Annotated in this window: 108 protein-coding genes, 17 pseudogenes and 4 riboswitches (2 of these 129 running past the window's edge); of the genes and pseudogenes, 99 read left to right on the forward strand and 26 right to left on the reverse strand. The window is 30.8% G+C overall.

Annotated features, from left to right (window positions below; all coding sequences use genetic code 11):
• From AGR56_RS04930 to AGR56_RS04955, 6 genes and pseudogenes are all read left to right on the forward strand, one after another.
• A protein-coding gene (locus AGR56_RS04930; protein ID WP_053241348.1) for a 2-isopropylmalate synthase crosses the window boundary here: on the forward strand, positions 1–452 show its final stretch. The gene continues 898 nt to the left of window position 1, outside the view; only the last 452 of its 1350 coding nucleotides appear in the window; the start codon falls outside the window, past its left edge; its stop codon occupies positions 450–452.
• A 25-nt stretch (positions 453–477) separates the two neighbouring features.
• On the forward strand, positions 478–2403 hold the full coding sequence (locus AGR56_RS04935; RefSeq protein WP_053241349.1) for an aconitate hydratase: 1926 nt from the start codon (positions 478–480) through the stop codon (positions 2401–2403).
• A gap of 30 nt (positions 2404–2433) precedes the next feature.
• Positions 2434–3438, forward strand: a complete 1005-nt coding sequence (locus tag AGR56_RS04940; RefSeq protein ID WP_053241350.1) for an isocitrate dehydrogenase (NAD(+)) — start codon at positions 2434–2436, stop codon at positions 3436–3438.
• Positions 3439–3669: 231 nt separating this feature from the next.
• Positions 3670–4871 (forward strand): annotated as a pseudogene (locus tag AGR56_RS04945) (argininosuccinate synthase).
• Positions 4871–6188, forward strand: a pseudogene (gene argH / locus AGR56_RS04950) (argininosuccinate lyase). The pseudogenes AGR56_RS04945 and argH overlap by 1 nt, the downstream one beginning before the upstream one ends.
• A gap of 145 nt (positions 6189–6333) precedes the next feature.
• Entirely contained in the window at positions 6334–8070 is a 1737-nt protein-coding gene (locus AGR56_RS04955; protein WP_053241351.1) for a phosphoenolpyruvate carboxykinase, read from the forward strand.
• Between the two features lie 81 nt (positions 8071–8151).
• On the opposite strand, the gene AGR56_RS04960 is transcribed toward AGR56_RS04955, so the two are convergent.
• Together AGR56_RS04960 and AGR56_RS04965 are read right to left on the reverse strand one after the other, a co-directional pair.
• Entirely contained in the window at positions 8152–8361 is a 210-nt protein-coding gene (locus AGR56_RS04960; protein WP_053241352.1) for a DUF378 domain-containing protein, read from the reverse strand.
• Positions 8362–8439: 78 nt separating this feature from the next.
• Positions 8440–8904: an Lrp/AsnC ligand binding domain-containing protein gene (locus AGR56_RS04965; protein ID WP_053241353.1), complete on the reverse strand. Its 465-nt coding sequence runs from the start codon at positions 8902–8904 to the stop codon at positions 8440–8442.
• 261 nt (positions 8905–9165) lie between these two features.
• Between AGR56_RS04965 and AGR56_RS04970 the strand changes: the two are divergent.
• The 6 genes and pseudogenes from AGR56_RS04970 to AGR56_RS04995 all read left to right on the forward strand — a co-directional run bounded on the left by AGR56_RS04970 (position 9166) and on the right by AGR56_RS04995 (position 15128).
• Positions 9166–9899, forward strand: a pseudogene (locus AGR56_RS04970) (ribonuclease H-like domain-containing protein).
• Between the two features lie 71 nt (positions 9900–9970).
• Positions 9971–10051, forward strand: a riboswitch (ZMP/ZTP riboswitch).
• A gap of 256 nt (positions 10052–10307) precedes the next feature.
• A pseudogene (gene pflB, locus AGR56_RS04975) lies at positions 10308–12540 on the forward strand (formate C-acetyltransferase).
• A gap of 12 nt (positions 12541–12552) precedes the next feature.
• Positions 12553–13275 (forward strand): pyruvate formate-lyase-activating protein, encoded by a 723-nt coding sequence (pflA, locus tag AGR56_RS04980; RefSeq protein ID WP_053241354.1) that lies wholly within the window; start codon positions 12553–12555, stop codon positions 13273–13275.
• A 161-nt stretch (positions 13276–13436) separates the two neighbouring features.
• The gene (locus AGR56_RS04985; RefSeq protein WP_053241355.1) at positions 13437–13832 is read left to right on the forward strand and encodes a PilZ domain-containing protein; all 396 of its coding nucleotides are present in this window, start codon (positions 13437–13439) and stop codon (positions 13830–13832) included.
• Between the two features lie 174 nt (positions 13833–14006).
• On the forward strand, positions 14007–14645 hold the full coding sequence (locus tag AGR56_RS04990; RefSeq protein ID WP_231016117.1) for a ribonuclease H-like domain-containing protein: 639 nt from the start codon (positions 14007–14009) through the stop codon (positions 14643–14645).
• A gap of 102 nt (positions 14646–14747) precedes the next feature.
• Entirely contained in the window at positions 14748–15128 is a 381-nt protein-coding gene (locus tag AGR56_RS04995; RefSeq protein WP_053241357.1) for a type II secretion system protein, read from the forward strand.
• Positions 15129–15144: 16 nt separating this feature from the next.
• On the opposite strand, the gene AGR56_RS05000 is transcribed toward AGR56_RS04995, so the two are convergent.
• Positions 15145–16170: a hypothetical protein gene (locus AGR56_RS05000; protein WP_157055664.1), complete on the reverse strand. Its 1026-nt coding sequence runs from the start codon at positions 16168–16170 to the stop codon at positions 15145–15147.
• An 86-nt stretch (positions 16171–16256) separates the two neighbouring features.
• Entirely contained in the window at positions 16257–16667 is a 411-nt protein-coding gene (locus AGR56_RS05005) for a hypothetical protein (RefSeq protein WP_053241359.1), read from the reverse strand.
• A 223-nt stretch (positions 16668–16890) separates the two neighbouring features.
• Between AGR56_RS05005 and AGR56_RS05010 the strand changes: the two are divergent.
• The 18 genes and pseudogenes from AGR56_RS05010 to AGR56_RS05095 all read left to right on the forward strand — a co-directional run bounded on the left by AGR56_RS05010 (position 16891) and on the right by AGR56_RS05095 (position 32944).
• Positions 16891–18587 (forward strand): annotated as a pseudogene (locus tag AGR56_RS05010) (ATPase, T2SS/T4P/T4SS family).
• Positions 18588–18601: 14 nt separating this feature from the next.
• On the forward strand, positions 18602–19861 hold the full coding sequence (locus AGR56_RS05015) for a type II secretion system F family protein (protein ID WP_053241360.1): 1260 nt from the start codon (positions 18602–18604) through the stop codon (positions 19859–19861).
• Positions 19862–19940: 79 nt separating this feature from the next.
• Positions 19941–20324: a type II secretion system protein gene (locus AGR56_RS05020; protein WP_053241361.1), complete on the forward strand. Its 384-nt coding sequence runs from the start codon at positions 19941–19943 to the stop codon at positions 20322–20324.
• A gap of 83 nt (positions 20325–20407) precedes the next feature.
• A complete protein-coding gene (locus tag AGR56_RS05025) occupies positions 20408–21199 on the forward strand; it encodes an A24 family peptidase (RefSeq protein WP_053241362.1) in 792 nt (263 codons plus the stop codon).
• A 335-nt stretch (positions 21200–21534) separates the two neighbouring features.
• Entirely contained in the window at positions 21535–22284 is a 750-nt protein-coding gene (gene pilM, locus AGR56_RS05030; protein WP_053241363.1) for a pilus assembly protein PilM, read from the forward strand.
• Positions 22211–22570, forward strand: coding sequence for a pilus assembly protein PilM (gene pilM, locus AGR56_RS22585; protein ID WP_053241364.1), 360 nt, complete (start codon positions 22211–22213; stop codon positions 22568–22570). The genes pilM (AGR56_RS05030) and pilM (AGR56_RS22585) overlap by 74 nt, the downstream gene beginning before the upstream one ends.
• Before the next feature lie 182 nt (positions 22571–22752).
• A complete protein-coding gene (locus tag AGR56_RS05040; RefSeq protein ID WP_053241365.1) occupies positions 22753–23136 on the forward strand; it encodes a PilN domain-containing protein in 384 nt (127 codons plus the stop codon).
• On the forward strand, positions 23111–23311 hold the full coding sequence (locus tag AGR56_RS05045; RefSeq protein ID WP_053241366.1) for a type II secretion system protein GspM: 201 nt from the start codon (positions 23111–23113) through the stop codon (positions 23309–23311). The genes AGR56_RS05040 and AGR56_RS05045 overlap by 26 nt, the downstream gene beginning before the upstream one ends.
• A complete protein-coding gene (gene pilO / locus AGR56_RS05050; protein ID WP_053241367.1) occupies positions 23308–23760 on the forward strand; it encodes a type 4a pilus biogenesis protein PilO in 453 nt (150 codons plus the stop codon). Before AGR56_RS05045 ends, pilO begins: the two co-directional genes overlap by 4 nt.
• 27 nt (positions 23761–23787) lie before the next feature.
• On the forward strand, positions 23788–24381 hold the full coding sequence (locus AGR56_RS05055) for a prepilin-type N-terminal cleavage/methylation domain-containing protein (RefSeq protein ID WP_053241368.1): 594 nt from the start codon (positions 23788–23790) through the stop codon (positions 24379–24381).
• A gap of 4 nt (positions 24382–24385) precedes the next feature.
• Entirely contained in the window at positions 24386–25216 is an 831-nt protein-coding gene (locus AGR56_RS05060; RefSeq protein WP_084756875.1) for a prepilin-type N-terminal cleavage/methylation domain-containing protein, read from the forward strand.
• Between the two features lie 2 nt (positions 25217–25218).
• The gene (locus AGR56_RS05065; RefSeq protein WP_053241370.1) at positions 25219–26727 is read left to right on the forward strand and encodes a pilus assembly PilX N-terminal domain-containing protein; all 1509 of its coding nucleotides are present in this window, start codon (positions 25219–25221) and stop codon (positions 26725–26727) included.
• A 19-nt stretch (positions 26728–26746) separates the two neighbouring features.
• Entirely contained in the window at positions 26747–27754 is a 1008-nt protein-coding gene (locus AGR56_RS05070) for a hypothetical protein (protein WP_157055667.1), read from the forward strand.
• Positions 27721–28482: pseudogene (locus tag AGR56_RS05075) on the forward strand (DUF5057 domain-containing protein); the annotation flags it as partial. The gene AGR56_RS05070 and the pseudogene AGR56_RS05075, both read left to right, overlap by 34 nt.
• Complete coding sequence (locus AGR56_RS05080; protein WP_053241373.1) at positions 28479–28949, forward strand: hypothetical protein; 471 nt, start codon at positions 28479–28481, stop codon at positions 28947–28949. The pseudogene AGR56_RS05075 and the gene AGR56_RS05080, both read left to right, overlap by 4 nt.
• Positions 28906–30744: a hypothetical protein gene (locus tag AGR56_RS05085; protein WP_053241374.1), complete on the forward strand. Its 1839-nt coding sequence runs from the start codon at positions 28906–28908 to the stop codon at positions 30742–30744. The genes AGR56_RS05080 and AGR56_RS05085 overlap by 44 nt, the downstream gene beginning before the upstream one ends.
• 53 nt (positions 30745–30797) lie before the next feature.
• A riboswitch (purine riboswitch) is annotated at positions 30798–30899 on the forward strand.
• Between the two features lie 79 nt (positions 30900–30978).
• A pseudogene (locus AGR56_RS05090) lies at positions 30979–32290 on the forward strand (nucleobase:cation symporter-2 family protein).
• Between the two features lie 84 nt (positions 32291–32374).
• The gene (locus tag AGR56_RS05095; RefSeq protein WP_053241375.1) at positions 32375–32944 is read left to right on the forward strand and encodes a xanthine phosphoribosyltransferase; all 570 of its coding nucleotides are present in this window, start codon (positions 32375–32377) and stop codon (positions 32942–32944) included.
• A gap of 555 nt (positions 32945–33499) precedes the next feature.
• Here the strand turns inward: AGR56_RS05095 and gltX are convergent.
• Positions 33500–34963, reverse strand: coding sequence for a glutamate--tRNA ligase (gene gltX, locus AGR56_RS05100; protein WP_053241376.1), 1464 nt, complete (start codon positions 34961–34963; stop codon positions 33500–33502).
• A gap of 266 nt (positions 34964–35229) precedes the next feature.
• Between gltX and AGR56_RS05105 the strand changes: the two genes are divergently transcribed.
• On the forward strand, positions 35230–35853 hold the full coding sequence (locus tag AGR56_RS05105; RefSeq protein WP_053241377.1) for a DUF488 domain-containing protein: 624 nt from the start codon (positions 35230–35232) through the stop codon (positions 35851–35853).
• A gap of 97 nt (positions 35854–35950) precedes the next feature.
• Positions 35951–36973, forward strand: coding sequence for an acetylxylan esterase (locus tag AGR56_RS05110; RefSeq protein WP_053241378.1), 1023 nt, complete (start codon positions 35951–35953; stop codon positions 36971–36973).
• Between the two features lie 110 nt (positions 36974–37083).
• Here AGR56_RS05110 and AGR56_RS05115 read toward each other — a convergent pair whose 3' ends face one another.
• Positions 37084–38388 (reverse strand): D-alanyl-D-alanine carboxypeptidase family protein, encoded by a 1305-nt coding sequence (locus AGR56_RS05115; protein ID WP_231016072.1) that lies wholly within the window; start codon positions 38386–38388, stop codon positions 37084–37086.
• A 230-nt stretch (positions 38389–38618) separates the two neighbouring features.
• Positions 38619–38963 carry a hypothetical protein gene (locus AGR56_RS05120; RefSeq protein WP_053241380.1) on the reverse strand — a complete coding sequence of 115 codons (345 nt, stop codon included), beginning with the start codon at positions 38961–38963 and terminating at the stop codon, positions 38619–38621.
• A gap of 789 nt (positions 38964–39752) precedes the next feature.
• Positions 39753–40019, forward strand: a riboswitch (cobalamin riboswitch).
• 337 nt (positions 40020–40356) lie between these two features.
• Between AGR56_RS05120 and AGR56_RS05125 the strand changes: the two genes are divergently transcribed.
• The 12 genes and pseudogenes from AGR56_RS05125 (at position 40357) to thrC (ending at position 50939) form a co-directional block, all read left to right on the forward strand.
• Positions 40357–41217: an energy-coupling factor transporter transmembrane component T gene (locus tag AGR56_RS05125; protein WP_053241381.1), complete on the forward strand. Its 861-nt coding sequence runs from the start codon at positions 40357–40359 to the stop codon at positions 41215–41217.
• An 8-nt stretch (positions 41218–41225) separates the two neighbouring features.
• Entirely contained in the window at positions 41226–42851 is a 1626-nt protein-coding gene (locus AGR56_RS05130; RefSeq protein ID WP_053243281.1) for an energy-coupling factor transporter ATPase, read from the forward strand.
• 156 nt (positions 42852–43007) lie between these two features.
• Complete coding sequence (locus AGR56_RS21390; RefSeq protein ID WP_242851318.1) at positions 43008–43196, forward strand: hypothetical protein; 189 nt, start codon at positions 43008–43010, stop codon at positions 43194–43196.
• 26 nt (positions 43197–43222) lie between these two features.
• Positions 43223–43552 carry a hypothetical protein gene (locus tag AGR56_RS21395; protein WP_242851319.1) on the forward strand — a complete coding sequence of 110 codons (330 nt, stop codon included), beginning with the start codon at positions 43223–43225 and terminating at the stop codon, positions 43550–43552.
• The gene (locus AGR56_RS05140; RefSeq protein WP_053241382.1) at positions 43549–45534 is read left to right on the forward strand and encodes a DUF4430 domain-containing protein; all 1986 of its coding nucleotides are present in this window, start codon (positions 43549–43551) and stop codon (positions 45532–45534) included. The genes AGR56_RS21395 and AGR56_RS05140 overlap by 4 nt, the downstream gene beginning before the upstream one ends.
• On the forward strand, positions 45531–46211 hold the full coding sequence (locus AGR56_RS05145) for a DUF4430 domain-containing protein (protein ID WP_053241383.1): 681 nt from the start codon (positions 45531–45533) through the stop codon (positions 46209–46211). The genes AGR56_RS05140 and AGR56_RS05145 overlap by 4 nt, the downstream gene beginning before the upstream one ends.
• A gap of 144 nt (positions 46212–46355) precedes the next feature.
• Positions 46356–46574, forward strand: coding sequence for a hypothetical protein (locus tag AGR56_RS05150; RefSeq protein WP_053241384.1), 219 nt, complete (start codon positions 46356–46358; stop codon positions 46572–46574).
• Between the two features lie 114 nt (positions 46575–46688).
• Positions 46689–47129, forward strand: a complete 441-nt coding sequence (gene ndk, locus AGR56_RS05155; RefSeq protein ID WP_084757118.1) for a nucleoside-diphosphate kinase — start codon at positions 46689–46691, stop codon at positions 47127–47129.
• Between the two features lie 113 nt (positions 47130–47242).
• Positions 47243–47923 carry an MBL fold metallo-hydrolase gene (locus tag AGR56_RS05160; RefSeq protein WP_242851320.1) on the forward strand — a complete coding sequence of 227 codons (681 nt, stop codon included), beginning with the start codon at positions 47243–47245 and terminating at the stop codon, positions 47921–47923.
• The gene (locus AGR56_RS21400; RefSeq protein ID WP_242851321.1) at positions 47911–48066 is read left to right on the forward strand and encodes a hypothetical protein; all 156 of its coding nucleotides are present in this window, start codon (positions 47911–47913) and stop codon (positions 48064–48066) included. Before AGR56_RS05160 ends, AGR56_RS21400 begins: the two co-directional genes overlap by 13 nt.
• A gap of 73 nt (positions 48067–48139) precedes the next feature.
• Positions 48140–49429, forward strand: a complete 1290-nt coding sequence (locus AGR56_RS05165; RefSeq protein ID WP_053241386.1) for a homoserine dehydrogenase — start codon at positions 48140–48142, stop codon at positions 49427–49429.
• Between the two features lie 18 nt (positions 49430–49447).
• Positions 49448–50939, forward strand: a pseudogene (thrC, locus tag AGR56_RS05170) (threonine synthase).
• A 205-nt stretch (positions 50940–51144) separates the two neighbouring features.
• Here thrC and AGR56_RS05175 read toward each other — a convergent pair.
• Entirely contained in the window at positions 51145–52623 is a 1479-nt protein-coding gene (locus AGR56_RS05175) for a nicotinate phosphoribosyltransferase (RefSeq protein ID WP_053241387.1), read from the reverse strand.
• Between the two features lie 245 nt (positions 52624–52868).
• Entirely contained in the window at positions 52869–54176 is a 1308-nt protein-coding gene (larA, locus tag AGR56_RS05180; protein WP_198150081.1) for a nickel-dependent lactate racemase, read from the reverse strand.
• Positions 54177–54471: 295 nt separating this feature from the next.
• Here larA and AGR56_RS22590 point away from each other — a divergent pair, with 295 nt between their 5' ends.
• Genes AGR56_RS22590 through AGR56_RS22600 form a run of 3 tightly spaced genes read left to right on the forward strand, consistent with a single transcriptional unit; the run spans position 54472 to position 56470 of the window.
• Positions 54472–55263 (forward strand): UvrD-helicase domain-containing protein, encoded by a 792-nt coding sequence (locus AGR56_RS22590; RefSeq protein WP_278279575.1) that lies wholly within the window; start codon positions 54472–54474, stop codon positions 55261–55263.
• Positions 55264–55313: 50 nt separating this feature from the next.
• On the forward strand, positions 55314–56057 hold the full coding sequence (locus AGR56_RS22595) for a 3'-5' exonuclease (RefSeq protein ID WP_278279678.1): 744 nt from the start codon (positions 55314–55316) through the stop codon (positions 56055–56057).
• Positions 56058–56086: 29 nt separating this feature from the next.
• Positions 56087–56470: a 3'-5' exonuclease gene (locus AGR56_RS22600; protein ID WP_278279576.1), complete on the forward strand. Its 384-nt coding sequence runs from the start codon at positions 56087–56089 to the stop codon at positions 56468–56470.
• Positions 56471–56636: 166 nt separating this feature from the next.
• Here the strand turns inward: AGR56_RS22600 and AGR56_RS05190 are convergent, their stop codons facing one another.
• Positions 56637–57392 (reverse strand): DeoR/GlpR family DNA-binding transcription regulator, encoded by a 756-nt coding sequence (locus tag AGR56_RS05190; protein ID WP_053241389.1) that lies wholly within the window; start codon positions 57390–57392, stop codon positions 56637–56639.
• Positions 57393–57796: 404 nt separating this feature from the next.
• On the opposite strand from AGR56_RS05190, the gene AGR56_RS05195 reads away from it, so the two are divergent.
• The 9 genes and pseudogenes from AGR56_RS05195 to AGR56_RS05230 all read left to right on the forward strand — a co-directional run bounded on the left by AGR56_RS05195 (position 57797) and on the right by AGR56_RS05230 (position 67273).
• On the forward strand, positions 57797–58951 hold the full coding sequence (locus tag AGR56_RS05195) for an iron-containing alcohol dehydrogenase (RefSeq protein WP_053241390.1): 1155 nt from the start codon (positions 57797–57799) through the stop codon (positions 58949–58951).
• Positions 58952–58961: 10 nt separating this feature from the next.
• The gene (locus AGR56_RS05200) at positions 58962–59807 is read left to right on the forward strand and encodes a class II fructose-bisphosphate aldolase (protein WP_053241391.1); all 846 of its coding nucleotides are present in this window, start codon (positions 58962–58964) and stop codon (positions 59805–59807) included.
• Between the two features lie 10 nt (positions 59808–59817).
• Positions 59818–60834, forward strand: a complete 1017-nt coding sequence (gene iolC / locus AGR56_RS05205) for a 5-dehydro-2-deoxygluconokinase (protein ID WP_053241392.1) — start codon at positions 59818–59820, stop codon at positions 60832–60834.
• Between the two features lie 19 nt (positions 60835–60853).
• On the forward strand, positions 60854–61654 hold the full coding sequence (locus tag AGR56_RS05210; RefSeq protein ID WP_053241393.1) for a 5-deoxy-glucuronate isomerase: 801 nt from the start codon (positions 60854–60856) through the stop codon (positions 61652–61654).
• Between the two features lie 30 nt (positions 61655–61684).
• Positions 61685–63632, forward strand: a pseudogene (gene iolD, locus AGR56_RS05215) (3D-(3,5/4)-trihydroxycyclohexane-1,2-dione acylhydrolase (decyclizing)).
• Positions 63633–63703: 71 nt separating this feature from the next.
• Complete coding sequence (gene iolG / locus AGR56_RS05220) at positions 63704–64720, forward strand: inositol 2-dehydrogenase (protein ID WP_053241394.1); 1017 nt, start codon at positions 63704–63706, stop codon at positions 64718–64720.
• 25 nt (positions 64721–64745) lie between these two features.
• A complete protein-coding gene (gene iolE, locus AGR56_RS05225; RefSeq protein WP_053241395.1) occupies positions 64746–65642 on the forward strand; it encodes a myo-inosose-2 dehydratase in 897 nt (298 codons plus the stop codon).
• A 217-nt stretch (positions 65643–65859) separates the two neighbouring features.
• Positions 65860–66084 (forward strand): MFS transporter, encoded by a 225-nt coding sequence (locus AGR56_RS22605; protein WP_278279577.1) that lies wholly within the window; start codon positions 65860–65862, stop codon positions 66082–66084.
• Positions 66085–66124: 40 nt separating this feature from the next.
• Entirely contained in the window at positions 66125–67273 is a 1149-nt protein-coding gene (locus tag AGR56_RS05230; RefSeq protein WP_278279679.1) for a sugar porter family MFS transporter, read from the forward strand.
• 95 nt (positions 67274–67368) lie between these two features.
• On the opposite strand, the gene AGR56_RS05235 is transcribed toward AGR56_RS05230, so the two are convergent.
• On the reverse strand, positions 67369–67686 hold the full coding sequence (locus AGR56_RS05235) for a hypothetical protein (protein ID WP_053241396.1): 318 nt from the start codon (positions 67684–67686) through the stop codon (positions 67369–67371).
• A gap of 170 nt (positions 67687–67856) precedes the next feature.
• Between AGR56_RS05235 and AGR56_RS05240 the strand changes: the two are divergent.
• From AGR56_RS05240 to AGR56_RS05300, 13 genes and pseudogenes are all read left to right on the forward strand, one after another.
• Positions 67857–69855, forward strand: a pseudogene (locus AGR56_RS05240) (fructose-1,6-bisphosphatase).
• A 141-nt stretch (positions 69856–69996) separates the two neighbouring features.
• Positions 69997–72060, forward strand: a complete 2064-nt coding sequence (locus tag AGR56_RS05245; protein WP_053241397.1) for a cell division protein FtsA — start codon at positions 69997–69999, stop codon at positions 72058–72060.
• Positions 72061–72096: 36 nt separating this feature from the next.
• A pseudogene (locus AGR56_RS05250) lies at positions 72097–73284 on the forward strand (M20 family metallopeptidase).
• A 22-nt stretch (positions 73285–73306) separates the two neighbouring features.
• Positions 73307–73959 (forward strand): annotated as a pseudogene (locus AGR56_RS05255) (RluA family pseudouridine synthase); the annotation flags it as partial.
• Between the two features lie 701 nt (positions 73960–74660).
• Positions 74661–74873: a hypothetical protein gene (locus AGR56_RS05260; protein WP_053241398.1), complete on the forward strand. Its 213-nt coding sequence runs from the start codon at positions 74661–74663 to the stop codon at positions 74871–74873.
• 355 nt (positions 74874–75228) lie between these two features.
• A complete protein-coding gene (locus AGR56_RS05265) occupies positions 75229–75414 on the forward strand; it encodes a hypothetical protein (RefSeq protein ID WP_053241399.1) in 186 nt (61 codons plus the stop codon).
• A gap of 32 nt (positions 75415–75446) precedes the next feature.
• Positions 75447–75683, forward strand: a complete 237-nt coding sequence (locus AGR56_RS05270) for a hypothetical protein (protein ID WP_053241400.1) — start codon at positions 75447–75449, stop codon at positions 75681–75683.
• A 1-nt stretch (position 75684) separates the two neighbouring features.
• Positions 75685–76140, forward strand: a complete 456-nt coding sequence (locus tag AGR56_RS05275) for a hypothetical protein (protein WP_053241401.1) — start codon at positions 75685–75687, stop codon at positions 76138–76140.
• Between the two features lie 41 nt (positions 76141–76181).
• Positions 76182–76436 (forward strand): hypothetical protein, encoded by a 255-nt coding sequence (locus AGR56_RS05280; protein WP_053241402.1) that lies wholly within the window; start codon positions 76182–76184, stop codon positions 76434–76436.
• On the forward strand, positions 76397–76795 hold the full coding sequence (locus AGR56_RS05285; RefSeq protein ID WP_157055670.1) for a hypothetical protein: 399 nt from the start codon (positions 76397–76399) through the stop codon (positions 76793–76795). Before AGR56_RS05280 ends, AGR56_RS05285 begins: the two co-directional genes overlap by 40 nt.
• 210 nt (positions 76796–77005) lie before the next feature.
• Positions 77006–77641 (forward strand): hypothetical protein, encoded by a 636-nt coding sequence (locus AGR56_RS05290; protein ID WP_157055671.1) that lies wholly within the window; start codon positions 77006–77008, stop codon positions 77639–77641.
• 210 nt (positions 77642–77851) lie between these two features.
• Complete coding sequence (locus tag AGR56_RS05295) at positions 77852–78577, forward strand: hypothetical protein (RefSeq protein ID WP_053241405.1); 726 nt, start codon at positions 77852–77854, stop codon at positions 78575–78577.
• Positions 78578–78712: 135 nt separating this feature from the next.
• Positions 78713–79036 (forward strand): annotated as a pseudogene (locus AGR56_RS05300) (phosphoenolpyruvate synthase); the annotation flags it as partial.
• 45 nt (positions 79037–79081) lie between these two features.
• Here AGR56_RS05300 and AGR56_RS05305 read toward each other — a convergent pair.
• Positions 79082–79720 (reverse strand): annotated as a pseudogene (locus AGR56_RS05305) (LysR family transcriptional regulator); the annotation flags it as partial.
• On the opposite strand from AGR56_RS05305, the gene AGR56_RS05310 reads away from it, so the two are divergent.
• Complete coding sequence (locus AGR56_RS05310) at positions 79719–80633, forward strand: MFS transporter (RefSeq protein WP_242851538.1); 915 nt, start codon at positions 79719–79721, stop codon at positions 80631–80633. The pseudogene AGR56_RS05305 and the gene AGR56_RS05310 overlap by 2 nt on opposite strands.
• An 80-nt stretch (positions 80634–80713) precedes the next feature.
• On the opposite strand, the gene AGR56_RS21405 is transcribed toward AGR56_RS05310, so the two are convergent.
• Positions 80714–81163 carry an alpha/beta hydrolase gene (locus AGR56_RS21405; protein WP_242851322.1) on the reverse strand — a complete coding sequence of 150 codons (450 nt, stop codon included), beginning with the start codon at positions 81161–81163 and terminating at the stop codon, positions 80714–80716.
• On the reverse strand, positions 81103–81882 hold the full coding sequence (locus AGR56_RS05315) for an epoxide hydrolase family protein (RefSeq protein ID WP_242851323.1): 780 nt from the start codon (positions 81880–81882) through the stop codon (positions 81103–81105). Before AGR56_RS05315 ends, AGR56_RS21405 begins: the two co-directional genes overlap by 61 nt.
• Positions 81883–82033: 151 nt before the next feature.
• Between AGR56_RS05315 and AGR56_RS05320 the strand changes: the two genes are divergently transcribed.
• From AGR56_RS05320 to AGR56_RS05330, 3 genes are all read left to right on the forward strand, one after another.
• On the forward strand, positions 82034–82888 hold the full coding sequence (locus AGR56_RS05320; protein ID WP_053241407.1) for an AraC family transcriptional regulator: 855 nt from the start codon (positions 82034–82036) through the stop codon (positions 82886–82888).
• Positions 82889–83147: 259 nt separating this feature from the next.
• A complete protein-coding gene (locus AGR56_RS05325) occupies positions 83148–83381 on the forward strand; it encodes a hypothetical protein (RefSeq protein WP_053241408.1) in 234 nt (77 codons plus the stop codon).
• 294 nt (positions 83382–83675) lie between these two features.
• A complete protein-coding gene (locus AGR56_RS05330; RefSeq protein WP_053241409.1) occupies positions 83676–85148 on the forward strand; it encodes an amino acid permease in 1473 nt (490 codons plus the stop codon).
• 262 nt (positions 85149–85410) lie between these two features.
• Here the strand turns inward: AGR56_RS05330 and AGR56_RS05335 are convergent, their stop codons facing one another.
• Entirely contained in the window at positions 85411–85626 is a 216-nt protein-coding gene (locus AGR56_RS05335) for a DUF896 domain-containing protein (protein WP_053241410.1), read from the reverse strand.
• A 203-nt stretch (positions 85627–85829) separates the two neighbouring features.
• On the opposite strand from AGR56_RS05335, the gene AGR56_RS05340 reads away from it, so the two are divergent.
• Entirely contained in the window at positions 85830–86408 is a 579-nt protein-coding gene (locus AGR56_RS05340; RefSeq protein ID WP_053241411.1) for a DJ-1/PfpI family protein, read from the forward strand.
• A 583-nt stretch (positions 86409–86991) separates the two neighbouring features.
• Complete coding sequence (locus AGR56_RS05345) at positions 86992–88470, forward strand: Lsa family ABC-F type ribosomal protection protein (RefSeq protein WP_053241412.1); 1479 nt, start codon at positions 86992–86994, stop codon at positions 88468–88470.
• A gap of 79 nt (positions 88471–88549) precedes the next feature.
• On the opposite strand, the gene srtB is transcribed toward AGR56_RS05345, so the two are convergent.
• From srtB to AGR56_RS05370, 5 genes are all read right to left on the reverse strand, one after another.
• Positions 88550–89422, reverse strand: a complete 873-nt coding sequence (gene srtB, locus AGR56_RS05350) for a class B sortase (protein WP_053241413.1) — start codon at positions 89420–89422, stop codon at positions 88550–88552.
• 15 nt (positions 89423–89437) lie between these two features.
• Entirely contained in the window at positions 89438–90016 is a 579-nt protein-coding gene (locus AGR56_RS05355) for a YibE/F family protein (protein WP_084756879.1), read from the reverse strand.
• The gene (locus AGR56_RS05360; protein WP_053241415.1) at positions 89902–90612 is read right to left on the reverse strand and encodes a YibE/F family protein; all 711 of its coding nucleotides are present in this window, start codon (positions 90610–90612) and stop codon (positions 89902–89904) included. Before AGR56_RS05360 ends, AGR56_RS05355 begins: the two co-directional genes overlap by 115 nt.
• 128 nt (positions 90613–90740) lie before the next feature.
• Positions 90741–92354 carry a fibronectin type III domain-containing protein gene (locus AGR56_RS05365; RefSeq protein WP_053241416.1) on the reverse strand — a complete coding sequence of 538 codons (1614 nt, stop codon included), beginning with the start codon at positions 92352–92354 and terminating at the stop codon, positions 90741–90743.
• A 139-nt stretch (positions 92355–92493) separates the two neighbouring features.
• A complete protein-coding gene (locus AGR56_RS05370; RefSeq protein ID WP_053241417.1) occupies positions 92494–94410 on the reverse strand; it encodes a right-handed parallel beta-helix repeat-containing protein in 1917 nt (638 codons plus the stop codon).
• A 119-nt stretch (positions 94411–94529) separates the two neighbouring features.
• Between AGR56_RS05370 and AGR56_RS05375 the strand changes: the two genes are divergently transcribed.
• Positions 94530–95282, forward strand: coding sequence for an AraC family transcriptional regulator (locus tag AGR56_RS05375; protein ID WP_053241418.1), 753 nt, complete (start codon positions 94530–94532; stop codon positions 95280–95282).
• A 149-nt stretch (positions 95283–95431) separates the two neighbouring features.
• Here AGR56_RS05375 and AGR56_RS05380 read toward each other — a convergent pair.
• Positions 95432–96825, reverse strand: a pseudogene (locus AGR56_RS05380) (amino acid permease).
• A 670-nt stretch (positions 96826–97495) separates the two neighbouring features.
• Positions 97496–97583, reverse strand: a riboswitch (glycine riboswitch).
• Between the two features lie 430 nt (positions 97584–98013).
• On the opposite strand from AGR56_RS05380, the gene AGR56_RS05385 reads away from it, so the two are divergent.
• The 3 genes from AGR56_RS05385 (at position 98014) to AGR56_RS05395 (ending at position 99675) form a co-directional block, all read left to right on the forward strand.
• Complete coding sequence (locus AGR56_RS05385) at positions 98014–98223, forward strand: hypothetical protein (RefSeq protein ID WP_053241419.1); 210 nt, start codon at positions 98014–98016, stop codon at positions 98221–98223.
• Positions 98224–98445: 222 nt separating this feature from the next.
• A complete protein-coding gene (locus tag AGR56_RS05390) occupies positions 98446–99030 on the forward strand; it encodes a DNA-3-methyladenine glycosylase I (protein WP_053241420.1) in 585 nt (194 codons plus the stop codon).
• Between the two features lie 321 nt (positions 99031–99351).
• Complete coding sequence (locus AGR56_RS05395; protein WP_053241421.1) at positions 99352–99675, forward strand: DUF4164 family protein; 324 nt, start codon at positions 99352–99354, stop codon at positions 99673–99675.
• A 152-nt stretch (positions 99676–99827) separates the two neighbouring features.
• On the opposite strand, the gene AGR56_RS05400 is transcribed toward AGR56_RS05395, so the two are convergent.
• A complete protein-coding gene (locus AGR56_RS05400) occupies positions 99828–100463 on the reverse strand; it encodes a TetR/AcrR family transcriptional regulator (RefSeq protein ID WP_053241422.1) in 636 nt (211 codons plus the stop codon).
• Between the two features lie 174 nt (positions 100464–100637).
• Between AGR56_RS05400 and AGR56_RS05405 the strand changes: the two genes are divergently transcribed.
• From AGR56_RS05405 to AGR56_RS05415, 4 genes are all read left to right on the forward strand, one after another.
• Complete coding sequence (locus AGR56_RS05405; protein ID WP_053241423.1) at positions 100638–102308, forward strand: DHA2 family efflux MFS transporter permease subunit; 1671 nt, start codon at positions 100638–100640, stop codon at positions 102306–102308.
• A gap of 81 nt (positions 102309–102389) precedes the next feature.
• Complete coding sequence (locus AGR56_RS23245; protein WP_347460391.1) at positions 102390–102692, forward strand: class I SAM-dependent methyltransferase; 303 nt, start codon at positions 102390–102392, stop codon at positions 102690–102692.
• Entirely contained in the window at positions 102646–102996 is a 351-nt protein-coding gene (locus AGR56_RS23250; RefSeq protein WP_347460392.1) for a hypothetical protein, read from the forward strand. The genes AGR56_RS23245 and AGR56_RS23250 overlap by 47 nt, the downstream gene beginning before the upstream one ends.
• Before the next feature lie 61 nt (positions 102997–103057).
• Positions 103058–103633, forward strand: a complete 576-nt coding sequence (locus tag AGR56_RS05415; protein ID WP_053241424.1) for a hypothetical protein — start codon at positions 103058–103060, stop codon at positions 103631–103633.
• A 71-nt stretch (positions 103634–103704) separates the two neighbouring features.
• Here the strand turns inward: AGR56_RS05415 and AGR56_RS05420 are convergent, their stop codons facing one another.
• The 3 genes from AGR56_RS05420 to AGR56_RS21415 are packed head-to-tail and all read right to left on the reverse strand — an operon-like array spanning position 103705 to position 105199.
• Entirely contained in the window at positions 103705–104376 is a 672-nt protein-coding gene (locus tag AGR56_RS05420) for an isoprenylcysteine carboxylmethyltransferase family protein (RefSeq protein ID WP_053241425.1), read from the reverse strand.
• Between the two features lie 21 nt (positions 104377–104397).
• A complete protein-coding gene (locus tag AGR56_RS21410; protein ID WP_242851324.1) occupies positions 104398–104787 on the reverse strand; it encodes a hypothetical protein in 390 nt (129 codons plus the stop codon).
• The gene (locus AGR56_RS21415; RefSeq protein WP_242851325.1) at positions 104750–105199 is read right to left on the reverse strand and encodes a MerR family transcriptional regulator; all 450 of its coding nucleotides are present in this window, start codon (positions 105197–105199) and stop codon (positions 104750–104752) included. The genes AGR56_RS21410 and AGR56_RS21415 overlap by 38 nt, the downstream gene beginning before the upstream one ends.
• Before the next feature lie 474 nt (positions 105200–105673).
• Between AGR56_RS21415 and AGR56_RS23255 the strand changes: the two are divergent.
• From AGR56_RS23255 to AGR56_RS05450, 5 genes and pseudogenes are all read left to right on the forward strand, one after another.
• A pseudogene (locus AGR56_RS23255) lies at positions 105674–105763 on the forward strand (SEC-C metal-binding domain-containing protein); the annotation flags it as partial.
• Positions 105764–105817: 54 nt separating this feature from the next.
• Entirely contained in the window at positions 105818–106339 is a 522-nt protein-coding gene (locus AGR56_RS05435; RefSeq protein ID WP_053241427.1) for an AAA family ATPase, read from the forward strand.
• Between the two features lie 29 nt (positions 106340–106368).
• A complete protein-coding gene (locus AGR56_RS05440; protein ID WP_053241428.1) occupies positions 106369–106752 on the forward strand; it encodes a hypothetical protein in 384 nt (127 codons plus the stop codon).
• 151 nt (positions 106753–106903) lie between these two features.
• Positions 106904–107587 carry a helix-turn-helix domain-containing protein gene (locus AGR56_RS05445; protein ID WP_053241429.1) on the forward strand — a complete coding sequence of 228 codons (684 nt, stop codon included), beginning with the start codon at positions 106904–106906 and terminating at the stop codon, positions 107585–107587.
• A gap of 2 nt (positions 107588–107589) precedes the next feature.
• A complete protein-coding gene (locus tag AGR56_RS05450) occupies positions 107590–108486 on the forward strand; it encodes an IS3 family transposase (RefSeq protein ID WP_347460514.1) in 897 nt (298 codons plus the stop codon).
• A 173-nt stretch (positions 108487–108659) separates the two neighbouring features.
• On the opposite strand, the gene AGR56_RS05455 is transcribed toward AGR56_RS05450, so the two are convergent.
• On the reverse strand, positions 108660–109061 hold the full coding sequence (locus AGR56_RS05455; RefSeq protein WP_053241431.1) for a hypothetical protein: 402 nt from the start codon (positions 109059–109061) through the stop codon (positions 108660–108662).
• Positions 109062–109243: 182 nt separating this feature from the next.
• Between AGR56_RS05455 and mutT the strand changes: the two genes are divergently transcribed.
• From mutT to AGR56_RS05500, 11 genes and pseudogenes are all read left to right on the forward strand, one after another.
• Positions 109244–109654 (forward strand): 8-oxo-dGTP diphosphatase MutT, encoded by a 411-nt coding sequence (gene mutT / locus AGR56_RS05460; RefSeq protein ID WP_053241432.1) that lies wholly within the window; start codon positions 109244–109246, stop codon positions 109652–109654.
• A 50-nt stretch (positions 109655–109704) separates the two neighbouring features.
• A pseudogene (locus tag AGR56_RS05465) lies at positions 109705–110129 on the forward strand (transposase); the annotation flags it as partial.
• 184 nt (positions 110130–110313) lie between these two features.
• A complete protein-coding gene (locus tag AGR56_RS20065) occupies positions 110314–110472 on the forward strand; it encodes a hypothetical protein (protein ID WP_157055673.1) in 159 nt (52 codons plus the stop codon).
• Between the two features lie 171 nt (positions 110473–110643).
• A complete protein-coding gene (locus tag AGR56_RS05470; protein WP_053241434.1) occupies positions 110644–111237 on the forward strand; it encodes a hypothetical protein in 594 nt (197 codons plus the stop codon).
• A gap of 11 nt (positions 111238–111248) precedes the next feature.
• Positions 111249–111527, forward strand: coding sequence for an RQC domain-containing protein (locus AGR56_RS21420; RefSeq protein ID WP_242851326.1), 279 nt, complete (start codon positions 111249–111251; stop codon positions 111525–111527).
• A gap of 11 nt (positions 111528–111538) precedes the next feature.
• The gene (locus AGR56_RS21425; RefSeq protein WP_053241436.1) at positions 111539–111844 is read left to right on the forward strand and encodes a hypothetical protein; all 306 of its coding nucleotides are present in this window, start codon (positions 111539–111541) and stop codon (positions 111842–111844) included.
• 259 nt (positions 111845–112103) lie between these two features.
• Positions 112104–112520, forward strand: a complete 417-nt coding sequence (locus AGR56_RS20690) for a hypothetical protein (protein WP_053241437.1) — start codon at positions 112104–112106, stop codon at positions 112518–112520.
• 32 nt (positions 112521–112552) lie between these two features.
• A complete protein-coding gene (locus AGR56_RS20695; RefSeq protein ID WP_053241438.1) occupies positions 112553–113176 on the forward strand; it encodes a Wadjet anti-phage system protein JetD domain-containing protein in 624 nt (207 codons plus the stop codon).
• A 4-nt stretch (positions 113177–113180) separates the two neighbouring features.
• Complete coding sequence (locus AGR56_RS20700) at positions 113181–113855, forward strand: hypothetical protein (RefSeq protein WP_198149942.1); 675 nt, start codon at positions 113181–113183, stop codon at positions 113853–113855.
• Positions 113856–113893: 38 nt separating this feature from the next.
• Positions 113894–114685 carry a hypothetical protein gene (locus tag AGR56_RS20705; RefSeq protein ID WP_198149944.1) on the forward strand — a complete coding sequence of 264 codons (792 nt, stop codon included), beginning with the start codon at positions 113894–113896 and terminating at the stop codon, positions 114683–114685.
• A gap of 2 nt (positions 114686–114687) precedes the next feature.
• A protein-coding gene (locus tag AGR56_RS05500; protein ID WP_053241439.1) for a DUF6063 family protein crosses the window boundary here: on the forward strand, positions 114688–115343 show its 5' portion. Its footprint extends 109 nt past the window's final position; the window shows 656 of its 765 coding nt (coding positions 1–656); it begins with the start codon at positions 114688–114690; its stop codon lies off the right edge, out of view.

A 115343-nucleotide genomic window follows, 5' to 3' on the forward strand; every position in this document is an offset into this window, starting at 1 on the left:
TAAAAGGTAAGAAGAATATAAATCTCGAAGTGATTACTGAAATTGCAGAATATTTTAAGAAAGAAATGAAATATGAGATACCTGTTAGAACTCCTTTTGTTGGAGATGACTTTAATGTCACAAGAGCTGGAATTCATGCAGATGGAATATTGAAGGATGAGGAAATTTATAATATATTTGATACAGATAAAATATTAAACAGACCTGTAGTTGTAGCTGTTAATGAATATTCAGGACTTGCTGGTATAGCAGCCTGGATTAACACTTATTTTAAGCTTCCGCAAAAGGACAAAGTAAGTAAAAAAGATGAAAGAATCTTGAAAATAAAAAATTGGGTTGATGCGCAGTATGAAAAAGGCAGGACAACACCTATAGCAAATAAAGAACTTGAAATTGAAGTTAAAAGATATTTTGAGGAGTTAATTGATATAGAAAAAACTAGAGCAAGTTAATTTTATGCAAGGAGTGATATATATAATGGGTTTAACAATGACAGAAAAAATTATACAAAATCATTTAGTAGTTGGTGAAATGAAAAAAGGTAGTGAGATTGGAATAAAAATTGATCATACTCTTACACAGGATTCAACGGGCACTATGGCTTATTTACAGTTTGAAGCTTTAGGAATAGATAAAGTAAAAACTAAAAGATCTGTTGCCTACATTGATCATAATATACTTCAAACTGGTCCTGAGAATGCAGATGATCATTTGTATATTCAAACTGTAGCCAAAAAACATGGAATATACTTCTCAAAGCCTGGAAATGGAATATGCCATCAGGTTAATCTTGAGAGATTTGATGTACCTGGAGAGACACTTATAGGTTCAGACAGTCATACGCCTACAGCAGGAGGAATGGGAATGCTTGCAATAGGAGCAGGTGGACTTGACGTTGCTGTAGCAATGGGCGGAGGAGAATATTATATAATAATGCCTGAGGTAATTAAAATTAATTTATTAGGAAAGCTTAAACCCATGGTATCTGCTAAGGATATAATATTAAAGGTATTAAGTATGCTTACAGTAAAAGGCGGGGTTGGAAAAGTTTTTGAGTATGTTGGAGAAGGAGTAAAATCTTTATCTGTGCCTGAAAGAGCAACCATATGTAATATGGGAGCAGAGCTTGGAGCAACTACATCAATTTTTCCAAGTGATGAAAATACTGTTGAATTTCTTAAAGCTCAGGGAAGAGAAGAGGATTTTAAAGTTGTAAAACCAGATGATGATGCAGTATATGATGATTCTATAACTATAGATTTAAATGAATTGGAGCCTCTAGTTGCGTGTCCACATAGTCCTGATAAGGTTAAGAAGGTTTCGGAAATAACTAATTTAAAAGTAAATCAAATTGCTATAGGAAGTTGCACTAATTCATCCCTATTTGATTTAATGAAAGTTGCAGAAATATTAAAAGGAAAAACAATAGCTGAAAATGTTTCATTAGTAATAGCACCAGGTTCAAAGCAGGTTTTAACTATGCTTGCTGAAAATGGAATATTAGCAGAACTTGTAGCGTCGGGAGCTAGAATACTTGAATGTGCATGTGGCCCTTGCATAGGAATGGGTCAGTCACCATGTACTAATGGTGTATCATTAAGAACTTTTAATAGAAACTTTGAAGGAAGATCTGGAACTGTTTCTGCGCAGGTTTATCTTTTGAGTCCGGAAACAGCTGCGGTATCAGCTTTAACAGGATATTTAACAGATCCTACTACCTTTAATTGTAAGGTTGAAGTAAAACTTCCGAAACATTTTCTTGTAAATGATAATTTAATTGTTCCACCAGCTGAAAATGGGGAAGAAGTGGAGATTGTGAGAGGACCTAATATTAAGCCATTTCCTAAGGCGAAACCTATAGCAGCTAAATTAGAAGGAATTGCACTTACGAAGGTTGGGGATAATATAACAACAGATCATATTATGCCTTCAAATGCAAAACTTCTTCCATTTAGATCAAATATTCCTCATCTTGCAGATTACTGCTTAACTCCATGTGATCCTGATTTTCCTAAAAAAGCAAAGGAAAATGGCGGAGGCTTTATAATTGGAGGAGCTAATTATGGGCAAGGTTCAAGTAGAGAACACGCGGCATTAGCGCCTTTGTATCTTGGAATAAAAGCTGTACTTGCTAAATCATTTGCAAGAATACACAAGGCAAATTTAATAAACAATGGTATAGTTCCTATTGTATTTAAGAATAGTGATGACTATGATAAGATAGAAAATAATGATAAGCTTGTGATAGATAATGTTGTAAAACAAATTAATGATGGAATTGTTACTGTATACAATGAAACAAAGAATGAAAATTATGAGATGATTTTAGATATACCGGAAAGACAAAAAGATATGCTTATTTGCGGTGGAAAGTTAAATCAAATAAAAAAGCAAAATGCATAGGACATAATATATAAATTTGGAGGTAAAAGTATGGGAAATGTACATGAGATAACTTTAATTCCTGGTGACGGAATAGGACCAGAAGTTACGGGAGCAGCAAGAAAGGTAATAGAAGCAGCAGGAGTTAAGGTTAAATGGGATGTGGTTGAAGCAGGAGCAAAGGTTATGGATGAATATAAAACTCCACTCCCAGATTACGTTCTTGAAAGTATAAGAAAAAATAAAATAGCACTTAAAGGACCAGTTACTACACCAGTAGGTTCAGGATTTAGAAGTGTAAATGTTGCACTTAGACAAGCTTTTAATTTATATGCAAATGTTAGACCAATAAAGACGTATGAAGGAATTCCTACAAGATATGATAATGTTGATTTGATAATCGTACGTGAAAATACAGAAGATCTTTACGCAGGAGTAGAACATAAAATAGGAGATTATGCAGCAGAGAGTATAAAAATTATTACAAGAGAAGCAAGTACAAGAATTTCAAAATTTGCTTTTGATATGGCTAAAAAACAAAATAGAAAAAAGGTTACTGCTGTTCATAAGGCTAACATTATGAAATACTCTGATGGATTATTTTTGGAATGTGCAAGAGAGATTTCAAAACAGTATGAAGATATAAATTTTGAAGATATGATCGTAGATGCCATGAGCATGAGACTTGTTCAAAGCCCAGAAAATTACGATGTGTTAGTAATGCCTAATCTTTATGGAGATATATTGTCTGACATGGCTGCTGGACTTGTTGGAGGGCTTGGTGTGGCTCCTGGAGCTAATATAGGTGATGAAATATCAGTTTTTGAGTCTATTCATGGTTCAGCACCGGACATTGCAGGCAAAAATATTGCAAATCCAACTGCTGCAATGCTATCAGGTGTTATGATGCTTAGATTCATTGGCGAAATGGAAGCTGCTGATAAAATTGATACGGCAATAAAAAATGTTCTAAAAGAGGGCAAGACTGTTACAGTTGATCTTGGTGGAAAAGCTACCACTGATGAATTTACAGAAGAAGTAATTAAAAACCTTTAGCAAGGTTTATGGAATAGCAGATAATTTTGCATAAAAACAAAATTATCTGCTATTTTTTATGCAAAATCATGCTTAAAAATTTGCTGAGATATTAAATTAAAAGAGCTATCTCTATGTTTTTAAATGAATATTTATAAATTATGTTGAATATTTATGATAGAAGTTGTATAATAATAATCATTAACTAATGGAAATTAATTTTTTATTATATATGAAAAGGAGATTGTTATTATGAAAGAAAAAGTTGTTTTAGCATATTCAGGAGGATTGGATACTTCAGTAACAATTCCATGGCTTAAAGATAATTATGATGTAGATGTAATAGCAGTATGTGTTAATGTTGGTCAAGATGATGATATGGAAAAAGTTAAAGTTAAAGCAATAGAGAGTGGTGCTGCTAAAATATATGTTGAAGATGTAAAGGAAGAGTTTGTAACAGATTATTTATATCAGGCAATAAAATGGAATGCTGTTTATGAAGGTAAATACCTTTTAGGAACATCATTTGCAAGACCTCTTATAGCAAAAAAATTAGTTGAAATTGCACATAAAGAAGGGGCAGCTTATATATGCCACGGCTGCACAGGAAAGGGAAATGATCAGGTTCGTTTTGAAACAGCAATAGCAGCAATGGACCCTTATATAAAAATTATAGCACCATGGAGAATTTGGGATATTGATTCAAGAGAAGCAGAAATAGATTATGCAAAATCTAAGGGAGTAGAAGTTCCTGTAACAAAAGAAAAAATATATTCAGAAGATAAGAATTTATGGCATACAAGCATGAAGGTGGAGATCTTGAAGATCCTAAAAATGAGCATAAGGAAGAAATGTACTCAATGGTTATACCACCAGAAAAGGCAAAAGATGAAGTTACTTATTTAAGTATATCATTTAAAAAAGGAATTCCATACAAGGTTAATGGAAAAGAATTATCTCCAGTAGAACTTATGCAGGCATTAAATAAAATAGCTGGAGAAAATGGCATAGGAGTTGCAGATCTTGTAGAAAACAGACTTGTAGGAATGAAATCAAGAGGTGTGTATGAAACTCCAGGTGGAACAGTTCTTTATGAGGCTCATAATCAACTTGAATTTTTGACAGTTGAAAAATATTCATATCAATATAAACAAGTTCTTGCACATAAATATTCAGAACTTGTCTATGATGGATTATGGTTTACTACTTTAAGAGAAGCGCTTGATGCATTTGTAGATAAAACTCAAGAAAATGTAACAGGAACAGTAAAGCTTAAATTATATAAAGGAAATATAAAAGTGGCAGGAATAGATACAGAATATGCACTCTATGATCAAGGAATATCTTCTTTTGGTGCTAGTGAGTTATACAGCCATAAAGATGCAGAAGGATTTATAAATTTATTCAGTCTTCCAAGTAAAATAAAGGCTATGAAACATTTGGGTGATAAATAATGAAGCTTTGGGGTGGAAGATTTAGAGAAAGTGAAAGTAAGCTTATGGAGGAATTTAATGCCTCCCTAGGCTTTGACAAAAGATTGTTTTTAGAAGACGTCACTGGAAGCATTGCACATGTAAAAATGCTTGTTAAATGTGGAATAATAAATGAAAATGAGTGCATAAATATAATTAATGGCCTAGAAAGTATATTAGAAGATATTAATGCAGGAAAACTTGAAATAGATGGCGATTATGAAGATATACACAGCTTTATAGAAACCAATTTGATTGAGAGAATTGGGGAAGATGGTAAGAAACTTCATACTGCTAGAAGTAGAAATGACCAGGTAGCAGTTGATATGAAAATGTATGCTAAAAAAACATCAATGAATATAATAAAATGTATAGATAATTTGCTTGAAACACTAAAAGAAAAAGGTGAAAAAAACAAATATATAATGCCAGGTTATACCCATATGCAAAGGGCACAGGTGGTTACATTTACTCACCATATGATGGCTTATTATAGTATGCTTAAAAGAGATAAGATGAGAATTGAAAATGCAGTGGAAATTTTAAATGAAAGTCCGCTTGGATGTTGTGCACTTGCAGGAACTACATATGATACAGATAGAGAATTTACTGCAAAAGAACTTGGTTTTAAAAGGCCGGTAGATAATTTTTTGGATGGAGTTAGTGATAGAGATTATATAATTGAACTTCTTTCAGATTTTTCAATTTGTATGATGCATTTAAGCAGATTAAGTGAAGAACTTATTATTTGGAGTACTAAAGAATTTAACTTCATTGAAATGAATGATAAGTTTTCAACAGGAAGCAGTATAATGCCTCAAAAAAAGAATCCTGATGCAGCTGAGCTTATTCGTGGAAAGACAGGAAGGTTTATGGAAGTCTTATGGCAATGCTTACTGTAATGAAAGGATTGCACTTGCATATGATAAAGATATGCAGGAAGATAAGGAGCAATTTTTTGATGCAGCAGATACTTTAGAAATGTGTCTAATGGTTATGCAGGGAATGATTTCAACAATGGCAGTAAGAGAAGAAAAACTAAAGGAAGCTGTAAAACAGGGATTTTTAAATGCAACAGATGTCGCGGACTATCTTGTTAAAAAAGGAATACCTTTTAGAGATGCGCATAGAATTTCTGGTGAGATAGTGATTTATTGTGAAGAAAATCAGAAAAGTATAGAAGACATATCAATAGAAGAATTTAAAAAATTTAGTGATTTATTTGAAAAAGATGTTTATGATTCCATAGATTATAATGAAATTTTGAAAAAAGGAATAAAGAAAATAATGAAACAATAACGGAAAACATTAACAAAAAATCATAAAATGAAGTGTTTGTAATGAAAAAATTTCATAGTTGTGGTATAATATTCATTGTTGTGGTTGAAATTGAATAATTACAACTGTTCAGATTTCATTTTTCGCATTAGGGGGTTATAATAATATGCAGAAAGAATTTTCCATGAGCAATGATAAAGTAATAATTAATTTCACAGCTAAATATTGTGATACTTCAGAAAAAGTATTAAATAGTAGTGGATTTAAAAAAATCATAAGTGCCTTTATAAAAAATATAAAATTTAGAAATTCAAATGATTTCAAATATATTGAAAAGGCAATTAAGGAAAATGATGATGATGAAATTGTAGATAAGGTAGTGGAAATATTTAAACTATTGCTTGTTTTTACAAGAGAAGAGGTCATCAAAATTAATCCTAAATATGAAACTTTACTACAAAATCCAGATTCACTTACGAAAATAACGGAAGATATATATGGATTTTGGAGAAAACTTGAGAGATATACCATAATTCATAATAGTAAAATTAATGATGGTTTAGAAAATGTAAGTTTTGTAGATTCAAATACGCAGTTTTCACAGCTTATACTTAGCACATATAGAAAAGTTGAGGAGAATATTCAAGGAGAAAAGCCTAAAGTTTATAGACAGCTTCCAGCAGGAGCGAATGCAGGACTTATAGTTAATAGTATAAAGTGGAAGTATCCAGAGGGGTATGAATGTTTAAATGGAGTTCCTGTGATTGATTCTGTTTTCATAGATCCACCTTTTATATCTTACCCTAAAAAAATAAAAAGAGATGGAACTTTTTCGGAGGTATTTGAGAATCCGTTAAACTGTAGGATAAATAGAGATCATTGGTTTTGTTTTCCTATAAAGGTTGGAGAACTTCTCGCTTTTGTATATTTCCATAGAGATTTTATGGCCCATGGCATTACTCTGTGTAATTTATTTGAAATAGCTAAGGAAAAGGAATATACAAATTCTAAACCAGATATAATATTTGTTTTTGGGGCAAAAGATAATAGTGAAGCTACTAGAACTATATTTTATGATGACAAGAAAAATGATATTATGCTTGGATATATAAACTATAGCGAAGATATAGATTACTTTGGATATATGAAAAAAATGACGCTTACACTGCATAATTTGATCATGATAAAAAGAGGATATTTACCAATCCATGGAGCCATGGTAAATATAATTACTAAAGATGGAAAAACAGTGAATGCAGTAATAATGGGGGATAGTGGAGCTGGAAAATCAGAAAGCCTTGAGGCATTTAGAGAACTTGGAGAAAAATATATAAGCGATATGACAGTAATATTTGACGACATGGGTGTAATTAAACTAAATGAAAATGACAAGCCAAAGGGTTATGGTACTGAAACAGGTGCATTCGTAAGGCTTGATGATCTTGATCCTGGATATGCTTTTAGGGAGATAGACAGAAGTATATTTATGAATCCGGATAAGACAAATGCTAGACTTGTAATACCAGTTGCTACTTATAACGATATAACAAGAGGATATCCTGTAGATATATTTCTATATGCTAATAACTACGAAGATGGCGGAAGTGAATTGGAATTTTTCGATTCAGTAGATAAGGCAATAGGCGTGTTTAAGGATGGGGCGAGAATGGCTAAAGGAACAACAACAGAAAAAGGACTTGTAAAGACATTTTTTGCAAATCCATTTGGGCCAACTCAAAAGCAAAGTGAAACTGAGAAGTTAATAGATGTGTATTTTAATAAGCTTTTTGAAACAGGTGTCAAAGTTGGACAAATAAGGACACGTCTTGGAATAAAGGGAGAAGAAAAAGAGGGGCCTAAAAAGGCGGCTATTCGACTTTTAGATATAGTTAAAACATTATGATGAAAAAAGTAAGGTTGGTTCAAACAAATATTTAATTTGAACCAGCCTTTTGTTATAAAGCATATAAATTTTGAAATTATATTATTTTTCTACCCTTACTTCTCTATCTCTTCCTAAGAATGATATAGCATATAATCCAGCTATGCCAACGATCGCATATATTACTCTAGTAAGTGAGGTCATAGTGCCAAATAATGCTGCAACTAAATCAAAATTAAAGAAGCCTATTAATCCCCAATTTACAGACCCTATTATAACTAAAAGCAGTGCAATTATGTCTAAAGTCTTCATGTTTTACATCTCCTTTAAATAGTTTTTACAGCATTATTATGTGCAAATTTTAATATATTATGTTTAAATTAAATATTTTTATATTTCTATGTTTCTATCTATTGGCTGAGAAAGAGATATAAATGTATTAGTTCTTTGTATGCCCTCAATCATTTGTATTTTGTTAATTAAAAGATCTTGAAGGTCATTGATACTTTTACATATTACTTTAGCAAAAATTGAAAATTCACCAGTTATGTAATAAAGTTCAACTATTTCTTTAATTTCACTCATAGAGTCGAGTACATTTGTATAAGTTGCAGCCTTATCAAGATATATGCCTATAAAACAGCAAACATCATAACCAAGTTTTGGGTTGTTTAATATAAGCTTTGTGCCTTTTATTATGCCCATTTCCTCCATCTTTTTCATTCTTACGTGTATCGTACCACCGCTTACATGGCATTGTCTGGCTATCTCCAAGTAAGGTGTTCTTGAGTCCTTAACTAAAATATCTAATATTTGTAAATCCAAATCATCTAATCCATTAACTTGCAAATTCATTTAAATCACTCCTATACATTAAGTAGACATTAATATTATATCAAACTTACCACCCATATATCAAACTTAATGATTATATATCGAAAATTTTATTTTATAATTTAGCTAAATAAGGTATATTATTTATATTCGTCATATTTTATTATAAATTTAATTAGTGTATAATAAAAATCTGTAGATTATTAGGGGGAGTAAAATATGTATATAAATAAAAAGGAAAATGAAATAAATATCTCTCCTCAAATAGTATTGCACTATAGCATGTCCGATATAGCATATTTTGATATAGAAACAACTGGATTTGACAAAGAAAAGGATAATATAGTTTTAATTTCATTAGGATATTATGTGAAAGGCAGCATTTTTGCTGTAAAGCAGTACTTTGGGGAAAATTTAGAAGATGAAAAAATATATTAGAAAATTTTCTTAGTGATTTAAAGAATTTTAAAGTTTGGTGTTCGTATAATGGTAAAGCCTTTGATGAACCATTTATAAAACGTAGAATGGATAAGTATGGAATAAAAGTTAACTTACCAGATGAGCATATTGATTTATACAGAATTATAAAGCCATACAAGCAGCAGCTTAACCTTGAGAGATGCAATTTAAAATCAGTGGAAAAATATGCTGGCATAGTGAGAAAAGATACTATTGATGGTGGAATGAGTGTTGAACTTTATAAAAAATATCTCCAAAAAAGAGATGAAAAATTGAGAAAAAAAATCATGCTGCATAATTTTGAAGATGTTTTTAATCTTCCTAATATATTTCAAGTAGTTTGGAAAATTGAAAATGAAAGCAATTTTATAAGAGAAGATCATATTACAGACAAACAATTGAATTATTTAAAGCATTTGATGTCTAAAAGTGGTGTAAGCATAAATATGGAATTAGAAAAAATATCTAAAAAAAGTGCTTCAAAAGTTATATCAGCTTTGTTAGGTGGAGAAACAGATGAAGATGAACTTAAAGAAATTATACAAAAATACTGTTAATTGAAACTATATAATTTAGTATTGACATAAAGTTTTAAATATGATATTTTATTGTCATAAGATTTAAATAGAATCGATTATATGACCGGCGGAAGTGGAATAACCACAGGGAGTATGATTTTGATAGAGAGCCGACCGCCTGGGCAAATTTAGCCTGGGCGTTTTTTTTATTCTATACAATCTATAAAATGGTAAAAATGAAAATAAGTGTTGGCCGCACTTTGAAAATATATAGCTTCTTTATGAAAGATATAATATTTTATTCAAATATGCTAAATATAATTGTAAGAAAATTTTGACAAATATGAAAATAAGTAATATTGACTCTAAATTTAAAATATGATATTCTTATAACATAATTGAAAATGATTATCAACTATTAAAATAATAAATAGAGGATGGGATAAAATGAGAAAAGAATGGATAGATTTTAAAACAGGAGCATGGAATGAAACTATTGATGTTAGAAATTTTATACAAAAAAACTATACTCCGTATGAGGGCGATGAAAATTTTTTAGAGGATCCAACTGAAAAGACAAAAGCTGTGTGGAATAAATGTGAAAACTTAATTTTAGAAGAAATTAAAAAAGGTGGAGTGTTAAAGACTGACCCTAAGACAATCTCTGGTATAAATAGTTTTAAACCTGGATATGTAGATAAAGATAATGAAGTAATTGTTGGTCTTCAAACTGATGAACCATTAAAGAGAATGGTAAATCCATTTGGTGGAGTAAGAATGGCAAAGCAAGCATTAGAGGCTTATGGCTCTCAAATTGATGACAATGTATATGAAATATTTACAAGATACAGAAAGACTCACAATGAAGGCGTTTTTGATGCATATACTGAGGAAATGAGAACTGCAAGACACGTTGGACTTCTTACTGGACTTCCTGATGCTTATGGAAGAGGAAGAATAATAGGTGATTTCAGAAGAGTAGCATTGTATGGTATAGATTACTTAATAGAGCAAAAGAAAATTGATTTAAATGAATCAAAAGGTGATATGACAGAAGAATTAATAAGAAGAAGAGAGGAAATTTCACAGCAAATTAAAGCTCTCAAGGAAATGAAAGCTATGGCTGAAAGTTATGGTATAGACATTTCAAAGCCTGCTTCAAATGCAAGAGAAGCTGTTCAATTTACTTACATGGGATATTTAGCTGGAATAAAAGAAAATAATGGTGCAGCAATGTCTCTTGGAAGGGTATCAACCTTTCTTGATATATATATCGAAAGGGACTTAAAAAATGGAGTTATAACAGAAAAGCAAGCTCAAGAGCTTATAGACCAGTTTGTAATAAAATTAAGATTAGAAAGACATTTAAGAACTCCAGAATACAATGAATTGTTTGCAGGAGATCCTAATTGGGTTACAGAATCTATAGGTGGAATGGGAATAAACGGAGAAACCTTAGTAAGTAAAAATTCATTTAGATTTCTTCATACCTTAACAAATCTAGGACCAGCACCAGAACCTAATATGACTGTTTTGTGGTCTGAAAAACTTCCAGAAACATTTAAAAAATATTGTACTAAAATGTCAATAGAAACAGATGCACTTCAATATGAAAATGACGATGTAATGAGACCTATTTATGGAGACGATTATGGAATAGCATGTTGTGTATCTGCAATGCAAATAGGAAAACAAATGCAGTTCTTTGGTGCTAGATGTAACCTCGCAAAATCTCTTCTCTATGGAATAAATGGGGGAATAGATGAGAAAAAAGTTTGATAAAGTAGTTCCTAATATTGAAAAAATAGATGACGAAGTTTTAAATTATGATAAGGTTAAAGAAAATTATTTTAAAACTTTAGAGTATGTAGCTAAGCTTTATGTAAATACTCTAAATACTATACACTATATGCATGATAAGTATGCATATGAAGCAGGACTTATGGCCCTTCATGATACTGATGTTCATAGATTCTTAGCATGTGGTATAGCAGGACTTTCTGTTGCAGCTGATTCCTTAAGCGCTATAAAGTATGCAAAGGTTAAACCTATAAGAAATGAACGAGGTATAGCAGTTGATTTTGAAATAGAAGGAGATTTCCCTAAATACGGAAATGATGATGATAGAGTAGATGATATAGCAGTAGAAATTGTAAATAAATTCATAAAAGAGCTTAGAAAAACTAAAGCATACAGAGATGCGGAACATACATTATCAGCTTTAACTATAACTTCAAATGTAATGTATGGTAAAAAGACAGGTTCAACACCGGATGGAAGAAAATCTGGAGAGCCTTTAGCACCAGGAGCAAATCCAATGCATGGCAGAGATAAAAATGGAGCTCTTGCATCATTAAATAGTGTTGCTAAGATACCTTACAGAAGTGTATGTCAGGACGGAGTATCAAATACATTTTCTATCATTCCAGATGCGCTTGGAAAAGATAAGGATTCTAGAATAAACAATCTTAAAGCACTTTTAGATGGATATTTTGTGCAAGGTGCTCATCATTTAAATGTAAATGTAATGAATAGGGAAATGCTTCTCGATGCTATGGAGAACCCTGAAAAGTATCCTACACTTACAATAAGAGTATCTGGGTACGCAGTTCATTTTGTAAAACTTACAAGGGAGCAGCAGCTTGAAGTTGTAAACAGAACCTTCCACGAAAGAGTATAAGAGGGTGATTATATGGGTAAAATTCATTCTATAGAGACGATGGGACTTGTTGATGGACCAGGTATAAGAGTAGTTGTATTTTTTCAAGGTTGCAAACTTAGATGTGCATTTTGTCATAATCCTGATACGTGGAATTTTAGCGGTGGGAGTATGGAGATAAGTCCTATTGAACTTTTAAATAGGGTAAAGAAATTTAAACCGTATTTTAAAGCATCAGGTGGAGGAGTTACATGCTCAGGAGGGGAACCTCTTATGCAGCCAGAATTTTTGCTTGGATTTTTAAAACTGTGTAAAGAAAATGGAATCAATACTGCACTTGATACAGCAGGGTTTGGACAAGGAGATTATGAAGAAATATTAAGCTATACGGATACAGTAATTCTAGATATAAAGCATGTAAATGGGAATGGATATAAAACCCTTACTGGTGGAGACATGGGTGAATTTTATAAATTTTTGAAGGCCGTTAATAAAGCTAAATGCAAGATATGGATAAGACATGTTATGGTTCCTGGTATTACGGACAATTATGAGGCTATGGATGACCTTGTGAAAATTATAAAAAGGTTAAGGTCTATAGAAAAGTTTGAAATTTTGCCATATCACACTCTTGGAAACACAAAATACGATAAATTAGGAATTCAATATAGGCTTAAGGATATACCTCCTATGGATAAAGAAGTAGCATTGAAATTTCAAGATTATGTTAAAGATTTATTGAAAAATAATCCCTAATAATATAAAATAATGTTGTATTATACATGGAAACTAGGTTAATCATAAATTTATTTGTGCATAATAATTTTCTAATATATTATGCTGCATAAGTAAATTATGCTTAAAGTCTGGTTTCCTTGTCTTATGAATAAAAGGGTAAATTATTAGGGGGGATTTATGTGTCATTAACTTCACAATCAAGCTTTTACGATAATAGAGAATATAAGTATAAAAGTGAAAAAAGAAAAAAATACAGAATTAAATTTCCAGTTGAAATTTTATACCCAAGAGTAAATAATGAGAGTGTTCATGAAAAATATGGAACAGGCGAGTTCATATTAAAGGCAATAAATTTATCAGAGCAAGGGATTTGCTTTAAAAGTAAAATTAAATTAAATGTTGGAGATTTTATTAATTTTTCTCTTAGAATTGATGATAATCCTTCGTTTTGGTGTATGGCTCTAGTAAAATGGGTTAATATTGATGACAATTCGTATGTTGCTGGCTGTGAATTTATATTACAAACACTTGTACAAATAGATGCTATAAGAAAATATATAGAAACAAAACTTTAAGATTAAATTATATGCAGGATTTTGGTGTAAGTCCAAATCCTGCATATTTATTTTATAAACAGAAAACACATTGTGCAAACTATGCATATATTGTGTTACAATAATATTTATAGGACATAATAATTACGTAGTCTTTTAGAAAGAGTGGTAAAAGTGATAGTAGAAGAAAAATATATACATGTAAATGGTATAAATAATAAAGAATGCCTTGAGAAAAATGGTAATAATGAAATATATAAAAAAGCACTATTTTTTGATTTAGAACATTATATTTATAAGAAGCCAGTTTGTATTGGAGTTTTCGGATGTGCATATTATGATGAAGCTTTAAGAAAAATAAAAATAACTCAATATATGATAGAAAATAAATCCGATGCTTTAAGGATACTTGATTTGGCAAAAGAATACTTTTATAAAGCTAAAAATGAGCTTGATAAGGAATACATAGTAACCTTTTCGGGAAATAACGATTTTACAATTATAAATTATTTATTTGAAAAAAATAATATCAACATTAAAGTAAATGAATATTTTGAGTCAATTGATTTACAAAAAGAATATGAAAAAATTGCAGGAAAGGTTATAGGACTTAAGAATTTAGAAAAGATATTCAATATTTCAAGAGAAAGTGAGCTAATAAGTGGAGCAACTCTTGCAAAGACATTTTATAGGGTAATTAAGGATGATGATTATTTTAGTAGAATGCCAGATGAAAAGAAAACAAAAATTTTAAGATATAATGGTCAGGATGTAATTAGCTTATTTTATATGTTAATTAGCTGGTCTAGGTATGCACACAAATTAGGCGAGTAAGATTTATTTATTACGTATGATTATTTTTGCAAAATCTGGTCACAATTTATTTATAGAATGATCTTTATGATATTAATAAATTGTGACAGGAGGCAGCAATAAATGACTTTACACTTAAAAAATACAAAAAAGGGATTTACATTAATAGAATTAATTGCGGTGGTATCAATTATAATGATTCTTGCCTTGTTATTAGTGCCAAATGTAATTGGATACATAAATAAATCAAAGATAGCGGTTGTTAAAAATGATGCTAAAACAGTCCTAAATGTAATTAAAACCGCCAGAGCTTCTTCACCAGATTCTGAAAATATAGCAACTTATGATGATGCGGTGGATAATTCAAAAGGAGGAGATTCAGCTTTTAAAACTTCTAAGGATCCAGCAGCAAATTTAAAAAACGCCGACGAAAATGAATTGCAAGCTATTATCGATAATAATAGTTCTAATTGGGATATATATAAAGAATACTATGGCAACTGATTAAAAAAGATCTTATTTATTCAAAAAATTCATTTCTATTTATTGCATTTTTAAGATTGGTTTTATTTACCTTCAAAATAATGTAGTAAGGGTCCTCATATACAGAACTCACTATATTCGTTCTTTTTATTATTCGTATATTCATATAGTCTTTTTTCATAAAAATAAAATCAATATTGTAATTTTTTAAAACAGACAGCATTTGCCTATAATCATTAGTAGCGTTACCTTGGTCGATAAAGGAATTAGTTTTATTAAAACCATTGATAAATATATCGGTTCGACTATCAACAAAAGTTGGAATCCCCCTAAAAATTAAGTAAGGACTTGTATTATAGTCATTAAATATTTTGGAATTTTTAATTTTAGGATTATTGTTTATGTAGGTGCAAGCATCTATAGGATATTGAGAGTTATACAAAGTAATTGAATAATTTTGATGTTTTATAAATAATTTATTTGTATAGTCATCAAGAAAAGCTACTGAAGCAAAAAAACACAGAGTTAATACTAAAGCGTAAAAAGTACTTATAATTATCTTCTCTTTTGATTTTTTAAATTTATCCTCTAAAAATTTTATAGTAATATTAGGCTTATAGTATAATTTGCAAAATTTCCATATGCTTTCTTCAAAGAAAGGACATATGACAGCAGGAAGCAGCATAAATAATACAAGTATTTGCCTTACGGCAGTTATAGACAAAAAAATGAGCCCGCCAGAAAAAATAACATTTCTTAGCGATATATTAGAAAGCCAGTATATGAGAACACTTAGAATTATAACTAGGAGCAGCATTTTGTAATTATAAATTTGAGTATAATTCCATTCAGAAATTTTAGGAGTACCCTTAAAAGAAGAAAAAAGATTAAAATCATATAAATATAGATTGTAGGTGTATGGATTTATTAATATGCATATAAATGCTGCAATAAAGTATTTATAGTGTTTAAAAAGTGTATAGCATCCCAATATAAATAGATATAATGGATAAACTCCACCTTGGATATTTATTCCTAAGACTAAAACTATAAGGCTTGGCATAAATTTTTTATTTTCAAGTAATATGCAAAAAGTTTAGAAGCATAATTCGAGTTAACATCATTGGTCTAAAAGACATAGTATAAAAACTAAAAAGTACGTAAAAATATAAACATATAAGAGATAAGAAAAAATTTTTTGCAGCGTTTAAAAGAATATATGTATACTAAAATTGATGATGCAACATTAAATAATCCCATAAATATTGTAACGGAGGTAAAGCCATTTATAGAATAAATTAAATAAGCAATTATTCCAAAAAGCCATTCGTGATTTATCCACTTAAGGTTTTTTTCAAGACCATACCATGAAAATACAGCATTTTTAGGTACAAATCCATTTTTTAAAATGTACTCTCCAGATTTTATATGCCAAAAACCATCATTTATAACATTAAAATTAGAACCAATACAAAAGGAAGTTATAATGCCTATTATAAACAGTAAACTTAGTATTAACTTACCATTTGAAGCTTTATTATTTAAAAATTTGTAATGCAAAATTATTACCCCCTTATTTCAACAATACAACTATAATATAGTATTATACTGTAAAAAACAATACAAAATTTAATAAAAAATGTAATAAATGTATATAACGTATATTATATGGTTGTAAATAAAAATATAAAGATATATAATAAAAATATGGAATAAAATTCATTCTATGTAATAACAAAGAAATATTATTTTAAATACAATTAAATTACATATAGTACTGGGGATGAAATATGTGGCAAGTAAAAAGCTTGGTGATTTATTAGTTGATTACGGAATAATAACTAAAGAGCAGCTTGAAAGCGCACTTAAAAAGCAAAAATATAGGGGAAAAAGAATTGGAGAAATATTGGTAAGTGAAAAAATTGTTACAGAGGATGAAATAGTTGACGTTCTTCAAATGCAAACAGGAATACCAAAAGCTTATTTTGATGAATATTTTGTTGATAAAAAAGCAGTATTAACTATACCAGAAGGACTTGCACAAAAGTATAATTTAATTCCAATATCATTTAATGGGGACAAGCTAAATGTTGCCATGAGTGATCCCATGAATATGTTTGCTTTGGATGATGTAAGAATAGCCTCCGGTTATGAAGTTGTACCTATGATTGCTACATCAACACAAATTAGAAGAGCTATTGAAACTTATTATACATCACAAAAGATTGAAAAAGCAGCAGCGGAAGCAACAAAAAATTATAATATAAGCCCTAAGGAAATAGATGACAATGAAGCTGGCATTTCTAGAGAAAATGTAAACGAAGCGCCTATAGTAAAACTCGTTGATTTTATAATAAGAGAAGCGGTAAGGCTGCAAAGCAGTGATATTCATATAGAGCCTTTTGAAAAATACATAAGGGTAAGATATAGAATTGATGGCGAGCTTCACGAAAAGCAAAAAATTCAAACACAATCATTGCAGGCGATAATGACACGTATAAAAATAATATCCAATTTAAATATTGCAGAAAAAAGGCTTCCACAAGACGGAAGAATGAAGGTTTTTATAGATGGAAAAAACATTGATTTAAGAGTATCTATTTTGCCAACTATTTTGGTGAAAAGGCAGTAATAAGAATCTTAAAAAATGACAGTAAAAATATAAGTAAAGAAAAGTTAGGTATGGGCAAAGAAAGTATGCAAAAGCTAGAAAATATAATTAAAAGCCCATATGGAATTATACTTACAACAGGACCAACGGGAAGCGGAAAATCTACAACTCTTTATGCCATATTAAAAGAACTTAATGATGAACACAGAAATATAGTTACTGTTGAAGATCCAGTTGAGTACATGATGGAAGGTATAAATCAGGTTAATGTTAATGTAAAAGCTGGACTTACTTTTTCAAGTGGGTTAAGAGCAATCTTAAGGCAGGACCCAGATATAATAATGATTGGAGAAATGCGAGACAATGAAACGGCTGAAATTGCGGTAAGGGCAGCAATAACAGGACATCTGGTTTTAAGCACAATACATACTAATGGGGCGGCAGCTTCAATAATACGTCTTTTTGATATGGGAATTCAACCATATCTTGTGGCAAATTCACTAAGTGGAATAATAGCTCAAAGACTTGTTAAACGTATATGTCCTAATTGTAGGGAAGAGTATGAAGCAAAAGCTTATGAAAAAAAAATATTAGGAATTGATAACAGTAGAAAAATAATTTTATATAGGGGAAAAGGGTGCCCTAAATGTAATGGAACTGGATATTTAGGTAGAACTGGAGTTTATGAGATAATGGAGATAACAAAAGAAATGAGAGATAAAATAGTAGAAAATCCTGATATCGATTTCATTGAAAGGCAAGCAATAGAAAATGGTATGAGCACTATAAGAAGTTCTTGTGAGAAGTTGGTTTATGAGGGGAAAACTACTATAGATGAATTGATAAAAATAGCATTCTTAGGCAATTAGTAGGGGGGAAGTTGATGTCTGTATACTTGTATGAGGCTAAAACAATAAAAGGAACGATTGAAAATGGAAGAATAGAAGGAGAAGATGAAAATGAGGTTGCAACTTATTTAAGAAAAAAGAATTGTTGGCTTGTTTCAATTAGAGAAGAAAATGAATCAGGATTAAATGCAGATATAGATATGTTTTCAAAAATAAGTATAAAAGATATATCTATATTTTGCAGACAGCTTTCCTATACTTTAAATGCTGGGATAAGCTTAAATAAGGCACTTGATATAGTTGGAACGCAAACAGAAAATAGGAAACTAAGGAAGATAATTTCAAAAGTATTTGATGAAGTAGAAAGAGGAAAAAGTTTAGCGGATTCTATGAAGAAGCATAGGGAAATTCCCTCACTTCTTGTAAATATGGTGGCTGCAGGAGAAACTAGTGGAACTCTTGATGAAATTATGACTAGAATGTCTGAATATTATTACAGTGAATTTAAGCAAAGACAAAAAGTTAGACAAGCATTAACCTATCCTGTGGTAGTAGCAATTTTTGCCCTTGTAGTTGTAAATTTTTTAGCGATTAAAATTCTTCCTATGCTTATAAATAATATTGTAAGCATTTCTGGAAAAAATGATATACCGTGGCCAACCAAGGTTTCAATGGGATTTAGCAATTTTGTTTTACATAATTTTATTTTTATAATTTTGTGTATTCCAGTTATTATAATTTTGCTTAAAATAGCAAGAAAATACAGCATGAATCTTGAGCCTTTAGACAAATTTAAACTTAAAATGCCGGCTGTTGGAAAAATAAATTATAAGATTGTAACATCAAGATTTGCAAGAACTTTTGGGATGCTTGTAGCCAGCGGCATACCAATTATAAAAAGTATGGATATATGCGGAAATATCGTAGGCAATAAATTTATACAAAATTCTCTTGAAGATGTAAAAGAAAATATAAAGAAAGGTTCAAGTATTGGAAAAGTTTTTGAAGAGAAAAATCTATTTCCACCAATGCTCACTCAAATGGTAAAAATAGGGGAGGAATCTGGAGAACTGGAAGATGTATTAAAAAAGGTAGCTGAATTTTATGATGGAGAGGTTGAAACAACAGTGGCACAAATAACAACACTAATTGAACCTCTGATTATAATTTTACTAGCTTTTGTTGTTGGTTTTATAGTTTTATCAATAATTCTTCCAATTTTTCAAATGTACAATAGTGTTTCAAATGTAGCATTAATAATGCATACAGCAGATTCATATTTAAAGTTTTTATAATATTAAAACGGGGAGGGACGATTAAAATATTTTTTATTTGAATCTGTTAAATATAAATTAAAAGTAGGGGGAAATAAAAATGAAGTTATTAAAAGATAGAAAAAAGAAAAAAGGATTCACACTCATTGAACTTATTGCTGTAGTTGCAATTTTGGTAATTCTTGCAGTAATTTTGATTCCTAATGTAATGGGATATGTACACAATTCTAAAATAGCAACTGTAAGAAGTAATGCAAAAATTGTACTTAATGTAATAAGAACAGCTAAGGCAAATTCAGATACTCCTGATCAAATTGTCAATTACACAACGGCTATTACTAATAATGACACTATAAAAGGAGATCCAAATTTAGCACCATCAAATTCAATACCAGCTAACTTGCAGAGCAAAACTGAAGATGAGCTTGAATCCATAATTGACGATAATAGTGGTAATTGGAGCGATTTCTCTCAATATTATTAAAGATAATATTTATACAGGAATTTTATCTTAGCTATATCATGATAAAATTCTGTTAAATTGAATATCTATAGAGAGGAGACATTATGTTTATTATATATTTTTTCATATTTATATTTGGTACTATAATTGGAAGCTTTTTAAACGTATGCATATTTAGAATACCACTGGAGCAATCCATAGCTTTTCCGCCTTCGCACTGCATGGGTTGTGGAAAAAAATTAAAATGGTACGATATGTTTCCAATAATAAGCTGGATAATTTTAAAAGGAAAGTGTAGATACTGCAAAACCAAAATTTCATATAGATACCCGTTAGTTGAATGTATAACGGGAATTATTTTTTTAGCTATTTATTTAAAATATGGCTTCGCATTTGATACAATTAAATTTTGCATTTTTGCTTCACTGATTATAGTTATAGGATTAATAGATTTGGATACAACAGATGTATATACTTCAACTATAATTACAGGAATAATAAGTTTTATAATTTTATCTATTTTAAATTTTACATTATTTAAAGTACATTTCATTAATCAATTTTCTATTTTAGATTATATTTTGGGAGGCATTATAGGCGGAGGGCTTATTTTAATTGTAATAATTGTTACTAATATAATAATTAATGCTAATGGAATGGGAACAGGAGATGCGGAAATATGTCTTATTTGTGGATTATTTTTAGGAATTAAAGGTGTTGTATTTATGTTGTTTTTGGCTGTAGTAATAGGCGGTGTAGTAGGAATTACATTAATTTTACTTAAAAAGAAGAAAAAAAAAGATTACATACCTTTTGGTCCATTTATAGCAGTTAGCTCAATTATTGCTGTATTATTTGGAGCAGGAATTGTTAATTGGTACTTAGGAATGATATAGATAAGTTGGCTGAAATATTTAAATTTTATTTATAAAGGTTGCACAAGTAATTATATTAAGAGCAGAGCTTAGAGAGTAAAGAGTAGAGTGAATGTGGATTTTTCTACGTTTAACTACGAAAAATCTTTAATTATAAAAGCGAGGAAGCTTAACATAGCTAAGCAAATCAATTAAAAAAATTGGTGTCAGCAGTAAGTTTAAAATTTTCTGCCAAAGCAGAAAATTAACCTTCACCCTACTCTATAAATTAGCAAAGTTAAATGCTATTAAAAAATTCTAACTAATTTTAGTATTTTAAGTTAACTATATATGTCATGATTAAAGGGGGCAATATTATGGTAAAGGACATTATGTCTGTAGAAATAGAAAACAGATACATAAAAATATTGGTTGGAAATAAGGGGAAAATATCTAGAAATGCAATTATAAATACACCTGAGGGAGCAATAGAAGATGATAAGATAGTTGATGTAGAGGCTATTACTGAGGTTTTAAAAAAATTTATAAAAACTAACAAGGTTACTACAGAGAATATAGTATATACAATTCATGGAAAGGATACCATAATAAGGCATACAGAAATAGCCATAATGCAAGAAATACAGGTTGGAAAAGCAGCTATTATGGAGATAGGACAATATCTGCCAAGGCAAGGAGTAAATTATTATATTGATTATCAAATTATAGATAAAATTAATACAGATGAAAAGAAGGTATATAAAGTTCTTGTTGCTGCAGTTCCGAGAGTGAAAATTAATGGTTATGTTGAGCTTACCCAAAAACTTGGAATGAAGCTAAAAGCTATTGATATACTTCCAATAAGTATTTCGAGAACATTTAAGAATTATTTTGATAAAACAAATGGAATAAATAATATAGGTGTTATTGACATAGAAAATTTAAGTACCAGCATTGTAATACTACATCATGGTAAGATTTTTATTGAAAAGGAAGTCAATAAAGGAATTTCAAATGTAGTAGACGCAATTTCAAAAAATCTAAATATTGATTATGAGAAAGCTTATTTTTATTTTATGTCAAAATTTAATTTTTGCAAAACAAAATTATTCGGAGGACATATATAAGGACATAAAAAGCAACTTTGATGAAATTTTTAAAGCTTTTGATAGAATTGTTAAGTTTTATACTGCGGGTAAAGTGAAAAAGACATTAGATAAAGTATTTATTGTTGGAGAAGGGGCCAAAATTTATGGAATAGAAGCGTATCTTCAGAATTTTATGGGTACAGACGCAGCTGTAATTAATAATGCGGAAAGTATAAAATTGAAAATAAATTTTAATGATGAAAGTGAATTTAAGCATTATTTGAATGCGTATGGAGCTATTTTAAGAAACAGCAAAAGGAATTAAATTTAATACCTGATAATAAAAGAAAATATAAGACAAGTATTATAAATTCTAGTTCTGTTAAAGTAACTTCAGTAGTTTTAATAATCGCATTTATTGTAGCCTGCGCAATTCCAATTATTATAGCTCATAATTATTCTAATAAAGAAGAAAGTGCTAAGTATGAAGTTAAGGAACTTAATAATTTGCAGGCTCAGCATGATTTATTAACAAAAAAAATTTCTAAATATAAGTCTAGAATTGAAATTGTAGATAAACTTACTAAGAATAAGGTGATGCTTAATCAAAAGATTGAAGATATAAGTAAAGGTGTCTCATCAGATATCAAATTTGATTCTATAAGTTTTGACGATAAAGAAGGAATAACGATAGTAGGAGAAACTTCTAATAGTAAGGCACCAGCTGCTTGGGTTGCAAATCTTCAAATGGCATATAATTATGCAAATGCAAGACTTACAAATGTAACAAATTTACAAGATGATAATTCAAATTCAAGTTCAAATAATGGTTATAAGTTTACTGTAAACTTAGGAGATGGTTTAGATGCAAAAAATAACACAAAGAGATAAAAAAATATTAATGGTTTTGGCGGTAATTGCCGTATTAGCAGTGTATTTCCAATTTGTATTTTTTCCATCATTAAGATCTATAAGTCAAAGTAAAAGTGCTATAAATGATTTAAAGTTAAAGGAAGATCAGATGGAGACAGTTAGATTACAAAATATAAGCATGAAAAAAACTTGAAAAAAGTTACTGATGAATATGATGCCTCTCAAAGCAAGCTGCCAGTAAATGAGAGAAATCCTGAGATTGAATATGATATACAGAGTATAGCAACAAGTAGTAAGGTTGTTGTTTCAAGTTTAACTTTTGATGGACCCCAATTATATACAGGATTAAATAGCAGCAAGAACAAAGGAACGAATGATCAAAGATCATCCCAAAATAATGGAGATTTAATGCAAATACCTGTAAGTATAAGTGTGACTGGTGATACCAAAGAAAGCGTTATGGCATTTTTAAAAGGTATTGAATCAACAAATAGAATTTCAAAAGTAGATAATGCAAATATAGTTTCAAATGAAAATAGCAAAGAAAATCAAAATTTTACTCTTAGTATAACTGCAAATTATTTTTATATTGTCAGCAAAGATAAAAGTAATATTCAGTATGATTTTAGTTCTGAAAATTAAAAATTTGTTTTTCTGAGGTGTGTATTAATGATAAATGTAAAGCATAAAGGATTTTCATTAATAGAAGTTTTAGCAGCAATAGCCATATTTGCAGTAGCATCTTCTAGCATAGTTCTTGCAATAGATTTTTCAGCAAAAGTTTATAGAGAAGAAAATATAAAGTTTTCTACGTATTCTGCCGCAAATGATTTGGTTCAGCAGCTTAAGGCAAAGGAAGTTAGCAATGAAACAAGTGATGATTTTAAAAATAATAGGAAGCTTATTAATTTAGAAGATGTGTATGAAATTGATGGTGATAAAAGTATAGAAACCAAGAATTATATTATTTATTTTAATTATGAGGAGTTGAAAGATACTCTAAAAGATGCCAGTTCATTTATAAACGTGGCGGATAGTGTTAATTCTAATTTCTCTGATGTTATTAAATATGATGAAAAGAAGGCTTCTGGAAAAAGGTATGCAGCTTATATAACGATAACCAAGGATGTTAATCAAAAGGTTAATAAGGGTAATGTTGATGTTGGATGGTTTTATAATGTCTATAATACAGGTGTAACAGTATGGGATATGAATGCAGGGGCTGGTTCTATGGCAAAGGCAAGCACTAGTGTAAGTAGGTGATAGCATGAAAATGAAACATAGGGGATTTACTTTAATAGAGGTTATGGCGGTTGTAGCAATGATGGCTATTTTTTCACTTGGAGTATTTTATTTCGAAAGTGGAAGCTTTAAAATATACAGTTATGAAAAAGAAGAAGCTGATTTGCAGTTTGATTGTAAAACGGCAGTTACGGAAATATCTCAGGATATAAAAAAGGCAAAACAAAGTGAGTATTCAGTAATATCAAATTTTTCAAATGATGATAGATTTTCTACATTATTTAATAGACTTGAAGGTAATTATGAACCGATTGTTTATATAGAAGGAATGGATGGAACCAATTGCATTTATGCCAAAAAGACTGATGTTTCAAGCAATATAAGTATTGTAAGATTTGAAATTAATTCAAATAGTCCTTTTTCATTGCATAAAGATGAAAATGGAAAGGTGGAGAGTGGAAGAAGAATACTGGATTATAAAGAAGATTTCAAGGAAGAGGATTATCCACAGCAATTAAGCCATAATGAAATTGAGCACTTAAATATTCCTGAAAATTGGAGTTGTAAATTTGTCTATGAACAAAATGGAAAATTTAATCTTGTATACAACATCAAAGGCGACAGTGATACTTTCGAGGTACCGCTTGATGAAAAGGCAAGTTCTATAAGTTTACTACAAGGAAGCAGCGGAAAAGTTGTGGCTAAAAATGTAAATGAATTTTCTGTGGAAGCTACTGATGGATATAAAAATAATGCTTATAATATTACAATATCACTTCAGGGTAAAAAATATCCAAGCATTAAAAAAAGTTATGCTATGTGTGTTTCAAAAATAAAATATGAGGGGGATGATTAGCAGTGCATAGGAGTAAAAAAGGTGGATTTGCTCTCATATATGTAATATGTGTAATTGTAATTTTAAGTGCACTAACTCTTTCTGCTTTAGTGCTGCTATCTACTAATAGAATTTCAAGTGCACACATAGATAGGGTAAACAAAGCACAGTTAGCTGCAGAAACAGGAATAGATAAAGGAATTTCAAAACTTAAAACAGAAATAGCACAACAAAACAATTGGACGAAATATCTTGATTTTGAAAAAGATCCTAGTAAAGGACATATTTATTCTGATTCTGATATTGAAAGCATAAATAAAGAGCTGGAAAGCAATGCTCCAAATGTGACTATTGATAATGTAGATTCACATTATGATAGCGTGACGGGAACAAATAAAAAGTGTATAAAAATAACATCTACAGGGAAATATCAATCAGTAACTAAAACTATAGAGGCATATATAGATGAACAAAATATTTCTAATATATACTTTGATAGATTGTTTGATAACCCTTTGACTAGTACAGACTATGATAGTTCCGATAAATTTACATTTAATGATTCTGCAACTGGCGGAGCGCCAGCAGGAAATAATAATTTTACAGTTGTAAAGAGTGCAAAAGAAAATTCGGATGGAAAACCAGAAGAAAAGTGGGATTTAATTGCGTATAAAGAGAACAATCCTAAAACAACTGATTTGGAAAGTATTGTATCTAAAATGTATGATTATATTGAAGATAGAATTAAGAATGGAGATCCTAATTGGGGTGCAACTAAGGAAGAGATAGAAAAAAGCTGGATACCAACATCTCAAAATGATAGATATATGAAAATGTTAGAAGCTGCAAAGGGTTCGGCCGATTATAATAAGATTAAAAATTACAACTTGGATGACTATATTAAAATTGTAGATAAAGATGGTGAGAATGACTTTGAAAAAATGCTTCAATATTCAACCTTTTATAAAGTTATATTTATTAATGGAGATATAAAAGCAAGTAATATAAAGAGACCTTTGGTGAATTATGTAATATATTGTAATGGTGATATTGATTTTGGTTCTCCATCAGAAGAAAATAAAATTAGGTTTTGGAACTGCAATATTTATGCAAGCACTATAACTATAGGAGGTGTACACTATAAAATAAGCAAAAGTGAAGACACTAATTTTACTGATTCAAATAAGGATATTGCTTATTATGATAGAACACAAGGAAAAGTTGTATTTAGGAGTAATGGAGAAGATCTTAATCCTCAACCAAATGTTGAAATAATAGGTGTAACTTCAAATGAATCTAAAAAATCAATACTTAAATATATTATGAATTATGATGATGACCCTGAGCCGTATGTAAGATTAGAAGGTTATTATAATATTTCTAATCAGCATGCAGAAGCGGTTTTTCCAAGTACTGCAGTAGGTCAATTTAGTCAGCCGGATATGGTTGCTATAAACGATTTTCTTTTAAAAAATATTAATGAATATGCTTATGGTCTTAAATTTAGAATCATAGATTGGAAAGAAAAGTAAATTTATGTGGGGTGAAGCAATGAATAAGTATATAAAGAAAATGCTTAGTTTAGTGCTTATATTAGTTTTTGTACTAGCACAGATGAATTTAAATATAAATGTGAAAAATGTAAAGGCAGCAGATAACAATGATGCAGCTAAGTTAAAGATACTTGAAATAGAACCAGGGGATGAGTATGTTTTAAGCAAAAACATGTTTTCAAATAATGTTGATATTACACAAATGCCTATGTCAGAATTCATAGGCAAAATAGATAAAGTAAACGGAATGTATGATATTGTGTATGTTGGGAATAAAACCCACACAAAATATGTTACAACCTATAGTGGAAATAAAGTATCAGGTAAAAATGCATATGCAATTAAGTACAGTAAAGTTGGTACAAAAGCTCCAAAAACAGGTGTCGATTTTGGTGAAAGCAATCAGAATGACCCTGGTCATGTAGAATATTATAGCGAAAATGATATTACGGATAAAAAAGCCAAAGAACTTAAGGAATACATAGAATCAGGACAGTTGTTTTTGTTTGACAGTTCAATATTCAAGGATGAAGAACTTGATGGATCAAAGCTGTGGAATAATCTAAAAAACTATCAGAATATGCCTAATTTTAAAGCTGTGGATTCAAATTTAACTTCAAGCTTAATAACGAATTATTATAACAATTCTAACAAAAGACCTATTGTTACAATAAAAAGTTCTCCACTCCCCTATACTGGTGATTTGAAAAATTATAATCCGGACAGAAATATGAATTTTGTATTTGATATAAGTGGTGACACTTCTCATACTTTTACTACTAAGTTATATTGTGATATGAATGGGGACGGGCTTTTTAAGGATTATGAAAGTTATGCATCGGTAAATAAACAGACAGGTGGGGCTAACCTGCAATTGAGTTATATGGTGCCTGACTATTTTGTTGGCTTAATGCATGGAAGCTTGAGGTTACGGATGATGTTACGAATGTCAAAAGTTATCAGTATGGATATACACTTTATAAAAGCGATAATGTGGTCCCAATAAGAGTACTGCAGATATATCCTAAAGGTAATTCATTGGATTTGACACAAGATTTAACAAAGGTTCAATTACAACAACAAGGATACTATAATGTTCAAATAACTAAAAAGAGTTGTGATGAGTTTAATAAATACAATGATAAAGAATATCAGTCAACCTATAATGAGGCTTTAAATGATTATAATACCGCATTAAATAATTACAACAAATACGGAAGGTATGGTGGTTCATGGTGGAATCCAATAGATTATCTTGAAGTACTTAATGATGCCAAAGCTAATCTAAATGAAGTAAAAAATTCAATGCTATCTCTTAATGGAAATTATGATATGGTCATAATTGGATTTGCAGATATGTATGGAAAATCTAGTTTTACTGAAAATGCGACGGATGCTATAATTGATTTTATAAAGACTGGTCAAAGCGTTATGTTTACACATGATACTCTTTCTGCTTATTTAAGTCCTGAGAAAAAGAATATGTATGGATTCCAATTTAATAAAAAGCTTAGGGACTATTTAGGACAAAGTAGATATGTAGATGAAAATAATCCTAATGAAACTGATTATGATGGAAGTGAAATTCCTCATGATAGCTATCCAGATGCTGATGGAATACCATCATATGGTTTTACAACAGATATGATATTATCTCATAATGATTATAATAATGAAAAACCTAAATCTTGGGGGCTCATGATTATTTTGATCACAAACAGGCGGCTAAAGTGAATGACGGAGTTTTTTCTGAATATCCATATGTTTTAGGCAGAAATAACGTTAATCCTAACACTTTAAATATATCTCAAACGCATCATCAATATTTTCAGCTTAATTTAGAGGATGAAGATGTTGTGCCATGGTATGATTTAAGTGGGGTAATAAATACTGGTGGAAGTGCAGGAAATGTAAATGACCCTAGAAATTATTATTACACTTATTCTAAAGGCAATATAACTTATTCAGGTACAGGTCATAGCTCTCCTAGGGATAGTCAAGATGAGCAGGAAATGTTCTTAAATACCATTGTTAAAGCTGCTAGGACGGCAAATCATGCACCTACTGTAAATGTGTTTAATTTAAACGAGGGACAATTGGTATCAAAAAGTCAAAATTCACTTGATTTTAGTTTTATGGCACAGGATTCAGATCAAAATGATGAAAAAAAAAGATGCATTGAGAAGAAATATTTATATTAATGATAAATTGGTAGATGAGAATGGTAACGGTATAAGTGATTATAAAACAATGACTTCTGGAGATGAAGTAAAGGTATCTATACCGAAGGATAAATTAAAAGAATTAGCTGGAACAAATGCAGATGTATCAATTAAAATTGAAGTTTTGGATACTCAAAATGCAAAAGGAGAAAAAACTATTAATTTTAAATACGTAGATGAACCAACTCTTAGTGCAAGTGTATCTGGGCTTAAAAATGGATATTTAGTAGGCGATACTGCAGAGACAAGTCTTAGCATAAATGCTATAAATTCTACTAGCGCAATTACAGATACAATGTTTCTTAGTGATAATAATGCTGCAGCATTACAAAATGATGGGCTATCTTTAAATTGTATAAATACTGCAAATGGCAGTAATGCTGATGTAGTAGAAAGCTCGGATCTAAATTTAAAGGATATTAATTTTAAGTCAGGAAATATCGATAATCCAAACACACCAAAAAACTTTACCCTTAAGCTTAACAGTGAAGGAAGTTATAAAGTTGAAAATTTATTTAAATACAATTTCTTAAATCTCGATAGCAAAGTTCAGAAGAATTATGAATATGACTACAACCTTAATGTTAAAGAGGGAGACATTTACGTAAAGTGTGTTGATAGCTCTGGAAGGGTATTTACTCCATCAGTTAAAATTAACATTACAAGACCGAATAGTGAGGTCGTGAGTCAAAATACAGATAATACGGGGCAAACACAGTTTTTAAAGGAGGCTTCCGGTAGTTATAAAGTATCTGTAGACAATACCACTGGATATAGTTTAGTTGGTAGTAGCACTCAAGATATAAATTTATCTTATGATAATCCTAAACCAACTGTCATATTTGAATTTCAAACTTTGACGGCGCCAGATATACAATTAAGTCCTGCTCCTAACACGAATGGATGGAATAATACGAATGTTACTGCTACTTTAGTGAAACCTGCTAATTTCCCTGATAGTTTACAAAAGATTCAGTACAAAATAGATGATGGGGATTGGACTGATTATATAGAACCAGTTGTTATGCGAGATGATGGAAAACATGAAATTGCGGCAAAAACTGTTGATAAAATTACTTTAGGCGAGAGCGCTATAAATCAAAAGGAGGTTAAAATAGATAAGATAAAACCTCCAAAGCCTCAGATAACAAACAAGGATGGAAACATTTCTATAAAAGAGGCGAACATTTTAATAGAATTTGGAAATGACGGAGAAAATGGGTCTGGTATTGACAAGAGAGAGTATAGCTTGGATGGAGTAAATTGGACGGAAGGTGCTTCTGAAAACACAAGCATTAAAGTTACAAATAGTTGCACTGTATATGCAAGAGAAGAAGATAAAGCAGGAAATTACTCTGATACTGCTGAACTTGAAGTAAATATCATAAATATAACAAACAACGATATTGAATTAGAAGGTTTGACTTTTAATACTATACCTGAAGGGGGAAGTGTTGATTTTATAGTAAAGGTTAAAATAGGAACAGATGAAAAAGGAGAACCAATATATTCATCAAAAGATGATAATGTAAAAGTTGTAGTAAAATCAGATGATGGTAATATAATAAAAGTGGCAAATAATAGCAAAAACATTAGCGATTCAGATCAAAGTAAAAGTGATGTTATAGCTGGAGCTGATGTGTTAACTGCATTTGGAATTGATGGAGCGGGAGGCAAGAATACTAATATAACTGTTACTTTGGAGAAAGATGATAGCATAAGTATTACTAAAAATATAAAAGTAATTAAAAAAGAAAGTGGTCTTCTATATTAAATTTAAAATTGAATTAAAAATATAAACAATAGTTGATAAAATATGATATAATTTTTATTGTGATTTTTTAAACTCGTATATAATCGGTAATATGGTCCGAAAGTTTCTACCTGCTAACCTTAAATGGGCAGACTACGAGGTGTTTTTGAATTATTGTGCTATTGTTTTCAAAAATACTTCATATATTTATGAGGTATTTTTTGCATACAATAATAAAATGTAAGGGAGAAAAAGATGGAGACACAAAAAGAAAATGAAAAACAAATTGAATTAGCTTATGAAGTAGACGATAAACCAAAGTTATTATCTCAAATTTTATTGGGATTTCAGCATATTTTTGCTGCTTTTGGTGGTATCATAGTAGTACCAATAATTATAGCAGCTGCACTAAAACTTGATGTAAAAACATCTACAGCCTTGATAAGCGCTGCAATTTTAATGGCCGGAATTGCTACCTTTATACAATCTAAAGGTATAGGACCTATTGGAGCACGTGTAGCATGTATTATGGGAACAGATATAACATTTGTTGCGCCTGCTGCAGTGGTAGGTAAAAAATTTGGTTTAGCAGGTATATTTGGAGCTACCATATTAGGAGCTTTTTTAGTAATAATTTTAAGTTTTTTTATTAAGTATATAATGAAGCTATTTCCGGAAAATTGTAACAGGTATTGTAGTTTGCTTAATAGGGCTTACTCTTTTACCAGTTTCAATAGATTGGGCAGCAGGAGGCTCTGGAGCGCATGATTATGGAAGCTTAAGAAATATAAGCATAGCGCTAGTTGTTACTTTAATAACACTGCTATTAAATCATTATGGAAAAGGACTTTTTAGCAGTGCATCAATTTTAATAGGAATGGCAGTAGGATATGTGATTTGCATTTGCCTTGGCATGGTTGATTTTTCATCGGTATCTAAGGCAAACATAATATCTCTTCCACAGGTTTTTGGTCATGGTATAAAATTTAACTTAGATGTGCTTTTGCCTTTTATTCCAGCTTACTGTGTGTCTGTTATAAGCACTGTTGGAAACTTAAGGGCTATTAATGAGATTTCTGGTATTAAAGAGGACGATAGTAGAATTTCTAAAGGAATACTTTCAGATGGAGTTGGAAGTGTGCTTGCAGGTGTATTTGGAGCAATGCCGAACACCTCATTTAGTCAAAATGTAGGTCTTATACCCCTTACAAAGGTTGCAAGTAGATTTGTAACTATGACAGCTGGAATACTTCTTGTTATACTAGGCTTATTTCCTAAATTTGCAGCAATTATAAATGTAATGCCTCAGCCAGTACTTGGAGGAGTTGGAATTGTTATGTTCGGAACAGTAGCTGCTGCTGGAATTCAGACTTTAAGTAATGTAAAACTAGATAATAGAAACATACTTATAATAGCAACTTCAATTGGATTAGGGTTAGGAGTAACTTTTAGACCAGAGATTTTATCGAATCTTCCAGAAAGTTTAAAAATGATTTTTTCGTCTGGAATTTCAACTGGAACAATTGTTGCACTTATACTAAATCTTATACTAAAAGAGAAAAAGTAAGATATGTTTTAAGTAAGCATAAAAATTAACTTTTATGCTTATTTAAAACAAAACCTAAAAATAAAATATACGAGGTGTTTAAATATGGAAGAACTACGTAAAAAGATTTTAGAAGAAGGACATGCACTTAATGAGTCAGTATTAAAGGTAGATTCTTTTTTGAATCATAAAGTTGATCCTAAATTGATGTATGAAATAGGGACATATTTTAAAAAATATTTTGAAAATAAAGGAATTACGAAGGTTTTTACTATTGAAAGTTCAGGTATAGCTCCAGCAGTTATGACTGCAATGCAAATGAATATACCTATGGTTATACTAAAAAAGCAAACATCAAAAGTATTAAAGGATGATTTTTATCAAACTACTGTACATTCCTTTACTAAGGGTTCAGATTATGAACTTACTTTGTCAAAAAAGTATATATCAAAAGAAGATAATGTGCTTATAATTGATGATTTCTTAGCCAATGGAGAAGCTTCTTTAGGTGCAATACGTTTGGTAGAAGAATGTGGGGCAAAGGTTTCTGGGATAGGAATTGTTATTGAAAAGTCATTTCAACCTGGACGTAAAACATTGGAAAAAAGAGGATATGATGTTTATTCTCTTGCACGTATAAAAAAGCTTGGAAAAGATTTAATTGAATTTAAATAAAAATGCGAAATAACAATGCTTTGTCACATTAAAAAATCCTATAAATCTAAGGTAAAAAAATCATAAAATACTAAGATATTTCAATAACTCGCTATCGCTCAGACAGATTGAAATATCTAAGTGTTTTATGATTTTTTTACCAAGATTTATTAGTATTTTTTTAAATCGTTCCTTCAGCATTGTTATTTCGCTCTCACGGTAGTGCAAGGAAAAAATTCCTCCGTGCCTACGGAATTTTAGGTATGAATTCTTGTAATCACTTAAATTTTTATAATATATTCTCTGAAATAGACTAGTACAATTTCATCAAAATACGTTTACAGTGTATTTTTCGTAAAGAAACGGAGAAAAATCTACCTTGATTTTCGTCAGCACAGCGAAGTAACAACATTGAAGGAATAGTTTAAATAAAATTCTATAAATCTTAGTGGCAAATTGTTAAAAGCTTTAGAAATTTCAATTTGTTTGAGTCAAAGACGAGTTATTGAAACCTCTTAAGCTTTTAACAATTTGACGCTTAGATTTATTAATTTTATTTAATATTCCAAAATGTTGTTACTTGCCATTTTTTAATTTTTCAATACCAATTTTTATTCTTTTTATGGATTCTTCTTTGCCAATTATATCTGCAATTTCAAAAGCGCCACCTGGTGTGAATTTTTTACCTGAAAGAGCTGTTCTTAAAGGCCATAATATTAAACCATTTTTTACACCTAATTCTTTAATAAATCCCATTACCGTAGTTTGAATGGATTCCAAATTCCAGTTCTTTAATTCTTCAAGAATAGGGAGAGATTTTAAAAGTCCATCTAAAGAGTTTTCAGTGTTTGTTTTCATTTTTTTATGAGTGTACATTTCTATATCATATTCAGGAAGTTCATCAAAGAAATCTACCATGTCTGGAATTTCACTGAATACTTCAACTCTAGTGTGAAGTAGTTCACTTATTTCATTTAAATTTATGTTTTCCTTTTTTATAACTTTTTTGTAATATGGTAAAGCAAGTTCATGGAACTCCTCTAAGGAAAGCTTTCTTATATATTCTCCGTTCATCCACTTAAGTTTTACAGGGTCAAAAACAGCAGGAGATTTGTTTATATGTTTATAATCAAATACCTTTATCATATCGGAAAGAGATAGTATTTCATTTTCTCCTTCAGGATTCCAACCTAAAAGTGCTATGTAATTTAAAACAGCTTCTTTTAGATAACCTTTTGCAAGTAAATCTTCAAAAGATGCATCGCCATTTCTTTTACTTAATTTGCTGTGAGCATCCTTCATTATTGGTGGGCAGTGAACGTATATAGGAACTTCCCATCCAAAGGCTTCATATAATCTGTTGTATTTTGGAGCAGAAGATAAGTATTCATTTCCTCTAACTACATGAGTTATTCCCATTAGATGGTCATCGACAACATTTGCAAAATTATATGTAGGGAATCCATCAGATTTTATTAAAATCATGTCGTCAAGTTCAGAATTGTCAACGGAAATTCTTCCATAAATAACGTCATCAAAACTTGTAGTACCTTCTGTTGGATTGTTTTGTCTTATAACGTAAGGAACTCCTGCATCAAGCTTTTCTTGAATTTCTTCTTTAGATAAATGCATGCAGTGTTTATCATACTTAAAAGGTCTTTTTAGTGCTTCTGAATTTGTCTTTAAAATGTCAAGTCTTTCCTTACTACAGAAACAATAGTAAGCTTCACCTTTTTCAATCAATTTCTTTGCATATTCAAGGTAAAGTCCTTTTCTTTCACTTTGGATATATGGACCTACCGGACCACCTATATCAGGACCTTCATCGTGCTTTAAACCAGTTGTTTTAAGGGTGTTATAAATTACATCTACAGCACCTTCAACGTATCTTTCCTGATCTGTATCCTCAATTCTTAATATAAATTTACCATCTTCATGTTTTGCAATTAAATAAGTATATAAAGCAGTTCGTAAATTTCCAATGTGCATATAACCGGTAGGGCTAGGTGCAAATCTTGTTCTTACTTCTTTTGCAACCATTAAAAAATCACTCCTATTTTTATTAATAATAAACGCCTCCCATCCAAAGGGACGAAAGGCTTCATAAAATGCTAATCTAATAATATAATATAACGTATTTTATGTCAAGATTATGTATGAGAAATCATATAAAATTACGGCATTGACAGTCTTTTTTTATTTGACTACAATTATAATGAAATGTTAACAGAAAGCTTTTTATTAATTTTAAGTTTAAGTTTCGTAGTGGTTTATCCATAATTAAAAGATTAAGGAAAGATGATTATATGATAAATTTATGTTATACAATAGGGTATGATAAAAGAGAATTAAAAGATTTTAGTGAGATTTTAAAAGAATACGGAATTAATTGTGTGGTAGATATAAGAGCTATGAGAAATGATATAAGTGGTGTATACAATGGGGACAATATTAAAAACTTTCTCAACAAGCTTGGAATTTATTATATACCTATGGGAAAGGAATTTGATTTAAGAAATTATGAGTTTGACGGCAATGACTTTGAAAAAGTACGTTCAAATGAAAAATTTATAAATGGAATACTTAGGATAGAAAATGGAATTAGAAAAGGCTTTAAAATTGTAGTTATGGGTATAGAGAAAGAGCCTATTTGCTGCAATAGAGGCGTAATTATAGCTTATGTACTTAAGAATAGAGGAATAAGACTAGAGCATATAATTAATAAAGAAAGTTTAAAAAATCAAAGTGATGTTGAGGAAGAACTTTTGAAATTATATGGTGTTAAGCTCATAAAAAAAAAAGTTGCAGAGTTATCCATAAAAAGTATTAAAAATAATGTAGATCTAGATATGGATGAGAGAGACTTTAAAAATGAAATGGTTGAGGAAGCTTATAGAGTGAGAAATGCCGAGTTGAACAAAAATATATAAAATAAAAATAGTTTTCATTTTCCTAAATTATTGCAAAATATGAAAATTAATTTTATAATTATTATGACGATAACGTTTACGTTTGGGAGGGATAATTGTGAAGTTTAATCATGTGTCAGAGTATGAAAAATGTGAAAATTTGAAGTTAACTCCTGAAGAATTTAAGAAACTTATAGGTTATAATGAAGTGAAATTGGACAATGAAATTGAGCTGCTTTCAAAAGAAGAATTTGATAAGTACACAATAAAATTAATTAGGTATAAAGTTAATGTAAATGAAAGAGTGGAGGCATACGCGCTTATTCCTAAAAATATAAAAAATAAGGTGCCGGGGATTTTAGCTATACATGGAAATAAAAATGATGAGGATTATAAGTTTGGAAAAAGTACTGCTGCTGGAATATGCAAAAACGATGAACTAAATTATGGGCTTGAACTTTGTCTAAATGGATATGTTGTTATATGTCCTGATAGATTTCCTTATGAAAGTAGAAGCTTTGAAAAATCTAATTTATATGATGATTTTATGAAAAAAAATTCTATAGGTAGAAAAGCAAATGTAAGCGAGAACTATAGGATATTTAGATGTAATGAGCTTTTGTATAGCGGATGTACTGAAATGGCTAATGAAATGTTTGAAATGAAAAGAGCAATTGATATTCTGCAAAGTTTCGAGGAGGTGAATAGTGAAAAAATAGGTATAATTGGATCTGAAGAAGGCGGATTATTTGCAATATTGACTATGTTTTTAGACAAAAGGATAAAGGTTGGGTGCTGTAATTACAATATGTATTTTACTACCAACTTGTATAATGATAATAATGTGAAATTTATTAAAGGGTTTGATATGTGCATTTCTATTCCTGGGTTAAAAGAGTATGCTGCTGAATATGACATACTTTCAGGTATTGCACCAAGGCCTTTTATTTTTACCCAAAATAGTAAAAATGACTTTGAATTATCTTTTGAAAAAATAAATAGCAAAGTTAGAGAAAGATATTTAGATATGAGGGTACCTAATAAATACAGCAGCATAGTGTTTAACAGCGAAAGTTCGTTCCCACAGGATATTAGAGAAAAATGCTATTACTTTATAGATAAATGGATTAAGAACAAGTAAAATATATAGAATTATATGTTTATTCTATATAAAAGTTAAAAGCTGCTCCAAATATTTTAGTCAACCTAAATATTTGGAGCAGCTTTAATTTTAACGCGTTGTTTTAAAGATTAAAAGTATGATTTTTTGCTTCTTGATCTTTTAGCTATTTTGTAAATTATAGTAATTAAAATTCCAATTACTGCGATTATGCAAAGTAAGCTAAATCCATATAAAAGCTTGTTAGCAGCTAATAAATCCTTTGTAGAAATGGATGAATATAATTTATAAGTTTTGGTGATTCCTCTTTCACTAAGAGTTACTGATCCAACTGCGCTATTCGAATTTAGCTTCCAAGGATCTATGCTGGAAACGCTTTGCTTAAGTGACTTTTCGCTGTCGTTTAGCTGGTTTTTATAATAAATTATGTTTTTATTTAAAGTTAAGTTAATATTAGCTGTTTTTTCAGGTCCGAAAAATTTAAAAAGTTTGTAAGATACCTTTATTGAACTATAAGGGGTATTTTTATTATAAAGTGTTGTAGGTAAACTCTCATAGCTGTAATTTATTAAATTCTCCATGTCTTTAAATACTTGAAGATCTTGACTATCATACACGGATTTCATTACTACACCTATTATTCTTTTGCCGTTCCTATTATATAATGCTATAAGACATTTGCCAGCATTTGAAGTTGAACCTGTCTTACCGCCTATACAAGTTTTATCATAAACTGGCTGTTTAGGGTCTATTATTTTATTTGTGTTTGTTATTGGAAATTTTACTTTGTCTTCAGTAAATACAGTTGATTTTTGTTTTGAAATAGTGTCATATATCCACTTATTTTCAAAGGCTACTTTAGCAAGTCTACTCATATCATAAGCAGTGCTGTAATGATTATCATCATGAAGGCCATTTGGAGTAACAAAATGTGTATTTTTTAATCCAAGAGCTTGTACTTCTTTGTTCATAATGGATGAAAAGTTGTTTTTTGTTTCATCAGTGGAATCATTTGTTTTTCCTAATAAGTTTGACGCAATAACATATGCCATATCATTTCCAGAGTAAATTAAAAGTCCCTGCATAACGCTATCGGCAGAAATTTTTTCTCCTACATTTAAAGGATGAATATTTTTGTTGAGTGAAAATTCTGGCTGCTCTTTTGCACTATTTGAATAAGTTAATATATCAGTAGGCTTTTTATTTTTAGCGAGTAAAAGAGCAGTTAATAGTTTGGTAGTACTTGCTGGATAAATTTTATTATCTGAATTTTTAGAATAAATTACCTCGCCAGTATCTGCATCAATTGAGATAGCAGTTTTTCCAACTATGTTTGGCTCCGAAGAGGTGGGTGCAGCAGCAAATGCAGTTGAAGATATAGAAAATAATAATGTAAAACTTATTAAGGTAGATAAAAATTTGTGTTTCAATGTCATCGCTCCATTTATTTAAGTATTTAAAATTATATAAAAAGTATATCATAATGGAAGTAGTAAAAAACATTGTTTCAAAAATATAATAAAATTATAGCTTTTGAAACAATAATTCTAAAAGTGCATAAATCTCGTAATATAATATCAACATTTTTTAAATATAGCTAAGAGTGATAAAAAGCTTTGTTTTAAATAAGTGTAAAGCCAATACTTATTTAAAACAAAGCTTAGAATTATTCCGCACTTTTGTTTTTTACATTTACGAAAAGCAATGAGATCGCAATTAAAGCGACATATGCGAATACATAATAAGCTGGAAGCAAACCAGCAGTAGATAAAAACTTTAAATATATAAATAGTATTAAAGAAACAACGGTCCAAAATATGGATATGTATGATAACATATTATTTTTTTGACGCCAAGACATAGGATCCTTCATAGTACCTAAAATTTTATCTCTGGATTTATTTCCGGGAGAAGTTTTTGTAACTAACGATTTAAAATATATTGAAAATAAAATTCCAATTAAAGCTATTCCTAAGAACCAATATGATAAAGATATAGTTGTAACATTCATGAAAATCGCTCCTTATAGTAAAGTGAATAAAATATGATTTTGTTTACTTTACTATAAGTTTATCCTTAAACTAGAAAATTATACTCTATTTTTATTGGTGTGAACCTTTATATTTTTAAATTTATTGAACAATCTTATACACTTTATATATTGATACTCTATATATGGATTTTCATTTTTAGGCAAATCTTTTTCTACATCATCTTTTGGGATGGTTATGTTGATTAGCTGATTTTTATGCTTAAATTTAACTACATAAACATCTTCAGAATCATAACCTATTTCTACAAATCCAAGTGAAAGTGATTTTTCTGAAACTTTTTTCGATAGAAATAATTTCAGAGCGTATAACTGGGCTTTTACTTATTCTATATAGTATTGAATTTTTTATATATGTTAATATTTTATATATAATTAGCCCTAACAAACTTACAAATATATACATTGTAACAATATTTTTTTGGGGACTAAGTATACTATATGTTCAAAAGATGATGTACTTAAAAGAGCATAAAGAATGGCTGGTGCAATTATGATACAAATGAGTAAAGTTAAAATTATGTTTAGTATTTTATTTTTCATAATATCATCTCCATATAATACTTTATAGTAAAATTATAAAATAAAAATAAAATTTTTAAAGCATAAATTTATATTAGCTGTGAACTAAAGAGTAGTACTTGAACAATTTTGGTGTTTTAAATGTTTAAGTAAACTCACTATATACATATTTGAAAAAAAAAATATATATGGTAACATAAACTTAATATTTAATATTAGCTTTAATATAAGGGAATGTGGTATATGCCACAGCAGCCCCCGCTACTGTAATCATAGACGAATGATTTGTAGGTATATGGTGGAACCACCGTAAAACTAATCTATTTATGTTCTAAAATCCTAATTTTTAAGGAATTATGTACATATATAGATTTTACTTGAGCTGGTTTCAATGAGTATATCTTTAACGCCACTCATTTTTAAGGTGATTTCTATAGTAATTATCTTAATTTGGGGAAGGTAAATCATGAGGATGAAGTGAAAGCCAGGATATCTTATATTAAAGATAAACTACTTGAAACTTGAAAATTAATTTGTACCAAAATGCTACCTTTTTAGCATTTTGGCATAAATTGACTTTAGCGGTTGAAATTGTTTATCTATAAAGGAAAACAATGAGAAGCTTAATTTATACATCGTGAAAATATTGAATTATCAGCGATATATATAAGTTAATAGTTGAGTTGTTTTTCCCATTATGGCAATTCCACCTTCGGAGGGAAGGTTAAGGTTTTTATGAGAAATAGCTGTGAGCAGCTTTTGTTGTATTATGAACCTTAGGGTTCTTTTGTTTTTTTTGTTAATATATTTTTAATAATTAAAGGTGGTAAATTTGGAGAAAATTCATGTTATTAGTCCTGTTAATTTGTGTTTGGTACTGCTTATAATAACTTTTTTAGAAGATAATCCACTTATAATATTTTGTATATTTGTTTTTATAATAATAGGTTTTATTAGAAATCATGAAATTTTAAAATTAAAAAATGGATTTATATATTTCGTACCACTAGCGGCCATAAATATAATAATAAATATGCTTTTTGTATCTAAAGGAAGTTTTGTATTTTTAAGCATTTTTGGAAGATATTTTACTCTAGAATCAGTTATTTATGCTTTTACACTTACCTTTAAGCTTTTAGTAGTAATATACATATTTATATTCTTAGGCATTCTTATAGATTCAGATGCAGCAGTGTCATACTTTTTAAGTAAAATGCCTAAAACGACTTTAGCTATGATGATTGGTATTAAGTTTTTTCCTGCAATGAAAGAAAGATTAAAAAGCATAAAAATGATATATAAAGTTAGAGGCGTTGAATTTGAAAGTGGAAATTTAAAAGACAAAGTAAAAAGCAATATGGAAATACTATCAGTGCTTTTGGAGGACTCCTTAGAGACTTTTTTTAATATAGCTGAAACTTCATATGTAAGAGGATTTTTAAGTGGAAGAAGAACTATGTATGAAAAGCAAAAGTTTCATAAAAAGGATTATATATTAATGATTATATATTCAAGTTATTTAACATGTTTTATTGTAGTACACTTGTTAAAGCTAGATAAATTTGATATATATTCTCAAGGTATAAATAAAAGTTCATTTTTAAATTCATCTGTCTATGTATTTGCAGTTATGACCTTATTAAGCTTAATCTTAGCAGGCAAAAAATTGAAATTAAGCAGAGTGGAGAGTTGAGAAAAGATATGTCTTACATAAAAGTGGAAAATTTAAATTATTCCTATCCTGACGAAAAAAATAAAAGCATTTGTGACATAAATCTTGAAATTGATAATGGGGAAATACTTCTTCTTTGTGGAAAATCAGGGTCTGGAAAGTCAACTCTTGGGAGATGTTTCACAGGTGCAGTTCCAAATTTTTATGGAGGGACAATAGGAGGAAATATAATAATAAACGGAAAGAGATTAAACGAACTTTCTGAAAGGGAAAGGGCCTCTTATGTAACAATGGTATTTCAAGATCCTGAAAAACAAATTTTAATGGATAGAGTATTTAGAGAAATAGCTTTTGGACCTGAAAATGTTGGGGTAGAAAGCAAAGTTATAAAAAGAAGAGTAATTGAAACCATGCAGTTTTGTAATATATTACATTTAAGAGATAGGCTTATAAATACACTTTCTGGAGGAGAAAAACAAAAGGTAGCAGTAGCATCGGCTTTAGCATATATGCCTAAGATTATTGTATTTGATGAGCCAACCTCGCAGCTGGATCCAGAAGCTTCAGATGAAATTGTAAATCTCATAAAAAAAATTAACAGTGAACTTGGCATTACAGTTGTTTTAATAGAGCAAAGAATAGATAGATGTTTTGATGCTGCAGATAAAATAGCTGTTATGAAGGATGGAAGAATAGTTTTTTATGGAGATAAAGTGAAAATGTACAGTGATAATTTAAATGAGGTGAAAAGTTTTTTGCCATCATATTTAAAGGCTTCTAAAATTTTAGGAAGAAAAAAAATGCCACAAAGTTTTAAAAGCCTTAGAAAGAGTTTAAGTAAATCTGAAGTTTCCATAACTAATTTAGATGAGCAAAAAATCAATTCAGTGCGAGAAGACTGTGCTATTGAGATGAGAAAAGTGACCTGCAAATATGGAGATATTGCGGCAAATAACAATATTGACTTAAATATAAAAAGTGGAAGCTTTAATGCAATTATAGGTTCTAATGGTGCAGGAAAAAGTACGTTGGTTAAGGCGATTATGGGTTTTGTAAATTATAATGGGAACATAAAAATATTAGGACATGAAGTAAAAAAATTAAAATTTAAAGATATAGGAATTAAAATTGGTTATGTATCACAAAACCCAAATGATTATTTATCAAAGGATACGGTTTATGATGAGTTAAAATTTACATTAAACAATTATAGAATAAATGATGACAACTTAATAGACCATACTTTAAAAGAACTTGATATATATAAGCTTAAATCAAAAAATCCTAGAGATTTAAGCGGAGGAGAAAAACAAAGGGCAGCTATTGCCTCAGTGCTTGTACTTAAACCAGAAATTTTAATATTGGATGAACCTACAAGGGGACTTGATGAAGAAGGAAAGTATAAGCTGGGCAGCATCCTTAAAACTTTAAATAACAATGGATCTACTATAATTATGATTACGCATGATTTGGATTTTGCAGCTAGGTTTTGTAGTAATTTTATTTTAATGTTTGATGGAAAGGTAATCAGCAGCGGTAGTAAATATGATGTACTTAAAGATGGAATATACTATACAACAAACATAAATAAGCTGTTTAGGGATGTGGAGCCAAATGTTTTTGTCATTGAGGACATAAAAGGAGATGCATTATAATGAAAAGATTGCTTTCTTTTTTGATGATGATGTTTGTTCTTTTTCTTATGGCAATAGCATTTAAGTATGGAGGAGAAAATTATTTTCCTTTAATAATTACTTTGATAGTTTTTTGTATTGTCATTATTTCATATTTTTATTTTGAAAAAAAGTTATATGGGCACAAAGGAAATAGCGCTTATTGGAGGGATTTCTGCCTTTGCAGCTGCTTCTAGGGTTGTATTGGCAGCTATACCAAATGTTCAGCCTGTAACTTTTATTGTGGCACTTTCAGGAATTGTTTTTGGCTCTTTTGAGGGGTTCCTCATTGGAAGTACTACAGCTTCATATCTAATATATTTTTAGGCCAAGGACCATGGACACCATGGCAGATGTTTTCATGGGGGATTGTGGGATATCTATCTGGTATTATTGGTAAAAAGGATAAAAAATTATCTGTTGAACTATTTTCTGTGATATGTTTTTTATATGGATTTATGTTTGATTGGATAATGGATTTATGGCATGTCCTAGGTTTCATAAGGCCTATAAATATAAAAACTGTATTTTTGGCTTACGCATCTGGAATTACCTTTGATGTAATGCATGCAGTAGGTAATTTTGTATTTTGTATTGTGTTTTATGATAAATTTTATAAAATACTTCTTAGATTTAAGAAGAAAATGAAAGTAACATATATAAAAGAGGGGGAAAAGACATGAAATTAAAAAAAATTATGGGTAAGTGTATTTGCTGCTTACTAAGTTTTATTATTATCTTTGCATATGCGCTAAGTGCTTCACCTTTAATTGCAAAGGCTGATGTAACAACAATAAAGGTTGTTGTTGATGGTACTCAGGGTCAAATTGCAAGTGGTGTAACTGAGCAACATAATGCATTAGAAGCTATGAAAGATGTTTTAGATAGTAAAGGAATAAAATATAGCGTTCCTGATGGACAGTATGGAAAATTTATAGATAGCATAGGCGATTTAAAAACCAATGATGTTCAAAAAGGTTCAGGGTGGATGTATGCAATTAAAAAATCAGATGGAACTTACGTTAGTCCTAATAATTCTATTAATAACACAAATTTAGATAGTATGGATGAGCTTTTGGTGTACTTTTCACTTTGGGGAACTACTTATCTTGCAAATGATATAGAGTTTTCAACAAAACAAGCGAATAAACCTGTTACTATTTCAATTAACAATAAAAGTTTAGACTGGAATACAAACCAAACTGTTACTACTCCAATTGAAAATATAACTGCAAAAGTTATCAGCGAAAATGGAGATGAAGTGCCAGTTTCCTTAGATAAAAATACAATAAATATAAGTGGTGGGCTTAAGGAAGGAAATTACTATTTGGACTTAAGCGATTATAGTAATACTTCAATACCTAAAGTTGCAGCAGATAGATTTGAATTTAATATTACAAAAGAAGATACCACGAGTAACGGAAATGGGCAAGGCAACACACAAAATGGCAATGGTGATAATAACAGTAATAGCAACTTTAATATCGAAAATGAAATGAAGCTTACAGAAAATGTAGTAAAGAATTACACTGATGAGTGGGCTGCACTAGATTTTTATAAAACTGGAATGCAGGGCAGCATAAATAAGCAATTTATAACGGATGCCTTAAATAACATAAATAAAAATGGAATATCAAAATATTATAATACTCAAATTGAAAAGCTAATAATAGGATTAACAGCAGCAGGATATACACCATATAACTTTGCAGGAATAAACTTAGTATCTGAACTTTATAATAGAAATATAGATGATTTTCTCGTCAATGATGCTATTTATGGGCTAATGGCGTATAACTTTGCCAATATAAACGATGAAAATTATAAAATAAAAAAAGATACACTTAAAAATTATATACTTCAAAATGCTATAAAAGATGATAATGGAAATGTTGTAGGCTGGTCTTATGATGCTTCAACTAAAACTGCAGATGCAGATATGACAGGAGCTACTATTTCTGCTTTATCTACTTATTATAATTCTGGCGATAAGGAAGTTATTTCGGCTGTAGATTCAGCTATTAAACATTTAAATGACATTGAAAACGACAGTGGGTATATACCTGGAACTTATGGAGATTCAAGTGAAACAAATGCTTTTGCTATAATAGGCCTTTTATCGGTAAATGTTGATCCATATGGTACCACTAAAATTTCAAGTGGAGAAGTTAATTTTCAAAAGCCAAAAGGGAATTTAGTTAGTGCTCTTCTTTCATATAAAACTTCAGATGGACATTATAAGCACAATCTTCAAGATGAAGAAGGAAATGACTTTTCAACTGAGGAAGCATTTAGAGCTCTTTTTTCACTTAATGAATTTAGTAAAAGCAAAGGTGTCTATAATTATTATGAAAGTAACATAAATGCTGCTCAATTACCAGTGTATAATGTAGCAATTAGTTCAGGGGCAAGCAACACTAATACTAATGTAAATAATTCTAAAAATGTAAGTGAAAATCAAGTGTTAAAAGGAAGTACAGATTTTAGAGGAACACTTCCTAAAACAGGATATTTCTTTGATTTCAAGTTGCTATTTATAATGGGAATAGCTCTTATGGCAATAGGTTTTTGTATAATAGGTATACTGCAGAAAAGGGCATATATACTAATTCAAATTAAAAAAATTATAGGATATATTTCTAAGGGGAGAAAGGGATCATATTGAAGAAAAAGATAGTTTTAAGTATTTCAATAATAGTTTTATCTTTAGTTTTAATTTTAGGTGGCAATGCGTTAAGAAATAATTTGGAAGATAACAAGCCTAATAATATTTCTAAAAAGATTACAGCTGTAAATAAAGCCAAGGAAAAACAAGTAAAAAGTACTCCGGTTAAGGATGTTTCACAAATAGAAACAAAAACGTCAAGTGATGAAAAGGATACAAAGGAAAAACAAAGTACTGATAATAGTAAAGAAACTGCTGTAAGTAATAAGTCAAGTGCTGTAAATAAGAGCAGTAATACTAGTAATAAAAGTGTAAGTAGTAGTAATAGTAATACTGGTGTATCGTCACCAATTTCACCTAAGCCGAGTGAAGAGCCTAATCTCACTGTAGTAGATGCTTTGAATAACAAGACAATTCTTTCGACATATGTTGATGTAAATGGAAAAACTGTTGGAGAAGTTACGTTAGATGCATTGAGGTCAAAGGGAATACCAGTTGAAAGCACAGGTTCAGGATATGCTTTATATATTTCATCGATATCTGGAATAAGGGAAAGAGAGCATGGAAAAAATAGTGGGTGGATATATTTTGTAAATAGAAATTCACCACAAGTTGGCTGCGGTGGTTATAAACTTAAGCAAGGTGATAAAATTGAATGGAAATATTCATCAAATTAAAGAGGGTTTATGCCCTCTTTAATTTTTACTATTAAATAGTTTTCTAAAAATTAAGAAAATACTTTAATTTTGATTTGTATGGCTGTATAATGTAATAAATAAAATTAATTTCTATTTTTGGATTAGCAATAGGGGGTATGTGCTATGGATGATTGTCCATTTTTAACCACAACTGAGGAAAAGGTGGAATGTTTTAGGGAATGTGTTTTTTTTAAAGAAAAGGGTAATCATAATTTATGTCCCTTTAAAAGGTTAGAATCAAGTAAAAACACTTCAGCAGGTTTATACGAGTATGTTTCAATGAAAGATGATGAAAATGATATAATTGAACATTATAAAAAATACATTGGTGCCAATTTTTAATAATTAGGAATATATATTAAATATGTGGATAGAATAACTAAAAAATAGTGTGAATTTTCATTTAAATTTTATAGTTGTATGCCTGGAAAAATATTTGAAAGGGTGTTTTTTATGATTGAGAGAACATTAGTTTTAATAAAACCAGATGGAATAAAGAGAAAAATAATGGGAGAAATAATAAGTTTTTATGAACAAAAGGATCTCAATATAGTTGAGTTAAAACTTGTTCAATGCAGTAGAAAAACAGCAGAAAAGCATTATGAGGAGCATAAGGGTAAATCTTATTTTGAGGAATTGATAAACTATATTACAAGCGGAAAATTATGTGCAATGATTATAGAAGGAGAAGAAGCAATAAACATAGTTAGAAAAATTAATGGGAATAAGGACCCTAATCTAGCTGAATTGGGAAGTATAAGAGGAAAATATGCCGATGATAGAACAAAAAATCTAGTACATGCTTCGGATAATTTTAAGAATGCAGAAAGAGAAATAGCAATATGGTTTCCAGACATAGTAAGTAAAGTTGCTTTCGATGAGAAAAAATTCTATTAATATATAAATTTATTAAATACAGCTTTCAAATAAACTGCTTAAAAATTCAATGTACAATGAAGTTTGAATTTTAGGCAGTTTATCTTTATTAAAAATCAAGGGAAAGTGGTTATATGGGTAAATCTAAAGTTATTATGAAAACTAGAGATATATTTGAACTTAATAAAAGGAATCTTAAAGCTTATTTGAAAAAGCCAGTAAGGCCTAAATCTGAAAAAATAGTTACAAATTCAATTCAATGGGTTGGGCATGCAACTACCATAATAAACATGGAAGGCAAAATTATATTGACAGACCCTGTTACGAAACATTTAGGTTACATGAAAAGACTTGTAAAACCATCTGTGAATTTAAAAAATCTAAAAATAGATTACATTCTCATAACCCATGGACATATGGATCATCTTGATTATAGTGTTCTTGCAGGACTTGATAAGAATGCTACTGTTATAACTTCAAGAGGAGTTAAAAAGACACTAAAAATTATAGGATTTAAAAAAGTAAATGTGCTTAGTGAAAATGAAGCTTATAAGGATAGAAATATAGAGGTTGATGCTATAAAAGCTAATCATAATGGAAAAAGATATTATTTTTTTGGATACAAGGACAGTAATTCATACCTTATTAAAGGAAATAAAAAAAGTGTCTTATTTGCAGGAGATACTGCTTATACAACAGTATATAAGGATATAAAAGTGGATGCAGCAATTATGCCAGTAGGATGTTATAAACCAGATGAGTTTTTAAAGATGCATTGTTCACCTGAGCAGGCCTTTAAAAAATGTTTAAAATGATGAGAGCAAAGCAAATGATTCCAATACACTATAAAACATATATTTTAGCTCAAGATGATGATAATGAAACGTTAAAAAGACTTAATACTATCAATGATGGCTCAATAAAAATTGTAGATGTTGGGCAAACAATTGTATTTTGACACTAAACATGTTAATATATAATAAGTTATAAATAAACATTTATTACATGTATATTTAGGAGGCTTGGTTGACGTGAATAAAGTTAAAATAGGTATTTTGGGTTTAGGTAATGTAGGAACAGGTGTATGGAAGATATTAAATACAAATAAAGAGGAGATACGAAAAAGATCTGGATATGATATTGAAATTGAAAAAATTTTAGTAAGAGATGTTAATAAAGATAGAGGAATCGATGTTCCAAAGGAGCTTCTAACAGATAATCCAGATGATGTGTTAAAAGATAATTCTATTGAAATAGTAGTAGAACTTATGGGTGGAGTTGAGCCTGCGAAGGAATATATATTAGAAGCTATGAAAAATAAAAAACATGTGGTTACTGCAAATAAGATGCTTCTTGCAACGGAAGGTGATGAACTATTTGCAAAGGCAGAAAATGAGGGGGTAATGTTTTATTATGAAGCTAGTGTTGCAGGTGGTATACCGATAATACATGCTATAAATGAAAGTTTGACTGCCAATAAAATAGAACAGGTAATAGGAATAATAAATGGTACTACAAATTACATACTTACAAAAATGACATTTGAAAATATGACTTTTGAAGATGCCTTAAGAGAAGCGCAGGAGAAAGGTTTCGCTGAAGCTGATCCAACCTCTGATGTTGAAGGATATGATGCGATGTATAAGCTTGCTATACTAACTTCCTTGTCCTTTGGAACAAGAATTAATATAAAGGATATATATAGAGAGGGAATAACAAACATAAAACCAATAGATATAAAATATGCGAAGGATTTTGGGTATGTTATCAAACTTATAGCTATAGTAAAAGAAGTTTCTGGTAAGCTTGAAATGAGAGTTCATCCAGCAATGCTTCCAGAAAGGCATCCACTTGCAAGTGTAAATGATTCATTTAATGCTATATTTATAAGAGGAAATGCAGTTGGAGATATGATGCTCTATGGAAGGGGCGCAGGAGACCTTCCAACAGGAAGCGCAGTAGTATCTGATATAATATCAATATTAAGAGGAAATACAGATGTAGAGGCTATAAGTGCGGTTAAAAACAATTACTGGAATATAAAGCCTAGTCCGATGGCAAACACTAAAAGTGAATACTATATAAGGATTTCGGTCATGGATTTACCGGGAGTTCTTGGTGAAATTTCAACAATCTTTGGAGAAGAAGATGTAAGCATACTTTCAGTGATGCAAAAAGGTAAACGTGAAGAGTTTACATCTGTAGTGTATTTTACTCATACTACATTTGAAGGGAATATAAATAGAGCTATAGAGAAGATAAATGCTTCGGCTCATGTAAAATGTGTGGATAACATAATAAGAATAGAAAACATACAATAGATTTGGAGGAATTTTAATATGGAAGATATTTATTATAGTAGTACAAGAGGAAGTGAAACTAAAGTCTCTGCTTCAGAAGCAATTTTAAAGGGAATTTCAGAAGACGGTGGACTTTTTATACCAAATGAAATCCCTAAGCTTAAATGCACTATTGAAGAAATTTCAAAACTAGACTATAAAGAAACAGCATATACTGTAATGAGCAGCTTTTTGACAGATTTTGCTGAAGAAGAACTTAAAAACTGCATAGAAAAAGCATATGATGCTAAATTTGATACAGAAGAAATAGCACCTATAAAGAAGACTGATGATGCTTATTTTCTTGAATTGTATCATGGTCCTACGCTTGCTTTCAAGGATATGGCACTTTCAATACTTCCACATTTATTAAAAACTTCAGCGAGGAAGCACAATATTAAAGATAAAATAGTTATTTTGACAGCTACTTCTGGAGATACTGGAAAAGCAGCACTTGAAGGATTCGCAGACGTAGAGGATACTGAAATTATAGTGTTTTTTCCAGAAGATGGTGTAAGTGAAGTTCAAAGACTGCAAATGGTAACTCAAAAAGGTTCAAACACTCATGTTGTAGGTATTGAGGGGAATTTTGATGACGCTCAAAGTGGCGTTAAGAAAATTTTTACTGACAAGGAATTTGGAGACAAACTTAAGGAAAATGGTTATAGGTTTTCATCAGCTAATTCAATAAATATAGGCAGACTTGTTCCTCAAATTGTTTACTATTTTTATGCTTATGGAAGCTTATGCAAAAAGAAAGAGATAGAGTGTGGTGAAAAAGTAAATTTTGTTGTTCCAACAGGAAATTTCGGAAATATACTTGCTGCGTATTTTGCAAAGAACATGGGACTTCCTGTAAATAAGCTTATATGTGCTTCAAATGATAATAAAGTCCTCTTTGATTTCTTTAAAACAGGAGTTTATGATAGGGATAGAGAATTTGTAACTACAATATCACCATCTATGGATATACTTATATCAAGCAATCTCGAGAGACTTATATATCTTGTTAGCGGTAGAACTCCTAAGAAGGTATCTCAACTTATGAGTGAACTTTCGGTAAATGGAAAATATCAAATAACAAGTGAGATGAGTGATAAGCTTCAGGATTTTTATGGAGGATATGCTACAGAAGAAGAGACTAAAAGGGCAATATCAAAAATGTATAATGAGAATGATTATTTAATTGATACTCATACAGCAGTGGCATACAGTGTGTATGAAAAATATAAAGATGAGAAGAATGACAGTACAAAAACTGTAATAGCTTCAACAGCAAGCCCATATAAATTTACAAATGCAGTAATGGAAGCGGTAGATGATAAATATTTAAACTGCAATAGTTTTGAACTTATGAAAAAAAATGAGTGCTTTAATGAATTCAGATATACCAGCAGGAATACGTGGCATAGAAGAAAGAGAAATTCTCCACAAAAACACTTGTAAGAAAGATGAAATGAAAAATATAGTTGAAAAGTTTTTGAACTTATAAAAGTTTGGGGTTTATTTTTCTTAGTAAAACGGAGAAAAATTTTCCTTGATTATTGGGTAGGTTAAGGAATAGTATTGAAAGAACAGTTTAAATAAAATTCTATAAATCTTAGGGGTACGTTTTGAAAAGAATTAGAACTTTTAAAATGTACCCTCTAGATTTATTAATTTTATTTAATGTTCTGAAATATTATTTCTTAACCTTTTTACTCATTAAAGGTATCAGAGTAACCTTGAAGTAAATTGTGCTTTAAGTTCCAAAGCTTTGAAGATAAATCAACATAATAAGTATGAGGATTTTCAAGACGCAAAACTTCAGGCCAAAGCTTTTCTGTTTCTTTCTCTGCTATATCCCTTATTTCAAGTACATCAGGATTTTCATATTTTTGAACTCCAGCTTTAAATAATTGAACTCTTAAATCTTTTACATAATAGTTTGTAAGCTTCTTCTTTTTCCAGGTATAAACTGGATCAAATATTACAAGAGGCTTGCCTTCATCTATTACTTCATCATCTAAAGCTATTAAGTCACCTACAGCTTTATCTGTTTTTTTGTCAAAAATTCTGTATATCTTTTTAAAGCCGGGAGTTGTTATTTTAGCTTCATTTTCACTTATTTTAATTTTGGGAATTATTTTACCATTGCTTTCAACAGCAACGAGCTTATATACACCACCAAAAACTGGTTCTGATTTTGCTGTTATAAGTCTTTCACCAACACCAAAGCTGTCAATGCAGGCACCTTGTGTAAGAACGTCTTCAATTATGTGCTCATCAAGGGAATTTGAAATTACAATCTTAGCATCTTCATAACCAGCATCATCAAGTGCTTTTCTACATAACTTTGTCAAATAAGTTATATCTCCACTATCTATTCTTATTCCAGCAGGTCTTATTCCCTGTGGTTTTAATATTTCATCAAAAACCTTTATAGCATTTGGAAGTCCAGACTTAAGCACATTATAAGTGTCAATTAAAAGTAGACAATTATTTGGGTAAACTTCAGCCCAAGCTTTAAAAGCTTCGTATTCAGTATCAAATAACTGTATCCAGCTGTGTGCCATTGTTCCTACAGCATTTATACCAAACATCTGCTCAGAAATTGTACATGCGGTTGAGCTGCAGCCACCTATTACAGCAGATCTTGCACCATATATTGCAGCATCATAACCTTGTGCTCTTCTAGAACCAAATTCCATAACAGGTCGTCCTTTAGCAGCACGGCATATTCTGTTTGCTTTTGTTGCAATTAAAGTTTGATGATTAATAGTTAACAGTACCATGGTTTCAACAAGTTGTGCCTGAATTGCAGGACCTTTTACAGTTACAATAGGTTCACCTGGAAAAACAGGATAGCCTTCTGGAACTGCCCATACATCACAGGAAAATTTGAAATCTGATAAATAAGTTAAAAATTCCTCTGAAAAATCACCCTTGCTTCTTAAATATTCTATATCATCATCAGTGAATTTTAAAGCTGACAGATACTCTACTAGCTGTTGAACGCCTGCCATTATGCAGTATCCACCGTTATCTGGGATTTGTCTAAAAAACATGTCGAAATAAGTTGTTTTGTTTCCAAGTTTTTTATCTAAGTATCCATTTCCCATAGTTAGTTCGTAAAAATCAACAAGCATAGTTAGATTACGTTCATTTCTTACATCAAAGTTCTTTCTATATTCCATAAAAAAATCTCCCATCATAAACTAAATAGGCTAATCATAGTTTATTTATTTTTAAACAAGCATGCCCTACATTTAATCATGCGAGCATGTTTATTATATATTTTAATACCATATCGTTATTATTACAATACTTTTGTATATACAAAGAATATTCTAAGGATATTGTAACCAAGCATTTAGCGAGTTATTGAAATATCTTAGAATTTTACGATTTTTCCACCTTAGATTTATAGAGTTTTTTAATGTTAGAAAGCATTGTTACTTCCCGTAATCTTAGGGAGAGTGTTAGCAGCCTGTGGCATAAGGGTGATTGTGGCATCTTTGCTGTTTGTTTTATAAGCTAGCTCTAAAGCTTCCTCTATGGTTTTAACAACGGTTATGTTTGTCCTTTTAAGTAAATCCGGATTTAAAGAAGATACTAAAATGACATTGAACTTATCTGCACTTTCGCAGAAATAGTAGCCAACGTATTTTGAAATGCTGTATTTATTTCTAAGATCCTTTTCCCTTTCCTCTGAGGTATCAAAGTTCAAAAGCATAGATTGCATTTCTTCGTCGCCGCCAAGACCTTCACTACATTCAGATAAAATTATGACTGTACCATTATCTTTGGTTGCTGTTCTAGCATTTATCATGGTTTTTATAGATTGATATAAATTAATGTCTTTTGGATATCCTCCAGCGGTGGCAATGGTAATATCGGCTTTTTTAGATATGTTAACACCGTCCTTATCATCTACCATCTGACGTCCTTTAGCATGTGCAGATATGTAATTCCCGGATACTGCACCAACAATATTACCATCCTTATCTACTACTACGTTAAACATAAAATCAGGTTTTACAAAGCTTGCAGCCTCAAGCATGTCTATATGTACAGGATTATTTTCTATGTTTCCAGAACGAACAGTTGGGTAAGTTCCGCCTCCAAAATCCTTGCTTAAGGACAAAGCGTGATTTGCCATTATTGTTTCATAAGAAGCTATCCCTGGAAGTATAGTTTTCTTACCGCCACTCCAGCCAACTAGAAAGTGATATATTATTCCCCCAGTTATAACGATATGATCACAATTTAATGCTATTTTATTTATTGAAACTGGTGTGCCATAGTTGGTTTTGCCTAAATAAACTAAGCTATCTTTGTCAAGGCAGTCATGATCAATTACCTTAAATCTTTTAGAAAGCTCTTTTCCTAAAAGTTTTTCATGTTCTTCAGCTGTTTGTCTTCTATGAGTTCCTGTAGCGGATAAAAAAGTTATATCCTTGTCTTGCACTCCACCAGCATTTATTTCGTCTACAAGGTGAGAAAGATACTTATCTGTTCTTTGCCATGCTCTTGTTACATCTGGTATGACTATACAAACAGTTTCCCCAGAATGTACTAATTCTTTTAATCTAGCACTATCTGTTGGGTGTTCTATTGCATCCTGTATAATTTGATCTTCTGATTTTGTAACTTCAAATTTATTGCTTTTTATTACTTGAATTACGTTTTTTTCATGTACCGGAATATCTATTTCTAAATTTCCGTATTTCATTTTTTTGTCCATAATAGCCCTCTTTTCATAAATGTTATAATTGTATTAAAGAAAAAACGAGTATAAAATTTAACTTATATATTTGTGAAGAGACTTAGCATGGATGAGTCTTTCAGAATATATAAGTTAATAATTAAACTGCTTTTCTTATATACAAATATAAAATAATTATTTAAATTTTACTACTGACGAGTAGTATGTCAATAGAAAATATAAAAAAATAAAAAACTATTAAAAAATAGCACATATGTTATCTAAAATGAAAAAAATGCACATAATTAATGTAGAATATATATTATAAGGAGAAATTATGAAATACAAATTAGATGATTCACAAAAGAATGCAGTTATTGCAAATGAAAAGAATATACTTGTTGTTGCAGCGCCTGGTTCTGGAAAGACGCTTGTTATAATAAATAGAACTGCATATTTGATAAAAAATAGAGGGATATCACCTAAAAATATCATTGTTATAACTTTTACTAAAGCCGCAGCTAAAAATATGAAAGAAAGGTATATTAAGATTTATGGAGAAAAGTATACACCTTTTTTTGGAACCTTTCATGGCTTGTTTTATAAAATATTGAAAAGATACAAGGGAAGCATAAAAATAATTGAGGAGTATGAAAAGTACAGACTTATTCGAGGTATTTTATTAAAGTATATGGACGAAATAAGTGATGATAAAATAAAAGAAGTTGTAAATGATATATCTTTGATGAAAAGCAGGCAGGAAGCTATAAACGATTTTAAATCCCATGTCGATTTAGAGGTTTTTAAGGAATGTGTTGAAGGCTATAATAGATATAAAGAAGAAAATGAACTTATGGATTTTGATGATTTACAGATAGAATGCATAAAATTATTTAAGGAAAATAAAAAGCTTCTTCAAGGTTATGGCAAGCTTTTTAAGCATATTTTAGTAGATGAATTTCAAGATGTAGATTCGCTTCAAATAGAACTTCTTAAAATGTTTAATGATACAAGTAACATATATGCAGTTGGTGATGAGGATCAGTGCATTTATTCCTTTAGAGGTTCAAAACCTGAATGTATGGTGGAGTTTCAAAATATATTTAATGGTGGACAAAGGAGTATTTAAATACTAATTACAGAAGTGTAAATAATATTATTGAAATATCAAAGAAACTTATAGGTAATAACATTATGAGAAACTCAAAAGATATAAATCCATTTAAGAGCTCTAATGGAAACATAACTGTTATTAATAGTAAAAATGAAAATGGTGAAGCGGAAAAAATAACCTTGGAAATACATAAGATAAAGGCGGCATCGGGGGGTAATTATTCTGACATCGCTGTGCTTTATAGAACTAATGTGGAAAGTAGAAGTTTAATTGATAGTTTTATAAGAAGAAATATTCCTTTTACATTTTTAGACAGAGAGTATAATTTTTTTCAACATTTTATATGTAAGGATTTAATCGCATATTTAAAACTCAGCATAGATGGATGTAACAGAGAAAGTTTTCTTAGGATAATAAATAAACCTTTTAGATATATTAGTAAACTTGCACTTGAAAAAATTAGAAGAGGGACTTATAAGGAAAATTGTTTCGATGCATTAAAGGACATAGATGATATTCCTGTTTTTCAACTGAACGCTATAGATAAGCTTAAAAAGGACATAGTTTCATTAAATAAGATGTCGCTTTTAAGTGCGGTGCAGTATATTATTTCGGACTTGGGATATGCCGATTATGTAAAAGAGTATTCAACAAAGTATGGAATTGATGTAAATGAGCTTAATGATATAATGGAGGAATTTAAAAGTTCTTGTGAAGGTTACAGTACTATAATCACTTTTTTAGTCCATGTTGATAAAGTAGCAGAGACGATGAAGAAGGTAGATTTTGTAGGGATGAAGATAGAGTAATTTTAAGTACTATACATGGCGTAAAAGGTATGGAATTTAAAAATGTATTTATAGTAAACTGCGTAGAGGACAACATCCCTCATAAAAACAGCATTCCAGATAATATAGAAGAGGAGAGACGGCTTTTTTATGTTGGAATTACAAGGGCAATAGATAATTTATGGCTTTGCATAACAAATGAAGTTAAGGGAAGTGTGAGAAAGCCATCAAGATTTATAGCAGAATGTAAACTTCAAGAAAACGGAGTAGAACTTGCCTTTAAAAAGGGAGATATCGTGGAGCATATGGCTTTTGGTAGAGGAAAGATAGTTAATATTACTGCTGAGGTTACGGAAATTCAGTTTGAAAATGCGGTGAGGAAGTTTGATACTACGGTGCTGGTTAATTGTGATTTGGTTAAAAAAGTATACTGATCATCAGTGTATAAATACATTCCTTTTTAAAGTAGGAGATTGAGCTTTTTTAAATTTTCCTACCTAAAAGAAAGCCATCGGCTTAGTTGAGGTTGTTAAACTAAGATGGACAACTTCAATAAGTTGATGGCTATTTATTTAACTTCATTAATTTGATAAAAATAGTTTATTCAGATATGATTAGGTTTATCATATTTTTTTTAATAAAGTCTACATATTCACTAGGTGGAGTTTTATCTGTTATTAAATAGTCTATATCGCTCAAATTACAATAGGTTATTAAAGAGCAAACATCGAATTTTGAATAATCAGCTAGTACAAATACCTTATTGCTTTTTTTTACAGCCATTTTTTTTATCTCTCCCTCAAGAGGAGAAGAATTTGTAATTCCATTAGTTGTTGATATACCTGTAGTGGCCATAAATGCTTTATTTATATTATAATTTTTGAGCAAATTTAGTGAATCTATTCCTGCAAAAGAATTGGTTTCTCTAACCAAGGTACCTCCAGTAGAGATTATATTTAAATTTTCATATTTAGTGGAGTTTGTGATGAAAATTAAATTGTTAGTTATTATAGTTAGATTGTTTTTATCCTTTAGAAAATCCACCATATTTACTGTGGTTGTGCCAGAGTCTATAAATATTATGTCTCCATCATTAACAAAATTTGAAGCTGCTTTAGCTATTAAGGTTTTAGAAAAACTATTCTTTATTTGTCTTTCATTAAAAGGTACTAGCGAATTGAAGTTAACAGATACTCCTCCATATACCTTTTTTATATTTCCTCTTTTGATTAACTCTTGAATATCTCTTCTTATAGTATTTTTAGAGACTTTAAAAATATCAGTTAGTTTATCAAGGGTCACAGTATCATTTTCTAAAACATACTCTTCTATTTGGTTCATTCTCGTTGATTTCATAGGCTTTCTCCTTTTGACAAAGTCTCATAAATATATTTATTGTGTAGAATAAATGTTTTTATGATGTAATTTGAAATTTTATTACTATTGAGTAAGTTCAAGTCTTTATACTATATATTATACATTAAAATTCATAAAAGTAAACAATTAATTGGTGGATTTAGTTACAATATAGCCAAAACATACTCATAAAGTTGCTAAGAATACAATAAAAATAAAAAAATATCAAAAAAATCGTGGGAATTATTGACAACGTAATGCCACAGTGGTAATATATAACCAAACGTAATTACAATATAACCAAAACATAATTATGAAATAATCAATACATAATTATAATATAACCATAATATAATTATAATATAACGATGCAGTGATAAATATAATGAGGAGAGGGTGAATAAATGAGTAATTTATTTTTGATGCCAAGGTATGCTTTCACAGGAGAAGGAGCTTTAAATACAGCAGGTGAAAAAATAAAATCACTTGGTAGTAAAGCTTTAATTATAACAGATGATGTTATGATGAAATTAGGAAGTGTGAACAATGTTACAAGCTTATTGGAAAAAGAAAATGTAGAGTTTTTTATTTATCATGAAGTAAATGGTGAACCTACTGATATTATGGTTAACAATGGAATTAAGAAATATAAAGAGGAAGATTGCGATTTCTTAATAGCATTAGGGGGAGGTAGTCCTATTGATACAGCAAAAGCTGTGGGAGCAATGATAACTAATTCTGGCAATATAAATGATTATCTAGGAAAAGTAATACAAAAAGAAACACCTCCACTGGTTGCTATACCAACAACAGCAGGAACAGGTTCAGAGGCAACTCAATTTACTATAATAACTGATACCAATAGAAATATAAAAATGCTTTTGAAAGGACCTTATTTGATTCCAACTGTTGCAGTCATAGATCCTATTTTTACAATTACATCTCCAAAAAGTGTTACTTCTGCAACAGGACTTGATGCATTAACTCATGCAATTGAGTCATATACATCAAAACTTGCACAACCTATGTCTGAAATGTTTTCAATTTCTGCCGTAAAAAAGATATTTAATAATTTGCTTGAAGCTTATAACAATGGAACTAATGTTAAAGCAAGAACAGAAATGTCCATAGCAGCACTTCAAGCTGGAATAGCATTTAATAACGCTTCAGTTACTATAGTACATGGCATGAGTAGACCAATAGGAGCTCTTTTTCATGTGCCACATGGCCTTTCTAATGCAATGCTTCTTACAGACTGCTTAAAGTTTGCGTTACCTGGTGCTCCTGATAAGTTTTGTGATCTTGCAAAAGCCGTTCAAATATATAAAGACGGAATGAGTGATATAGAGGCTGGTCAGGCATTTATAGATAAAGTGGGAAAGCTGTGCTTTGATTTACATGTACAAAGTTTAGAAGAGTTTGGAGTAGATAAAAATAGATTTTTCAATAGCTTAGACAAAATGGCAGAAGATGCACTAGCTAGTGGAAGCCCACAAAATACAAGAAGAGAAGTAAAGAAAGAAGATATAATATGCATATATAAAGGATTGTGGAATTGAGGCGAAGCTTATGTCATTAGAAAAATTAGAAAATTTACTAACTAAAGCAGATAAAAAAGGTTATGGAGTAGGAGCTTTTAGCATTGCAAATATGGAAATGGTAATGGGAGTTATAAAGGCGGCAGAAGAATTAAATGCACCTATTATACTTCAAATTGCAGAAGTAAGATTACCTTATTCTCCGCTTCAATTAATAGGACCTGTTATGATGAAAGCAGCAATCAATGCTAAAGTTCCTGTGGCAGTGCATTTGGATCATGGTATTAGTATGGAATGCATAATGGAGGCTCTTAAGTTAGGATTTACTTCTGTTATGATGGATGGATCAAAATATCCATTAGAGAAAAACATAAATTTGACAAAACAAGTTATAAAGGAAGCAAATAAATATGAGGCTTCTGTAGAAGCTGAAATAGGAAGGGTTGGTGGAAGTGAAGACGGCTCTGAAAAAATATCGGCCATGTATACTAATCCCCGTGAAGCGAAAAAATTCTTTGAAGAAACGGGCGTAAATGCACTGGCTGTAGGAATTGGAAATGCCCATGGAGTATACAAGGGTTCACCTAATTTAAATTTTGAAGTGCTTAAAGATGTAGATGAGAATGTAAACGTACCACTAGTACTCCATGGAGGATCAGGTATAAGTGCTGATGATTTTAGAAAATGTGTATCTTTGGGAATCAGAAAGATAAATATAGCAACTGCTACATTTATGTCTGTCGCTAGAAATGTAAAGGCGCTTTGTGAAAAATGTGACAGCGTTGATTATTTTAAATTGCATGAAGCTGAGATTAATGGCGCTTACCTAAATGCAAAGAAGCATATTGAAATATTTGGAACTGAAAATAAAGCGTAGGGGGATAAAAATGAAGTATATTGAATTTGATAATAATAGAAAATTTGATGTAATACCACTTGGAAGAGCAGCAATAGACTTTAATCCAGTAGATATAAATAAAACTTTGGCTGAAAGCACAACTTTCAAAAAGTATCTAGGAGGTTCGCCTGCAAACGTAGCAGTTGGACTTGCAAGATTAGGGAAAAAAGTAGGCTTTATAGGAAAGGTATCAAATGATAGATTTGGTGATTTTATAATTGATTACTTTAAAAAAGAAGGAATAGATACATCGCAAATTTGTAGAGCAAAAAATGGTGAATCCTTAGGACTTACATTTACAGAAATATTAAGTCCTATAGAGAGCAGTATTTTAATGTATAGAAATAGCATTGCAGATTTAAGTCTTAATGTAGATGAAATTGATGAAGAATATATAAAAAATGCAAAGGCTATTTCAATATCAGGAACAGCATTAGCACAAAGTCCATCTAGAGAGGCTGCCCTAAAAGCATTAGAATATGCTAAAAAGCATAATACAGTAGTTATTTTCGATATAGATTATAGAGAATATAATTGGCATAATAAAGATGAAATTGCAATTTATTATTCTATAGTTGGAAAAAGTAGTGATTTGGTAATAGGCTCAAGAGAAGAATTTGATCTTATGGAAGGACTAATTGCAAATGACAGCAGTGATGAAGAAACTGCTAAAAGATGGATTGGATATGGAAATAAAATTGTGGTTATAAAACATGGTAAAGATGGTTCAACGGCATATACAAGCGACGGAAAGAGTTACAATATAAAACCTTTCCCTGTAAAGCTTTTAAAATCCTTTGGTGGTGGAGATGCCTATGGTTCTGCATTTATATATGCACTTTTAGAAGGATGGGACATAATGGATGCACTTGAGTTTGGTAGTGCTTCTGCTGCAATGCTTGTTGCAAGCCACAGCTGTTCAGATGCAATGCCTACAGCTGATGAGATAAAGGAATTTATAATGACGGAAAAGGCTGAATATGGAGAAATGGTAGCAAGAGCTTAGAGTTAGGAGGAATTTATATATGAGTATGAGTAAATTTGGTGAGTTAGGTTCTTTAAAATATGGAGCTAATAAGATATGTAGCATAGATGGTTCATATAAAGAAATGCTTATGGATATTTCCGTAAACAAATTAAAAAAAGGTTCAAGTGAAGTTTATGAAGAAAGTGAAAAGGAAATAGCTGTGCTTCTTTTAACAGGGAAAATAGAAATAGAATGGTCACATAACAAGAAAGTTATGGAAAGGCATTCTGTATTTGATGAGGATCCATGGTGTCTTCATGTACCACATGGCACAAAAGTAACAGTAAAAGCTGAGGAAGAAAGTGAAATAGTATATCAGGCTGCAAAAAATGAAAGAGATTTTGAAGCAAAGTTTTATTCTCCAAATGACTGCCAAAGTGATGTTTTTGGAAAGGGAGTATGGAATGATACTGCAAGAAGGGTGGTAAGAACAGTATTTGACTATCACAACGCCCCTTATTCTAATATGGTAATGGGAGAAGTTATAACTTATCCTGGTAAATGGTCAAGTTATCCTCCACATTATCATCCACAACCAGAAGTTTATTACTATAAATTTAATAAACCTCAAGGACTAGGGTTATGCCTTACAGGAGATGATGCACATAAGATATCAGATAATAGTTTTGTTGCCATACATGGAGGAGATGTGCATCCTCAAACATCAGCACCAGGATATGCTATGTATTATTGCTGGATGATAAGGCACCTTAAAGATAATCCATGGACTGATAGGATAGATGTGGATGAGCATAAATGGCTATGGGATAAAGATGTGAAAATATGGCCTGAAAAATAACTGGTAAAGAAGAATAGGAGGGGATTTGAAATGGGCACAATTAGGCTTACTACAGCTCAAGCGCTAGTTAGATTTTTAAACAATCAATATATAAGATTTGATGGAAAAGAAGATAAATTTATAGAGGGAGTATTTGCAATATTTGGACATGGAAATGTGTTAGGACTTGGTCAAGCATTACAGCAGGATTCTGGAGAACTTAAGGTTCGTCAGGGAAAAAATGAACAAGGCATGGCTCAAGCGGCTGTGGCATTTGCAAAGCAGAACAAGAGGAAAAAGATATATGCCTGTACATCATCTGTAGGACCTGGGGCAGCAAATATGGTAACAGCTGCTGGAACTGCAACTGCTAATAATATACCGGTTTTATTACTTCCAGGAGATACTTTTGCGACAAGACAGCCAGATCCTGTACTTCAGCAGGTTGAACATATAAATAATGCGTCTGTTACCACAAATGATGCCTATAAAGCCGTATGTAAATATTGGGATAGAGTAACCAGACCTGAACAATTAATGAATGCTATGATAAATGCTATGAGAGTTCTTACAAGTGTAGATAATACAGGAGCAGTATGTATTGCTCTACCTCAAGACGTTCAGGGGGAAGCTTATGATTTCCCAGATTATTTCTTTAAAAAGAGGATACATGTAATTCCTAGAAGAAAAGCAGATGATGAGGAAATAGAAGATGCCATTAAATTGATAGTTTTAAAGAAAAAGCCGCTAATTATTTGTGGTGGTGGTGTAAAGTATTCAGAAGCTGGTGAAGAACTTAAAAAAATTTGCTTTAGAATTTAATATACCTATTGGAGAAACTCAAGCTGGAAAGAGTTCAATAGAAAGTGATTTTGAATTAAATCTTGGAGGTGTTGGCGTTACAGGAAATTTAGCAGCCAATCTTATAGCTGAAAGTGCAGATCTTATAATAGGCGTTGGAACTAGATTCACCGATTTTACATCAGGCTCGAAGGAATTATTTAGAAATAAAGATGTTGACTTTGTTACAGTAAATGCTTCTGTATTCCATGCTTATAAAATGGATGGGACAAAGGTAGTAGGAGATGCTAAGGCATGTCTTGAACAATTAGGAGCAGCTCTTAAAAAATTAGGATATAAGAGCTCATATACAAATGAAATAGCAGGAGCAAAAGAAAAATGGGCAAATGAAGTAAAGAGGTTATATAGCATTGAATATCCCAAAGCAGATTTTAAACCTGAAATAGCTGGGCAAAATGAAGGATTTTTGAAAGAATTTTATAAAATATATGGATCAGCACTTCCACAAACTACTGTTGTAGGACAAATTAATAAATTTCTAGAAGAAGAGCTTAATGGTGACTATATAGTTATTGGCGCAGCTGGAAGCCTTCCTGGAGATTTACAAAGATTGTGGAGATCAAGCAAGAAATATAGCTATCATATGGAATATGGTTATTCATGCATGGGGTATGAGATATCAGGTGCTTTGGGTGTAAAACTTGCAGAACCTAATAAAGAAGTATATGCCATGGTTGGTGATGGCAGTTATTTAATGCTGCACTCAGAACTTATAACTTCAATTCAAGAAAGAAAGAAAATAAATGTTCTTTTGTTTGATAATTGTGGCTTTGGATGCATAAATAATCTGCAAATGGCAAATGGAGTGGATAGTTTTGGAACAGAATTTAGATTTAGAAATGAAGAACAGAATAGACTAAATGCTGACTATGTTCCTATAGATTTTGCAAAATGTGCAGAGGGATATGGAGCTAAGACATATACAGTAAAGACTATTGATGAATTAAAAAATGCGTTGAAAGATGCTAAAAATCAGAGTGTATCTACCTTAATTGATATAAAGATTTTACCTAAGACTATGACAGATGGTTATAATGCTTGGTGGCATGTTGGTGTTGCTGAAGTTTCGAATAAAGAGTCTATACAAAATGCTTATATAAAAAGACAAAAATTTTTAAGCAATGCAAGAAAATACTAAATGAATTTGGTTAACATTTTAAAACACTAAATAAATTTAAAATAACTATAAATTTTAAGGAGATGTATTATATGTTAAAGGTTGGAATTATTGGTGCAGGAAGAATAGGAAAGGTACATGGAGAAAGTATAACAAAGTATGTAAAGGAAGCACAAATCAAAGCAATAGCTGATCCATTTTTAAATGAAGCTCAAAAAGAGTGGGCTAAGGAAAAAGGAATACCATATGCATACACTGATTACAAAAAAATATTAGAAGATCCTGAAATTGATGCTGTTTTAATTTGTTCTTCAACAGATACTCACTCAAAAATTTCAATAGAAGCTATAAGAGCTCATAAGCATGTTTTCTGTGAAAAACCAATAGATCACGATGTGTCTAAAATAAAAGAGGTTATAGATGAACTTAAGAAGAATCCTGGAGTTAAATATCAGGTTGGATTTAACAGAAGATATGATCATAATTTTAAAGCTGTTAAACAAGCTGTTGCTGAGGGAAAAATAGGCCAGCCTCAAATACTTAAAATAACTTCAAGAGATCCAGAACCACCATCAATTAGTTATATAAAAGTATCTGGTGGAATATTTCTTGATATGACAATACACGATTTTGATATGGTTAGATACCTTATGGACAGTGAAGTTGTTGAAGTTTATGCCGCAGGAAATGTTTTGGTTGATAACGCCATAGGAGAAGCTGGAGATATAGATACAGCTATAATAACTTTAAAACTTGCAAGTGGAGCAATGGCAGTTATTGATAACTCAAGAAAGTCAGCTTATGGATATGATCAAAGGGCAGAAGTATTCGGATCAAAAGGTCAAGTTGCTATATCAAATGATTCGGATTCCTCAGCAGTCATATCAACAGAAGATGGAGTTAAAGGTGAAAAACCAATGTTTTTCTTCCTTCAAAGATATATGCAAGCTTATGCAGAAGAAATAAGAGAGTTTATTGATGCTATAGTAAATGACAAAGACACTCCAGTAAATGCAGATGATGGCTTGAAGCCTGTACTTATAGGCCTTGCAGCTAGGAAATCTCTAGAAGAGAATAGACCTGTTAAAATATCAGAGATAGAATATTAAACCTAAAGGTAGGAGGAATTATAAGATGTTTAATCAAGATAAAGTAAAAATAGGAATTTGCCCAATAGGTTGGACAAATGATGACATGCCTGATTTAGGAAAAGAAAATACTTTTGAACAGGCCGTAAGTGAAATGGCTCTTGCAGGATTTAAAGGTACAGAAATAGGAAATAAATATCCTAAAGATGTAAAGGTTTTAAAAAGAGCTCTTGACTTAAGAGGATTACAAATAGCAAGTGCTTGGTTCAGTTCATTTTTAACAACTAAAGCTTTTGAAGAAACCAAAAAAGCTTTTATTGAACATAGGGATTTCTTACATGCCATGGGGGCGAAGGTAATAGTTGTATCGGAGCAAGGACACAGTATACAAGGACAAATGGATGTTCCTATATTTGAAGGAAAATACCATATGAATGAAAAAGAATGGAAAATGCTTGCAAATGGACTTAATGAACTTGGAAAACTTGCAAAAGAAAAAAATATGAAGATAGTTTACCATCATCACATGGGAACAGTAGTTCAAACTACTGAAGAAATAGACAAACTTATGGATATGACAGATGATAACCTTGTTTATTTATTATTTGATACAGGACATTTAGTATATTCAGGAGAAGATCCTGTAGCTATAGTAAAGAAATATGCAAAAAGAATAAAACATGTACATTTAAAAGATGTAAGACCAGAAATGAAGGAAAAAGTGAAAAAGGAAAGTTTAAGTTTTCTTAGAGGGGTTAGATTGGGGGCATTTACAGTGCCTGGAGATGGATGCATAGATTTTGAACCAATATTTAAGGTTCTTGCTGATAGTGACTATGAAGGATGGATGTTAGTTGAAGCAGAGCAGGATCCAGCCATAGCAAATCCGCTTGAATATGCAATTAAAGGTAGAGGGTATATTCGTAAAACAGCTAAATTGTAAAGAAAAGATCTGTGCAATAAAGCATCCTTTTTATAACGGTTTCGCGTATAAAATAAAAAGGATGCTTAGAATGAATGAGAAAAAGTTATTTAAAACAATTCTCATACACTAAAAAGATATACTATATGGATTAAAAAATCAATAGTTAAAGTGACGAAATATTTTAGAAAATAGGGTTTTAAGTCAAAGTATGTGTAAATAAATGGGAGGAACCAAAATGGAACAGGATAGAGGTAAGAAAAAATTCTTAAGAAAGATATCAATATTAGCAACTTTTGGATCACTTTTATTTGGATATGATAGTGGAGTAATTAATGGTGCACTTAGTTTTATATCTAGAAAGGATCAACTTAATCTTACACCTTTAACTGAAGGATTTGTTACGAGTTCTTTATTGCTTGGAGCAGCTTTGGGAGCTGTAATTATGGGACGTTTTTTCTGATAAATATGGAAGAAAAAAAATTCTAAAATTACTTGCAGCGATTTTCTTTCTCTCAACTTTAGGATGTGCTTTATCTCCTACTGCAGCAGTTATTATTGTATGTAGATTTATAGTTGGATTAGGAGTAGGTGGAGTATCAGTAGTTGTACCAACATTGCTTGCAGAAATGGCACCTACTGAAATAAGAGGAAGTCTTGTCTCACAAGATCAACTTATGATTGTTACAGGACAGCTCTTAGCATATGTTTTTAATGGTGTTTTGGGTAATGTTTCTCAAAATCCTGGTATTTGGCGTTATATGATAGCGTTGTCATCAATTCCTGCAGTAGTTTTGTGGTTTGGTATGTTAGTAGTTCCTGAGACTCCAAGATGGTTAGCAGCAAATGGAAGAATTGCTGAGGCTCTAGAGGTTTTGAAGGAAGTACGCAGCGAAGCAGCAGCAGAAGCGGAAATTAAAGAAATTCAGAAAAACATTGAATCAGAAAAGCATTTGGATCGTGCTACTTTTAAGGATTTAGGAACTCCATGGATACGTCGTATTGTAGTGATTGGATGCGTAATTGCAATTATTCAGCAGTTTGCAGGAGTAAATGTAATGATGTATTATGGTACAACTCTTTTAGAAAAGTCAGGTTTTGGAACTAAAACAGCTTTGATTGCTAATATAGGTAATGGAGTTATGTCTGTTATATCATCATGGTTTTATATGCACGTAATGGCAAACAGGTGCAATAGAAGAACTGTACTAATATTTGGATATTGTGGAACCACTGTAATTTGGCTTATTATATCTATAGTTTCGCATGTGTTTGCAGGTGCAGCTGTACTACCTTATATGATAATTACTTTGACTATGATGTTCCTTGCTGTTGATCAAGCTACTATAGGACCATTAACATGGCTTTTGTTATCTGAGATTTTCCCGCTCAGAGTAAGAGGAATTGGTTTTGGTGTTGCAACTTTCTTTAACTGGATAGGTAATTTTTCGGTAGGTTTGACTTTTCCTGTATTAATAGCAGCTTTTGGACTTTCTAAGACATTTATAATATTTATAGCACTTGGACTTGTATGTATAGGATGTGTAGCTAAATTTGTACCTGAAACTAGAGGAAAGTCATTAGAAGAAATGGAACTATACTTTAGAAATTATGATAAAAAGCTTAATAACATAAATGTTGCAAAGGACTAAAAGAGTTTTAGAATTATTAAATAGAGAATGAAAGTTTAAAAGCTTTCATTCTCTATTTAATATTGGAGTTTAACGACAATTATGTTTCTTTAATATTATTCAACAATACCTTTAAACTTCTTAAATATATTGTTAAATATGTTAGTTTTGTCTGTATTTTCAGAATTATTTGAATATATTTCAGATATAATTAAGTTTATAAGTTTTTCATCTTTTGCTTTTAATTTTTTTTCTTGGCTATCTAAAAGTACTTGTAGCTTGTCAACTTTATTGTTAATTTCAATGTTAGACTTTATTAACTTTTCGTTCGTTTCTATTATTTTAGAATAAAGATCTGATGAATTTAATTTATTACCTTCTTCTAAGTGTTTTTTTACATCGCTTGAATCTTCTATATCTTCTTTATAAATCATTTTCTACCCCCTATAAATCTTCAATATAATATCCATATTTTACCATAAGATAAACTACCTGTAAAGGTAACTAAAGATAATTTAGTATTTTGTGTGGTATATATTAATCAGCTTGTATTATAATGAATATAAGTATTTAGTGACTAGTTTCATATATGGAGGATGAATGTATGCAGCTTAAAAATGATGTGCAAAATGAAGGTATTGATAAATGTATAAAATATCTAAAGCTTCTTTCAAAGCAATATCCAACAATTAACGAGGCGGCAACTGAGATAATAAATCTTAAGGCTATATTAAATTTGCCAAAAGGAACCGAACATTTTCTTTCTGATGTTCATGGAGAATATGAACAATTTGTACATGTACTTAAAAATGCTTCAGGAGTAATTAGAAGAAAAATTGATGATATTTTTGGAAATAGACTAATGCAGAAAGATAAAAAAAGTTTAGCTACTTTAATTTATTATCCAGAACAAAAGTTAGATATAGTATTAAGACAGCAAAAAAATATAGATGATTGGTATAGAATTACACTCTATAGACTTATCGAGGTTTGTAGAAATGTTTCTTCTAAATATACTCGTTCAAAGGTCAGAAAAGCTCTTCCAAAAGAATTTTCATATATAATAGAAGAACTTTTACATGAACAGCAGCAGGGAGTAGATAAGCAGGAGTATTATGATGAAATAATAAATACAATCATAGACATAGATAGGGCAAGAGACTTTATAATCGCCATATCAAAACTTATTCAGAGATTAGTAATAGATAGGCTTCATATTATAGGAGACATATTTGACAGAGGTCCAGGTGCAGATATAATTATGGACAAACTTGAAGAATATCATTCAGTGGATATTCAGTGGGGAAATCACGATATTGTATGGATGGGTGCGGCAGCAGGTTCACTTGTATGCATAGCAAATGTAATTAGAAACTCTGCAAGATATGCTAATTTATCTACAATAGAAGATGGTTATGGAATTAATCTTTTACCTCTTGCTACTTTTGCAGTTGAATTTTATGGCGATGATTCATGCGAGAATTTTTTGCCCAAAATTGAGACAGAAAAAAAATTATACCGTAAAGGAAATGCAATTAATTGCAAAGATGCATAAAGCTATTGCAATAATACAATTTAAGCTTGAAGGAGAAGTTATTAAAAGACACCAAGAATTTAAAATGGACCATAGACTGCTTTTGAATAATATAGATTTTAAAAATGGGACTATAAAGCTTTATGGAAAGGAATATAAGCTTAATGATAATAAATTTCCAACTATAGATACAGAAAATCCTTATAAACTTTTAGAGGAAGAAGTTGAATTAATTGAAAAATTAAGGTCATCTTTCGTAAATAGTGAAAAGTTAAATAGACATGTTCGTTTTTTGTTTTCTCATGGGAGTTTATATTTAAAATTTAATTCAAATTTACTTTATCATGGATGTATACCTTTAAATGAGGATGGAAGTTTTAGAAAAGTTATTATAGGGGATAAAAAATATAGTGGAAAAGCTCTATTAGATAAGCTCGATATGCTGGCTAGAGAAGGCTTTTTTTACGAAACAAACTCAAAAGAAAAACAAGTTGCTGTTGATATGATTTGGTATCTATGGACAGGACCTTTTTCACCACTTTTTGGAAAAGAAAAAATGACTACCTTTGAAAGGTATTTTATTGATGACACCAAAACACATTATGAGAAAAAGGACCCATATTATTTTTATAGAGATAATGCTGAAATATGCAATAAAATTTTATATGAATTTGATCTTGATCCTAATGAATCACATATAATTAATGGACATGTACCTGTAAAGAAAAAGGATGGAGAAAATCCTATAAAAGCAGGAGGCAAGCTCATAGTAATAGATGGTGGATTTTCTAAAGCTTATCATAGTAAAACGGGAATTGCAGGATATACTCTAATATATAACTCTTTTGGACTTCAACTTGTGTCCCATGAGCTTTTTGAGTCCACAGAAAAGGCGATTGCAGAAGAAAAGGATATATTATCGTCTACAGTTATATTTGAAAAGGCAGTAAAAAGAAAAAGAGTTGGAGACACTGACATAGGAGCTGAACTTAAAAGACAACTGCATGAGCTTAAGCTTTTACTTTTAGCTTATAAAAAAGGATTAATAAAGGAAGTTATAAAAAAATAGGGCGAAGCAACAGTATTTTTGAACTACAAAAGTTGAATTAATTATTGATGCAGCAGTTTCCAAAATCAAGTTCAAATTTTCATTTATTGAATATTTCAATTTAGTATTATATAATTTTAATATACTTATGAAGGATGGGATATGGAACTTATGAATATTAATTTAGAAGATTTAGTCTTTTCACTTGATATTGGAACAAGAACAGTTATTGGAACTGTTGGAATTGTAAAAGACAAAAAGTTTCACGTAATAGCTGAAAAGTATACAGAACATGAAGAAAGAGCCATGGTAGATGGTCAAATTCATGATATAGGTCTTGTAGCTAAAGCTGTAAATAAAATTAAGACTGAAATAGAGGATGAAATTGGTCTTACACTTAAAAATGTGGCTATTGCAGCTGCAGGAAGGTTTCTTAGAACTGCTGAAGTTAAATCTGAAATTGAAATAGATCAAGATAAAGAAATAGATAATGATTTAATAAGAAGTATTGAGTTAACAGCTGTAAAAAAAGCAGAAGAAGAAGTAAATAAAGATACGGAAGGAAAGCTTTATTGTGTCGGATATAGTGTAAAGAGCTATTATTTAAATGGATATGCTATGTCTAATTTACTATCACATAAAGGGCATAGTGCTTCAGCTGAGGTTATAGCTACATTTTTACCCAGATCTGTAGTTGATAGTCTATATACCGTAATTAGAAAAGTGGGTTTAAATGTAAGCAATTTAACACTTGAGCCTATTGCAGCAATGGAAGCGGCAGTTCCTAAAAATTTGAGGCTTTTAAATATAGCACTTGTTGATATAGGCGCTGGAACTTCAGATATAGCTATAAGTTCAAAGGACACCATAAGTGCCTATGGAATGGTGCCTATAGCAGGAGATGAAGTTACAGAGGTTATAGCACAAAATTATCTTGTGGACTTTAATACTGCTGAAGCAATAAAAAGAAAATGCACTGTAGATAGTGAAATAAAGTATACAGATGTACTTGGAATTGAGGCATCAGTAAAAACTGAAGAAGTTATAAAAGCAATAAAGCCTACAGTTGAAAAGCTTGCAGAAGAAGTGGCAAAGAGAATAATAGAGCTTAATGGGGGGAAAGCTCCTAATGCACTGTTTCTTGTTGGTGGGGGAGCTCATACGCCTCTTGTAAAAGAATTAATAGCAGAAAAATTAGGGCTTCAAGTTCAAAGAGTTGCTATAAAGGGAAGAGATGCAGTAACAGATTGCATATGTACAGATAACTCACTTGAAAGTACTGGGGTTACAGTACTTGGTATAGCACTTGTAGCTATAAGAAGGTTAGGTAATGATTTTATAGATGTTATGCTTAATGACAGCATAGTAAGCTTATTTAATTCAAGAGTTCATAGTGTTATGGATGTTGTTGTGCAATCTGGAATAAATCCTAGACTTTTAATAGGCAAAAACGGGAAAAATATAAGGTTTACATTAAATGGTGATAAAAGAGTGGCATTTGGCACAGTGGCTAAAAATGCTGAAATAAAGGTAAATGGTATTATTTCAAATATAGATTCAGAGATAAAAGAAAATGATAAAATAGAAATTAAATATGCAAAGGATGGTACTGATGCACATCCTTTAATAAGAAATTACATAAGTAAGCTTTGCAGTGTTGGATTTTATGTTGATGATAACATTGTAAATTTTGATCCTATTTTTTTAATAAATGGAGAAAAAGCTTTTTTGGATAGTGAAATACATGAAGGTGATGAAGTAGAAACTATATATCCATCAACGTTACTTCACTACATAAAATATTTTGATAAGGATTTAAATAAAGAGTACTATTTAAATAACAAAAGATTAAATGATGATTATGTTATAAGCGAGGATGACAGAATATATACATATAAAGAAAATACCCCTAATGATGAAATTTATGTTGAAGTACCAAAATTTGGAGTGCCCAAGGAAGATATAAAATTAGAGGAAAAAGAAGAAGTTAAAGTTGACGAAGAAAAGAAAGTAGAAATTTCAAATAATGAAATAGTAGTCGTTATAAATGACACTCCTGTAAAATTAACAGGAAAAGATAAATTTAAATTTGTAGATATATTTGATTTCTTTAATTTTGATTTAACAATACCTAAAGGAAGTCTTGTTTTAAAACTTAATGGAAATAATGTTGGATTCTTTGATGAACTGCATGATAAAGATATTATTGAAGTTAGATGGAAATGACTATTAAAACAAAGCCTAAAAGAAAGAAGGAACAAAATGGATTATTTAAATGAAGCAAAAAAAATTGAAAAAGAGCTTATTGGTATTAGAAGGGACTTTCACCAAAATCCTGAACTTGGATTTGAACTTCAAAGAACCAGTAGTAAGGTGAAAGAGTTTTTACAAAAGGAAGGCATAGAATATAAAGAAACAGCGAAAACAGGAATATGCGCAATTATAAAAGGAAAGAATACAGGTAAGACAGTAGCTCTTAGAGGTGATATGGATGCACTTCCACTAAAGGATAAAAAATTATGTGAGTACTCTTCAAAAGTTGATGGTAAAATGCATGCTTGTGGACATGATGCACATACTACTATACTTATGGGAGCAGCTAAACTTTTAAATAGCATGAAAGATGAACTTTGTGGAAATGTAAAGTTATTCTTCGAGCCAGCAGAAGAAACTACGGGTGGAGCACAAATTATGATTTCAGAGGGAGCACTTGAAAATCCAAGGGTAGATGCGGTTTTAGGGCTTCATGTTTCAGAAACTATAGATTGCGGAAAAATAGGCATAAAAAAAAGGTGTAGTAAATGCAGCGTCTAATCCATTTCAAATATTAATAAAAGGAAAGGGAACTCATGGAGCACATCCCAATTTAGGCGTTGACCCAATTACCATTGCTTGTAATGTGGTGAACGTAATTCAGACTATAGTTAGTAGAGAAATTTCACCTACAAATCCTTCTGTAATAACAATTGGATATATTCATGGAGGAACTGCTGGAAACATAGTGCCAGATGAGGTTAAAATAGGTGGTATAATAAGGACAATGAAAAGCGAAGACAGGGAATTTGTTAAAAAGAGGCTTGTAGAAGTTGTTAAAGGGGTTGCAAATTCTATGAGAGCTGAAGCAGAAGTAAATATAGAAGAGAGTTACCCATGTCTTTATAATGATGACAGTATGTATAGTTTTATGAAGGAAGAAGCAGAAGAACTCCTTGGCAAGGAAAACGTAATAGAGCTTGAAGAGCCTAGCCTTGGCGTAGAAAGTTTTGCATATTTTTCTATGGAGAGACCATCAGTATTTTATTATCTTGGAATTAAAAATGAAAAAAAAAAGGTATAATAAACCCGGCTCATGGAAATTTATTTGATATTGATGAAAATTGTCTTCATATAGGGGCAGCACTTCAATGTAAAGCAGCTTTTGAAGCATTAAAAAAACTTTCACAAAAATAATATAATATTCACAGGAGGAAAGATGGAAATAACAATAGGACCAAACGAAGCAGGGCAGAGGGCAGATAAATTTATAAGAAAGTGGCTTAATGATGTTCCATTAAGCGCTATATATAAAGCCTTTAGAAAAGGCGATATAAGGGTAAATGGAAGCAAGTGTAAGGACAAATATATACTTGTAGAAGGTGATGTGCTGCTAGTAAAATATGTAAGCTCATCACCTGAAAAGAAAAAATTTAAGAGAATAGATAACAATTTTAAAGTAGTTTATGAAGACGAAAATATGCTCTTAGTTGAAAAATGGCCTGGAGTGCTCGTACATTCAAATAAGCCAAATGGAGCACCTACTTTAACGGATTATGCGCTTTCATATTTATATGATAAAGGGGACTATAGACCTGAGGAAGAAGTTACTTTTATTCCAGCACCTTGCAATAGGCTTGACATGAATACTTCTGGTATAGTGGTTTATGGTAAAAATTTTGAGTCACTTAAAATTTTAAATGAAATGATAAGGGACAAAAAATAGAAAAATATTATTTGTCTCTCGTAAAGGGTAAAATAAAAGATGGAATTTATGAAGGATATATACATAAAAATGAGGATTCAAACATAATCTGTAGTATTTGATGAAGAAAGAGAAGGCACTAAAAAATTCCAATGAAGATAAAAACATAAGAAAGCTGTGGATCATTTTCTTTTATTTGAAATTGAAACTTTTAACATGGAAGGAAATACTCAAGTATTGGATATATAACTCCTCAACAATGTGAGGAGCTATCAAGAAAAATTGCATAAAAAGTTCGACTTTTTGTGTCTAAAATATTGACATCGATCCACGCTATCGCTCAGACAGATTGAAATATCTAAGCATTTTACAATTTTTGAACCAAGATTTATTAGAATTTTTTTAAATCGTTCCTTCAGTATTGTTACTTCACTCCCACAGTAGTGCAAGGAAAAAATTCCTCCGTTCCTACGGAATTTTTGCGTGAATCTTTATATTCCATTATTTAAACGATTTATTATTACTTTTATTGTAAAATCTCGTTAACAGTGCATTTTTCGTAGAGAAACGGAGAAAAATATTCCTTGTTTTCCGGGCATAGTGAAGTAATGTTGATTTGGGATGATTTAAATAAAGCTTTATAAATCTTAGATGATAAATCGTAAAAGTCTTAGAGAATTTAATCTGTTTGAACGATAGTGAGTTATTAAATTCTCTTAGAATTTTAGGATTTATCATCTTAGATTTATTAGCTTTATTTAATATCCCAAATTAATATTACTTCACAAATTCCAATTTGTCGATGTGATGTTGATATTATGTCCTATTGGTAAATTAGAATTAATATTAAAATTACCAATATTTCATTATGAAAAATAGATTTAATATATTTTTTATTAATAATAAAAAGTTAGATAAAAATTTTGCTGTGGTTACATACTATTTCAAAAATGCAGCTATTCCAGTTTCAGCACATACTTTGCTTCCAAAGGCAATAACAAAAACACTGACAAATACAATGAAAATTCAATATGATTTTACTTGTGATTATGTGTATCCATTAGATATGCCTGCCCATTAAGCATATAAGATATCTTAAATTAAGGATATCTTTTTTATTTTTTGAAAGAAATAAAAAGAAATAAGATGTAAGCTTTGGAGGATAAGAGCTGCAAGGATTGTTTGTAGATTGAAAATCAGGTTTGTGCTTACTGCAGAGTAAGTACGGATACAGAAGAACAGTTTAAAATTTATGAAACTTATATAAATAAATTAAAAAATAGATTAAAACACATTGAAGCTTATGGAATATAATAGTAATATTAACATGGAAATTACAAACTGATTAGTAAAGTTATGAGATGTGACACTGTTGGGGGCAAGTGAACTAGAATATTCAGCAAGTATAATAAGTGAATGTTCATGCAATATAAAAAATGGGAAAAGCAGTAAATGATATAATAAATGAAAAGAATGAAGTAGGTTCACTTATAAAGGTTGATGAAGATATAAAGAAAGTAAATGTAAGCAGTGATGAAGAAAAAATAGAAACTGATTCAAAGAAAGTAAGTGCACCTAAGAGTGAACAGCTTAAAGGCTGCAAAAGACAGTGGAGCGAATGAAGAAATAAATACAAAGGGTGATGAGGCTAAAGGTGAAGATGGAAGTTCAAAAGTTGCTTGTGGATTCTGTAAGAAGAGAGATAGGTTTACCAACAGCAGCCACGTTAATGTGTAAAACAGTACCGCAAAGTGACATATATAAATATTTATATAATCAATATGACGGAGATATTATTAAGATTATAGATGGTAATACAGGCAAAGTAGTACAACAGTATATTTATGATATGGATACAGATACGAAGTGGGTTATGATAGGAGGAAATTAAAATGATATATGCTATTTATAAAAATAAAGTATATTTGGCTAATGTTAGAGAGTCAAAAATTAGACTAAAAACAAGAATTAATGAATTAGTTGATTTAGCAGGTAATGTTCATAAGGATATATTTATAAAAGAAGTTGATATAAATAATGTGGAAATCATATATGAAGTAGATTACAGAGTTTTATATAAAGGAAATGAATACAAGTGTTTAAAAGTTGCCAAGGAAACCTTAGATATAAACTATATAACCATATATACTAGTGATTCTGATATTGCTGCCAAGTATGAATTTATAAAAAAAGAGCAGTTTATTTTTGATAAAGATGTATCCTTAGATGAAATAGATGCATTAATTGAAATTAAAAAACCTATATTAAAATTCAATTGCTTAAAAGAGCAAAGAACAAAGATAGAGCAAAAAGATATTAAAGACTATCTTTCAAAGATTATTGAATAGTAACTGCAAAATAATATCATAATTGGATTCTGATGAGATATATGTCACATGATACAGAAGCTTTAGTCACAAGAAGTTATGGTGGAACAACCATAGAGGATGTAAAAACAGCTCAAAATGTTCTAGGACTTAATGAAAATAATACATTTTTAAATAAAGAGCCATATTTAGGCACTTCCAACCCAGAAGAGTCTATTAATAAAATAAATTCTATTATTGACATACAAAATAAACGGAACAAGCTTGGAGAAAGTAGATGCAGCAGATATTGTTTTATGGAAAGATGTATGATCTAATAAGCAAACATAAAGAATATATTATTGGAGATAAGAGAATTATTTGGTTTTGGGATGAAGATAATCATAGTGTAAAAGAATTAAAAGTAAATAACTTATGTATATGTGATTCAAACTATAAAGAGCTATGGAACATGAGGCAGATTTTAATCTGTGACGATTCTTGTGTTTGTGTGAATTTATTAGATTATTCGAAAAGTAGAAAAATGAAGAAAGTTATATATCATGATTTAGAATGTAGACTAAATACATATAACAGACAAAAGTTTTTGACATTAGAGAATGATAAAGATTGGGAGAAATCTTGCAAACTTGGCTTTTCAGAGCCTCATTATGGGCTATGGGGATTAGTGTACTGACTTTTACGGATTATAAAAAGGACAAGGATATTGTTGTGAGAGACATGAATACAAGGCCTTATGCGGCTTTGTGAAAAATAAAGAAGTTTTTTCTGAATATGATTGTGATGAAAAGCTGATATATATGAAGGAGTAAAATATGGGATTATTTGACAGATTAAAAAACGTGGATTAGAAAAGAAAAATATTAAATATGCTTCTAATATTAGTTTGGGGCAGCTTGGCTTTATGGAGCAGCTTGACCGCAGCGTAGTAGTGATAAGTGATGGTGAAAATATCGAAATAGATAAAGCTGTGCATATGTGTATTTCACAGGAAGCCTTAAATCAGATTTTACAGGAGTTTAAACAGGCGAAGCAGAAGGACTATCAGTGCATTCAGATGCCTCTTGGAATGGCAGTAGATAATGTGATTCAGCAGCCTTTCTTTGATGCTTTGATAATTCGTGGTCTTACACCACAGGCGCTTATTATTACTAAAGAAGATTTAATTCCAATAAAGGATTTAATTGATTCCTTTTGCATTATGTATGCAGCAGCTAGAAATAGGATTAGTAATGAAAAGGCATTTGAACTTATGAAGGACAAGGTGGTATACATTCTTGGAACATTGCCTGTTATTGGGATGAAGGATAGAGAAAAATTTGGCTTTGATATCATTAAGCGAAAGGCAGAAAATGGCGAAGAATATGAGTCTGTTAAGTGCTTTCTGACGAGGGAAAGTGCAAATAATTATAATGGGTCCAAAAGCGAAATTACTCCAGTAGCAGTTAATGAAATTAAACATTTCTTTGGTTCTATTATTATTGAGCCACATAGAAATTATTGGGTTGAGTTCAGAAAATAGATGCACGAACGTGGTAAGTTTTATGATACAAGAAAAGCAATACTTATGAAAAAAATACGAGATTTGTTATTGTGATTCACTTTTACTTTTGATATACAAATCAAAGAATTTAAAGCAAAGGCGAAATTTCTAATCATAAATAAAAAATATAGCAAGCTTCTTTATTATTCCATAAGATATTCTGAAGGCTAATAATAAAAAGGAGTTATCATGTATAATTGTTGTTTCAGGGAAGATATGATATATCCTAGAGTTGTTTCTTATGGGCGTGGAGATGTAAATGGCGATAAAGTACCTGATAATGTATATTTAACTGCTGTAAAGACACAAGACAGTCCTTTTGAACAAAATGTTACTCTTGTAATTCAAGATGGAGTTACAGGAAGGTTTACAAGTATACCGCTTAAAGAAAATGCAGGCTACGACCCCAAGCTGTTTTTGGCTGATTTTACAGGTGATAAGGTGAAGGATATTAAAATAAGCATTTTTTCTGGCGGCAGCAGTGGGTATACCTTTCACTATATTTATTCATTTGCAAACAATATACCAAAGCTAATCTTTGACTTTGAAGTATATAATCAGGAATATAAATATGATATAACTTTTAAAAATAACTACAAAGTTGAAGCTTTCAGTAGGAAAAATAAAGAAAGATATATTATAGATATATCTGCTAGGGATCCAGATTATTTGAATGAAACATATGATGCAAATGGAGTGTTAAAGCAGTCAATAAGCGGTTTTGTAGATCCAATAAGCAGCCTTTATCCTGTGGATTATGATTTAGATGGAGTATATGATTTAATGGCTTATCAAAAAATAGCTGGAAGATCTAATGTTGATGGTTTAGGCTATTTTTTGAATGTTTTAAAATGGAAGGATAATAGATTTGATTTATATGACCAGAATGTAGCTATTTTTGGAGTTCAAGCATAGGAATTTCTTTAGCTAGCTGATAAATTACGTATATCTAATAATATTGCTGCTCTTAGAAATAAATATTTATTAAGAAATACAAAACGTTAGTCTAAATTTTGCAATGAAGAGGAGTGTCAAGTAAACTTTTAGAGTGAATATCCAAAATACGGGATGGTTAGCCGCTACTTTGTTTATAAGCAAGCTCTGATGAAAGAAGCCGAGCAACTCGTGAAAGTAGGTGCTATTCATGAAAAAGAAGATATTTACTATCTCACTTTTGAAGAACTTCGGAAAGTTGTATGCACAAAAAAGTTTGATTACCACATCATAAGTAAACGAAAAAATGAGTACAAATTATATGAAAAACTAGCTCCTCCACGTGTTATTACCTCTGATGGTGAAATTATTACAGGTGAGTATAAACGAGAAAATCTACCGGCTGGAGCCCTTGTAGGGCTATCTGTTTCTTCGGGAGTTACAGAAATTTGGAAATTTTGATATGAAGACATCTAGCTGGTTGAAAACACCTTTAATAATAGAATTTAAATCGTTAAATTCCATATATCGAATATTAGAAATTCCTTTTGATTTAAGCCAGGCTTCAAGCTGAATTCTATTAGGACATCCTATGGTGTTCATTAAAAAGGGCTTGCAGTATATACTTTCTATATCCCTATATTTTGGATGATAAATTAATACTAAGTTCTCTTCAAATACAAGTTCTTTTTCAATGTTATCATCATTAATAGAGAGTGTTTTAACAAAAGCACCATCTAATTGGAAGTGGTTTATTTTATAAATAAGTTCTTCAGATTGATTCGTTATAAGTGATAAATCCACTTTTGGATAGGATTTATGGTATTTGGCTAAAAGTTCTGGAAGACGAATTGATGATATGGTATTGCTTGCACCAATTGTCAATGTTCCAGATGGCTCACAAGAATCTTTTATTGCTTTGTCAGCTTCATCTAATAAATAAATTATTTTTTCAGCATAAGCGAGCAGCCTTTCACCAGTAGGAGTTAAAATCATACCATGTTGTCTATAGAACAATTGAGTATTTAAATCAGATTCTAATTGCTGAATTCTTGCAGTGACGTTAGATTGAACATAGCCTAAAACTTGGGCTGCCTTAGCACTAGCAACTGCAACTCCTACTATAGTAAAGACCTTTCCTGATAGTCAGCTTGGGTTAGCTTTGGGTATTAATGCTACCTCATGGGTTATTGGTGCAATAATAGGACCTGTAGTTGGCGGCATTTTAATTACTCAGTTTGGATGGCGTTCAATATTTTTTGTAACAGTACCATTTGTTTTTATTTGTATAATTGGAGCAGTTTTATTATGTGTTACATTTATAATTACAGAATTACATGTGGAAAATCCATTATTTAATTTGAATTTGCTCTCATACAGAAAGTATTCTATTGGACTTGGAATTACTTTATGTTACTGCATTGCATATTTCTCATTACCTTTATTGTTAAGTGTATATCTGCAAAGTGCACTACATTTAAGTCCTACTATGTCGGGCGTATTAATGATTTCACTATCTGTACCACAACTTATACTTGGCCCTTTTGCAGGTAAAGTTGTAGATTATATGGGATCTGTTAAAACTCTTTCCTTGGGAATCATATTTTTAATTATAGGCATATTTATGCTTGGAAATCTTGGATCACAACTATCTATCCCCACAATAGTTACACCATTAATATTGTTATCAATAGCCAATAGTTTAGCTTGGCCATCACTGTCAAAAACTGTATTATCGGCAGTTCCTAAAGAGCAAAGTGGTTCGGCATCAGGCATGCAGTATACAATTATGAATGTTGGTAAAGCACTGAGCCAGACCTTTGCAATATTAACTATAGAGGTTAGTATACCTGCGGATGCAGTTTCTAAAGCAATAATAGGAATAGGAAATTTAAATAGCATAAATATAAGTGGTAATTTAGTTAGTTCTATTGATTCTAGCTTTAGATTTTTTACTGTTTTCTTTGTAGTTGCGTTAATGCTAAGTTTAATTCTGTTGTATTCAAAAGATAAAATATTAACAAGCCTCGAGAAGTAAAATAAAAATTGTGGATTTCAAAGGTTATGCTTCATTTTCACTAATGAAATCCACAAATATATTAATTTATCAAGATGAGGTTAAATATTGCTTTTTATTTTAGTTCTATAGGGTCTGAAGAATGTACGGATTTCTTCTGCTAGAAGCTCAGGTTCTTCCATGGCAGTAAAATGTCCACCCCTAGGCATTGTAGTAAAGCGCTTTATATTTAGATTATGTTCAGCCCATTCTTTGGGAGGTAACAATATATCAGCAGGGAAAAGAGCCATACCTGTGGGCACTTCTATATGCCCCATTGGTGGCAAAGAATGCATGTTTTCATAATATATACGCGCTGATGATCCTATTGTATTTGTAACCCAATAAATCATTATATTAGTAAGTAATTCATCCTTGCTAAATTTTTGCTGCAGTTCACCATTACAATCGCTCCATGCACGAAACTTTTCAATAATCCAAGCAGCCAAACCTACTGGTGAGTCTGAAAGTCCGTATGCAAGAGTTTGGGGTTTTGAGGATTGAATAGACATATAACCTCCTTCATTGGACGTCCATTCCATGGCACTTTTTTTTTGTAGTGTAATTCGTTTTCTGAAAGTTTTGTATTGTCCTGTGAAGTCATGAGATCTCTGATGATACCGATGTCTGTTAGGTGGATTCCAATTAAAAGTTCTGGGTGTTTTAGCGCCAGATATCTTGTAACACCGGAACCAACATCCCCGCCCGCGGCAGCAAATTTATTATAGCCAAGTTTTTCAGTCATTAGTTTTGCCCAAAGTTCAGAAATGCGGTAGTTGTTGACGCCACTATATTTAGGTCTGCTGGAAAATCCAAATCCGGGCAATGAAGGAACAATTACATCAAAAGAATCTTCAGGCTTGCCTCCGTGATTAGCGGGATCAGTAAGAAGAGGAATAATCTTTTGGTAGCGTATGTAACTGTCAGGCCATCCATGAGTAAGTATAATCGGTATAGGATTAGGCCCCTTACCTCGCTCGTGTATGAAGTGAATATCTATTCCGTCAACATTACAGCGAAATTGAGAAAAACGGTTTAACTCTTTTTCTTGTGAGCGCCAATCAAATTGTTCCCGCCAATAGGAAATGAGAGACTTTAAATAGTTTATTTCAGTGCCTCTTTCCCAACCTAAGCCTTCTAATTGATCAGGCCAGCGAACATGCTCCAGCTTGTATTTTAAATCATCAAGTATTTCATCAGAAACTTTAATATGGAAGCGTTCAATTGACATAATGATTCTCCTTTCATATAAGTTATAGAAAAATATATCTCAATAGTTGAAGCGGTATATCTATATTAATAATAGTTTAGCATTAATAAATTATGATACAATATTATAAATGAAGCTTTTAACTATACTATTTGTTAATGGAGGACTTTTTATGCCGCAAATGGATCGTTACAAGAATAGAAATGTATATATTGAATTTGTTGCAAATGAAGGTTTTGTAAATTTGCCTTATAAGGAACGTTTTACTATAACCTTTATTACAAGTGGGGGTATGAATTTACGATTGAATGACCAGCCAAGAAAGGTTGTGGCTCCAAGTATTCTTTGTTTATCTATGGAGGATAAGCTGCAAGTTTTTGAAGAACACAATGTATCTGCACAATCATTTTCTTTTCACCCTGATTTTTTTAATACTGCTCATTTTTCTGAAGCACAGGGGTATCTGTCAACTAGCCTAAAAATAGAAATGGGTCTTTCACTTTTTAAAAAAAATAATATTCATACTGGTGTGTATGCTGTAAATGAGAAAGTTTATCCAAAATTATATGAGTGGTTCTTTGTTATGGGAACAGAAGTATATGCACAGAGTGATTCACTTTGGGTGTGTAGAATAAAAAAGTATCTAATACAAATATTAGGATTACTTGAAGAGCTAAGCATTCATAATGGAGAATCACCTGTTAATTTAGTTTTAGAATATATGCATACAAATTATTCTGATAAAATAAGCTTAGAAGATTTAACAAGATGTGCTCACTTGAATCGCGTGTCACTAAATAGATTGTTCCAAGATTTATATGGATGTACAGCAATGGGATACTTATTGTCATATCGTTTAAAAGTTGCAGAGAGTCTTCTCACACATACAGGTATGAGATTAAATGAAATTGCATATGCTGTTGGCTTTGAATATGATACATATTTTATTAAACAATTTACTGCTAAAAGAGGTATGACTCCAACTGAATTTCGAAATAGTTCACGAGAGTTTGGAAAGTGCCAATAATAAAATTTTGGCTCATTTGAAACTTATGCATCTAGATTTGTTGTTAAGTTATGGTTACCTAATATTAGAACAACAATTTGGAATGCAGCATTTTTATTAGAATTCATTGTCTTGTATATCTTGATGGATCACCACATGAAGGGGCATTCTGGAGCAGAGATGTTTTGGAGGTAATAAATAAATTTATTGTTAAAAGTCTGTAAGACTTGCTTTATTTCATGATATAATGTAATTGAATAAAATCAAAGGAGTCTAAAAAATGAACCAAGAACAGGAAAAATTTTTAAATTTCATTTTAGAAAGAGTACAAGACGATAAAGTAGAAGAAGCAAAAGTATTGCTTATAGATAATTTTAGAAAGCAAGCAGAAGGTGCTTTTGCAAAGGAGGATATTTCACAATTTGCTCTTAAAATAGTTTCTTTGTTAAGACCTGAAAATGTAGAGGAAGTTCAATCAATAATGAAACAATTTGCTCAAAATACTGGAAAATAATACATAACAGACTTGCAATTTATTGCTGGTCTGTTTTTTAATACAAAGTAATTTCTATTTCATTAAAAAATTGAAGTATACTTAAATTTTTTAAAAGCTGTTGAAGCAGAAAGTGAAATTTTGCATTATTTATGTTATAATATTTTAGCATCTTATTACTGTGATACTTTAGCGAACTAATGCAACAACGTTATGCCAGCATATAGAATGTAAAAATTGAGAAAAGATAATCTTAGCGTAGCAGCTAAAAAATTGATTTTTTAATATACTTAAGCAGAAGAGGTGGCAATTTTAATGATGGCGGATTTAGATAAAAAACAAAAGAGCGAATTACAAAGAAATTTACAAACACGACATATGAATATGATTGCTATAGGAGGTTCCATTGGAACAGGGCTATTTTTTACTAGTGGCAACACAATTAGTACAGCAGGTCCGGGCGGAGCAATTGCAGCGTACGCTATTATGGGAGTGCTTGTATATTTTTTAATGACGTCCCTTGGAGAGATGGCAACGATGATACCAAACTCTGGGTCATTTGAAACTTATGCATCAAAATTTGTTGATCCAGCATTAGGCTTTGCGCTGGGTTGGAATTATTGGTTTAACTGGGCAATTACTGTTGCAGCAGAGTTAGTTGCAGCGGGACTTGTTATTAAGTTCTGGCTACCTAATACTGGGACAACCATTTGGAGTATAGCCTTCTTAGTTATTTTATTTGGTTTGAATTTATTATCTGCTAAGGCATATGGCGAAGGAGAATATTGGTTTGCAAGCATAAAGGTTGTAACAATTATTGTGTTTCTTGTTATTGGTACACTTATGATATTTGGAATCATGGGAGGACATTCTGTAGGATTTAGCAATTGGGTGCTTAAAGATGGAAAAGGAAATTCAGCACCATTTGTAGGCGGCGGAATGGCTATACTTATGAGCTTCTTAACAGCAGGATTTTCTTTTGCAGGTACAGAAGTAGTTGGTTTAGCTGCTGGTGAATCTGAAAATCCAGAAGAGGACGTGCCAAAAGCAATAAATTCGGTTTTTTGGAGAATACTTATCTTTTATATAGGTGCGATTATTGTTATCGGTTTTATCATTCCTTTTACAGATTCTAATTTACTTAAAAATGGTGTGTCAGAGGTAGCGTACAGCCCATTTACTATTGTATTCAAAAGATCTGGTATTGCTGCAGCGGCTTCAATAATGAATGCAGTTATATTAACGTCTGTTCTTTCCTGTGGAAACTCGGGGCTTTATGCAGGATCTCGTATGCTATATGCAATGGCTAAACAGGGAAAAGCACCCAAAATGCTTGGGAAGGTAAACAAGAGAGGTGTTCCAATAAATTCGCTTGTTTTTACATCAATTATTGCGTCAACAGCATTTTTTGCATCACTTATAGGCGATGGCAAGATATATGCTATTCTTTACAATTTATCGGGAATAACAACCTTTATAACCTGGCTTGGAATAGCAATTTGTCACTATAGATTTAGAAAAGCTTATGTTGCACAAGGCAGGAAGCTTGAAGATTTAAAGTATAAAGCTTTATGGTATCCATTTGGACCTATACTTGCAGCAATACTTTGTACTGTAGTTCTATTTGGTGCTAACATATGGATATTTCAAGCTAAAACCTTCAGCTTTTTTGATTTTATAACTAACTATGGAAGTATTCCTTTATTTTTATGTTTTTATTTTGTATACAAGAAAGTACATAATACAAAGTTAGTTCCTTTAATGGAATGCGATTTTGAACGGGAGTGAGCTGTTTTGGAGTACATGTAGTAAATTTAATTGGTTACAAAGATTATGCCTAAAATTCCGTAGGTACGGAGGAATTTTTTCCTTGTATTACCGTGAGAGCGAAGTAACAATGCTGAAGGAACAGTTTAAAAAAATCCTAATAAATCTTGGTAAAAAATTGTAAAATACTTAGATATTTCAATCTGTTTGAGCATTTTTTTAGCGAGTTATTGAAATATCTTAGGATTTTACGATTTTTTTACCTTAGATTTATAGGATTTTTTTAATGCGATGAAGCATTGTTACTTCGTAATTTTCTTCTAGTTCCGTCTGGTTCAACAACTACTGTATTATCTAATGTAGCTTTAAGATTTGCTCTAAAGCTTGCAATATATTCTTTCCTTAATTTATCTCTTTCTGCTAATTCCTCCTCTGTAAGGGGACCTTCTTTAGCTTTTTTTGCTAATTCGTTGATACGTTCAAGTTTGCTTTTCTCCATAATATTATTCATCCTCTCTAAGGTTCATTGTACACTAATTTATTATATATGAAGTTCAGATTAAATCAATACTTTAGACATTATGGATTGCAGAAAATAGTGTGATTTAGCAGATGAAATATTATATAATTATTATATTCTTCAATTAATAATTAACAGTAAACTTTTGTAAGATAAAAATAAATTATGCAAGGAGAGTTTCTATGAAAACATTACTTTTTTTAGCAAAAGGCTTTGAAACAATGGAATTTAGCGTTTTTGTGGATGTTATGGGTTGGGCCAGAAATGATTATGGATACGATGTTGACGTTATTACTTGCGGTTTTCAAAAGGAAGTTATGAGTACCTTCAATATTCCTGTGTTAGTTGAAAAAACAATTGATGAAATTGATGTAAATGATTATGACGCATTAGCAATCCCAGGTGGATTTGAAGAATATGGTTTTTATGAAGAAGCCTATGATGAAAAATTCCTAAAGCTTATTCGAGAATTTGATAAACAGGGAAAAATAATTGCAACCATATGTGTAGCTGCACTTCCTGTTGGAAAGAGTGGAGTATTAAATGGAAGGAAAGCTACAACATATCATTTAAAAGATGCGTATCGTCAAAAACAACTTAAAGAATTTGGTGTGAATGTAGTAAATGAACCTATTGTTGTAGACGAAAATATTATTACCTCTTACTGCCCAGAGACTGCACCGGGAGTGGCATTTAAGCTTTTAGAAAAATTGACTTCTACTGAGAAAATGGAAATTGTTAAAAGAGATATGGGATTTTAGATAAGATTATAGAGGAAACGGTTGGAAGATAAAAATTGCAAATGCCAAACTTATACTGGTAAATTTGAATTTGTGGAGTAGAGTAAAGGTGGATGGAGAAACAAATCTGTTGTTTCGTAAAAAATGAAAGAGTACTATTAGTCATTGATTTTTTAAGCGTATAGTGGTACAATGTAAAAAAATGAAATTTGAGGTGAAAAAATGATTAAATTTTCTTGCTAATTTTTAAAGTACATTTTATAGGTAAATAAACGGATTTGTTCTGTTTGTTTTATTGTGCTTATGCAAGAAAGTTATTCTTTTTTTCTCTTAATATATACTTTTATGTTATGCTATAATGATTAGCTTAACTACGTATATCTATGAGCTGTAAGAATAATAAATTCTTTCGGCTCTTATTTTTTATAAATAATGAGAATTAGGAGGATGAATAATATTATGAATAATAAAGATACTATGCTAACACATGATAATCTCCATATAGAGCCGGATACTGCAGGTGACATTCATATGGAGTAATAACAAAGTCGCCTATTGTTCCGACTTTGTTATTGAACTATTAATTACAGAGGAGGACAAAAATATGTCTTTAATAAATGTTGTAAATTTAACCTTTGCTTATGAAGGTAGTTATGATAATATCTTTGAAAATATAAGTTTTCAAATTGATACCGATTGGAAATTAGGTTTTACCGGAAGAAATGGAAGAGGAAAAACTACTTTTCTAAATCTTTTACTTGGAAAATACAAATATAATGGAAATATTTCGGCTGATGTAACTTTTGAATATTTTCCTTATGAGGTGCAGGAACAAGGCAATTTCACCATAGATGTCATAAGAGAAATTAGCCCAAATTCAATGGATTGGGAGATAATGAAAGAATTATCGCTGCTAGATATGGACTATGATGCTTTATATAGAGAGTTTTATACACTATCTAAAGGAGAACAGACTAAAGCACTGCTGGCTGCTATGTTTTTGAAAGAGAACTCCTTCTTACTTATTGATGAGCCTACAAATCATTTGGATGCTGAAGCTAGAAAAAAACTAAGCAATTACTTGAAAAAAAAGAAAGGATTTATTCTGATTTCACATGATAGATTTTTTTTAGACAATTGTGTTGATCATATTTTGGCCATTAATAAAACTAATATTGAAATACAGAAAGGAAACTTTTCTTCCTGGTGGAGTAACAAGGAATTACAGGATGGTTTTGAATTGGCAGAAAATGAAAAATTGAAAAAGGATATTGTAAGGCTTTCCAGTTCGTCAAAACGCACATCTGCATGGTCAGATAGTGTGGAAAGCAGCAAACATGGAACTACTAGTTCTGGAAGTAAATTAGATAAAGGGTATGTTGGACACAAAGCGGCTAAAATGATGAAGCGTGCTAAAAACATAGAAGCTAGACAACAAAACATGATTGAAGAAAAATCAAAGCTTCTTAAAAATATTGAATCTAATGAAAGATTAAAAATAACACCACTTACTTTTTATGATAATAAACTTGTGGAACTTACAGATGTTTCAATTTATTATGATGATAAAATTGTTTGTGAAGGATTAAATTTTACCATAGAGCAAGGTGAAAGAATTGCTATTCAGGGAAAGAATGGTACTGGAAAATCAAGTATATTAAAATTGATTTGCGGAGAAGATATTCCCCATAGTGGAATTGTGAAGAAAAATAATCAGTTAAGCATTTCGTATGTTTCGCAGGATACATCAGATTTATATGGCAGTTTATCTGAGTATGCATATAAACAACGTATAGATGAAAGTTTATTTAAATCGATTCTTAGAAAGCTTGATTTTTCAAGAGAGCAGTTTGAAAAGAATATGAAGGATTTTAGCGGAGGACAGAAGAAAAAAGTATTGATTGCAAAAAGTTTGTGTGAGCAGGCACATTTGTATATTTGGGATGAACCATTGAATTTTATTGATGTCATTTCTCGTATGCAGATTGAGAAATTATTAATTGAGTACAAACCAACAATTTTGTTTGTTGAGCATGATCGTACATTTTGTGAGAAAGTGGCGACAAAAACGATAAAATTGTAAATATAAGAACGGATGAGGCTAATGTTCATTTTCCTCCATTTCACTATATAGTGAAATGGAGGGAAAATTACTTTACATATTAATCATGCATGGATTCTGTGGAAGAAAGGGCATTTTTATTTCTTGTGGCTGGTTCTACATTTGTACTTTCATTAGGGCGAACTCGGCGAGCCATAACAACGAAACGCGCATCATTGAAACTGTAATAACAGGTTGAGAGTGTCAAAAGAGTATCGCCCGGTACAACATCCACTGATGGAACATTGATTAAAGAACGTGCTCTTACTTCTTTAATAAAATTGTTAAAAGCCCTATTAGAAGGAAAATTTGTAACAAGATAATTGAAGATATAACCATTTTTTGGATCTGCATTAGCAACAAATGCAGCAAATACTTTCCATGAATAATGACCATATATTGTGTTGAAGGTTATAAGGGATGAGGCTTTATAGAAATCAGTTTGCTGATAGTTGACTATAGAAGTAAGCATCTGGCCGTCCTTCATATTGTGCCCATATATTATTAGATTTTGAGATTGTGCATTAACATTATCTCTATAATCAAGAAAAATACAGCCATAGTAATCGTCAGCCTTATTGAAATTATTGTGAAGATAATAGTCATTATTCGTGGATTGTACAACAGGATAGTTGATCACTGTTTGAGGAATTGAAATCCAGCCTTTAATATCAGAATTAGTATCATATAATTTATAAAATTCAGGTAACATTCCCAAAGGATAGTGGTTTGTTTTATTAGAGGAAGAATGGTGCTTATATTTTTGCACAAGCTTTTTATTTAAATTCATATTATGCAATTTGCTAATATAATGTACTGAAATACCAATGATCGAAATAACAAAAAGCATTGAGGCTGCAATGCTAATGTAGATAACTTTATTATTAAGTTTACTTGATTTTGTAATTATAAAGTTCCATAACTTCTTAAACATAATAAAACCATTCCTTTATAGCTTATCCTTGTAAAATAAGGGTAAAAAATTTGCCGAAATGAAGGACACAAGTGGCACTGTAAAAATTACAGCAAAACTTCCTGAAATAGCCTGTACAATCTCAATAGCAATAGTGTTTGAATTAAAAATTTGGTAATAGTTCATATTATAAGCGTAAATAAGAATAAGCATATTGAGTGAAGTACCTGTAAATGCAAGAATAAGAGTATTTGCCATTGTTCCCATCATATCGCGTCCAACATTAATTCCAGATTTGAAAAGCAGCTTTGAATTGAACTTGTGGTTGACCATATAGATTTCCTGTACGGATGATGCAATAGAAATTGCAATGTCCATTACAGCACCTAGTGATGAAATAATAATAGCAGAAAACAGGAGCTCATCAACACGTAAACCAGTATGACTAGAGAGAGCCATAAGTGAGTCATATTCAGGCATATTGTAACCAGACAGTGAGGTTAAACGTTGAAAAATAAGTAGAATAAGTGCAGAAAATACAACCCCCAGTACAGTTCCGAGAATAGCTGAAAGGTCTTTACTTCCCATCCAGCTGTTAGCAAAAGCGTAACACATGCGGTAAATATCGCCATAAGCAAAGATGCTGTCACTGGAGAAAAACCATTATATATTAGTGGAATAAAAATAAAGATAACACTTGTAATTGTAAAAACTATACCAATAACCGACTTAAAACCATGTCGTCCGCCAATTAAACATAACGCTATAACAAATAGACCAACAAGAACGTAAAGCCAGACTTCACGGTAGGGACCATATAGAAAAATATTGACGGTCTTGTTTTTGGAATTTCCTGCAGTATTTATTGACACGATGATGTTGTTCCCAGGTTTAAGTAGATAATTTGTATCATAGTTCAGTCCATTTGCAATTTTCATTTCCTTGCCTTTGTATTCGCCAGTTAATATACAAATGGTAATCTGCTGCGAACCTAATAGTAGATTCTTATAATGCTTATCAGGCTCAATATTTTGTGCATCAACAGATATAACACGTGCTTTCTCATAGGAAATGTGATCACCGTTTCCTAGACCATACATGTTATAATAAGAGTTATGCTTGCTAAAAGCATAGGCACATATAACGTATACGAACAGTGCAAATAGCAAAACTATTGTTCTAATTATACTGTTTATTTTATTTTTATCCATAAAATACTCCTACAAATTTATTTTTTATAAGGCCATGTTTTATAAAGTAAAAACAAGATAACTTTATATGCTTTAAAGCACATGAAGCTACTTGTTTTATGTGTCTATAAATAAACCGAAGTTAAGTTTTAATTTAATCTTTTCTTTCTGTAAATAATTGTACCTATGGCTGCAAGAACAATAATTCCTGAAAATCCAGCTAAAGAAATCAAAGCAAAATTACTTGAACTATTATCACCAGTCTTTGGATTCTGTACTTGATTTGTAGTGCTATTTGTAGTGGTATTTCCTGCTGCAGGTGTAGTTGTTTGTCCTGAAGAAGTAGAGGCTTTAGTAATTGTGTAATTATCAATTGATGCTCCTGTGTCAGTACGTACAGTATTTATAGTAAATTTGGAATCGTCCATTGTAACATATGAATAAGTAGGTACGTATTGTTGCCAGAATACGCTGCTGAAAGTATGATCTGATGTGCTCTTAAAATCATAGTATTTACTTCCACTACCAGAATCAAGAGTAAAGTATACTGTACCTTTTGGATTTGTTACAGCATTTGTTTTTGTAGTATTAACAGGAACGCCACCATACATCTGGAAGGTTCTAGTATATTCATGATCATGTCCCTGAAGAACAATGTCAATGCCATATTTGTCCATTAGTTTAGGCCAAGTCTTACGTACTGTCATAATTGGGTCATCAGCAGATGAACTATCAGAGTGATTTGCTTCACTATAAGCAGATTGATGCCATGCTGCAACTTTCCATTTTACATTAGGGTTAGCTGCAATTGCCTGCTGCATAAATTGATCATGAGCTGCTGTATCAAGAGCGTCATTAGCATTTAGTACCATAAAGAGCACATTGCCATAAGTGAACCAGTAATCACCGTCATTATTGTCAACGCTGCTGTTTGATGTTTGCCCTAATGAGGAAAGATTCGGATGATTATAGTGAAAATTGTAGTAAGTTCCCATTTGATGATCGTGATTGCCTTCAAATGCAACAAGCGGATAGTTCTGAAAAAAGTTTTGAGTTGAATCAGGATTGAAAAACGCTTTATATTCATCTTGCTGTTTTGAGAGATCGTCATAATTATTTACTTGATCACCAAGTGAAAATAGAAAATTAATAGAAGGGTGATTTGAAGTAACTTCTTTAAGTGTATTACTCCAACCGGTTTTATCATCTGCTAAGCTAGCATGAGGAAGTGATGAGTGCTTATTGCTGTCAAACGCACCAATTTGAGGATCTCCAAAAACTGCAAAACTAAAGCCGCTATTTGGATTACCAGTAGTGAAAGAGTAATTGGCACTCCAAGTTGTTCCATCTCCAACACGATAAATGTATTTTGTTGAAGGAGCTAAACCAGTAGCAGTAGCTCTATTGGTATATTCATTTTTACCAGTTACACTGTCTACTGCTGGCTGATTTGGGTTTCCAGGCTTATCCTCAACACTTGCGGTAGCTGTTACGGGAGTACTTGTTCCAGCGATTATAGAATTTGAAGGAAATTGACCATTTTGTACATCGTTTGCTTTTGCAATTTGCAATTTAGATCCATTGTTATAGACGCTAAACCAATTGAAACGCATTTGAGATGCATTAGTTCCAATTTGAAAATTAATATTATAAGGTGTGTTAGCTATGTCAGCGGCTTTCACAAGGTTTTTTGGACATGCCAACAGTAGAGCAGGTATAATTCCAAGTAAGACTAGGCTTTTTCGTTTATTAGTTCTTTTCATTAATGTTCCCCCTCAATTCTTAAAATTGTAAGTTTGTTACAAAGAATATAGTATAGGAAATACATTAAAAGAAAATTATGCAAATGTTAAATATAGGTTAAGAAGCCAAACCTTGTTTAAAGCGTACTCAATAAGTGAATCACCAAACTTTAATATAATTTTTACCTTTTTTCAAAAGTGAAATTGGTCCTAATGAATTTTTGAAAGCTTTCTGCACGTCTAGAAAATCATTATCTAGGATTACAGCACTACCATCTGGATTTTCAAATTCAGCATCAACGATACGTACCCGAGTTAATGTTGCTGTGGATTGAACTTCGCCGAGAATATTCTCGAAGCTTTCTGGAAATTCACAGAAAAGATATACTTCTTCTCCTTTATCAATAATACGGAAGTTTGGGTTAAAACTTTTATCAACAAGATTATAATTTTCTCTTTCAAATGACTCTGCTCCATTGAAATATGCGTTGTTATTAATGTAAACAGGTTGTTCTACTAATACAAATTCTTCAAGATCTCCAGGCTTTTTATTGACTTTTTCCATGTATTCTTTTAATGACGTTGTATAATTTTTATAATGAGATGTTCCAATACCCTCTAGACCATCTTTTCCAATGAAGATATTATTGTAGAAACGATCATCTCCACCGTAAACAAATGAAAAACCTGCGATTTTAGTACTATGTGGAAGGTGATATTGTGTGGAACGATCTAACCCTTTCCATTGAGCCATCTTACCGCAGATTAGATTGTTGATATATGCTCCGCCTTGTGATGCATTATCTATGCTGTGTTCAGAAGCCAAGATATTATGATCTACAATATATGGTCCGTGGCTTATTTCCACAAATAAATCACGATTATTGTTATAGAATAGGTTCTTGCTGATCCTTGTTCCTTGTGTCTGCCAATCTGACCACAAGCCTAAAGAGCAGTCATGAATGCGGTTATGATGAATCTGGACATCTATGGCTGCATGAAGCTTGATTCCTGCAATTTCATAACCGTAGAATTCACGTTTTAGAGCAATATTGTAAATATGGTTGTGATGGATTTCACTAAAGATACATCCTAAGTGACCTACAATCCCATTTTGACCGCAATCATAGATGGTATTGTTACGTATAATATGGGAACCAATTTTTTCCTTGCTCCAACCATTTCGTTCAGCAGAAAAGACAGCTTCTAACTGGTATTGATATCCAGGCTTATCTTTACGAATAGAACGGTAGTTATTCCCTGTGGAGGCCTCTTTACCAATGCTGATAGCACTGCATTTTGCATCATGAATGACATTGTTTTCAATAATCCAACCTTTACTCCAATTTGCACCAATTAGTCCCGGCTGATCTGCTGTCGGAGGCGCCCATGGTGTTGCTGCATGTGCCATTTCAAAGCCTCTTACAGTTATATAATCAATACCTGTTTCTTTAGGATAGAAACAAGATCTACGCACATTTATTTCAACAAATTCTTTGTTTGGATCAGCACCCTGGAAATTTGCATAAATAGTTGTATTATCAGCATCCTTTTCTGTAAACCAAACATATTTCGTTTGTTCTCGATTGTGGACAGGGACAATTTTTTGTGTCCAGTTATCCAATATTTCTGTTCTGATACTTGGATTAAGCAGTTGTTCATAACGACTGACCTCATAAAAAGACATGCCATTTAGATAGACATCCCCTAAATGCTTGGTTTCTTCAGTTTTGACGAGCCAATCTCCAAACACTTCTTTTACATATGGATTATAGTCACCGAAAAATGTATTCGGAAGTACTACTTTCCATACATTTCCCTCAATATGCTGCCAATCTTGAATGTGCTCTGAGCCTTTGATAACTACTTTTTCACCTTCTGCGGACTCATAAATAATCCTTCTTTTATTGCTTAATCCTTTGTATCTTGGGTTTACCCATTCACGATATATCCCTTCATGGACGGTAACTGTGTCTCCAGCAATAGCAACAGAAGCCGCTTTATTTATTGTTAGAAATGGATCTTGCGTAGTTCCTTGACCTTGATCAGAACCGGTTTTTGCTACATGATATTCCATAATTTTAAATCCTCCTTGAATTCGTTTTCTTTTATTATAAGAAATAGGAGTTGTTAGTTCTATTCAAAATGTAGTATACTTTAAGACAATATTTGTGTTTTTTATTAGGAGAAAAAATTATGGTGTTTTTTGAAAAGCATGGAGTTTGTGAAAAAGAATTGTTTAGGTCTTTTCCATTAAGGAATTATCATTTTCCACTTCATTTTCACCGGGCATATGAGCTAATCTTTGTCAATGATGGGCAGTTATCTGTATCTATTGATCAAAAAGAATATCTGATTAAGAAAAATGATTTGGTATTTATTTTTAATAATCAGCTGCATGAATTTAAGACTATTGATTATTCCGAGATTACGATTATCCTTTTCTCACCAGAGCTAATCGGTGATTTTTTCATGAAGTTCAAAGGTGTTATTCCAGATGACAATGTACTGCATTTTGATGGAAAGTTTGATCTGGAAAAAATGAATTGTATATATAGCAAGAAAAGCTTTCTATATGCTGCCTGCGCTGATTTGATAAATCAGACGTTATTTGTTCCCATTGAGCAATCATCTCAAACAAAGGTGCTCTATAAAATTCTGCTTTATATAGAAAAACATTACTTTGCCGATTGCACATTAAAAACCGTTGCAAAACATCTGCAGTACGATTATCCTTATTTATCAAAACTGTTTGTTAAGTTGATGAACATGAGTTTCACTGATTATTTAAATCATTATAGAATTTCACAAGCATGTTATTTACTAAAAAATACCAATCAGTCAATTGATGAAGTTGCAGCCAATTGTGGTTATAACAACTTAAGGACCTTCCATCGCAATTTTAGGAAAATAACCAATCATTCGCCTAAAGAATATCGATCATTATGACTAGACGAAAGTTTGCTAGTATGTTATTGATAGGGGCTGCTCAACTGAAAAAATTGCGAGGCAATCTTAATAGTGAAGTTAAAACCCTTCACTCTAATTAATTCGCAATTTTTTATATTTAGTACAACAGCCCCTTTTTTAGTGTTATTCTATGCTAAATCCGTTTTAACATCTTCTTCATTTTTTGCTTTTGATTTAAGTATCTTGTAGATTCCCCAGAGCATTATAAACCATACAGGTGTTATAAATAGAGCTACACGAGTTTCATTATTAAGTGCCAATGTAACTATAACAAAATCAAAAAATGCTAGAATTATATAGTTGGCGATTGGGTAAAATGGCAGCTTGAATTTGCTTTTAGCAGCAAGCTCAGGGTTAGCTTTGTGATATCTTATATGGCAGATAACTATAATTGCCCAAATGAAGATAAAGCAGAATGTTGATATGCTTGTAATCAGTACAAATACTCCTTCTGGCATAATATAGTTCAAAACAACTGCAATTAAAAGAACAGCTGCAGAAAATATTGTGGCATTAGCAGGTATTTTATGAGAAGTTAAACTTTTCATTGATCTAGGTGCATTATTTTCTTTAGCAAGAGAGTAAACCATACGGCTCGTGCTAAAAATACCGCTGTTACAAGCGGATGCAGCTGATGTTAGTACAACGAAATTTACAATACTTGCTGCTGCTGTAATTCCAACTGCAGCAAATACCTGCACAAATGGGCTTTTATCTGGATTGATTGAATTCCATGGGTATATGCTCATAATAACAGCAAGTGCTCCGATATAGAAAATAATAATTCTAATTGGAATATTGTCAATAGCCCTTGGGATAACATGTTCTGGATTTTCAGTTTCACCAGCTGTAAGTCCTACTAACTCAATTCCAGTAAAAGCAAATACAACCATTTGAAAGGAAAGTATAAAACCGCTCACTCCATTTGGAAATAAACCTCCATGCTTCCAAAGGTTTGCAAAGCTAGATACACCAGCATTTGTAGAAAATCCTTTAATAATCATGAATGTACCAAGTATAATTAGTGCTAAAATTGCAACAACCTTAATTAAGGCAAACCAGAATTCCATTTCACCAAATAGCTTTACTGCGGTAAGATTCATAATTAGCAAAATCACGAGAACTACAAGGCTTGGAATCCATCTAGGTATATTTGGGAACCAGTATTGTACATAAAGTCCAGCGGCAGTTACATCAGCATAGCAAGTGAAATCCAGCAGAACCAGTAGGTCCATCCAGTGATAAATGCTGCTCCGTTTCCAAGATAATCCTGCACAAAGTCCACAAAGGAATGGTAGTTTAAATTAGAAAGCAGTAATTCCCCAAGGGCACGCATAACCAAAAAACAAATTCCACCTGTTATCATATAGGCAAATAAAATAGATGGACCAGCCAAGTGAATGGATCTGCCTGAACCAAGGAATAACCCGGTACCAATTGCACCTCCAATGGCAAGTAATTGAACGTGACGATTTTTTAGTCCTCTTGATAAATTTTCATTTTGTGATTTTAGTTGATCCATTTTATTCCTCCATTTTAGTCAAAAGGCACTTGATATAGATGAAAAACTTGAAAGGTTAAAATTTAGAAAAAATTTTTTTGGTAACATTTTAATTTTGGTAAATTATAGAGTAGAGAGAAAAGAGTAAAGTGATGGATGATTTTCTGCTTTTGCAGAAAATCTAAAACTTGCTGCTGATGCCATTTCAACATAATACCTTATTATGTTCGTTCAGCCAACTGAACATCATTTGTTTTTATATAATTTTAGATTTATCTGACGAAAGGAAGATAATCATCCTTCACTCTACTCTTTGCTCTTAATATTTATAAATTATTTGTAAAACTTACCAAATAGATTTTAAAACTTTAAGGTTTTCTATCTATATAGATAAACCATTTCAACTATTAAAATTCATGTTCACCATAATGTCCAGAAGACAGCATTTTGGTGCAAATAAATTTCAAGTTTCAAGGTGGTTTATCTTTAAAAGCCTTTTACTATAAGTATTTTGTGATTGGAGATACAAATGGGAATAGATAAGATCTAAATGAAGTAACCTATAGGTCATGTGAAAAATATAGATATTCTTTTTTACGAGCCACTCATGAGGTTTTATGTGCGGTACAGTAAAACATGTAGAGTATCCTTTTCACATTCTCTTAGCAATATATTACTTTTGTAAGATATGTTATCTGTCCCTGTCCTTTTACCTGAGAGTTTCACCTTTGCGGCTTGCTCCTTCGGTGCTCTTTAAGAGTCTCTCCAAGGGTTCATCCAATAGCGGTCATCTCTATTTAAATAAATTTATTTAAATACATACCTGAAAGATTTACTTCTTCGGTGAATGGCAATAGCCATAACTCTCCCGCTGTCTTCATCTGAACTATTAAAATTCAATATGTATATACTAATACATATTGAATAGGGGTGCAATAATGCTTTTATTATTTAAATTTCAACAAAATACTCTTCTAATTAAAAAAAACTTATAATAATGGTGATTAAATCATGATATTTGTTATATTATAAGCAAATTTTTAAAATATTATTAATTATTTTATGATTAGGTTTTACCAGTGTCAGTTAAAGCTTTAAATGAAATAGAAGAATTTATAAATGATATATCTTCATATATCCAATTACTTTTACAAAAAGGAATGCTACAGCAGAAGAAAATTCCATATTATAAAAGTAGGGGGGAAAATTATGGAGAGATTTTTTGGTGTTCTTCTTAACTTATTTTTTTTAGCTATAGAAATTAGCTGCGTTATAGGCTCTATAGGACTTATAATAATAATCTGTAATAGAATGGAGGATAATTTGAATATAATTGGAATTCCATTCGCTGTTATAATGGCTGTAATAGGTTTTTGGTTAACTATAACTGATATTGTAAGTATCGTTAAAGATGAATAAGAGTATACAAATATATTGGACAAAGATATTCAAATAAAAGTGTAGATTTTTAGACGTATAAACTGTTGCACAAAGGAGTTAATATAGTATTTAAATGAGCTTCTGGTAAAGAGAGATATAATAATCCTTTATGTTAATATGAAGATTTAATGTAATAGGACATTTAGTTATCTAAATAGAAATGTTATAATAATTCTACTTAGAAATGATTGGAGTGATTATATGGATAATTGTGCATGGCCTGGAAAAAATCAAACAATGCAAGAATATCATGATAAAGAATGGTGTGTATCAAGTTATGATGATAGATATATATTTGAGATGCTTTCGTTGGAGGGAGCTCAGGCGGGGCTATCCTGGAATACTGTGCTTTCTAAAAGGGAGGAGTATAAAAAAGCTTTTAATAATTTCGATATTGTGTATTGTTCAAAGCTTAGTGACGAGGAACTTGAAGAAATAAGACAGAAATATGCTGTAATTAAAAACAAGTTAAAGCTTAAATCAGTAAGAAACAATGCATTAGAAATATTAAAAATACAAGATGAGTTTGGAAGCTTTTCTAATTATTTATGGAAGTATGTAGACTTTAAACCTATTATAAATAATTGGAAAAGTGAAGCTGAAGTTCCAGCAGAAACTGAACTGTCACAGAAAATTAGTAAGGATTTGAAGAAGAGAAACTTTAAATTTGTTGGGCCTCTCATAATTTACTCATTTATGCAGGCGATAGGGATGATTGATGACCATATAATATCATGTCAGTATCATTCTTTTAATATAGATGAACACCTTGAAAGTTTGAAATAACTAATACTAAATTTATCTTGATAAACTGGAATTTCATTCAGAGTACAAAGTACAATTGACACTATTAAGTTTTAAGATTAACCTAAGCGAAGCAAAAGGTAAATCATCCTTAACTGTCGATTGTTCTCTGTCCATTGTCAACTGATTAAATCATACAAAATATTACTTGTAAAATTATAACATCAGCTATTTTAAATTTTTAGGTTGTCTATCTATAATTGATGTGAACTATAGTTAAAAAGTTGGAATAATAAAATATGAATTATAATATTGTAATAATATCAGAAGTAAGATAAAATTATATAAAGCGAGGTGATATTCATGGAAAATGAAATGCTTGAAATATTAAAGAGATTAGAAAGCCGATTCGATAGTGTGGAAAGTAGACTTGACAAAATGGATAACAGGTTTAACATGATCGATGATAGATTTGATAATATGGAAAACAAAATTAGCAATTTAGAAGAAGGACAAAAGAGGATTGAGAAAAAACTTGATGGAGTTCATGAGCAAACTGCTGATTTGACAGAATTTAAAACAGAAACTAAGCAAGGTATTGAAGAAATAAAAAAAGATATTCATACATTGAAAAATGTTACAAGAACAAATTGCTATGATATTGCAGACTTAAAGGCAGTTAATTAATATAATATTATAATTTACATATAGCTTATTATGGCACTTTCTTTAATTTGAGGGTGTATTTTATTATGTATTTAAACATTAAAAAGTGAATAATTTAATTGTAAATAAAATTATTTTATTAAAGGGTGCTGCACTTCATGCAGTACCCTTACTTAAATATCTGCCGTATTTTTTAACAAAGTGCACAGCATTTCTACCGCCTGTTCAATATATAAATCCGTATTTTTAATAGAATTATCATAGAGAACTTGATGACAAACATCATCTATTAGAACATTACAGTAGTGAAGAAATATATCAAAAGCATCTTTATTCTTAAAAGGGATGGAGAGCAGATTGAGTATGTTTCTTGTACGTTCTATACGTGCCTTGGAATCTTTTTTATCTAATAAGGCAATATCCTTATCTAAAAGTTTTAGAGCTGTCATGTCATCATGAAAAAGCTTTGAAAAGTTGTGATGATTCATCATGTCTTTAATAAAAATTTTAAAAATCTTTTTTACATTTTTTATGTCTTTAAAGTCTAATTTCTTGTTTTCTTCCCAAAAACTTTCAGTAGGTTCAAATATATTTTTGCTTATTCTATTTGAAATTTCAATATAAATATCCTTTTTATCGTTAAAATATGTATATACAGATCCTGTGGCAATATTGGCCTCTTTAGCAATATCTGTAGTAGTGGTATTAAAATAACCTTTTTCATTAAAAAGCTTGAAAGCGGCTTCAATAATTTTTTCATATTTTTCAATAGATCTTTTTTGTGTTGGCTTTTTTATTTTTTTCTCCATTATAGTGTACTCCTTTCATAAAATAGAAGCTTTTTTTATTGTATAGCTTAAATAAATTTAAATCAAGACATATTGACTTAAGTAAATTATGATGATAATATATGAAATGAAATTGAATTCAACTTCAACTTTTGAAGCAATTATATCATATATAAGAGAGGAATTGATTTAATTATGAAAAAATCACAAAAAATTTTGGCCTTCATATCGATAGCTATAGCATGTTTTTTAACGGTATTAGATAGTACTATAGTAAATGTTTCCCTTCCAAGCATGGCGACTTACTTTAATACCAATACAACAGGAATATCCTGGGTGAGTACTGCATACTTAATTGCTTTTTCTTCACTGCTTATTAATTTTTCAAAAATAGCAGATATATATGGAAGAAAAAAATTATTTTTAATTGGTCTTGTTTTATTTGGAGCAGCATCAATATTATGTGGACTTGCAAATTCTTTGAATATGCTCATAATTTTTAGAGTCCTTCAAGGAGTAGGTGCTGCTATATTAACACCGCTTTCCATACCACTAGGAATTGAACTATTTGGAAAAAAGGCAATGGCCAAATTAGCAGTTATTGTAGGAATGACAATATCTGTTTCTGCAGCTTCTGGTCCTGTTATTGGTGGTGTTTTAAATGAATATTTTAATTACAGAGCTATATTTTATGTAAATACACCTTTTGTTATTCTTGCATTTATACTTGGAGCACTATACGTTAAAGAATGTTATGATGAAACCATAGAAAAGAAAATAGATTTTATAGGCTGCATTCTTTTAGCAGTTGGCTTAGGTGCTTTGACTTTTTCACTTGTAAAAGGAAATGATTATGGATGGAACAGCACTAGGATAATTCTTATGTTTACAGTTTCAGCAGCAGCTATAATTGCTTTTGTAATATATGAAATGAAAATAAAAAATCCAATGATTGAATTTAGTTTATTTAAAGTTAAGAGTTTTACAGCTTCAATAATTTTAATAGCAGTATTTTTCTTTGCCTACATGCCTGTATCATATTTGCTCAACTTTTATTTTGAAAATACCCTTGGCTATTCAGTTTTAAAAGCAGGTTTAATGATGGGAATTCCAAGTGTGGCAGCACTTATATCAGCACCACTTTTGCCGCTTATAGCTAAAAATATTTCAGATAGAGTTGTATCTTTTGTATCTATAGTTATAGTAGCTGTGGGAAATCTTATGTTTGCCTTTATGAACAACGAAAATCACATGACAATAATTATTACAGCCTTTATACTGCTTGGTATTGGTGTTAGAATTACAACATCACTTTATCAAACTGCTTATGAAGAAATATCAAAGGATAAAAATGCTATGGCATCGGGAATACAAAACAGTTTAAGACAGTTATGTGCATGTATTGCAATAGCTTTGGTATCAACACTCAGCAGTAATTTTATGACCACTGCAGTTCAAAACACAAAGGATAAAATATTAGCGGAGATAAATAGGAGCACAGTTCTTGAAGCACAGGTGAAAACTTCCTTTAATGATAAAATAAAAGCTTCTAATAGCAAAAGTACCAGTGGGATTTCAAAGTCAGCTGTACACACTATATTTATCAGTAAGGAAGCAGGAGTATTAAAAACCGTGCCTGATAAAATGAAAAATACTGTAATTGAAAATTTTAAGATTCAGGAAAAAGAAGTAGATAAAATAATTGATGATGCTTCAAAAGTAAAGGAGGAGGAAAGCTATAAAGTTTATAATAAATGCTTTTTGATAACAGGAATTATATCAATATTTGGTTTGATCGCTGTGCCTTTTAATAAAAAGAAGGAAAATGCTGAAGCTGTTAATAGAGTAGAAACTGTAAATGAATAAATATTGTTTCAAATTTGTACAATTTAATATATAATTGTAGTAATTTTGAGTGAAAAAGTAATAGTAGAAAGAAGGGGCTTTATGAAGCTTATATTTAGACAACCTCAATTGTACAGATTTTTGAATTTTTGCAATGAAGAAGAGTTAGAGAAGACCGTATTGGATTGTGGAGCTGGTGGAAAAATGCCGCCGCTTTCACTTTTTTTACAAAATGGATACAAGACTTATGGTATTGAAATAAGCGATAAGCAAATAGAAAGGGCTGAAGCTTTTTCAAAGGAACATAAGGTTAATCTTAATATTGATAAGGGAGATATGAGAAAGCTTCCTTTTGAAAATGAGTCCTTTAATTATGTTTATTCTTATAATAGTATTTTCATATGAAAAAGCTGATATTAAAATAGCTGTAAATGAAATAAAAAGAGTATTAAAACCAGGAGGACTTTGTCTTGTAAATTTTCTTTCCATAAATGATGAGGACTATGGAAAAGGAGAAAAGGTAGGAGATGGTGAGTTTTTTAGAATTGAGGACGGTGAAAAAATTCTTCATGCTTATTATGATATTAATGAAGCAGAAGAGCACTTTAAGGATATGAAAATATTGTTTAAAGAAAATAGAATTTTAGAGAGAATATATGAAGGACAAAAAATAAAACAGGGGTACATTGATTATATAGTTAAAAGATAGTACATTTTTAGAAATGCAGCATATACTATTTACCATGAGTTTTTATATAAAGGAGTTTTATATGCGTAATAGACAATTTTTCTGTTGCCCATACTATCTTAAGCAAGTTCAATGTCATTCTTTTATTGATTCAAAGTGTAGAAATAAAACACAAAAGTTTGCGGGTTTTAGTGGCACTGCCATGCAGATTGAAGATTTCTATCCAAGTGAAAGTTTAGATGCAGGTTGCTACAAGTTAATGTCACTTGAAGGCAAGGATAAGGAACCTGTAAACTTTGTGATATCACCTGAAACTTATTTTGTTGATCATGAGGTGGTAAAGGTGGGAGATAAAGTAACTGGATTTTATGATGGAAATGCACCTGCCATTCTTATTTATCCTCCACAGTATCCTGCAATTGTTATTGCAAAAAACAAGGAATATCAAAATGTTGTTGTTGATTATTTTAACAAAGAGCTTATAAGCAGCGATGGAAATTTAAAACTAAATATTGCCCCATCTACGGAGATAATTCTGACAAACGATCAGCCTTTTACGAGGTATCCTGGAAATAGAAATCTAATTGTTATCTATGGACCTACAACCAAGAGTATACCTGCTCAAACTACTCCATATAAAATAATTGTTCTTTGCTAAGGCATCTGAAAGAAAATAATAAGCCCATTTTGCGAGATGATTTTGTGTAATATTCAAAGTTATTGATTTACTTACCAAATTAAAGGGATAAGTTTATATGGTGTTTTTAAGCAATAATTTTTATAGCCCTCAAGTTCCTTTAAAAGAGTTTTTTCTTCCCCTTTTATTCTAAATACAATTATAGGTATTATGAAAAGCATAGGTATTAGTGAAAAATAAGACCCCAGTGCAAGAGGCATAAATATAGACATTATTACCATTCCAGAGTACATTGGATGGCGAACTATTGAGTAAGGGAAGGTTGTAATAATCTTTTGCTTATTTTCTACCTGGATAACTGTTGAAGCATAAGTATTTTTCTTAAAAACAAAGAAAATAAAGATGTATGCTGCAAAAAATATAAGATTTGATAGAATTACAACCCATACTAGTTCTTTAGACCAATTAAAGCGAAAATCTATACCAGGAAGAATGAAACCTACAAAATATAGTTTGAAAAATGCCGGAGTTTTTGCTGTTTCTTTTTCCTTAGTTTTTGATCTCCTAGCTAGGAACTCGGGATTTTTTTTAGTAAAATAAACTGCAATAAAAAAAGTTATTAAGGAAAAACCTGCCCATAAAATCCACGCCTGCCAGAAGTTAATTGAACCTGCAGGGAGAAACAAAATAACCCACATAATAATAAGAAGAACTATTGGAAATACATAAACCTTGGCATTTGATTTATTAACATCATTTTTCATTATTATTTCCTCCTCTATAGTTTAGATATTTTTGTATAAGCTGCCTATGTTTTTTTGAGCAGGTGAAAGATAATCATCTGTTAGCTCATTAAGTAAATTTTCATAGGTCATTCCGAAACCAGACTGGTTGCATAATTTTTCTTTAAGAAGAGGTATACTCTTTATAAAATCAGAACCTTCTTTTGCTAAAGCTTCGACCTCTGGATCATCCTCATGCATTTCTTTTAGTTTAGCAAGGCGTTTGCCAAATCCTAAAGCTGTTTTATATTTTTCCGGATGCAGCTTAAAATATTCTACTATTTCTATGAAATTATCTTTATAATCCTTGCCCCACTTGAAATCCTCTATAATGCTAAAAATATTACGCTGCTGCTCAAAAAAGTTCTGTATAACTGTGAATTTGTTTTTCAACTTTGGTAGTTTCCAATATATTTGTTACCATTTCAAAGGTTTCAGATTCAAAGGAAGCTTTTTCAAGAGGTGTTATTTGATGCTTTAGCAGGGTCTCTACCCTAGATAATTGTTCATAAATGCGCTTTTTTTCTTTTAAAAGGTCAGTTTGCAGTGCTTTCAAAATTTCATTTAAATTAGTTTGCTCATTTGCATCTCCTAATATTTCTTTTATCTGCTTTAAATCCAAACCTAAGGTTTTTAGGTGTTTAATCATTAGCATACGTGAAAGTTCTTCTGCTCCATACAAGCGATAACCATTGGGTGAACGCTTTGGTTCTTTAAGTAAACCAATTTTATGATAGTATAAAACAGTTTTTAAAGTGCTTCCAGTTAACTTAACGAAATCACTGATTTTAATTTGATTATCCATTTTCACCATCCCTTCTTTGCTATATTATAGACCCAACCCTTGGGGAGGAGTCAAAGGGAAGTTTAGGTATGACAAATTTTCATTATAGGGTAGAAATATGTAAAAGTTTAAGGAAAATATATAATTCAAATAATTTACGTTATAGGTTATAATATAGTAAGTATATAGCTTAACAGAAATGAGAGGTGTTAAGATTGCCAAATTATAGATTAAAAAGAGATATATTAGAAGTTGTAGACAATCAAATTAGGATAATGATCCTAAGTGTACAAATGAAACTTTGCAAAAGCTGATAAGCATGGGATACATAAAAGAAAAAGCAAAGGAAATGATGCAGCAGTTTTATTAGAAGAACTCTATTATGTTATGAAGGATAAAGAACCATTTGATGAAGAAAGGTATAGTAACAATTTATCAAAATTATTAGGTTATAGTTTGGAAGAAAATTTTGATAATGAAGCTATTTCAATGCCAGTAAGAAATGAAAACAAAATAGGAAGAAATGACCCTTGTCCATGTGGGAGTGGTAAGAAATATAAAAAGTGCTGTGGGAAAAATAAATAGTAACTATTAAACATTAGAACTTTGGTTATAATTATAAGTAAAAGAAGTAATACAATGATCAAAAGTATTTATATTGATAATTTTAAGGCATTAAATGATTTTAGCATAGATTTAAAGCCACTTACAGTGCTAATCGGTGGAAATGGGAGTGGAAAAAGCACAATTCTTCAGGCAATAGACTTATTATGCAATATAGTAAAGATGGACATAGATAGTTATATACAATCTAGAGGATGGGAACCTTCGGATTTAAAGTCACAGTTAAGTAGTAGCAGCAAGAGACAAATTACATTTAGAACAACATTCGAGTTAGATATTGAGGAAAATGAAATTTTACTTAACATAGACTTAACAGTTTCTTTTATGAAAAATATTGATGAAGAAAAAGACAAAGATAAATATCCTGAACTTTGCAAAATAAAAAGTTTTTTAATTCAATCGGATTCATTTGAATTATTATCTACTGAAAAAATAAGAAATAGAGGTAGCAGAGGCAAGACTAATGATATTGGACTTGTTGGAGAGAAGTTAGCGTCATTTATTCACGGATTAAGTAATGCTCAAAATCAGAATTAAATAATAGGCTTAAAAAGTATGTTCCTTTTATGGAAGGATTTAATGTTTTTAATAGTAAAAGCAAGTCATACGAAGTGCTCTTAATATCAATGATGCCAATTAGGATGATAGAATCATGGTTATTAGGAGATGAAAGTGCCTATGAAAAATGTTTTGATAAAAAGCCATCTAAGCCTAAATTGCCTAAAAGACCAGAATTTTTATGGAGTAGGGAAGATGATCCTAATAGTGACTTCCCTAAGTGTTATTTAAATAGAGTGCTTAAACAATATAATGAAGTAAGTTCAAGAAAAGTTTTTAATGAAATTGCAGAAAATATAGATATAGAAATTTTAAAAAATACTTGCTATATTAGTTTTTTTAAGTTTTGTGAGGATTTTAAAAATATTAAAGATAAATATGGCAGTTATTAAAATTTTATGACTGAAATCTTATATGTGAAAGTAAAAAGTTGCATAATCATAATATGATATAAAGAAGGTGCCGCGTTAGTTGATATGCTCCCTTCTAGGTAGACAAGTGAAATAATAAAAAACTTGTCACTTAGGAGGGAGCATATTTTTTATGGCATTTAAACACAAGTATTCCTATGCACAAAAAGAGAAAATTATTATTGAATATCTCAATAACAATTATGGATTTAGAGAATTATGTCGTATATACGGAATGAGTCAAGGATCACTAAAAGGTTGGATTCGTCTATATAATGCTTTTGGACTTGAGGGATTAAGAACAAGTAGTCAAGCAAGTAGATATTCTTCTGTATTAAAACAGGCAGCGGTCAATGATTATCTGAACGGAAAGTATACAGCTCCTGAAATACTGAAAAAATATAAAATCCGGTCAGAAACTCAACTCAGAAGATGGATTAAGAAGTATAATGGTCATGAAGAATTAAAATCTTTGGGAACAGGAGAAAATACTATCATGACTAAAGGAAGAAAAACTACATTTGATGAAAGAGTTAAAATAGTACAGTATTGTATTTCACATGATCATAATTATTCTGATACTGCAAAGCAGTATCAGGTATCCTATCAACAAGTACGGAACTATACTGTTAAATATGAAAGCGGTGGCGTGGAAACTTTAAACGATAACCGTGGGAAAAGAAAATCTGAGAGTGAAATGAGCGAATTAGAAAAGCTACGTGCTGAAAATAAGATTTTAAAAGCTGAGAAAGAACGTGCTGAAATGGAGGCTTCTTTCTTAAAAAAACTCGAGGAAATAGAGAGGAGGCGGGGCTAAGCCTGGGACGACACAAATACATTTATCAGGCAATCAAAGAAGAAAATGAAGAACATGGTTATTCGATTGTTGCACTTTGTAAACTTGGGAAAGTATCACGGGGAGCTTATTATAAATGGTTGCATAGAGAAATTTCTGAAAACGAGAGTGTAAACCGCCTCATTGCTGATGAAATTGAAAAGATTCATGAAGAAAGCCCTGATAAAGGATATCGAAGAATACGAGATCATTTAGAACGATATCATGATATTAAAGTGAATGATAAACGTGTTTTACGCATATGTCGTAATCTTAATATAAAATCAACAATCAAATATGCAAACAATGGTTGTACTAGGCAAGCAGCAAATCCACAATACATAGCTGAAAATCTACTAAACCGCGAATTTACTGCCGATGCACCGAATAAAAAGTGGCTTACTGATGTAACTGAATTTAAGTATTACATTGGGGCAGAGAAAAGAAAGGTATATCTAAGTGCCATCTTGGATTTGTACGATAGGAGAATCGTCTCCTATGTTGTTCGTGATTCCAATAATAATGCGTTAGTCTTTGAAACATTTGACGTTGCTGTTAACGTAAATCGAGATGCACACCCGCTCTTTCATAGTGATAGAGGATTTCAATATACAAGTCGAGTTTTCCATGCTAAATTAGAAGCTGCAGGAATGACCCAGAGTATGTCAAGAGTAGCAAGATGCATTGATAATGGTCCAATGGAAGGCTTTTGGGGTATCCTTAAAAGAGAACGTTACTATGGAAATCGATTTGCCAGCAGGGAATCGGTAGTGAAAATGATCGAAGAATATATTGAGTATTACAACAATAAACGACTACAAAGAAATCTTGGTGTATTAACACCAATGGAGAAACATGATATGTATTTACATGCAGCATAAAAACTGCCAGCAGGGTATACCTGCTGGCAAAAAAGATTTTATTTTTTTAACTGTCTACTTGACGGGAAGCAGTTCAAACATATTTTTTTATGCTAATGTGACACGCTCATATTTATTATTTAATAAATCATAAAATCTACTTTGATAGATAATTTGTCAAAGTGGATTTTAAATTAAATTATTTCAAGAAAAATATCTGTTGGTGATGTCCAGGTAACTCTTACTGAGTTGTTAGGTGTTGCATTTTGACTTGCATACCATGTACCAATCATTCTTAGATTACCCTGTACGGAAAACTGTTTTGCATATATGTCTCCAGCAGTTTCAGAGCCCTGTGCGAGAAGTGGCATATTATTTAAGAAGCCATCAACAGATGAAGCATGAAATAAATTATATCCCCATCCTGTAGTAGGATTATTTGAGTTATATATATTAAATGATCTAGCAGTTGGTATAGGTAAAGAAATATATCCTTCTCCATAGATAATATTTCTAGTATTTGTATACCTATGATCTCCCCACCCAAGATGAGAAGGTCTCAATTGGATTGTATAAGTATTACCAGCCATAGCCATTAGTATCAGCTCCTTAAATAATTATCTACATTACATTATATTACAAAAATGGTATGTATACAATAACAGATTTATATTAATTAATAATTACAATACAAAAATAGTATATTAAAAACTGAACATACTAAACAAGGGCGAGAAAAAGAAATTAAAATTTAATATGATTACAGGGGTGTTTATAGATGAAAACAATTCAAGTATCAGCTGCAATTATAAAACACAATAATGAAATATGTGTAGCATGCCGCAGTTATGGCGATTTCAAAAATATGTGGGAATTCCCAGGCGGAAAAATAGAACCTGGAGAAACAAGAGAAGAAGCACTTATACGTGAAATCAAAGAAGAATTAGAACTGGATATAAAAATTTCTAAATACATAACTACAATTGATTATGATTATCCAAATTTTCATCTTACAATGCACTGCTTCTTGTGTGAGGTATGCGGAGGAAATCTGCATTTAAATGTTCATAATGAAGTTAGATGGGTGTCGTTAGATGAACTTTACAAACTTAATTGGGTACCAGCGGATGTATTAGTTGTTGAAAAACTAAAAAATTATAACGCTGAAGGTGATATTTATGGTTTTTAGAATACTATTCTAGTTAATAATAAGAATATGAGTACTAAAAAAAGGCAATAATGCTTATGGAATAAGAATATTTGGAATTAGAAAAAGTTCAAGTTGATTTAGGAATAAAAGAATTTGCAATAACAAGTGATGAAGAAATCTTCAGTAATCCAAAAAACTTAAAAAAATCAGAAAGAAGACTTAAAAAACTCCAAAAGGATTTGTCAAGAAAAGAAAAATGTAGTAATAATAGAAAAAAAGCAAGAATAAAAGTAGCAAAATTACATGAAAAAATAGCAAATCAAAGGAAAGATATGTTACATAAAGTAAGCACTCAATTGATTAACGAAAACCAAGTTATAGTAATTGAGGACTTAAAAGTAGGTCAAGTCAAACAAAGGACTTGTCTTGTAGGACGTATATATGTCCAGTTTGTAACATGGTAATGGATAGAGATATAAATGCAAGTAAAAATATGCTAAAACTAGCAATGTAATAAAAGATATATTGTTAGAGAGGTTGGAATGATCTTGATAGCGTGGGTAAACTTGCTACAGTAGTAGTATTGACCACGAAGCCATCCACTTCTTAAGTGGTGATAGTTTACGTATTCAGATGATTCTTCTGGAGATATAGGTTATTTAGCAGGAGATATTATACAATTTATAAGTGAAAACATAGTGCTAAGAGATGATCTAGATTTAAACTTAAGAAAACAAATATTCAATAAATTGATAGAACTAATTGATAATAATGTTTTTATTAATCTTGAGGATTATAGGAATGATATACTACAAATATGTACGGAATTTGCTGATATTAAAGAATTAATAGATTAGAATATAGATATGTGTGCGAAATATTAAAAAAAATATAAAAAAGATAGCAGGAAAAGAAAAACAAATCTAATTAAAAAATGAGTTGAGTGCTTTATATAAAAAGAGACCAGCGTTTGTAGATGAATTAAGTAAAATTAGATAAAAAATTTTAGCAAAAGGGGTAGTTATAATATGGCCAAATGTGCACTTTGTAATAAAAAAATAAAATTTGCAAGAAAATGTCCGGTTTTGAATGAAGTGATTTGCTCTACTTGCTGTGGAAGTAAAAAAGGATCTGAAATAAAATGTATAGACAGTTGCAGTTATTTTGTTGAAGGTCAAATTAAAGAAAATAAGAAGCAGATAATGAAGCTTGTAAAGGAATCCTTCAATAGAGAAGAAGATGACATATACCATGATAGTGAAATGTTGCAATTAGTAGGACCTTTTGAACAATTTATATTTGAAAATTATTATAATCATAAAGATGTTACAGATGAGTTTATAAGTAACTGCTATACTAAAATGTATTATTCTTTAGATGGAAAGGGAAATGTATATACTTTTAATGGAATTGAAACACATATATTTGATGAATTTGATAGGCTTGCAAAAGAAATAGAAATGCCAGTAGAGTCGCAGAAACTTATACTGATAAGAATGATGAAAACGGTAGACAACATGACAGGTGGAGCATTTGGAAACAGAATGTATCTTGAATTGTTAAGAAATGATTTTACTGGAACTGGACTTGTTTCAGAAATTATAGAACAAAATAATCTGTAACTAAGTACTTAATGAAAATTTATCATAGAAAGGTTGATTATATAATGTCCAGAAAACCAAGAGCTCACTATACCTTAAGTGATTTAAAAGACCAAACAGCACCATCAAAAAAGGATGTAGAAAAAATCCTTAGAGCTGCAGATGAAATTATTTTTACTGCAGGTAGGTCAATGCTTGCAAAAATACTAAAGGGATCTAAAGATAAGAAAGTTTTAGAAAGTCATCTTGACAGCTGCCCGAGTTATGGATATTACAAAGATTTAACTCTCAAAAAATCACTAAAATTATAGACTGGATGCTTGTGAATGATTATTTAGATATTGATTATAATGGAAGGCTTCCTATGATAATTTTTTCAGAGAAAGGTTGGGAAACCTATAAGCCTGTTTATGTAGAAGAGCTATATAATTGCATTTTAAACGTGAATATAGATGAATCTAATCAAGATGACATTGTAGAAAGACTTAAAGGAACTAATAGAGAGGTAATTAAGCTTTATATAAGTTTTTCCTCAGTTGCCAGTGGACATGAACTATCGAGCTCAGGATCTTTTAATGCTCTTGCCATAAATTTTATTTCCTTTAGTACTATTTTTATTAGTATATAACAAAAATGTGCGTACTTGAAAATTTGTACATTTAACCATATCATTATTGTATTAAGTTTTATCTGGAACAAATATGACAGTAAAACATCTTGATGGCATAATAGTGGAATATGTTGAGCATATCTAGCAACATCGTAAATCAGATTATGTATATGTTAGATATGAAAATTAATAAAATACAAAGAGAAAAGAAGTATTATGCTTCTTTTTTTTGTTATAATAATTTGTAAGAATATACAGAATTGAAGGGAAAGATATAATGCGTAGATATATAAAGCTTTTCTTTGATAATAAATGCAAAAACAATAAAAAATTTGAACTTGTTGATTTAGAAAAATTTATTATAGAAAAATGCGGTGGACAAAGTAACTACTATGAACTTGGCGGTTATGAGGCTTTTTATAAGGAAATGCAAAAGTTAAAGGAAGAAAAAATTATAAGAGAAATTGCAAGATCAGAAAGCAATAGGGCTAAATTGCCTATGAAATTAAAGTGGACTATAGTTACTTCTAAGGTAGAAAGCTCTTGGAAAGATGAAGATATTATTAAGTATTCTGATATGCTAAATTTTAAAACTTATATTAAACATCCAGAGTATCAAACTAAAAAAGAATGGATGTACATAAAAAATATATACAATTTTTTTAAAGGAAAGGGAAAACAGGCAGTGGGATAGTGTTGAGGAAAGATGCCTAGAGCTTTTTTACGATGAAAAATTTTTTGACAGACAGTGATAATGGCAAAAAGGATAATAAAGTGCTCAAAAGGCTTTCTTTAAGTCTTGAGGATATAAAAGCTAAGCAGTATGGTGAACAGTTTATCTACTGGAATAGAGGAGTTAGTGAAATCAAAACTATAATAATTCTGGAAAATCATTCTACATTTTTTTCTTTTAAGAGGGCAGTGCAAAAGGGCATAAAAGTATTTGGAATAGCGCCAGATGCACTTATTTTTGGATATGGAAAGAAAATTATAAAGAGTTTTTCTTTTCTAGATGAAATAGCTAAGACAAGTGAAGTTACGGTATATTATTTTGGAGACATGGACCCAGATGGATATTTTATATATAAAGCGTTGAAAGATAAGTATAATGATGTAAATATAAGTTTACTAGTACAGGCTTATGTGGAGCTTATAAAGGTACATAAAAAATATAAAAGCAAGGATCAGCAGAAAAATGAAGAATGTTTAAAGTGTATTTTGAAAGAATTTGAGGAAAAGAATTATGGTAGGTATAAGGATTATATAGTAGAGCTTTGGAAAGAAAATTGTAGAATTCCTCAAGAATTTATTACGTATGAATATTTGTTAGGGCTGGAAGGAGGAGTATAGAAAGATGGATTTAGTTCAAACTGGAATGATGGACAGGCTGAAAAAAATTAATGTTATAAGAATGCTTGGCACAGGCATGGACATAGGCGAGCTAAACAATTATGCTCATGAAATTTGCCTGTATCTTTTACTAAGCATATTCAGAAGAGAAATTACGGAAAACCCTAATAGAACACGTAACGATATGATATATATTGTTTCAGATATTTTAAGAGAAATGAAAATCTCTACTTCTGATAAAAATATAGAGAGAATTGTTGATGGAGTGCTGTGGTATAAAGATTCTAATAGACAGGATCCATTTAGCTGTCCAATATATAATGAAGAAACAAGAGAACATGAGATATACAAATTTAGATATTTGAAACCTGATAGAGAGCATTCAAGATGGGAAAAGGGCGGCAGTACAGTGTATATGCTCACAGAAGAAGCGGAGGAAATGATATTTATAACACGGGAAATGCTTGAAGAGTTTGGTTTTGATGTGGAGCAGTTTTACACACTTCAATTAATTAAAAGTGGAAACTTTAATAAAGCTTTAAGCAGCGTAAATAACCTAATTGGAAGAGTTAGAAATTTAATACGTAGGGAAAAAGATTATAGACATGATATTATGAGAAATCCTCAGGTAATATTTTTGATGCCAAAAGGGACAGAAGAAAAACGGATCAGGAAATAAAAAGTCAATTTGAAGACGAAAAAAAGACTTTTGAGGATATGCTTTCCTGGAAAAGCAGACTTGAAAGTTTCCCTAAGGATAAAAGAAAAGATGGAGAAAAGCTTTTTGAAGAAGTAGAAAAGGCTAGAGTACTTCACAATTTACTTGCAAAAATAGTAGTAGACAATATGGCCTTTGAAGTGAAAATAAGAGTAAATTATCCAGAAAGCTTTTGGACAACATCTAGAGTATCTTTTAAGAAAGATATATGGCAAAATGTAATTGTTAAAAATGGACTGCCAAGTTTTGATTTGTTAGAGAACTTAGTGACGCCGCTTTTGTCTCCCAAGCTTGAATTTATATATCCTTTAGATTGGGCATGGCAGGAACAGCAGTCTATAAGGGAAAATGAAGAAGTTAATGTAGATGTACAAGGTGAGGAAGAAGAAAAAGAATTTATAAATAAAAAGAAAGTAGACTGGGAACTTATAGTAGATCTTTGGCAGCCAATTTTTGATAAATTTATAGATGGTGAAGGTTTTAGTATTACGGAACTTGAAAATATGGATGTTATTATTAAGGAAAGCTGGCTAAGCCAAAAAAAGAATACAGAAATATTTATGATGTTTGTGCTTACGGGGCTTACTTTTAGTGAGACAACTGAAGAATTTGATGAAATGGATGAAAGAATGATTTTGTTTAATAAATTGTGTGAAAAGGATGAAAAGTATAAAAAACTTATTGGAAAAACAGTTGCTTCAAAGTTAGAAGGAGAAAAGAAACCTTTAAGTTTGCAAAATTTATTTATATCACCATATAAAATATATATTAAAAATAATTTGGAGGATTAGTAATGGCATATACAACGGAAAATATACAAAAAGCATCTGCGTTATTTTTCATGCTTTTAAAAGAAAATATTGTATCTGTTAAAGAGCCTCTTGCAGAAGAATATTCAAATGATAACGAAATGAGGCAAATAGTAAAAACTATGGCAGCGGAGGCAGATCTTATGATAATAGACACCATGGAAAATCTTCATTTAGTTTCTTCTGCTAATGGATCTATTTTTGCAAATTCTTATACTCAAATGAAGGAAAAGTATAAGGATTTAAAAAACAAAAAGTACTTTTATTTGGCTAATTTGATAATATGCGTATTTTTATCTGAAGTGGACAAAGAAAATAACATAAGAATTAGATGGGAAGAAGAAGGTATATCTTATGCTAAGCTTGAAGACTTGGTGAATGGAATCATAAATTCCTGGATTGCAAGAGAAAAAAAGGAGGAAAGCTTTAGTCAAGATTGGGGTATAGCACTTAAGGAAATTGATGAGGTGTGGAATAAAGACTTTTCACCAATGAAAAACAGTAAAACTAAAGGCAGCATAGATGTGGTAAATACTACGGATAATAGATTTAATTTTATTTATAAGGCGTTAAAACCTTTAGCGGATCAAAAGCTTATTTACAACAATACTAAAGAACTTAAGTTGATTCCAAAATTAGA

This window comes from Clostridium sp. DMHC 10 (assembly GCF_001270375.1).
GTDB lineage: Bacteria > Bacillota > Clostridia > Clostridiales > Clostridiaceae > Clostridium_S > Clostridium_S guangxiense.

What these genes read in the sequence shown, in the direction of transcription:
- AGR56_RS05340 (WP_053241411.1), top strand. Translation starts at nt 85,830, where the DNA reads ATGAAAACATTACTTTTTTTAGCAAAAGGCTTTGAAACAATGGAATTT.
- AGR56_RS05435 (WP_053241427.1), top strand. Translation starts at nt 105,818, where the DNA reads ATGATCAAAAGTATTTATATTGATAATTTTAAGGCATTAAATGATTTT.
- AGR56_RS05150 (WP_053241384.1), top strand. Translation starts at nt 46,356, where the DNA reads ATGGATGATTGTCCATTTTTAACCACAACTGAGGAAAAGGTGGAATGT.
- AGR56_RS23245 (WP_347460391.1), top strand. Translation starts at nt 102,390, where the DNA reads ATGAAGCTTATATTTAGACAACCTCAATTGTACAGATTTTTGAATTTT.
- AGR56_RS05160 (WP_242851320.1), top strand. Translation starts at nt 47,243, where the DNA reads ATGGGTAAATCTAAAGTTATTATGAAAACTAGAGATATATTTGAACTT.
- AGR56_RS21400 (WP_242851321.1), top strand. Translation starts at nt 47,911, where the DNA reads ATGTTTAAAATGATGAGAGCAAAGCAAATGATTCCAATACACTATAAA.
- AGR56_RS04995 (WP_053241357.1), top strand. Translation starts at nt 14,748, where the DNA reads ATGACTTTACACTTAAAAAATACAAAAAAGGGATTTACATTAATAGAA.
- pflA (WP_053241354.1), top strand. Translation starts at nt 12,553, where the DNA reads ATGGGTAAAATTCATTCTATAGAGACGATGGGACTTGTTGATGGACCA.
- AGR56_RS05060 (WP_084756875.1), top strand. Translation starts at nt 24,386, where the DNA reads ATGAAAATGAAACATAGGGGATTTACTTTAATAGAGGTTATGGCGGTT.
- AGR56_RS05400 (WP_053241422.1), bottom strand. Translation starts at nt 100,463, where the DNA reads ATGGAGAAAAAAATAAAAAAGCCAACACAAAAAAGATCTATTGAAAAA.
- AGR56_RS04940 (WP_053241350.1), top strand. Translation starts at nt 2,434, where the DNA reads ATGGGAAATGTACATGAGATAACTTTAATTCCTGGTGACGGAATAGGA.
- AGR56_RS05325 (WP_053241408.1), top strand. Translation starts at nt 83,148, where the DNA reads ATGAACCAAGAACAGGAAAAATTTTTAAATTTCATTTTAGAAAGAGTA.
- AGR56_RS05365 (WP_053241416.1), bottom strand. Translation starts at nt 92,354, where the DNA reads ATGAAAAGAACTAATAAACGAAAAAGCCTAGTCTTACTTGGAATTATA.
- AGR56_RS05265 (WP_053241399.1), top strand. Translation starts at nt 75,229, where the DNA reads ATGGGAAAAGCAGTAAATGATATAATAAATGAAAAGAATGAAGTAGGT.
- AGR56_RS05115 (WP_231016072.1), bottom strand. Translation starts at nt 38,388, where the DNA reads ATGACATTGAAACACAAATTTTTATCTACCTTAATAAGTTTTACATTA.
- AGR56_RS05295 (WP_053241405.1), top strand. Translation starts at nt 77,852, where the DNA reads ATGTATAATTGTTGTTTCAGGGAAGATATGATATATCCTAGAGTTGTT.
- mutT (WP_053241432.1), top strand. Translation starts at nt 109,244, where the DNA reads ATGAAAACAATTCAAGTATCAGCTGCAATTATAAAACACAATAATGAA.
- iolC (WP_053241392.1), top strand. Translation starts at nt 59,818, where the DNA reads ATGAAGTATATTGAATTTGATAATAATAGAAAATTTGATGTAATACCA.
- AGR56_RS05260 (WP_053241398.1), top strand. Translation starts at nt 74,661, where the DNA reads ATGAAAAATAGATTTAATATATTTTTTATTAATAATAAAAAGTTAGAT.
- AGR56_RS05280 (WP_053241402.1), top strand. Translation starts at nt 76,182, where the DNA reads ATGTCACATGATACAGAAGCTTTAGTCACAAGAAGTTATGGTGGAACA.
- AGR56_RS05315 (WP_242851323.1), bottom strand. Translation starts at nt 81,882, where the DNA reads ATGTCAATTGAACGCTTCCATATTAAAGTTTCTGATGAAATACTTGAT.
- AGR56_RS05405 (WP_053241423.1), top strand. Translation starts at nt 100,638, where the DNA reads ATGAAAAAATCACAAAAAATTTTGGCCTTCATATCGATAGCTATAGCA.
- AGR56_RS21420 (WP_242851326.1), top strand. Translation starts at nt 111,249, where the DNA reads ATGAAAATTTATCATAGAAAGGTTGATTATATAATGTCCAGAAAACCA.
- srtB (WP_053241413.1), bottom strand. Translation starts at nt 89,422, where the DNA reads ATGTTTAAGAAGTTATGGAACTTTATAATTACAAAATCAAGTAAACTT.
- AGR56_RS21405 (WP_242851322.1), bottom strand. Translation starts at nt 81,163, where the DNA reads ATGTCTATTCAATCCTCAAAACCCCAAACTCTTGCATACGGACTTTCA.
- AGR56_RS22600 (WP_278279576.1), top strand. Translation starts at nt 56,087, where the DNA reads ATGGAATTTAAAAATGTATTTATAGTAAACTGCGTAGAGGACAACATC.
- iolE (WP_053241395.1), top strand. Translation starts at nt 64,746, where the DNA reads ATGTTTAATCAAGATAAAGTAAAAATAGGAATTTGCCCAATAGGTTGG.
- AGR56_RS21390 (WP_242851318.1), top strand. Translation starts at nt 43,008, where the DNA reads ATGGGCACAAAGGAAATAGCGCTTATTGGAGGGATTTCTGCCTTTGCA.
- AGR56_RS20705 (WP_198149944.1), top strand. Translation starts at nt 113,894, where the DNA reads ATGCTTTCCTGGAAAAGCAGACTTGAAAGTTTCCCTAAGGATAAAAGA.
- AGR56_RS05355 (WP_084756879.1), bottom strand. Translation starts at nt 90,016, where the DNA reads ATGTGTTACGCTTTTGCTAACAGCTGGATGGGAAGTAAAGACCTTTCA.
- AGR56_RS23250 (WP_347460392.1), top strand. Translation starts at nt 102,646, where the DNA reads ATGAGTCCTTTAATTATGTTTATTCTTATAATAGTATTTTCATATGAA.
- AGR56_RS05320 (WP_053241407.1), top strand. Translation starts at nt 82,034, where the DNA reads ATGCCGCAAATGGATCGTTACAAGAATAGAAATGTATATATTGAATTT.
- AGR56_RS05055 (WP_053241368.1), top strand. Translation starts at nt 23,788, where the DNA reads ATGATAAATGTAAAGCATAAAGGATTTTCATTAATAGAAGTTTTAGCA.
- AGR56_RS05200 (WP_053241391.1), top strand. Translation starts at nt 58,962, where the DNA reads ATGTCATTAGAAAAATTAGAAAATTTACTAACTAAAGCAGATAAAAAA.
- AGR56_RS05370 (WP_053241417.1), bottom strand. Translation starts at nt 94,410, where the DNA reads ATGGAATATCATGTAGCAAAAACCGGTTCTGATCAAGGTCAAGGAACT.
- AGR56_RS05415 (WP_053241424.1), top strand. Translation starts at nt 103,058, where the DNA reads ATGCGTAATAGACAATTTTTCTGTTGCCCATACTATCTTAAGCAAGTT.
- pilM (WP_053241363.1), top strand. Translation starts at nt 21,535, where the DNA reads ATGGTAAAGGACATTATGTCTGTAGAAATAGAAAACAGATACATAAAA.
- AGR56_RS05210 (WP_053241393.1), top strand. Translation starts at nt 60,854, where the DNA reads ATGAGTATGAGTAAATTTGGTGAGTTAGGTTCTTTAAAATATGGAGCT.
- AGR56_RS22590 (WP_278279575.1), top strand. Translation starts at nt 54,472, where the DNA reads ATGAAATACAAATTAGATGATTCACAAAAGAATGCAGTTATTGCAAAT.
- AGR56_RS05360 (WP_053241415.1), bottom strand. Translation starts at nt 90,612, where the DNA reads ATGGATAAAAATAAAATAAACAGTATAATTAGAACAATAGTTTTGCTA.
- AGR56_RS05015 (WP_053241360.1), top strand. Translation starts at nt 18,602, where the DNA reads ATGTCTGTATACTTGTATGAGGCTAAAACAATAAAAGGAACGATTGAA.
- AGR56_RS05285 (WP_157055670.1), top strand. Translation starts at nt 76,397, where the DNA reads ATGCAGCAGATATTGTTTTATGGAAAGATGTATGATCTAATAAGCAAA.
- AGR56_RS05335 (WP_053241410.1), bottom strand. Translation starts at nt 85,626, where the DNA reads ATGGAGAAAAGCAAACTTGAACGTATCAACGAATTAGCAAAAAAAGCT.
- AGR56_RS04960 (WP_053241352.1), bottom strand. Translation starts at nt 8,361, where the DNA reads ATGAAGACTTTAGACATAATTGCACTGCTTTTAGTTATAATAGGGTCT.
- AGR56_RS21415 (WP_242851325.1), bottom strand. Translation starts at nt 105,199, where the DNA reads ATGGATAATCAAATTAAAATCAGTGATTTCGTTAAGTTAACTGGAAGC.
- AGR56_RS05020 (WP_053241361.1), top strand. Translation starts at nt 19,941, where the DNA reads ATGAAGTTATTAAAAGATAGAAAAAAGAAAAAAGGATTCACACTCATT.
- AGR56_RS05045 (WP_053241366.1), top strand. Translation starts at nt 23,111, where the DNA reads ATGCAAAAAATAACACAAAGAGATAAAAAAATATTAATGGTTTTGGCG.
- AGR56_RS05095 (WP_053241375.1), top strand. Translation starts at nt 32,375, where the DNA reads ATGGAAGAACTACGTAAAAAGATTTTAGAAGAAGGACATGCACTTAAT.
- AGR56_RS04935 (WP_053241349.1), top strand. Translation starts at nt 478, where the DNA reads ATGGGTTTAACAATGACAGAAAAAATTATACAAAATCATTTAGTAGTT.
- AGR56_RS05440 (WP_053241428.1), top strand. Translation starts at nt 106,369, where the DNA reads ATGGAAGGATTTAATGTTTTTAATAGTAAAAGCAAGTCATACGAAGTG.
- AGR56_RS05120 (WP_053241380.1), bottom strand. Translation starts at nt 38,963, where the DNA reads ATGAATGTTACAACTATATCTTTATCATATTGGTTCTTAGGAATAGCT.
- gltX (WP_053241376.1), bottom strand. Translation starts at nt 34,963, where the DNA reads ATGGTTGCAAAAGAAGTAAGAACAAGATTTGCACCTAGCCCTACCGGT.
- pilM (WP_053241364.1), top strand. Translation starts at nt 22,211, where the DNA reads ATGAGAAAGCTTATTTTTATTTTATGTCAAAATTTAATTTTTGCAAAA.
- AGR56_RS04965 (WP_053241353.1), bottom strand. Translation starts at nt 8,904, where the DNA reads ATGAATTTGCAAGTTAATGGATTAGATGATTTGGATTTACAAATATTA.
- AGR56_RS05245 (WP_053241397.1), top strand. Translation starts at nt 69,997, where the DNA reads ATGGAACTTATGAATATTAATTTAGAAGATTTAGTCTTTTCACTTGAT.
- AGR56_RS20695 (WP_053241438.1), top strand. Translation starts at nt 112,553, where the DNA reads ATGAAAAATTTTTTGACAGACAGTGATAATGGCAAAAAGGATAATAAA.
- AGR56_RS04955 (WP_053241351.1), top strand. Translation starts at nt 6,334, where the DNA reads ATGCAGAAAGAATTTTCCATGAGCAATGATAAAGTAATAATTAATTTC.
- AGR56_RS05025 (WP_053241362.1), top strand. Translation starts at nt 20,408, where the DNA reads ATGTTTATTATATATTTTTTCATATTTATATTTGGTACTATAATTGGA.
- AGR56_RS05275 (WP_053241401.1), top strand. Translation starts at nt 75,685, where the DNA reads ATGATATATGCTATTTATAAAAATAAAGTATATTTGGCTAATGTTAGA.
- AGR56_RS05140 (WP_053241382.1), top strand. Translation starts at nt 43,549, where the DNA reads ATGAAATTAAAAAAAATTATGGGTAAGTGTATTTGCTGCTTACTAAGT.
- AGR56_RS05345 (WP_053241412.1), top strand. Translation starts at nt 86,992, where the DNA reads ATGTCTTTAATAAATGTTGTAAATTTAACCTTTGCTTATGAAGGTAGT.
- AGR56_RS20700 (WP_198149942.1), top strand. Translation starts at nt 113,181, where the DNA reads ATGGATTTAGTTCAAACTGGAATGATGGACAGGCTGAAAAAAATTAAT.
- AGR56_RS22605 (WP_278279577.1), top strand. Translation starts at nt 65,860, where the DNA reads ATGGAACAGGATAGAGGTAAGAAAAAATTCTTAAGAAAGATATCAATA.
- AGR56_RS05070 (WP_157055667.1), top strand. Translation starts at nt 26,747, where the DNA reads ATGAATAAGTATATAAAGAAAATGCTTAGTTTAGTGCTTATATTAGTT.
- AGR56_RS05130 (WP_053243281.1), top strand. Translation starts at nt 41,226, where the DNA reads ATGTCTTACATAAAAGTGGAAAATTTAAATTATTCCTATCCTGACGAA.
- AGR56_RS05375 (WP_053241418.1), top strand. Translation starts at nt 94,530, where the DNA reads ATGGTGTTTTTTGAAAAGCATGGAGTTTGTGAAAAAGAATTGTTTAGG.
- AGR56_RS05000 (WP_157055664.1), bottom strand. Translation starts at nt 16,170, where the DNA reads ATGCCAAGCCTTATAGTTTTAGTCTTAGGAATAAATATCCAAGGTGGA.
- AGR56_RS21395 (WP_242851319.1), top strand. Translation starts at nt 43,223, where the DNA reads ATGTTTTCATGGGGGATTGTGGGATATCTATCTGGTATTATTGGTAAA.
- AGR56_RS05445 (WP_053241429.1), top strand. Translation starts at nt 106,904, where the DNA reads ATGGCATTTAAACACAAGTATTCCTATGCACAAAAAGAGAAAATTATT.
- AGR56_RS05085 (WP_053241374.1), top strand. Translation starts at nt 28,906, where the DNA reads ATGATGAAAAAAAAAGATGCATTGAGAAGAAATATTTATATTAATGAT.
- AGR56_RS20690 (WP_053241437.1), top strand. Translation starts at nt 112,104, where the DNA reads ATGCGTAGATATATAAAGCTTTTCTTTGATAATAAATGCAAAAACAAT.
- AGR56_RS05390 (WP_053241420.1), top strand. Translation starts at nt 98,446, where the DNA reads ATGGATAATTGTGCATGGCCTGGAAAAAATCAAACAATGCAAGAATAT.
- AGR56_RS05175 (WP_053241387.1), bottom strand. Translation starts at nt 52,623, where the DNA reads ATGGAATATAGAAAGAACTTTGATGTAAGAAATGAACGTAATCTAACT.
- AGR56_RS05455 (WP_053241431.1), bottom strand. Translation starts at nt 109,061, where the DNA reads ATGGCTATGGCTGGTAATACTTATACAATCCAATTGAGACCTTCTCAT.
- iolG (WP_053241394.1), top strand. Translation starts at nt 63,704, where the DNA reads ATGTTAAAGGTTGGAATTATTGGTGCAGGAAGAATAGGAAAGGTACAT.
- AGR56_RS05105 (WP_053241377.1), top strand. Translation starts at nt 35,230, where the DNA reads ATGATAAATTTATGTTATACAATAGGGTATGATAAAAGAGAATTAAAA.
- AGR56_RS05330 (WP_053241409.1), top strand. Translation starts at nt 83,676, where the DNA reads ATGATGGCGGATTTAGATAAAAAACAAAAGAGCGAATTACAAAGAAAT.
- AGR56_RS05195 (WP_053241390.1), top strand. Translation starts at nt 57,797, where the DNA reads ATGAGTAATTTATTTTTGATGCCAAGGTATGCTTTCACAGGAGAAGGA.
- AGR56_RS05470 (WP_053241434.1), top strand. Translation starts at nt 110,644, where the DNA reads ATGGCCAAATGTGCACTTTGTAATAAAAAAATAAAATTTGCAAGAAAA.
- AGR56_RS05190 (WP_053241389.1), bottom strand. Translation starts at nt 57,392, where the DNA reads ATGAAATCAACGAGAATGAACCAAATAGAAGAGTATGTTTTAGAAAAT.
- AGR56_RS05395 (WP_053241421.1), top strand. Translation starts at nt 99,352, where the DNA reads ATGGAAAATGAAATGCTTGAAATATTAAAGAGATTAGAAAGCCGATTC.
- AGR56_RS05420 (WP_053241425.1), bottom strand. Translation starts at nt 104,376, where the DNA reads ATGAAAAATGATGTTAATAAATCAAATGCCAAGGTTTATGTATTTCCA.
- AGR56_RS05385 (WP_053241419.1), top strand. Translation starts at nt 98,014, where the DNA reads ATGGAGAGATTTTTTGGTGTTCTTCTTAACTTATTTTTTTTAGCTATA.
- AGR56_RS05235 (WP_053241396.1), bottom strand. Translation starts at nt 67,686, where the DNA reads ATGATTTATAAAGAAGATATAGAAGATTCAAGCGATGTAAAAAAACAC.